This is a genomic window from Blautia sp. HCP3S3_H10_2, from assembly GCF_052122375.1.
Classification (GTDB): domain Bacteria; phylum Bacillota; class Clostridia; order Lachnospirales; family Lachnospiraceae; genus Blautia_A.
In genome coordinates, this window is sequence record NZ_JBQKCL010000005.1 from 115,344 (window position 1) to 228,387 (window position 113,044).

Consider the following 113,044-nt stretch of genomic DNA (forward strand, 5'->3'; position numbering starts at 1 on the left):
TGCGTGGAGCAGGTAGTGCCCTATGTAGAGGGAGCGGAGCCTGAGATACGAAAACAGGGTGAAAATCAGGCTGATAGTGTGGCTGAGAAAACGGATGTACAGACAGAGAAATACGCATTAGATCAATATACAGCAGAACAAAATATAGCAGACGGGAATCCTGTGGAAAATGATACAGACATTGTGGTAAGTCTGGGTAAGCCGCAAATGACCATGAACGAAATCGAGCGCGTCATGGCCAATATGATGTCTGTTCTCAAAGACAAAAATGCTACTGCCGATGCCATTCACAAGCGTTTTTCCAGACGTACTGACATGCTGGTGGATCATTGTATCCCATTTTCCTCTGATCGCAAATACAGCGGTGTTGCATTTAAGGAAGAGGGTACTTATCTGATGGGAGCTGCACAGTTCCTTTTCCCGGAAGGAAATGAAGATCTGCTCAGACAGTGTGCAGTCTATGGAAAAGAAGGGCTTCGTGTTCTTGCGCTAGCACATAGTCCAAACCTCAATCAGGAAAATGAACTGCCAGAAAACCTGGAACCGGTTGCCCTGTTTATGCTTACAGATATCATCCGTGACAATGCTCCTGAGACACTGGAATTTTTCCGCAGCCAGGGTGTTGACCTGAAAGTGATCTCCGGTGATGATCCGGTGACAGTTTCTGCAATTGCAAAGAGAGCCGGGCTTGAAAACGCAGATAAATACATTGATGCGACTACCATTACCACACCTGAGGATATGGAGCGCGCGGTAGCGGAATGCTCTGTATTTGGCCGTGTGACACCGCAGCAGAAGAAGGAAATGGTTCTCGCCCTTCAGAAACAGAAGCATACCGTAGCCATGACCGGTGACGGTGTAAACGATGTTCTTGCCCTGAAAGAGGCAGACTGCAGCGTGGTTATGGCAGAGGGAAGTGATGCTGCAAAGAATATTGCAAATGTAGTTCTCATGGATTCCAACTTTGCAGCTATGCCGGAAATTGTGAACCAGGGCCGTCGTGTAGTCAACAATATTCGTACCGCTGCTTCCATGTTCCTGATCAAGACAATTTTCTCTGCCCTTCTCTGCCTGATCACCATTTTCTGGGGAGACAGCTATCCATTTGAGCCGATTCAGATGTCCCTGATCAGTGCCTGTGCAGTAGGAATCCCAACTTTCCTTCTTGCCCAGGAAAATAATTTCAACAAGATCGAAAGCGGTTTCCTGCGTTATGTATTTATGAACGCGTTTCCAGCTGCAGTAACCATTACGGGGTGCGTATTTACCATCATGCTGGTATGCCAGAATGTTTATCACAGTAATGCAATGCTTAGCACGGCCTGTTTTCTGGTAACCGGCTGGAACTATATGGCAGCCTTAAAAACCGTATATGCGCCGCTTAGCAGGTATCGTAAGATCATCATTTATGGTATGCAGTTTATTTTCTTCTTTGCAGCGGTATGCGTACAGAATCTGCTGTCACTTGGTTCGCTGGAATTCGGAATGATCATTCTGGTATTTATCCTGATGACATTCTCACCAGTGGTGATCGAAGTGATCACAGAATGGTGCAGGTCTATGTATGATAAAGCACATGAGCGGGAAAAAAAGGGAATTGTATCGTTATTTCTGGAGAAGGTGCAGAAATAATACAGGTTAATTGAATTTTATGATGCCCAAGGGAAAAGCGATTGGACTTGAAGAATAAAGTTTTTACACTTGGATTGATAAATATGAGAAAAGGAAGGCGAGAAAATGCCTTCCTTTTTTCATACATGAAAAATTATATCTGTAATCTATATGCACCTGATCTGGGGATATTTTCTATGAATCAGGTGTGCGTAGTTTCCTTATAGCTTAATAAATTCCGGTTTCCGTTCTTTAAAAACGGTATAATATTCAAATCCACATTCTGTGAGCACTTGTGCCGCTCTGTCAAATGCATACCCGATTTTATCCGGGGTATGTGCATCTGCACCAATGGTAATAATTTCCCCACCCAGCTGTTTATACCGTCGAATGATGGCAGTACAGGGGTTAGGCTCGCCAAGACCATAATGGTAACCGCCTGTGTTGACTTCAAGCCCTACATTTTTTTCGATAAGCTTCTTTAAAATCTCGTCCAGAATATCCTGGTATCTTCCATAAGAATAGAAGCGGTTCTGATCAGGACCATAGCGGACAATGTAATCCAGATGCCCGTAGGTATCCATCTCGTCAAAAGCAGACAGATTTTCCAGAATGGATTCAAAGTATTCCATATAGGCCCGCTGTTCGGAACGGTTCTGGAAAAATTCCGGATAGTAAGGATCGGCGCCATGAACCAGGTGAGAGGAACCGATTACGAAGTCAAAAGGATATTTTCCCAAAAGATCGTGAAAATATTCTCCAAGATGAAGCTGAAGCCCGATCTCGATACCAAAATGTATTTCAATCTGATTCCTGTAGGTTTCTTTGCGCTCCATAAGCTTCTGGTAATAAGCAGGAAGATCCAAGGAAAATTCCAGGTTATCCGGTGTGGGGGGATAATCCGGATCAAGGTGTTCGGTGAAGCAGATTCCCTTAAGACCAAGGGTGGCCGCCTGACGGATCATGTCCTCGGTTGGAGTGTGAGAATCTGCGGAAAATTGAGAATGCATGTGGCAGTCCCATAAAATAGTGGGGGTGGCTGTGTGGGTATTCATAGTGTTATCTCCTTGTGAGGGTGGTGACTGAAAACGCCATTGAAACAATGACTGAGTGTCATAAAATGGACTTAGCTATCCTATTTAAGAGAAGTATACCATATCAGAGGATATTTGTGGCAATTTGCCTGCTATTTTTTTGAAAATGGGGTTGAATTTTTGTTCAGAATTAGGTACAATACGCTATAGGTTGATGTTTCTTTCACAAAGATTGAAGCACTCACATAATTTGTTACTGTTCAGAGCCAAGCGGAATTTTATGCAAAAGTGCGAGTCACGCTTGCGTGGACGAACACTTTTGCATAAAATTCCATTTGGCGGATACGCCATACCGACGAAATGCGAAGCATTTTGGAGGTTGGCTCTGAACAGTAACTATAATTTTTACCATTTAATTCATAGGAGGAATTTATCATGGCAGTAAAAGTTGCAATTAATGGTTTTGGACGTATTGGACGTCTTGCATTCCGTCAGATGTTCGGCGCAGAAGGATTTGAGATCGTTGCTATCAACGACTTAACATCTCCTAAAATGCTCGCTCACTTATTAAAATATGACTCAACTCAGGGAAGATACGCTCTTGCAGATACAGTTAAAGCTGGCGAGGATTCCATCACAGTTGACGGAAAAGAAATCAAAATTTATGCAAAAGCTAACGCTGCTGAGCTTCCATGGGGAGAAATCGGTGTAGACGTAGTTCTTGAGTGTACTGGATTCTATACATCCAAAGACAAAGCTCAGGCTCATATCGATGCAGGTGCTAAACACGTTATCATTTCCGCTCCGGCTGGAAACGACCTTAAGACAATCGTTTACAATGTAAACCATGAGACTCTTACAAAAGAGGATCACATCATTTCCGCAGCTTCCTGTACAACAAACTGCTTAGCTCCAATGGCTAAAGCTCTTAATGACCTTGCTGCAATCAAATCCGGTATCATGTGCACAATCCACGCTTACACAGGCGATCAGATGACACTTGACGGACCGCAGAGAAAAGGCGATCTGAGAAGATCCCGTGCAGCTGCAGTTAACATCGTTCCGAACAGCACAGGTGCTGCTAAAGCAATCGGTCTTGTTATCCCAGAACTGAACGGCAAACTGATCGGTTCCGCACAGCGTGTTCCAACCCCAACAGGTTCTACTACAATCCTTACAGCAGTTGTTGAAGGAAATGTAACAAAAGAGCAGATCAACGCAGCTATGAAAGCAGCTTCTAACGAATCCTTCGGATACAACGAAGATGAGATCGTTTCCAGCGATATCGTTGGTATGAGATATGGTTCTCTGTTCGATGCTACTCAGACAATGGTTCTTCCACTTGAGAATGGCACAACAGAGGTTCAGGTAGTTTCCTGGTATGACAATGAGAACTCCTACACAAGCCAGATGGTTCGTACAATCAAACACTTTGGCAAACTGCTTAACGCTTAATTGATAGCAGAGTAGGGTTCGGATGCGGACAGGCTGTTTTACAATAAGATACAGCCATGACGCATATGAATAAGACTCAGAGAAGGGTCCGGTCTGAATAGGACCGGGCCCTTTTGTCTGTATAAATTTTAAAATTTATAAGGAGGCATAACAAGATGCTGAATAAAAAATCTGTTGATGACATCAACGTAAAAGGCAAAAAAGTCCTCGTAAGATGTGACTTCAATGTACCTCTGCAGGACGGCAAAATTACAGATGAGAACCGTCTGGTAGCAGCTCTTCCAACAATCAAGAAGCTGATCGCAGATGGTGGAAAGGTTATCCTTTGCTCCCACCTTGGCAAACCGAAGGGAGAGCCGAAGCCTGAGTTATCTCTTGCACCTGTTGCAAAACGTCTCACAGAGCTTCTTGGACAGGAAGTTAAATTTGCTGCTGATCCAGAGGTTGTAGGACCAAACGCAAAAGCTGCAGTAGCAGAGATGAAAGACGGAGATGTTATTCTTCTTGAGAATACACGTTACCGTGCAGAAGAGACTAAGAACGGTGATGAGTTCAGCAAAGAACTTGCTTCTCTTTGCGACGTATTTGTAAACGACGCATTTGGTACCGCTCACAGAGCACACTGCTCTAACGTTGGTGTTACCAAATATGTAGATACAGCTGTTGTTGGCTATCTGATGCAGAAAGAGATCGACTTCCTTGGAAACGCTGTAAACAATCCGGAGAGACCATTCGTAGCTATCCTTGGCGGTGCTAAGGTTTCCAGCAAGATCTCTGTTATCAACAACCTTCTTGACAAAGTAGATACTCTGATCATCGGTGGTGGAATGTCCTACACATTCTCCAAAGCACTTGGCGGACATATCGGAACCTCTCTTTGCGAGGATGATTATCTTCAGTATGCATTAGACATGATGAAGAAAGCAGAAGATAAAGGCGTTAAGCTTCTTCTTCCTGTAGATAACAGAATCGGTGATGCTTTCTCTAACGACTGCAATATCCAGGTTGTAAAACGTGGATGCATTCCGGACGGATGGGAAGGAATGGACATCGGACCAGAGACAGAGAAACTTTTCGCTGACGCTGTAAAAGATGCTAAGACAGTTGTTTGGAATGGACCGATGGGCTGCTTCGAGATGCCGAACTTTGCTCATGGTACAGAAGCTGTTGCTAAGGCTCTTGCTGATACAGATGCTACAACAATCATCGGTGGTGGTGATTCCGCAGCAGCAGTTAACATCCTTGGCTATGGCGACAAGATGACACACATCTCTACAGGTGGTGGAGCTTCTCTTGAATTCCTGGAAGGAAAAGAGCTTCCGGGTGTAGCAGCAGCTAACGATAAATAAAGGAGATTATTATAATGTCTAGAAAGAAAATCATTGCCGGAAACTGGAAAATGAACATGACTCCAAGTGAGGCAGTTAAATTAGTAGAAACCTTAAAACCATTAGTAGCAAACGAAGACGTTGACGTAGTATTCTGCGTACCGGCTATCGACATTCTTCCTGTAGTTGAGGCTGCAAAAGGCTCCAACATCCAGGTAGGTGCTGAGAACATGTATTTCGAGGAGAAAGGTGCTTACACAGGCGAGATTTCCCCGAACATGCTTACAGACGCTGGCGTTAAATATGTAGTTCTCGGACATTCTGAGAGAAGAGAATACTTCGCTGAGACAAGCGAGACTGTAAACAAGAAAATGCTCAAAGCATTTGAGCATGGCATCACTCCGATCATGTGCTGTGGTGAGACTCTTGCTCAGAGAGAGCAGGGCGTAACTATGGACTTCATCCGTCAGCAGGTTAAGGTTGGCTTCCAGAATGTTACAGCTGATCAGGCTAAAACAGCTGTTATCGCATACGAGCCAATCTGGGCTATCGGAACTGGTAAAACAGCTACAACTGAGCAGGCTCAGGAAGTTTGCCAGGGAATCCGTGCTTGCATCGCTGAGATCTATGATGAGGCGACTGCAGCAGCAATCCGTATCCAGTATGGCGGATCTGTAAATGCTAAGACTGCTCCGGAATTATTTGCTCAGGCAGATATCGACGGTGGTCTTGTTGGTGGCGCATCTCTCAAAGCTGAGTTCGGCGACATCGTAAACTACAATAAATAATAAAAAATAGCTAAATTTTAGCTAGTGTGTCCAAGCAGAGAAATGATGAGACGCCTCTAAACACGACGAAAATTGGTATTAATTACTGATTGAGTTGTGGTTAGGGGCGTTTTTTAATTTGCCGATTATCACTTTTTACTATCACTTTTGAGGATTGAAAACATCTTAAATTGAAAAAGTGATACTTGAATGGTTTTATTGTGTTTTTTAAATAAAAAACAGTAAAAATCAAATAAATGTTTAAATGATTAAATTATTGACAAACTTCTGCTTATAAAATATAATAGTGGCGCAAAATGAAAGAGAAGAAGGTGCACTTTTCAATGAGAAAAAATAGAGGTTTTACACTTGCTGAGCTTTTAATTGTTGTTGCCATTATTAGTGCGTTAGTAGCAATCTCGATACCGATTTTTAGTTCACAACTACATAAAGCAAAAGTGGCGACGGATTGGGCAAATCTGAGATCCTATTATGCAGAAATACAGGCAGATTATATTACCACTGGCGAATACAATCCTAAAGTTAAGGTCGATTGGAGCACAGATAAATCTTATGATTGGACATCAGTGACTTTGTTAAATGGACAAAAAATAAAGATGAAGACTGGAATTTGTGCAGTTAGTTTTACTGATGGTGTAGGTTATTCTATAGAATATCAGTGTGATAAATATGATGAAAAATGTCATTTGAGCTTACCTGTAAAATAAATTCTCTATAGAGAAATGAAGATCTCTGATAAAAAACGTGTACCACTTATGGGACAGTCCTTTTTTTAGCGAAAAAAACACAGGGAAAACTTAGTCAGATTCTACAGAAAAAAGGAATTTCCAAGCTCAAAAAACTACGATTTGAGATTAAACAAATATTGTAATCAGCTTATGAATATGGCATAATAGTTAAGGATATGTAAAAATTGAGAAAAATCCACGTTAATAAAGAGTAAAAATACTTGAGAAGAAAGGTCGTCTCCGGCAGCTTCTGCCAGGAGCAAACGACGACAGAGGAGTAAAACATGGCTATTTTTTCAATGGTTTTATCTTTGCTTTGCGGTGTATCGTTTTTCTTATTTGGAATGTCTCTCATGGGAGACGGTCTGAAATCCGTTGCCGGCAATAAGCTGGAAGCATTCCTTTACAAAATGACCAATACCCCGCTGAAAGGAGTAGCACTGGGAACAGGTGTCACCAGTGTGATTCAGTCATCATCTGCCACTACCGTTATGGTAATTGGTTTTGTTAACTCTGGTATGATGAAGCTGAAACAGGCAATTGGTATTATCATGGGTGCAAATATCGGAACCAGTATTACAGGATGGATTTTGTGTCTGTCCTATATTCAGGGCTCTGGTGGAGTTGCAAGTATTCTTTCTACAGCTACTATTTCAGCAGTAGTTGCTGTGATCGGTATTGTGCTTCGTATGGTCTGTAAGAGATCCGTACACAGAAATATCGGAAATATCATGCTGGGATTTGCTATTCTGATGAATGGAATGCAGATGATGAGTGGAGCTGTTTCACCTTTGCGTGAGAGCCCGGTATTCATCGATATGCTGACAATGTTTTCCAATCCGATCGCAGGTATTCTGGTAGGTATTGCATTTACTGCAGTCCTTCAGAGTGCATCTGCTACAGTCGGTGTGCTGCAGGCACTTTCCGTAACCGGAATCCTTACCTTCGCCAGTGCATTTCCGATTGTATTAGGTATTGGTGTAGGTGCTGCATGTCCGGTACTGATCTCGGCAGTAGGTGCCAATAAGAATGGTAAGAGAACGGCACTTGTCTACCTGTTGAATGACCTGTTTGGTCTGATTCTGTGGTCCATCATATTCTATACACTGAATGCGTTTATTCATTTTGGATTTATGGATATGATCATGAGTCCTGTTTCTATCGCATTTTTGAATACCATATTCCGTGTGGCTACAGTAGTTGTACTTTTCCCATTTATTCCTAAGATTGAGCAGCTTGTCTGCTATCTGGTCAAGGATAGTGCAGAGGAGCTGGAAGACGAGGCTGATTTCGATCTTCTTGAGGAGCGTCTTCTTAACTATCCGGCACTTGCCATGGGACAGTGCCACCGTGCCATGAATGGTATGGCGAAGAAGCTTCGCAAAAATGTAAACAGAGCAATGAATCTTCTGAATGAGTATCAGCAGGATAAATACGATAAAGTTCAGCGAAAAGAAGATCTGATCGATAAGTATGAGAGCCGTCTTGGTGAATATCTGATCCAGCTGACTAAGCGTGAGATGAATACTGCCCAGACCCGTCAGGCGTCCCTCTATCTGCATACCATCAATGACTTTGAGCGAATCGGAGATCATGCTTCCTATATTGCACATATGTCAAATGAAATGCATGATAATCATACCACTTTTTCCCAGACTGCATGGGATGAGCTGAATGTGGTTATGGATGCTGTCCGCGAGGATATCAATGTGACCTGTAATGCGTTTATGAACGACGATAAAGAAGCAGCACAGCGTGTTGCACCTCTTGGCGTGGTGATCACCAGACTTTGCGATGAGTTGAAAATGCGCCATGTAGAACGTCTCAGCCAGGGCAAATGTGGACTGGAAGAAGGAACCGTATTTAACGACATCCTGAACAGCTTTGGACGTATCGCATCCCATTGTGCAAGTGCAATGACTGCACTGATGAAGAGTGGTGAAGATACTTCTGATATCCATATTCATAACTCTAAAATTTATCCTACAGACAGCCTGGAGTATTATACTTATTTCAAGGAATACAGACAGAAATACGACATCGGTGCTGAAGTGGAACATAAGCTGAGTATGGAGCCGGAAGAGGTGGAGTAAGCTGCACGGAGTGCTTCGTAAACTGAAGAAAACGTAACAGCCAGAAGGCTGAATGAGAAGAAAAATACTGTCTGGTAAAGAATTTGCAGTTAAGATGCAAATCTTTACCGGATGGTATTTTTTTTGTTGACTTACAGTCCTGTTTAAGTTTTAATATTTAATATGAAGGGGAAACTACGAAGGGGATGAAAACATGATCTGTATTGGTCTGGTGGATGATGAGCTTGCTCATTTACAAAAAATGCATACTTTTTTACAACAATATGAAAAAGAACATAATGTGAAATTCGATATACAGGAATTTCACAATGGGCTGAACTTTGTAGAGGATTACAAGGGAAATCTGGATGTTGTGTTTATGGATATTGAGATGCCCCATATGGATGGAATGACTGCTGCACGCAGGATCAGGGAAAAGGATGCCAATCTGGGAATCATATTTGTTACCAATATGGCACAATATGCGATAAACGGCTATGAGGTAAACGCAATTGATTTCATTGTAAAGCCAATCAGCTATTATGTATTTGCGGACAAACTGGAGAAGGCAATCCGTTTTTCGAAATTAAAAGCGGAGAAAGAACTGGTACTCCAGACAGAGGATGCAATCGTGAGAATCACCTCCGCAGAGCTGTATTATGTTGAAAAGGATAAAAATTATCTGATCTACCATACGAAAACAGATCAGTATCGTGTGCGGGGAACTCTGGTGGGACTGGAGAAGGAACTTCAGAATGAGGGCTTTTCCAAATGCATTAATGGATGCCTGGTAAACCTGCGGTATATGACCAGGTTTGTAAAAGATACAGTATGGGTGGGAACAACAGAACTTCCTGTAAGCAGGAATCGTAAAAAGGAATTCAGGGAAAATTTTTTGAAGTTTCTGGGAGGTAGTTGCTGATGGAAAATGTATTATTTATTTCCTGTATCCGTTTTTCCATGCAGTTATTGATTTCGGAATATCCGTACACTACGTCATGGAAAAAGAGAAAAGCTTTTGGAGTGCAGCTTGTGGCAGGGCTTTTGGCCTATTTGCTGGCAGCAACTGTAGTTTATAAGATTGCAACTGGTATACCATTTTCCAGTCCTGTGGTGGTGATCCTGTATTATCTGGCTCTTTTTGGTCTCAGCCTTGGCCTTATGCAGATCTGCTTTGAAACCACCTGGGAGGAACTGCTGTTTGCAGGAGTCTGTGGATATGCAACCCAGCATATTGCATTTGCCTGTGTCACCATAGTTACACAGCTTGCAGAAAATTCTTTTAATACAATAGAGGATTTTCTGTTTATCCGGCTGCTTCCCTATGTATGTGCTTCCGCAATTGCCTATTTTGGGCTGATCCGGAGAAATGCAGGCCAGATTGAATTCAAAAAAAGAGATATCCGACAGATCTGGCTGGCATTTGGAATCTTATCTACGGTGATCATAATAAGCGTGCTTGTAGATTATGATTTTTTACGAAAAGATGCACTTTTTATGCAGAATGTTTTCTGCAAGATCTATGCGATCACCTGTAGTATATTTGCCATATTTATTGCATTTTTCCTGTCCAGACAGAACCATATCCAGCATGAAAACGAGATTATGGAGAGTATGCTGCATAACATTGCGGAACAGCAAATGCTTTCCCAGGAAACTATAAATCTGATCAATATCAAATGCCATGACTTGAAATACCGTATTTCCAAGATTCCCAGTATTACAGACGAAAAAGACCAGCTGGAATACATAAACAGTGTAAAAGATACAGTTGCCATTTACGATAATATTTTTCAGACAGGCAACAATGCCCTTGACCTGGTGCTTACGGAGAAAAGCCTGAGATGCAACGAATATAATATCAAATTCAGCTGTATGGCAGATGGAAAAGAGATTTTTTTTATGGGTTCCACAGATCTCTATGCGCTTCTGGGAAACTTGATGGACAATGCAATCGAGAGTGTGTTAAAAGAGGAGAATGAAGAAAAGCAGATCATCAGTTTAAATATCAGTAACCGAAATGGTGGATGCCATTTGCATATGGAAAACTATTGTACCGATTCGGTGGAGTTTGTAGATGGACTTCCAGTGACGACAAAAGCAGATAAGGATTATCATGGCTTTGGTGTGAGAAGCATCCGGTATATTACGCAGAAATACTATGGCGATCTTCTCATGCGTTCAGAAAACAACAGATTTCTCACAGATATTATTTTTTATCAGGATCTATAATACCAGTTTTACCACCAGAACAGCCAGAAAAACCAGTTTTTGTTTTTCGGGCTGTTTTTATGTTATCTTTTCCTCATCAAATGAGTAACTGCTAGAGCGTGTTTGAAAAAGATTTTCTGTAAAATATCTGGCACCCAGCAGTTATACAAATAAAAACTCAGGAGGAGAAAGAGTATGGGAAATGTTGACGTTGCATGGGAAGATGTCATAAATGTCATTCAGATGATCCAGACACATATCACGCAGAAGCGTGGCTATATGGTCCAATAACTACAGAAGAATTTACAGACTGGAAAAAGCCATTACTGAATCCAGATTTAGAGACGAATGTTCCAGACGGTGACTTTATTGCGCAAAACCATGCGGAACTTTATTACGTTTCACTGGATACGCAAGGAGAGATTGGATGGGAGTCTGGAACTTTCCGAAAAGCTGGACGTCCGGATGCTCATGTGATCGAGATTCTGACGGAAAACACACCAACAGCATATCGGGGATATCTTCGTGAAAAAGGCGTTTCTTATATTCTCGCAGGAAAAGAAACACTGGATGCAAAAACAGCCTCGGAAAAACTGTACCGCTTCTTTGGGATTGATACGATGCTGAGCTGTGGTGGCGGAACGGTAAACTGGACTTTTTTACAGCAGGGATGTGTAGATGAATTAAGCCTGATCCTTGCATCGGCAGCTGATGGAAATCCGGATACGGTGACAGTATTTGAAAAATCAGAGTTTCTTTCAGACAGTGTACCAGTTGAATTTCAACTGAAAAATGTGGAAAAGCTGGAGAAAAATAGCATACGGTTGGTATATACAGTAAAGTATGAAGAATAAGGGAGAGTGTGAAAATGGTATTTTATTTTACAGGAAACAGTTTATACATAGCAAAACAAATCGAGTCAGAACCAGTGAGTATTCCGCAGGTCATGGTGGTGCTGCAGAGCTGGCAAAGAAATATTGTGAGGCATGTGGAGTCCATGTCAATTATATCAATGTGATCGTCATGGTAGATAACTGGCTGCCAAGTTTTGATATGAATGAGCAGAAAAAAATTGATAAGAAGATTCCGCAGCAGTTGGCACCGATCCTTGCAGATTTGTCATCCCACAAAGAGCAGATATCAGAGGTTACAGAACAAGACCGTATGGCACATCAGCAGTTCCTAAGCCGTATGGCTCAGCTTCCGGCAGATGCATGGCAGCATCTAATCAGAATGACAGAAAAATGTACCGGTTGCGGAATCTGTGAAAAAGTCTGTCCGTCTGCTTCTATAAAAATTGAAGAAGGAAAAGCGGTTCATATCCCTGGAAATTGTCAGACCTGTCTGGCCTGTGTCCATGCCTGCCCGGCAAAAGCAATCCAGTTAAATATGCCAGAAAAAAATCCAGAGGCCCGTTATCGTAATGAACATATTTTTCTGCAGGAAATTATTGCATCGAATTGCCAGACGGATAGAAAATAGTTCAGACTGTGAAATAAACCCCACAGTTATAACCGTAAGGTAAATAGTCTATAAAAAATCGGAACTTCCCAGGAGGTTCCGGCTTTTTTATAATAACTATAATAAAATCAGGGTATAAGGGAAAATAATTCAATTAATAAAAGACTATAGGTAATTGCGAAACAAGTTCGCAATCCCGATTAAAAATGCGGTAAAAATCCTGCATTGCAGGATTTTTAAGATGAAAAAGTGGCTGGCTTGAAATTCTGGCATGAAAAAAGACTTCCCAGATGAACTGCGAAACGTGTAAATTTGGAACCATCCGGAACAACATCAAAACCGCAGAAATCACGTAGCTCCTGAGAGTATTTGAGAAATACGATCAGTAGTGTATCCGTTGGGATTGAGAAAATACGCTGGATCAGAAGTGCCTTAAGCATTGGATAAAGCTGATGTTTGCGAGGTCTTCCGGTGCTGGCGTGAAAGTGAGAAACAAAAGAAACAGGAACAATTTCATTAAGGTTAATGGCTTCATCAAGAAGTGAAAAAAACTGATATTTGTCGTTGTCGAATTTATTCTGGCAATTTTCAAAAATTTCTGCCAAAGTGAGCTGTTTATATGTTATCATGTAGGTATATCTCCTTTAGGTGGATTGGTTAATTAGTTTCTAGGCAATTCTATTTTACCATAAACCTTGAGGAGATATTTTATTTTTAACAAGAAAAAATGCCGTGTTTATGCGGCTTTTGGCGTTTCGCAAACGCCTAAATAGGAAAAAGAAAGGCAAGGAGAAGATAACAATGAAAGTTTTACTGGTAAATGGAAGTCCTCATAAAAAAGGGTGTACATACACCGCACTTTGTGACAAGCAGGCCCGCAGCAACCTGATGTGGGATTCTGCAATGGCAGAAAATGGTGTGCTGAAATGCGGCAGACTGACCGATTTCCAGGCGCACCAGATCGAGCATCAGCTGGGAGCGTATACAGACTGTAACCATGGTCAGGGACTTGCTGTGATCCAGCTGGTATATTACCGCCATATTGTAAAAGATGCATAGGAAAAATTTGCCCGTCTGGGACAGGCCGTCTTTGGCGTTTCCACAGGAGAAGAAGCTGTAGATGCACTGGAAGCTTTTGTAAAAGAATGTAAGCTTCCATCCAGACTGGGTGAACTGAAATCCAAAGTGGAGATCACACCGGAAATTCTCCGCAAAGTTGCTGATACCAGCAATATTATCAAATGCAATCCAAGACAGCTGACAGCTGACGAAATCTATGAGATTCTGATGGAGTGCAGATAGGAACACTCTCTAGCCAGTTTAAAACCGAATATCAAGAACATGCCACAATCCTTAAAGTAATAGGACTGTGGCATTTTTTGTGCCAGAGATGCGCGCTTGTCTTCTTTTTATTGACATTGTCAGATGCGATGTGTTATCTTCTAAACGTATGTTAGCTGAAAATAACCGAAAAACAACAAAACTAATTTCAAATTCATAAAACTAACACAGAAAGACCTTACGAAAAAATATAGGAGGAATTGCCAACAGGAGTGAAGATGAATAAAGTTGAAAAGAAACGCCAGAAAGAGCAGTATGTGGTAGAGGAAATGATTCGTCTATACTGCAGGAAAAACCATTGGGAGAAGGGGCAGCAGATGGAAACACTCTGCCCTGTCTGTGCGGAACTTGCAGATTATGCAAAAAGCCGGAGCCTGAAATGTCCATTTATGGAAGAAAAAACGTTTTGCTCAAACTGCACGGTACACTGCTATAAACCCCAAATGCGGGAACGGATCAGACAGGTAATGCGGTTCTCTGGACCAAGAATGCTGCTGTATCACCCGGTTCTTGCCATATGGCATCTGATCAGCAGCAAAAGAGAAGTTAAGAAAAGGAAAAAGGGTAACGGTTTATGATCAAAACAAGACTGATAGGGCTTTTGTCCCATGCAAAAAAATATATCGTATACACGATTCTGTGGCAATGGCTGGCTCTTTTGTCACAGGTACTGGCAGTTTTTTCTATTGCCGATTTATTGGAGAAGGTGGTAGCGGACACAGTGACGTTACCATTTGTGGAACGCACGATATTAATTCTGGCGCTGACTGTATTTCTTCGTTTTCTCTGTGAACGGATGGGTGCGAGATTCTCTTATCTGGCGTGTGTGGATGTGAAACGGATCCTGCGGGAAAAAATCTATGAAAAAATGCTCAAATTGGGTGCGTCTTACAGAGAAATGGTGTCTTCATCGGAAGTAGTACAGGTTTGCACAGAGGGCGTTGAGCAGTTGGAAACCTACTTTGGAAAATATCTTCCACAGTTATTTTACAGTCTGCTTGCGCCATTGACGTTATTCGTGATCCTTTGCAAAGTAAGTTTAAAAGCCAGCGTGATCCTTTTGATCTGTGTGCCGTTGATCCCTGTTTCCATTGTAGTGGTACAGAAGATTGCAAAGAAATTACTGAATAAGTATTGGAGTATTTATACAGGACTTGGCGATTCTTTTCTTGAAAACCTGCAAGGGCTGACAACTCTGAAAATTTATCAGGCAGATCAGTTAAAAGCAGATGAAATGGATGTGGAATCCCAGAATTTCCGGCGGATCACCATGAAAGTGCTGACCATGCAGCTTAATTCCACCAGTGTAATGGATATTGTGGCGTATGGTGGTGCTGCAATCGGAATGGCAGTTGGTGTTTCTGAATTTTTGAAAGGAAATCTTGGTTTGTCAGGAACCTTATGCATTGTATTGCTCGCCAGTGAGTTTTTCCTGCCACTGCGTCTGCTGGGCTCTTTTTTCCATATAGCAATGAACGGGATGGCAGCAAGTGACAGGATTTTCAAAATATTAGATTTACCTGAACCGCAGAATGGCGGGAAGACTTTGCAGGCAGGGCCGCTGGATGTATCTTTGAAGAAAGTTTCTTTTTCTTATGAAGAAGGAAGGGAAATCCTGAAAGAAATTAATCTGGAGCTGCCTGCTGGAAGCTTTGTGTCCCTGGTTGGAGAATCAGGCTGTGGAAAGAGTACGATTGCCGGAATTCTGGTGGCAAAAAACAGGGGATATTCCGGGGAAATTCTGATTGGTGGTGTGAAGCTTTCTGAAGTGAAGGAAGCAGATCTGATGAAACATGTGGTATTAGTACGGCACAACAGTTATCTGTTTAAGGGAACTGTGGAAGAAAATTTGCGAATGGCAAAGCCAAATGCAACAAAAGAAGAGATGGAAGCAGTTCTTCAGAAGGTGAATTTATTGGGCTTTTTGCAGACACAGGAGGGCTTGCAGACCAGACTTCTGGAAAAAGCGGGCAACCTGTCAGGAGGGCAGTGCCAGAGACTGGCGCTTGCAAGGGCACTTTTGAAAGATGCTGCAATTTATATATGTGGAAGGCATGAAGAGCTAATGCAGCAAAATGGTGCATACAGACATCTGTATGACAGCCAGATAATATTGGAAAATTATGGAAAGGAGGGCAAGGCGTAATGAACGGAGAAATACATGCAAATACAAAACGTAGAAGTGCTATTCGGATTATGGGAAGTCTGATCGGACTGGTGAAACCTCTTCTGCACATTATGCTGGCAGCAATTATTCTGGGAACAGCCGGATATTTATGTGCGATCTTTTTGACAATTCTGGCAGGACAGGTTATTGTGAAAGGACTTTTCACAGGCGTGACAGGAATTATGGTTCCGGCAAATGAAATGTGGCTGTCAGGTAGTTCTGTGAAAACTATAATTACCATAATGCTGGTGATTGCCGTATTACGTGGAATTTTACATTATGCGGAGCAGTACTGTAATCATTTTATTGCGTTTAAGCTTTTGGCAATTATCCGTCATAAAGTATTTGCAGCACTGAGAGAACTTTGCCCGGCAAAACTGGAAGGACGTGATAAAGGAAATCTGATTTCCATTATTACAACGGATATTGAACTGCTGGAAGTATTTTATGCGCATACCATTTCTCCCATTGCAATTGCCGCGCTGACATCCCTGATTATGGTGATTTTTATAGGGGGATATCACTGGGCAGCAGGAATACTTGCAATGGCTGCATATTTAATCGTTGGTGTCTGGATTCCCTTATGGAATGGGAAAAAAGGAAGCCAGACGGGAATGGAATTTCGCACTGGTTTCGGAGAACTGAACAGCTTTGTACTGGATTCTCTTCGAGGGCTGGATGAGACGATTCAGTATGGGCAGGGAAAAGAGCGGAAAAAAGAAATGTCCAGGCGTTCCGGAGAACTGGCTGGAATGCAGAAAAATCTGAGCAAAATGGAAGGATCCCAGCGTTCCGTTACCAATCTGGTAATCCTATTGGCATCTTTTGGAATGCTGGCGCTAACAGTATGGCTATATACAAAAGGAGAAATCGGTTTTGATGGAACTTTAACCTGTACCATTACAATGATGGGCTCCTTTGGACCAGTCGTTGCCCTCTCCAGTCTTTCCAATAATCTGAACCAGACTCTGGCAAGCGGCGAACGGGTGCTTTCCCTGCTTGAGGAAAAGCCTCTGGTAGAAGAGCTTGTGGAGAATGTTGTGGGTGAGAATGCAAATTCTGAATTATCTGGTGAAAAAAATGGGAAACATAAATTATTTGGGAAAAATACCGTGAACCATGAATTTACCGGAGCAAAAGCAAGAAATGTAACATTTGGCTATAGGATAAATGGTCAGGCAGAAAATGGAATGGTTACTGGGAATCCAAAGGAAGAGGTTATTCTGGATAATTATTCCTTGAAATTACAGCCAGGCCGGATCACAGGAATCCACGGCGCCAGCGGTTCCGGAAAGTCTACCTTATTAAAACTGTTAATGCGTTTCTGGGATGTACAGGCGGGAAGCATCTCTGTGGATGACAGGGATGTCAGAAAGATTCCTACCAGACAGCTGCGTAATATGGAAAGTTATGTGACACAGGAGACACACCTGTTCCATGATTCCATTGCAAATAATATTGCAATTGCAAAACCAGGAGCAGCAAGAGAGGAAATCATAGAGGCTGCAAAGAAAGCGTCAATTCATGATTTTATCCTTTCCCTTCCAAAGGGATATGATACAGAAGTGGGAGAACTTGGCGATACATTATCAGGAGGAGAAAAGCAGAGGATTGGGATTGCAAGGGCATTTCTTCATGATGCTCCTATGCTGCTTATGGATGAGCCTACTTCGAATCTGGATTCCCTGAATGAAGGGATTATTTTGAAAGCGCTGAAAGAATCTGCGCAGAAAAAAACGGTTGTGCTGGTATCTCACAGAGTTTCCACCATGAATGTGGCTGATGTGGTGTACGAAATGGAGAATGGAAGAATTTCCTAAATGTTATAAAATAAGTGTCACCGCCTAAAAAATACAGGCCGGTGGCACTCTTTTTTTGCTGATATGAAAATGCAAACGGAATTTTTTAAAATGGACAGAACAATATGTTCTAATAAAAGATAACCTTAAATATTATTCATCAGAAATGTGATTAGCGAAAGGGAAATTCGTATATTATATGTATGCCTGTATATTTCAGGAGAGTGAAATTCCTTTATTTCACGGAAGACTTCTTAGAATGTGTTGCTGCGGCCTCCTCTTTTGCGGCTCTGATTGCTGTAGCCTCTGGCGATGGTTCCGGTACATATTCAACAATGTCTCCAAGATCACAGTTTAAAATAGAGCAAAGCCGGGCTAATGAATAAATTTCCACATTTTCATTATTTCGAAGTCTTAGAAGAAGCCTTTTATCAACTCCGCATTTATGGATAAGATAGTATTGTGAAATATGGCGCTTTTTCAAGGTCTCCCAGAATCTGTCGTATTTTATCATTGTTCAAATTCCTGTCCATTTTGTTCTTGCCATATTTCTATTATGGGTTTAAAATCGAAAATATAACAGGGTGATTATAAACACCCTATCTGGGAGGGTAAACTATGCGAAAAGCATTAAAAATAGCAGCTTCTGTTGTGCTTGTAACTGTATTATCTGCGTGTCTTTTTTATTGTCTGGTGGCTGGTGCCGGAGAGGGCGCGACCATATATGTCATTATGGCAGCCATTTTATCCATTGCCATTTCAGTGGCATTATGTCTGGGCTTTTTATATATCCGTCATCTTCAGAAGTTGCTGAAGGAGTTAAGCGAAATAAAAGAATGATCGTGTTCAGACAATATCATTGATTTTTCTGTAATTGACGAAATCTGCCGGTTTCCCCTATAATAAAAATATTATGATGCCAAGGTCAAACGGTCAGGTTCTGAACAGATACCTGATATTAGAAATTCACTCTGGACATGGGGAAACGTATGGAAAAGAAGGAAGGCACAAAAGCAGTATCCGACAGGGAGTTTCTGGAAATACTGGAGCAGGACCCATCGCGGGGAATGGAGCTGCTGATCGGGCAGTATTCAGGTCTTTTATGGAGTCTGGTGAGCAGATACCTGGATAACCAGGAGGATCAGAAGGACTGCATAAATGAAACCTTTGAACAATTTTACTATAACCGGAAGCGGTTTGATCCTGGGAGAGGTTCTTTGTCCGCCTATCTGGCCGGAATGCTTCAGAAGCGTGCTGTTTCTTTGTACCGGAAGAATTCCGTACGCAAATGGGAAGAATTATCAGATTCTTATCCGGCTGATGAATCTGAACTGGATTGTCTGGACTGGAGTCTGGATTTGCAGCAGGCTCTGGAGGCTTTGAAACCAGAAGAATTTGAGCTGATCCGGATGAAATATTATGAAGGGATGAAAGGAGGAGCAAAGGAAAGATGGCGAAAGCAAAAAAAGTCAAAGTTGACCCCAATATCATTGATTACTATGCCCTCTATAACCTTACAAGAGGTGCGGACAGTAAGACTTTGGTAAGTCAGCTGCGTAAGAAACAGGGAGAAATCAAGCAGATGATGTCCTGTAGTGCAACTGGAAGTGAGAGCGTTATGGAGGAGCTTCTGAAACAGGATAAGCTTGTCACAGCTGCAATCAGGATTTTTAAAAACCAAGAGAAGCTGGAAGAGTATAATGCACAGCTGGATGCTGCAATTGCAAATGGAACTCTGAATACGGAGGCTCAGGAAGCAGCACAATCTGCATTAGATGAGATTGAGAGTCTGTTCCTTAAGGGAAATTATAATGCAGTAATTAAAAAATGCCGGACTGCGATTAATGAAAATGGTGCAAATGCCAAGCTTTATAACTTCCTTGCACAGAGTTATTATATGGTGGATCAGGGGTCGGCCCTGGCAGCAGTGGATGAATTTGTAAAGGCGTTTCCGAAAGATGCTGATGCCCTGGATATGGGTGTCAGATACAATATCCTGGTACATAATGATATGGACAAAGCCCAGGATTATCTGAACCGGATTCATGAATATTATACCGATTCAGCTCTGGCGGCCATTGACCAGATTTATATTCATCTTGCCCAGAGAAATACAGAGATGGCATTTAAAGAAATTGATGCCTTTGTTTCTGCAAACCCATCCAACCAGGATTTCAGAAAGAATATCGCTTATGATATGATTGGATTCTGTTCCAAATTGTATGCATGCGTGGACTACGAAGGAGATGAAATCGCCTTCCTTACAAGTGATGAGGATTATCAGCTTTGCAAAGCTATGGCAGAAAAAGCGGCTGCGGTATATTATGATCCGAAAGTATAGAGTTATGTGGAATACACCAATCATATGGGTGAGGTTGAGTTTAATCAGGACAACAAGTCGAATATAAGATGGACCATGTTTGCAGCCTGGGTTTATGGTATTGGCGGAATAATGGGACTTTCAGCGGGTGGCTCTGCAGCAGGCTGTATTGTAGTTATTTTACTTGCAGCAGCGTGTGTATACTCTAGCGTAATGCTCCATAAGGTAAGCAAACGTCCATATTGGCAGATTTATAAATATGAGCTTACCGGTGAGAGAGAACCAAAAGAAAGACGTTATATCCTCATTGGAAATATTATTGCCGGTTACATGAGATGGAGTGTGAAAATGGCATTTGGAGTGCTTAGACTGGTATTTAGCTTTGTATAATAAGGCCAATATAATTGTTATATGAACTCGATTTTTTATAACAATAATAACAAAAAAGAGGTGCTGGAAATAGATTCAGCGCCTCTTTTGTTACTACGTTATCTTTTGAGAGAAAGACAGTCTGATTATTTCTCCACCAGCAGTGATTTACCAGTCATCTCAGCCGGCTGTTCCATGCCCATAAGCTGAATCAGGGTCGGGATGATGTCTGCCAGGCAGCCATTCTCACGAAGGGTGTATTTCGAATCTGCGTTTACCAGAATGAATGGTACCGGGTTAGTGGTATGAGCGGTGTATGGCTCGCCTGTCTCATAGTCTACAAGCTGCTCTGCGTTACCATGGTCAGCGCAGATGAACATCTGTCCGTCAACCTCCTTCAGAGCTTCAACGGCTTTACCTACGCACTGGTCAACAGCCTCAACAGCCTTGATGGCAGCTGCCTCTACACCTGTATGGCCAACCATATCCGGGTTTGCAAAGTTGATGATGATCACATCATATTTCTCAGATTTGATCGCTGCAACAAGCTTCTCGCAGACTTCTGGAGCGCTCATCTCTGGCTGAAGGTCATAGGTAGGAACCTTCGGGGATTTTACAAGGATTCTGTCCTCGCCCTTGTTTGGTTCCTCAACGCCGCCGTTGAAGAAGAAGGTTACGTGAGCATATTTCTCTGTCTCAGCAATACGGGCCTGAGTCATATTGTGGGCTGCAAGATATTCGCCGAAGGTATTGTGAAGCTGTACCTTGTGGAATGCAACCAGCTTATTTCCGATGGTATCATCGTAATCTGTGAAGCAGACATAGGTAAGATCAAGACGTTTCTCTCTTGCGAAGCCTGTGAATTCATCGTCACAGAAAGCTCTTGTGATCTCACGTGCACGGTCTGGACGGAAGTTGAAGAATACAACAGAGTCCTTGTCAGAAACAACAGCAACTGGTTTGCCATCTTTCTCGATAACAGTCGGAAGAACGAACTCATCTGTCTTGCCGTCGTCATAGGAAGCCTGTACAGCCTCGGCTGCGTTTGTTCCTTTCACGCCCTCGCCCTTGGTAAGTGCGTTGTAAGCAAGCTCAACACGATCCCAGCGGTTGTCACGGTCCATTGCATAATAACGTCCGGAAACAACACCGATCTCGCCTACGCCAAGCTCGTCCATCTTAGCCTGGAGCTGTTCGATATATCCTTTTCCAGAAGCCGGAGGAGTGTCACGGCCATCAAGGAAGCAGTGTACATAAACTTTTTTAAGTCCCTCTTTCTTCGCCATCTCAAGAAGTCCGAAAAGGTGGGTAATATGGCTGTGTACACCACCGTCAGAGAGAAGTCCCATAAAGTGGATGGCGGAATCATTCTCCTTAGCATTCTTCATAGCTGCAAGAAGTGCCTCGTTCTGGAAGAAATCACCGTCCTGGATCTCTTTGGTGATTCTGGTAAGCTCCTGGTATACGATACGGCCTGCGCCCATGTTCATATGACCAACCTCAGAGTTACCCATCTGGCCATCTGGAAGACCTACAGCCAGTCCGCTTGCGTTACCTTTTACAAAAGGATATTCAGCCATCAGCCTGTCCATGACAGGGGTATTTGCTTCGTATACCGCATTTGCGTCATGTCTTTCGTTCAGGCCATATCCGTCAAGAATCATTAAAACCGTTGGTTTTTTGCTCATAATGTGCTCCTTTATATTGAAAAAAATTCTTTCGTTACTCCTTATATATAGTATCAAAAATCCAGAATTTTTCAATCACAATTTTTCGGATTTTAAAGAATAATTTTTGGCAGTATTTTCCTGAAATATTCTATTTATTTCCCATAAACACGGATGGTCTTGGAAATACGTTTTACAGAAGACTTGTTGGAAAGCTCCTGGACAGCAGTCTTGAAGTCTCCTTCCCGGACTTTGGAAGTGATCACAACAACTTCTGCCAGGTGGTCATCCTGGTTCTGGCTGTCCTTCTGGATGATCTGCGCAATGCTTACGTGGTATTTGGCAAAAACCTCTGTCATTTCAGCCAGTACACCACAGCGGTCTTCCACATGGAGACGGAGGAAGTAGCGGTTGTAGGTATCCTCCATTTTTTTTACAGGAAGCTGTTTATAGCAGGTGCAGCCGATACGTCCGCAGCAGTCTGCTTCTATATTACGTACAATGTCAAAAATATCCCCTGCTACAGCGCTTGCAGTAGGAAGCTCACCTGCGCCACGGCCGAAGAACATGGCGTCTTCTACAGCGTCACCGTGAACAAAAACAGCGTTGTAGGAATCATTTACAGTTGCAAGCGGGTGGTCATTTGGAATCAGCATCGGGCAGACATAGGCTTCCACACCGGTATCGGTATTACGTGCCACTCCAAGAAGTTTGATGGCGCATCCCATTTCTTTGGCATAACGGATGTCCTTGGCAGAAATCTTGGTGATTCCCTCAATATATACATCATCAAAGACAACTCTGGAATTAAAGGCTACACTGGCCAGAATGGCAACCTTGCGGCCGGCGTCAAGTCCGTCGATATCGGCAGTAGGATCTGCCTCTGCATAGCCAAGCTTGGTGGCAAGAGCCAGAGCATCTTTAAATTCCATATTTTCCTGTGACATCTTGGTAAGGATGAAGTTTGTGGTTCCGTTTACGATTCCCATAACTTCACTCATATGGTTGCCTGCAAGACATTGTTTCAGAGGGCGGATAATAGGGATTCCGCCTGCTACAGCTGCCTCGAAAAGGAAATCTACGTGGGAAGCTTTAGCGGCATCCATAAGCTCTTTTCCGTGGACTGCGATCAGATCCTTGTTGGCAGTTACCACATGCTTTCCAGCGCGGAGAGCATCCAGGATGTAGGTTCTGGCTGGCTCGATTCCGCCGATCAGTTCGATTACGATATCAATAGAAGAATCCTGTTTAATATCTTCCCAGCTGTTGGTGAGGATTGCAGGATCATCAATCTTTGCTGCTGCTTTTTCCAGGTTGCGGACAAGGATCCTGGTTATTTTAACCTTGCAGCCGATCTTGGCAGTCATTTCCTCTTCCTGGCTTTTCAGAACCTTGTAAACTCCGGTTCCAACTGTTCCAAGCCCAAGCAGGGCTGCATTTATAACTTTTTCTTCCATGGGGGAACTCCCTTCTTTATATGAATAGTAAATGGCAATGTCTGCTTATGCAGATATTGCCATAAATGAAAGTCCATTGTATTTGTAATTCGGACTGCTGTCCAGAACTTTCATGGTAAATGTAGACGGAGATGTCCAGTGTTGGTCTTCAGCAAGTATGACGTATATTTTACTGGAAATATCATTTGGCTGTAGAATACTGCGTGTAAGCGGTAAAAAGACATATGTATCTCGCATACTAACAATTTATGTGTTTCTTATAGTATGGCAGATTGGACCATTTGTCAAGAGGACAAAATATCATGGAGAGAGTGGTGTGTCCAGATCCTCCCAGCTGTATTTTTTGTTGTTTCAGCAGCAAAAGAAGATGGCGTGCCAGTGCCTTCATAATAATAACTTTCACCATTGCCGTATACAACCACACCGTACCAGGTGACGGAAGGGGATTTTTGTTTTACCTTTGAATTGTTAGATACACCGTAAGGTCTCAGATAAATAAACAAATTCTTGCCTAGCGGGTTGTTATCTTCGACTTTTTTTCCTTTAACCAGGACATTTTCCCACTTACCATTCACAAAACCCATGTTAATGCCTCCGGATGTTACAGAAATTGCATAGCCCATATCATCCTTCAGGAAAGTAAGTGTTCCATCATTTATAATATTGGTTATGGCAGACTTGATCGTCCGTGCATTGGCGATATCTACAGCCGTCTGGAGTTTTCCAGCTTTGATGCAAAGATGGGGATGGAACAGGAGACCAGAACGGCGATAACCGCTGTTGTGATGAGAAGCTCTGAGAGGGAAAAGCCTTTTGTGTGCCTTGCATTGTTTTTCATCGGTAAACCTCCATAAAAGGTATTTTAGAATTGAGTAAGCTGGTAGAATGGTGTTTGGGGAAAATAGCTAAGTTTTATTTTGTTCACTGTAACGGTAAATACTACTTTATATAATAGAAGTTTAGCCAGATACAGAATGTTTGTCCAGTATTTTTTACAAGAAAAGTACGAAAATCCATTTGGTTCTGAATTGTTACAAATATTTTTAAATAGGGCTTGAAAGTAGGATGGATATCGCATATAATCGCTCTCAAACGATATTTTTTCTTATGGAGGAAAACAAAAAATGCAGACAGATATGACTGTGGGAAAGCCTATGAAAATGCTGCTGAATTTTACCATTCCCGTATTTCTGGGAAATGTGTTCCAGCAGCTGTACAGCATGGCGGATGCGGTTATAGTCGGGAAGTTTGTAGGTACTAAGGGACTGGCAGCAGTAGGCGCCACAGGTACCATTACTTTCCTTATTATTGGGTTCCTGATGGGGCTTACCACAGGCTTTACCGTTCTTACGTCGCAGAAGTTTGGCGCAGGCAGAATGGATGAGATGCGAAAGACTGTGGGAAATGCAGCGATTCTTTCCGCTGTGATCGCGGCAATCATGACCGCAGTAAGTATGCTTGGGATGCACCGGCTGCTTGTTTTTATGCATACTCCGGAGGATATTTTTGATGGGGCATATGGATATATTATGATCATCTGTGCCGGCATTTTTACCCAGGTTCTGTATAATCTGGTATCCAGCATTTTAAGAGCACTTGGAAATAGTAAGACGCCGCTGTATTTTCTGATCCTGGCAGCAGGGCTGAATATTGTGCTTGATCTTGTGTTCATCATCTTTTTCCACTGGGGTGCACCAGGAGCAGCCTGGGCGACTGTTATCTCACAGGGAGTTTCAGGTGTTCTCTGTGTGATCTATATGTGGAAAGCAGTTCCGGAGCTTAAGATGAAAAAAGAAGACTGGTATTTTGACCGGAGTATTGCAGGTAAGCAGATCAGTGTGGGAATTCCTATGGGACTTCAGTATTCTATTACAGCGATCGGTACCATGATGGTGCAGAGTTCCCTGAATATTCTTGGATCTTATGCGGTTGCTGCATTTACGGCAGGGTCCAAGATCGAGAATATTTTTACCCAGGCCTTTGTGGCAATCGGTACTACAATGTCTACATACAATGCACAGAACATCGGGGCACGTAAGCTGGAACGTGTGCGCCAGGGCTTCCGTTGTGCAGATGTGATCGGATGTGCCTATGCGGTAGTTACCGGATTTATTCTGTTTTTTGTTGGAAAATATTTTTCCTATCTGTTTATTTCCGACAATGCAGATGTGGTAATTCCAATGGTAGAGACATATCTACGTTGTGTGGGAATGTTTATGATTCCTCTTTATATAGTGAACTGCTATCGGAATGGTTTCCAGGGAATGGGCTATGGACTGCTTCCAATGCTTTCAGGCGTGGCAGAACTGGTGGGAAGAGGTGTGATGGCAGTTGTTGCTGCGAATAAGGAGAGCTATACCATGGCATGTATGGCAAGTCCATTTGCATGGATCGTAGCTACTGTCCTTCTTATTGTACTTTACTTCTATGTAATGAAAGATATGAAGAAAAAGCTGTGTCTGTAGCGAAAATCCAGAAACTGTGAATTACAGACAGGCAGAAAATATTTCATAAAATATATGTGTCAAATAAAACCAGGTCCATTAGGTTTGTTTGACACATTTTTTTATGAAATATACATTTTAAGATACATATATGGAAAATATATGTTATAATAAAATGAGCTTTCCCTATAAGTGGGAAAGCCTGTTACAGCAGTGTTTGATCAGAGGAGAGTTTTATACATGAGTAAGGAGAATAAGCATACTCAGGAAAGTCCGGGAGACTTTGAAGATAAGATAGACGCAGCTATGGAAGAACTTGAGCTAGATCCGGATGAGGAATTTCGTGCTGCTGATTTTTATGAGGACGAAGATGCGGATCAGCGGGATAATATGGAGGACTTTGATTCCTTTGAGGATGCAGAAGATGACTCAGAGCTGGATGAACTGGGCGATGAGGAAATGGAAGAGTACCCGGAGGAAGAAGAGTATCTGGAGGAAACGGAATACACTGAGGAAGAAGCAGAGGAAGCTCATGAGCCTGTTTCTGAAGAGGGACAAAAAGAGTGGGAAGATTCCGAAAGCGATCCAGAGGAAGAGGCAGAAGAGGATTCCGCAGAGAAAGAGCTTCAGGTAGAGCTGATTCCACCACATTCCCAGCGAAGCGGAAAGCACAGAAGGGAAACGAATAGAGAAGGCAGGGAAAGCAGACAGAATGCCTCCAGGAAAGCTTCACAGAGTGGGAAAAAGCCTTCAGGACAATCCGCAAAGCCAGCGCAAAGATCAGCGCGTCCTACGAAAATATCCTATGTGCCTATATCAGATGAAGAACTGGATGAGAAGATCATTCCGATTTCTAAGAAAAAACATAAGGGACTTAAGGTAACCGGTCTTGTTGCGGCAATTCTCGCAGTGACAGCAGGCTGCGCATATGGTGCAATTTCCTATTACTACTCGGACCGTTTTTTTGAAGGCACATATATTAATGGAATTAATTGTTCCAATAAGACAGCTTATGAAGTAGAGCAGCTGATCGCAAGTGGGGTTGAGGATTATTCCATTGAAGTAGTTGCGAGAAATCAGGAGCCACAGACCATCAGTGGAAGCCAGATCAATTACCGTTATATGTCTGACGGGGAAGTTCTGAATCTTCTGAAACAGCAGAAGCCATATGAATGGGTACTGGGCTTTGTGGAGACCAGAAGCTATACTACACAGGAGAATGTTACCTTTGATAAGAGTCTTCTTCAGTCAGAGGTGAAGTCACTTAACTGTGCCCAGCCGGAGAACCAGGTGGAGCCGGAGAATGCATATGTGGCAATGGATGGAAGCGAATTTACCATTGTCCCGGAGACGGAGGGAAGTAAGCTTAAAGTGAAGGAAGCTTATAAAGCACTGGATACAGCGATTGCGGGAGGTCAGACATCTATTGACCTTGGAAGTACCCCGGATGTATATGCGGCGGCAGCTGTGACAAGTGATGATCCTACACTTCAGGCGACCAAGGATGCCTACAACAATTACACCAAGGCAAGTATTACCTACACTTTTGGCGACCAGACAGTAACCCTGGATGGAAATACTCTGAAAGACTGGCTGCAGTTTGATGATAAGGGACAGCTGGTACAGGATGATGCTTCTTTCACCCAGCACATCCGTGATTATGTGGCCCAGCTTGCAAGTGAGCATGACACAGTGGGAACCACACGTTCCTTTAATACCACAAGTGGCCGTACGGTTTCGGTGTATGGCTCCGCATACGGCTGGAAGATCGATCAGGAGGCTGAGGTGGCCCAGCTTACAGAAGATATCCGGACTGGTACACAGACCACACGTGAGCCGATGTATTCCATGCGGGCAAATGCCTATGGTTACAATGATATCGGAAGCACCTATATTGAAGTGGATATGACAGAGCAGCATATGTACTATTATCAGAACGGAAGCATTATCTTCGATTCAGACATCGTTTCCGGAGATATCCGTTATGATGACAGAGCTACTCCGCCAGGTATTTTTACCTTATATTATAAGAAGAGTCCTGATGTACTCCGTGGTGAGAAGAAACCGGATGGCACCTATGAATATGAGACCGAGGTTACGTACTGGATGCCGTTCAATGGCGGAATCGGTTTCCATGATGCTACCTGGCAGGATTATTTCGGTGGTGACCGTTATACCTATGCAGGATCTCACGGATGTATCAATATGCCGTTTGATGCGGCTGCAACCTTATACAGCATTATTGATACCAATGTGCCGATCGTATGTTTCTATTGATATGGTCTTATAGCAATTTATTACGATGCCAGGGGACAAAGGATTTTGGGCCTTGGACATCATATTACAAAAGAAGTGGGGAAATTTTAATATGAACATGGATTCATTTGACATGATACTGACCGTAGTGGCTCTGGTAATGGGAGTTATGCTTCTTTCCGGCCATGGCGATATTCTTATGAAAGGTGGAAATGCCGCCGCCCGTAAGAAAATCTATGACGAAAAGAAGGTGCAGAAGGTGTATGGTGTTACATTGCTTCTGTTTGGCATCCTTACCGGATTGGATATGGTAATAAAAAGTTTTGTATATGATATTATTTATCTGGTTGTGGTCATTGCGATTTTTGTGATCTCAGTGGTTATTGTGCGCAAGAAATGTCTGAAATAAAAAATAGTAAGAATCAATAATAACCGGAATAAAGCACAATGGTTGATTAGTAAGCAATAAGAAAAGCGTCTGTATAATCTGTGGAGCATTTAAAAACAAGCTTCAGAATATACAGGCGCTTTCTTTAAAACAGTTTCAATAAATCCGCAGGCTTCTGGATCGTGTAATCTGGTGTATCTACCTGTCCGAAGCCATAAGAAGCAAATACAAATGGAACCCCGGCCTCCTGGCAGGCCTGATAGTCACCGAATGTATCACCTACATAAACGGGAGCTTTCAGGTGGTATTTCTGTACAATGGAACGGATATTGGCTGCTTTAGCCTCCCCTGTATCGCCAGGACAGAGATGTCCGGTGAAATAGCAACCAAGACCTGTTTTTTCAAAAACAAGCTCGATATATCCGGCCTGGCAGTTACTTACCACGAAAAGCGGATAACGACTGGAAAGTTCTTTTAAGGTAGCTTCCAATCCCTGGTAAACAGGTGCACCTGTCTGCCGGAGGGCTTCGTGCTCGGCCTGGCAGCAAAGGTCGATAATACGAAGCTGCTGCGCCTCGCTGTATTCTGGAAGAATAGCTTTCGCAATATCAGGGAGAAGCCTGCCGAACAATCCCTGAAGCTGTCTGGCAGTAACCCGGATGTCTATATTTTCTTTTTCTAAGGTGGCATTCCATGCATCTGCTACAACGTCTGTGGAATTCCATATGGTACCGTCAATGTCAAAAATAATACTGTCCATTTGAAGTTTTTTCGTCCTTTCTGGTAGTTTTATTTGAATGAAAGCGTTCATTTATGGGGCTGTCTGCGTAAGCAGACATGTCTGTTTAGGGAAAAGGGCTCTGCCTTATTTTATATAGAAAAGGCAGATTTGTAAATACCAGAAATTACAGAGCAAATCAGCCAAAATTTAACTGGTATTTTATGAATTTTATGTTATGATAAGTAAGGCAGTTGCTGTCAGATGTAATTTCTGCTTTTTTCGAAAGCGGAAAGGACTGGGAATTTTTTCTGTACAGAAGCAGCGCTGCGAGGTGAATTATGAAATACGAAAATATTACAGAAGGCCGTTTCCTTGACCGTCCCAATCGTTTTATCGCACATGTTGAGATTGAGGAGCAGACTGAAACGGTTCATGTAAAGAATACTGGCAGATGTAAGGAACTTTTAATTCCGGGAGCCCAGGTCTTTCTAGAGAAGAGCAGTAATCCGGCGAGGAAGACGGCCTATGACCTTGTCTGTGTAAATAAAATGGGACGTCTTATCAATATGGATTCCCAGATGCCGAATAAAGCAGCACTGGAATGGGTCAGGGCGGGACATCTTTTTCCAGAAGAGGTGCAAGTGACACCTGAGAAAACTTATGGAAATTCCAGATTTGATCTTTATGCCTGTTCAGATAAGAGAAGGGCATTTATTGAGGTGAAAGGGGTAACACTGGAGGCAGATAATGTTGCCAGGTTTCCAGACGCTCCTACTGCAAGAGGAGTGAAGCACTTGGAAGAACTGATCCGGTGCATGGAAGATGGCTATGAGGCTTATCTGCTGCTGGTGATACAGATGAAAGGAATCATAAGGTTTGAACCGAACTGGGATACCCACCGGGAATTTGGAGAGACATTGCAGAAAGCAAAGAAGGCAGGTGTGCATATTCTGGCCTATGACTGTCTGGTAGAGCCAGAACGGATGGAAATCCAGAATCCGGTGCCGGTGTGCCTGGAAGAAAATAAATGCCGGTAATTGGAGGAAACGAATAAATGACAGATGAGTTTATACAGCCTCTTCTCACCTGGTATGATGGAAACAAAAGAATCTTACCCTGGCGTGATAAGAATAATGCCTATTACACCTGGGTATCTGAGATTATGCTCCAGCAGACCCGTGTAGAAGCTGTGAAGCCCTATTTTGCAAGATTTATCCAGGAACTTTCCGATATTCCTGCACTGGCAGCCTGTCCCCAGGAGAAGCTTCTGAAGCTGTGGGAGGGCCTTGGCTATTACAGCCGTGTGAGAAATATGCAGCTTGCAGCATTAGAGATGGTAGAAAAGTATAATGGCAGACTTCCTGAAGATTTTTCCCGTCTTATGTCGTTGAAAGGAATAGGAAGCTATACAGCAGGAGCTATCGCTTCTATTGCATATGGAATTCCGGTACCTGCTGTGGATGGAAATGTATTCCGCGTAGTGACCAGAATGACAGAAGATCCGGAAGATATTACCAGACCTGCATTCCGGAAGAAAACAGAAGGCGCATTGCAGGAGATCATTCCCAAGGACCGTCCTGGAGACTTTAACCAGGCTATGATGGAGCTTGGGGCAGTGGTGTGTGTCCCTAACGGACAGCCGAAATGTGAGCTTTGTCCTGTGCGAAGTTTTTGCCTGGCAGGGCTTCACGGTACTATGGAAAAATATCCGGTGAAAGCGCCAAAGAAGCCAAGGCTGGTGGAAGAGAGAACTGTCCTGGTCATACAGGATGGAAACTGTACTGCCATCCGGAAAAGACCAGCCAAAGGACTTCTGGCCGGTTTGTATGAGCTTCCAAACACAGAAGGTTATTTATCCCGTGAGGAAGCGCTGGAATATGTGAAACTGCTTGGTACAGAGCCTCTTTATATAGAAGAGCTGCCAGATGCGAAGCATATTTTTTCCCATATTGAGTGGAGAATGAAGGCATACAGAATCCGGGTATCGTCCCTGGAGGAGATACATGCTCCTGGAATCCTTTTTGCAGATAAAAAAGAATCAGAAAAAAACTACGCCATACCATCCGCGTTTGGCGCTTATGTGAAATACATGAAGGAGGAAATTAAATGAAATTACTTAGCATAGCAATTCCATGTTATAATTCTGAAGCATATATGGAGAAATGTATCCAGTCTCTTTTACCAGGAGGGGACGAGGTGGAGATTCTTGTGATCGACGATGGTTCCAAGGACCGGACAGCAGAGATCGCAGATGAATACCAGGAGAAATATCCGAATATCGTCCGCGCCATCCACCAGCCGAATCTGGGCCATGGCGGCGCTGTAAATACAGGTATCCATAATGCGCAGGGCCTTTATTTCAAGGTTGTAGACAGTGATGACTGGGTAAATGAGGAATCTTATATGGAGATTCTGAAGACCCTGGAAGAGCTGGTGAAAGGATCCAAGACAGTTGATCTTCTGATCAGTAATTTCGTATATGAGAAGCAGGGCGCTACACGCAAAAAAGTTATGCAGTACCGTCATTGCCTGCCGGTGAACCAGATCTTTACCTGGAATGAAGTTGGACATATGCCAAAGGGAAAATATCTTCTTATGCATTCCATGATCTACCGTACACAGCTGCTTCATGAATGCAATCTGACACTGCCTGAGCATACCTTCTATGTAGATAATATTTTTGCATTTGATCCGCTGCCACATGTACAGAATATGTATTATCTGGATACGAATTTCTACCGTTATTTCATTGGACGTGATGACCAGTCTGTAAATGAAGCTGTTATGATCCGCAGGATCGACCAGCAGCTTCGTGTGAATAAGCTGATGGTAAATTCCTATACAAGCTGTGGTAATATGAACAAACGTACCAGAGCGTATATGATCAGTTATCTGGACATTATTACTACGATTTCCTCCATTATGCTGATCCGTTCCGGCACGAAAGAGGCACTTGAGAAGAAAAAAGAGCTGCTTGAGTATATCCGCACTACAAACCGTGTATTATATGGCAAATTACGTCACAGTCTTATGGGCAACTTTATGAACCTTCCGGGACGTGGTGGACGTAAGGTTTCCGTAGCAGCTTATAAAATATGTCAGAAGTTTTATGGATTTAACTAATAAGAACCCATTTATTAAAACAACGCGCCTTCCATATGCTGGAAAGGCGCGTTGTTTTATTTTCTATGATTATTATGTCCAAATTTCTCCACAGCTATTTCTCTGGCTTCTTCTCCTGATCTCTGGGGATAGAAGAAAAGATATCCAAATAATGCCAGTGTAGCACCGCAGCATACGTCAATCACAGAATGCTGTTTCAGGAACATGGTGGACATGATGATGAGCAGTGTAAGAACCAGTGAGCCATATCGTACCCCCTTGTGATCACGAAGCGATTCACAATTGGTAAGGGACATATGAACAGCCAGGGAATTAAATACATGGATACTTGGAAGCACATTGGTAGGTGTATCTGCCCGGTACAGCCAGCGTACCATGTCAGTGAAAACATTCTCCCTTGGAAATTCTGTGGGTCTTAAATGAAGTACATTAGGATATACATAGGATACGATCAGAAAAACGGTCATACCCATCATCATATTTAAGATCAGCTGATAATATTCTTTTTTATTTTTGTTCTTGAAGATGAAGTATAAAACTGTGACAATCTGATATGGAAACCATAACAGATACGGGACAATAAAATACTCGCAAAATGGTATGTAATCATCGAAAACAGTGTCGATCACATGGAATCCACGTACCGGTCTGTGCTCCAGATAGCTGAAAAACATCAGGTAAACCAGGGCATATACAAGTATGATCAGACCATGCTTATATTTCTTTATAAATTGTACCAAGTCTTTCACTCCTTTTCAAATCGGACAGATTATACCACAGGTAAAATGATTTTTAAAGGTTTTTTTTCGATAGAAACTGTTAAATCTTTGCGTATTCCACCAGATTCCCCGTCGATGTGAATAGGGAGAGGCGTTTCGCTGTGCACATGAATATTTCTGCAAGTGAGAATATGTATGCCTTTAATTCTGGTATGCTTTCCGAAAAAAGCAGTAGGAAGACAAAAAAGCAGTTTCAGCTTCCCTACACCTTCTACCAGAATGAGATCCAGAAGCTGGTCATCCGGGCGGGCATCCGGACAGAACTTGAAACCGCCGCCCTCATATTTCTGGTTCATAACTGCTGTAAAATATACGTGGTCATAGGAAAAAGTATTCTCATCATCCAAAGTGACGGTCATTTTTCCCGGGGTGATAAAAATAAGCTGCTTCAGGGCTATGAACAGATAGATCAGCTTGCCAAGTCCAAGGCGGTTGAATATCTTCTTAAGCGGGGTGGCCAGTACTTCCTGGCAGACACCTGCGTCATAGCCGATTCCGGTGCTGATCCCAAAACGTGATTTCTTATGGTCACGTGTAAGATAAGGAACATCCATAGTGCAGATGTGCTCTGCTTTCAGGATATATTCAAGGGATTCCATTGGATCAAAGGGAAGCTGCATGCTTCTGCAGAAATCATTGCCGGACCCGGTGGGAATGTATCCGAAGACAGCCCGGTCAAAATCTGTGATACCGGTAAGCACTTCGTGAATGGTGCCATCCCCTCCGACTGCAATGATGTATATAGGATCCGAAATGGTTCCAAGAGTACAGGCACTGGCGGCAATCTCAGTGGCGTGACCGGAATATCTTGTCAGGCAGTACTGGAAAGAAATTCCACGGAGCATAAGCTGCTGGTGAATCTGATTCCAGATCGAACGTCCCCTGCCAGAGCGGGAATTTGGATTAACGATGAAATAGTACATAATATCTCCCTGCTTACTTACTGATTCCATAATACCATTGGCAGGCAAGTATTACAAATTAATTTTACAAAAATATTCTAAAAAATTTCTGAAGTATGTTATACTGTAATCATTCCTTAATAATTGTTCAGAGCAGGAGTATAGAAAGAATATGAAATCACTTGTAATCGCAGAGAAACCATCTGTTGCCAGAGATATTGCCAGAGTAATAGGTGCGAATCAGAAAAATGGGGGAGTCCTGGAGGGCAGGCAATATGTAGTTACCTGGGCACTTGGACATCTTGTGACCCTGGCAGATCCGGAAGAATATGATAAGAAGTATGAGAAATGGGAAATGGCCACACTGCCAATGCTTCCCAAGGATATGAAGCTGGTGGTGATCCGCCAGACTGGCAGACAGTTTTCTATAGTGAAGACCCAGCTTTTCAGAAAAGATATAGGAGAGATCATTATTGCTACAGATGCCGGCCGTGAGGGAGAGCTGGTCGCCCGCTGGATCCTGGAAAAAGCAGGCTGCCATAAACCAATCAAAAGGCTTTGGATTTCGTCGGTAACAGATAAGGCAATCAGAGAAGGCTTTGCAAATCTGAAAGACGGACATGCTTACGACAATCTTTACAGGGCGGCTGTGGCAAGGGCAGAGGCAGACTGGCTGGTAGGAATGAATGGAACAAGGGCGCTGACATGCAAATATAATGCCCAGCTTTCCTGTGGCCGTGTACAGACGCCGACTCTTGCGATGATCGCAAAAAGAGAAGAAGAGATCCATAAATTTGTTCCAAAAGAGTACTATGGCATTTCGGCTGAAACCCAGGATGTGAAATGGACCTGGCAGGATGGGAAAACCAAGAGCTTCCGTACCTTTTCCAGGGAACGGGCAGAGGAAATAAGAGGTAAGCTGGAGAATGGAGCTATTGAAGTAACGAAAGTAGAGAAAAAAGAGAAAAAGACCATGGCACCAGGACTTTACGATCTGACTACCTTACAGAGGGAGGCCAACCAGAAATATGGCTTTTCTGCAAAAGAGACTTTGAATATTATGCAGCGTCTTTATGAAAATCACAAAGTACTCACTTATCCAAGAACAGATTCCAGATACATTGGAAAAGACATTGTACCAACGATCAAAGAAAGGCTGAAGGCCTGTGGAACCGGTCTATACAGAAAGCTTGCCGGGGCACTTATGAATAAGCCGGTGCAGGTAAATGCCAGCTTTGTGGATGATAAGAAGGTCAGTGACCACCATGCGATCATCCCTACCGAGCAGTTTGTCCAGCTGGATCATATGACAAATGAGGAACGTAAAATTTACGACATGGTCGTGCGTCGTTTTCTTGCAGTTTTGTATCCGGCATTTTTGTATGAGCAGGTCAATATGGAGGCGAAAGCCGCCGGGGAACTGTTCGCTGCCAGTGGAAAGATCGTAAAAAGTCAGGGATGGAAGGAAGTTTACGAAGGCGGTGTAAGTGATGAGTACGAGGAAGACATGGAGGATGAGAAAAAGCTGCAAGACCAGCGTCTCCCGGAAATAAAGCCAGGAACCAGATTAAAGGTTTTGAAAGCTTCATTAAACACAGGCAAAACAAAGCCTCCTGCAAGATTTACTGAGGCCACTCTTCTTGCCGCAATGGAGAATCCGGTGAAATTTATGGAGACAAGAGACAAAGAAGCAGTAAAAACATTAGGAGAGACCGGTGGACTTGGGACAGTTGCTACCAGGGCAGATATTATAGAGAAGCTTTTCCATTCCTTTATGATGGAGAAAAAAGGCAATGAGATCCATATTACTTCCAAGGCGAAGCAGCTTCTGGAGCTGGTCCCGGAGGACCTGAAAAAGCCGGAACTGACTGCCGATTGGGAAATGAAGCTTTCAGGTATTGCCAAAGGCAGGATCCGCCAGGGAGATTTCCTGCACGAAATCCGTGATTATACCTGCGAGATCGTAGACGAGATTAAGGCGGGAGAGGGAACCTTCCGTCATGACAATCTGACAAATAAGGTTTGTCCACGATGTGGCAAAAAGCTTCTGGCAGTAAATGGCAAGAACAGTAAAATGCTGGTATGCCAGGACCGTGAGTGTGGCTACCGGGAGACCGTTTCCCGTACCACCAATGCCCGGTGTCCGAAATGCCATAAGCGTATGGAAATGTATGTGAAAGGAAAAGAAGAGACTTTTGTATGCGCCTGTGGACACAAGGAGAAGCTTTCTGCATTCCAGGCCAGACGCCAGAAGGAGGGTGCAGGCGTTGGGAAGCGTGATGTGCAGAATTATCTGCGGAAGCAGCAAAAGGAGGCAAAGGAGCCGGTGAACAATGCGTTTGCACAGGCGTTATCCGGATTGAAATTGTAATTGATTGAAATAGGATGGAGACAAAAGTAACAAGCATGACGCACACTTTTGTACGAAAATCCACTTGGCTTTGAAAAGTTACCAAAAAGAAAAGGAAAGAGGAATTTGCGTATGCGCCGAGAAGTATCTTTGGAAGAGATTTCTGACGGAAGACTTTATGAATTAAATGATATGGTAAAGGCAGACTGCCAGGATTGTGCAGGCTGTCACGACTGCTGTGAAGGAATGGGAGATTCGGTGGTACTTGATCCTATGGATGTCTACCGCCTTTGTATCAATCTGGGAAAAGCCCCGCAGGAACTGGTAAGCGCAGGCTTGATCCAGTTTGACGCTATGGATGGAAATATTCTGCCCCATCTTTGCATGAGTGGGAAGAATGAATGCTGTGTTTTTCTAAATGAACAGGGACGGTGCAGTATCCATTCTTTCCGCCCTGGATTTTGCAGGTTGTTCCCTCTTGGACGTTATTATGAAAATGGCAGTTTCAAATATTTTCTGCAGATACATGAATGCAAAAAAGGAAACCGCAGCAAGATAAAGGTAAAGAAGTGGATCGATACCCCGGATCTGCGCCAGTATGAGAAATTTGTGGCGGACTGGCACTATTTCCTGCTGGATGTACAGGAAGTACTTTATAACGCTACAGATGCACAGCTGATCCGGAACCTGAATCTCTATGTGGTAAACCGTTTCTACATGAAGCCTTATGAAGTCAACAGGGACTTTTACGAGCAGTTTCAGGAAAGGCTTTCAGAAGGAAAAGAGCTGCTGAGCCTAGAGCATGTTTGAAACAGGCTCTGGAGCGTGCCTGAAAAAATAAGAACTCCCGGAACTCAGAATGAGCCCGGGAGTCTTTTATTTTTAGAGTGCAGTGTTCCATAAGAAGCTTTGGGAGGGACTATGGCATCTGCGCACTAAAAAACATATATAAAACAAATGTTAAGTAAAAATCAAATATAAGTAAAAATGAAATATTAGAAAAATGCTCACGTACTAGAATACACGAAAACCAAAAGTTTGGCAAGTGCTTTTTGAAAAAACAACAGAAAAAATGACAGAAAACAACTGAAAATCTGCCTGGAACGAAAACGTTATAGGAAATGCATCGGAGGAAATGAATCGGTTCAACTCATTCTGGACAATAAGGAAAATTATTGCTATAGTAGGAAAGAAGAAATTGGGTATGAAAAATACAGTGATATAAATTAAATATGAGAGAGGACTAAGTTATGCCAGTATTTGACTTCAGTGGCGCGTCTGCCAGTAAAGCAGAAGCGAAATGTACTTATACAACTTTTCACAGCAACAATGCACAGCCGTCACCCCGGCAGCCGATCATGGTGCTGGACAATAAAGAAAGACAGTGGAAGCATCATTCCTGTGGTGTGTTTACCAATCCGGTGAACCGTACTGCTTTTGAATTTAAGGAAGAGGATGGCACCTACACAGCAGATGTGCTGAAAATTGATTCCAGATTTACCAGCCTTTTGAAATGGCTTGGGGACAGCCGCATTAATGTGCGCTTATCAGGTGCGAATACAGAGGAAGGCTATGCGGTATACCGTATCCGTGAAACTGCATTTGGAGGCGGCACCAAGCTTTCCGCGGAGGATGGTTTTCTGCAGTTTATGATCGAGAGACTTCTGGAGAGCAATGCACCTGCTGAGACAGAGGAGGACGAGGATCAGGAAGAGACTGGTGATGAGATGAAGCTTACCAGTATCCAGAGTATTACAGATTTTATGACCTGTGCAGGTAAGACCCTGCCGGATAATATCAGACTTTGGACAAGAAGAAATCTGGCTGTTGCAAGATCCAGCGAGGTTTCCCAGGAAGAGCGCCATCATGCCCAGAGAGCTCTTTCCATTATGCTGAACATTCAGTGGAAAAACAATTATTTCGAGGCAATCGATCCTGTTGAGGCAAGAAGAATCCTGGATGAAGAGCTTTACGGAATGGAGCGGGTAAAACAGCGTATTATTGAGACGATCATCCAGATCAACCGTACCCATACCCTTCCGGCTTACGGACTTCTTCTTATAGGTCCTGCTGGTACCGGTAAATCCCAGATCGCCTATGCGGTTGCAAGGATTCTGAAGCTGCCGTGGACGACTCTGGATATGAGCTCTATCAATGATTCCAAGCAGCTGACCGGAAGCCCGCGTATTTATGCGAATGCAAAGCCTGGTATTATCATGGAGGCATTTTCCATGGCAGGAGCTTCCAATCTGGTATTTATCATCAATGAGCTTGACAAGGCAAATTCCGGTAAGGGAAATGGAAATCCGGCGGATGTTCTTCTCACCCTTCTGGATAATCTTGGTTTTACCGACAACTATATGGAATGTATGATTCCTACGGGCGGTGTCTATCCGATTGCTACAGCCAACGACCGCGACCAGATCAGTGCGCCGCTGATGTCCAGATTTGCAGTGATCGATATTCCGGACTATACAGCCGAAGAGAAGAAAGTAATCTTTTCCAAATTTTCCCTTCCGAAAGTTCTTAAGAGAATGCATATGGAAGAGGGCGAGTGCATTATCACAGATGGAGCGCTGGATGCTATTATCGAACGTTATTCTAACACCTCCGGCATCCGTGACCTGGAGCAGGCAGCAGAACATATTGCGGCAAATGCGCTGTATCAGATCGAGGTAAATCATGTGGAGAAAGTTACATATACCAGAGAAATGGTAGAGGAACTGCTGAAGTAGCTGTGATATTTGATAAAAAACACATACAAAGAATAAAAATGGAAGAAATATATAACAGGAGTGACCAAAATGGAGTTCTGGGATATCTATGATATAAATAAAAGACCAACAGGCCGTACCATGAAGCGTAATGACTGGTGCCTGAAGGATGGAGAATATCATCTCACTGTTCTTGGGGTAGTGGCAAGACCGGATGGCACTTTTCTTATTACCAAACGTGTAATGACCAAGGCCTGGGCACCGGGCTGGTGGGAGGTTTCCGGTGGTGCCGCCCAGGCAGGAGAGTCCTCTTATGACGCAGTGTTACGCGAAGTAAAGGAGGAAACTGGACTTGATGTAAGCACTGCCAGGGGAGGCTATCTTTTTACATATAAGAGAGAAAATCCTGGGGAAGGAGACAATTACTTTGTAGATGTATATCGGTTTGTAATGGATGTGCAGGAGAAAGACCTTCATCTGCAGGAAGAAGAAACAGATGGCTATATGTTTGCAAGTCTTGATCAGATCAAAGAACTTGCATCCCAGGGGAAATTCCTTCATTACGACAGCATCAAGGCTGCTTTTGAGAATATTTAGTGCTCATTCAGAACCAGGCGTTTTGGCGGCTGGGTGGGATTATTGTAATAATGAAAAGGGTTAAAATAGTTTCTTGCAATTTCATGCAATGTATACTATAATAAGCAACGAAATCTGAATAAAAACCAGGGGAGTTTCAATTGAGAAGCTGAGAGTAAGGTAGACCTTAGACCCTTTTAACCTGTTGGATCATGCCAGTGTAGGAAGTGTTAGCGATGGAATTAGGAGCATTTGCCTGGATGGCAGGTGCTCTTTTTGCACTACAGGAATTGCATGTCTGAAAATCATTCCTGCAATCTGCACGCTCTGGGCGTGTTTGAAAAAGGATTTCGCATAAGGTTCTTATTCGGTTTTGAAAAAGTCGTAACTGGCTCTGAACAGTTACCAAAAGTCCTATATATGGGACGGAAAATAGGAGGAAAACAAAATGAACGCAAGTGTAGCAATTCAGGTACTGCCAAATGTACAGGATGATGAAGAGGTGATCCGTATCGTAGACGAGGTGATCGCCTATATCAAGTCAACAGGGCTGAACTATTATGTAGGACCGTTCGAGACAACAATCGAAGGTGACTACGACCAGCTGATGGACATTGTAAAAGAATGCCAGCATGTGGCAGAGCGCGCAGGCTGCAAAGCTATGAGCGTATATGTGAAGATCGCTTACAAACCAGAAGGGGATGTGCTTACCATTGAAAAGAAAGTCACCAAACATCACCAGTAAGATCCCGCCGGTAGTTGCCATGGCAGCAATTCTGCTGCTGTGGCAGCTGGTAAGCATATCACCAGTTGTTCCGTCGTATATGCTTCCTTCGCCCATCGCGGTATGCCAGGCCTTATTTAGTGATCTGCCTACCATTCTTTTCCATGCAAAATTTACTTTGCTGGAGTCTTTTTATGGACTTATGATCGGAATCGGACTGGCATTTATATTTGCTACAGTGATGGATTGTTTCCGCGTAATGGATCAGGCGTTTTATCCGATCATGATCATCACCCAGACGATTCCTACGATCGCGATTGCACCGATCCTGGTATTGTGGATGGGATTTGGAATGGCACCGAAGATCACGTTGGTTGTGATCACCACTTTTTTCCCCATCACCATTGGATTGCTGGATGGATATAAAAGTGTGGATCAGGATGCCATACGTCTGATGAAAGCAATGGGAGCCAGCCGGTCACAGATTTTCCGCCATGTGAAATTCCCGGTAGCTTTGCCCCAGTTCTTTTCCGGACTGAAGATTTCAGCTTCCTATGCAGTAGTAGGTGCGGTGGTTTCTGAATGGCTGGGAGGATTTAACGGACTTGGTGTTTATATGACACGTGTAAAAAAGGCATATGCTTTTGATAAAATGTTTGCAGTTATTATTTTTATCGTGATCATCAGTTTGCTGCTTCTTCTGGCAGTGAATATCGTCAGCAGGATCGCGATGCCATGGCTGCAGGTTGAAAAGGAGAAAAACCATGAATAAGAATCTGAAAAAAATCGTTGTACCAGCTGCCGCAGCAGCAATGGTGCTTGCAGTTCCTACAGGCGTATATGCAGAAGATGGTGCACCAGAGAAAATCACTTTTTGTCTGGACTGGACCCCAAACACGAATCACACCGGACTTTATGTGGCACAGGCAAAGGGCTATTACGAAGAGGCTGGCCTTGATGTGGAAATCGTACAGCCGCCGGAAAATGGAGCGGCTCTTATGTGTGCAGCAGGCCAGGCGCAGTTTGCAATTGAGGCACAGGATACCATGGCTGCTTCCCTTGCACTTGACGAGCCTCTGGGAATCACAGCGGTTGCTGCAGTTATCCAGCACAATACTTCCGGAATCCTTTCAAGAGGAGGCGACGGAATCGATAAACCGGCAGGGCTTACCGGAAAGACCTATTCCACATGGGATTCTCCAATTGAGCTCGCTATGCTGGAAAACGTTGTAAATGGTGATGGCGGAGATTTCAGCCAGGTTACTTTAATTCCAAATGATATTACAGATGAACCGGCTGCACTTGCTGCGAACCAGACAGATGCCATCTGGGTATTCCAGGGCTGGGGTGGAATCAATGCAGAGGTAGAAGGAGTAGATTGCGACTACTTTGCATTTTCTGATATTAACCCTGTGTTTGATTATTACACACCAGTTATCATTGGAAATAATGATTTCCTTAATGAGAACCCGGATCAGGCAAAAGCGTTTATGGAAGCAACCGCAAAGGGATATGAATATGCAGCTGAAAATCCAGATGAAGCAGCACAGATTCTTATCGATGGAGATAATACAGGATCCCTGAAGGATGCCGAAGAGCTTGTAAAGAAAAGCCAGGAATTCCTTTCTGCAAAATATATTGATGATGCAGACAGCTGGGGTGTGATCGATCCGGAGAGATGGAACGCATTTTATAAATGGCTGTATGAGAACCAGCTTTGCGAGAAAGATCTTACCGGAGTTGGATTTTCAAATGATTATCTGCCACAGTAGAGGTAGATTGTAAAAATGTCATTAGAAAAAAGTGAAGTAATTTTAAGAGCAGAACATATTTCAAAGTCATACGGTGAGAAACAGGTTCTTCAGGATATTTCCATCCATCTGAAGAAAGGGGAACTGGTGTCCCTTCTGGGAGTCAGCGGTTCTGGAAAAACTACGCTGTTCAATGTAATTTCCGGTATTATTTCTCCCGATGAAGGAAAGGTCTATCTAAAAGACCAGGACGTAACTTCCGCTCCTGGAAGTATTAGCTACATGCTGCAAAAAGATCTGCTCCTTCCACATAAAAAAATGATCGATAATGTGTCGCTTCCCCTTGTGTTAAAAGGAATGAAGAAAGAGGAAGCAAGGGAAAAGGCAAATCCGCTTTTTGCAGAATTTGGACTGGAAGGTACTCAGTATCAATATCCAAGCCAGCTGTCTGGTGGTATGCGGCAGCGTGCAGCTTTACTTAGAACTTATTTAAGCTCCAGCGGGGTTGCCCTTCTGGATGAGCCGTTTTCAGCACTGGATACGCTGACAAAGGCAAGCGTGCACAAATGGTATCTGGATATCATGCAGCATATTGATCTTTCTACCTTGTTTATCACCCATGATATTGACGAAGCTATTCTTTTGTCGGACAGGATCTATATTTTAAATGGAACTCCTGGAACGATCAAGGAAGAAATTGTGATCAAAGAGGAAAAGCCCCGGGCAGAGGATTTTGCATTGTCTGAGGAGTTTCTGGAGTATAAGAGAAGAATTATTAGTAAATTGTAGGGCGTTTTTCCGAAAAAGCCTTCTGTAAAATGAGCGTGCAGATGGCTGGCAGGTATTGGGAAAAAGCTCTGGTATATAAGGTTGATGAAAATAAAATATCCCGGCAGGTCATCTCGCTTTTTCGTATAGTATTTGGAAAGCGTGGCCTTGCCGGGATATTTTTGTGAGGCCATGTGGACACGCTTCAATTAAGAAAATAAATTCCCAGGTTCAGATACCCCGCAAATGTCACCCACGCCAGGTAGGGCAACAGCAGATTGGCAGCAGCTGGCGATACGGCTCCAAAGGCCCGGATGGTTGCCAGGATCAGCAGCCATAAAGCCACAAGCCAGAAAAAGGAAAACAGATACCATTCATAATTGAAAAACCAGATGGACCACATGAAGTTGAAGAAAAGCTGTAAAAGAAAGAAAAACAGGGCATTGTTACTGCATTTTCCAGAATTTGCGACAAGGTAAGCGGCGAAACCCATTAGCAGGTAAAGAATAGTCCACACAACAGGAAACACCCATCCAGGGGGCGAAAGGGGTGGTTGGTTTAAATCTGCGAAAGTTTCCATAGAGCCGGTGGTGAACAAGGCAGAAACTGTTCCCACAGCAAGGGGGAACAAAAGAAATGGAAGAAGGTCTTTGATCTGGGATTTCATGAAAAGACTCCGTTCGTATGGGAAAATCAGTTTATTATATGATGTCGGCGTGGTAATTATGTCTAAGGAATAAAGCATTCTTGATCAGAGGAGTTTAAATTGACACTATTTGTCTGAAATGGTAAAATGTAGGAAACCAGAAAACCAAAATGAGTTTCCGAGTTTCCAAACGGAGGTAGGAATGAGAGAAAAAATCATCGAGGCAACAATTGCGGAATTTGCACAGAATGGTCTGAAATTCACAATGAGTGATCTGGCAAAGCGTCTGGGAATCAGTAAGAAGACGATCTACACGGTTTTTGAGAGTAAACAGGCGGTGCTGGTGGCCGTGGCTGACTGTTATGCGGCAGATTTAAAAAGCATGCAGGTAGAGCTGGAGGCAGATACCAGCCTGGATGTTGTGCAGAAACTGGAGAAGCTTTTGCTCGCATTGCCAGAGAAGTATTACGATATCGGCCTGAGCCGGATCTATGAACTGGCAGAAAAGTACCCTAAGCCTTACCGGCATCTGATGAAAGAGGCCAATCATGGCTGGGAGCTGGCAGAGAAATATCTGCAAAAAGGCATGGAAGAAGGTTTGATACGTACGGTATCCATTCCTGTTTTTATGGCTATGGTAAAAGGGACTGTCAGGTGTTTCATGGAAACCAGTGTTCTGTATGAGAATGATCTGACATATGAACAGGCTAAGAAAGAAATGGTAGAAATACTAATGAAAGGAATTATAAGCAGGTGAAAGAAGTAAGAATCCTGGAAATTAAGGAAAGTGTGTTTGCAGATAATGACAGACAGGCAGATCAGCTGCGTGACATGCTGAAAGAAAAAGGTGTTTTTCTAATGAATCTGATGTCATCCCCTGGTTCTGGCAAGACTACGACTTTGACCGGAACAATCGCTGCTTTAAAGGACAGCCTTCGTATAGGGGTGATGGAAGCAGATATTGATTCGGATGTGGATGCGAAGACAATTGCCCAGACTGGTGTGAAAGCCATTCAGCTTCATACAGGGGGAATGTGCCATTTGGATGCAGAGATGACCAGGCAGGGAATCGAAGGCCTGGGAGTAGAAGAGGTAGATCTGGCAATCCTGGAAAACGTGGGAAATCTTGTATGTCCCGCTGAGTTTGATACCGGTGCATCCAAAAATGTGATGATCCTTTCTGTGCCGGAGGGACATGACAAACCATTGAAATATCCTCTGATGTTTGAAATATGTGATGCAGTACTGATCAACAAAATTGATGTACTGCCTTATTTTGACTTTGATATGGAGCTTGTGGAAAAATACATCCATCAGAGAAATCCCAAAGCAGAGATTTTCCCAATCAGCGCCAAGACCGGGGAAGGCATGGAAGCGTGGACAACATGGTTAGAGAAACAGGTCGCTGACTGGAAATCATAAAGAAAAAGAGAGGGGAAAAGAAAAAGAGATGAAAAAGGAACTGGACAAAGAACTTTATCCGGATTATGTATATCCGGAATTTACCCCGGATCAGAATGAGCCGTTTCGTGAACCAATCGCGAAGCTGGGTAAAAAAATCACGGACCGTATTCCGCAGAAGCTGGGTCTGAAAAGAATCACAAGAAACGATCCTGAATATTGGGGGCTGGCCGGGGTGCTGACAGATGAAGAAGCAGAGCTTGCTATCAAGCTTGGAGTCAGAAAACCCAAAACACTTCCGGAAATTGTGAAGCTTTCCGGACTGGAAGCCAGGAAATGTGAAGCTCTGCTGGAAGAGATGGCACGTAAGGGACTTCTGGAATACAACTGGGAGAATGCTTCCCACGAGAAGCAGTACATCCTGCCCATGTATGTACCAGGCTGTGCTGAATTCTTTAATATGAATGCAAGTGTGCTGGAGTCTAATCCAGAGATGGGAACCTTTTTTGAGCATATGTCACGTCTGCCATTGGAAAAGATCACACCTTTTGTCCCAGAAGGCGGAGCTGGTATTGGAATGCATGTTATTCCTGTGGAAAAGGCCATTGAGATGGAGAATGAATCTATTGATCTGGAACATATTTCCCATTGGCTTGATAAATATGATGGAAAATATGCAGCCAGCCCATGTTCCTGCCGTCGTTCCCGTCTGACCCACAATGAAGGCTGTGCAGATGATCCGGAAGGATGGTGCATTGCCATTGGTGATATGGCTGATTATGTGGTGGAAACACAGAAAGACGGACGTTACATTTCCAGGGAAGAGGCACTGGAGATATTCCGACAGGCAGAAGAAAATGGTTTCGTGCATCAGATCACCAATATTGATGGAAAGGATAAAATTTTTGCCATCTGCAATTGTAATGTAAATGTATGTTATGCACTTCGTACCTCTCAGCTGTTTAACACTCCAAATATGTCCAGGTCTGCATATATTGCCAGTGTGGAGAAAAATAAATGCGTTGCCTGCGGTAAATGTGTGGAAAGCTGCCCGGCAGGAGCTGTAAAGCTGGGACAGAAGCTTTGCGACAAAGAAGGATGTGATATTACATATCCACGGATGCCCCTTCCTGGTGACCAGCCGTGGGGCGAGCATATGTGGTCACATAATTACCGGGATACCAACCGTATCAACTGTTACGATACCGGTACAGCACCATGTAAAACTGCCTGTCCGGCGCACATTGGGGTACAGGGTTACCTGCAGCTGGCAAAAGAAGGACGCTATGATGAGGCACTTGCGCTGATCAAGAAAGATAACCCGCTTCCGGCAGTTTGTGGACATGTATGTAACAGACGATGTGAAGATGCCTGCACAAGAGGAACCATTGATGAGGCAGTCGCAATTGATGAAGTAAAACGCTTCATCGCAGAAAGAGACTTAAAAGCAGAAACACGCTATATTCCTAAGAAAACCGTTCCGTCATTGAAAGGTGGATTTGACGAGAAAATTGCGATCATCGGTGCTGGCCCGGCTGGTCTTTCCTGTGCATATTATCTTGCACTGACTGGTTACAAGCCAACCATATTTGAGAAAAATGATGAGCCAGGTGGTATGCTCCGCTATGGAATTCCGTCTTATAAGCTTGAAAAAGATCTTCTGGCTGCTGAAATTGATGTGATCCGTCAGCTTGGCGTGGAAATCCGCTGTGGAGTTGAAGTGGGAAAAGATATTACCATTGAAGAATTAAGAGAGCAGGGCTACAAGGGATTCTACGCTGCAATCGGATGCCAGAGAGGAAGAAAGCCGGGAATCAGTGGGGAGAATGCCAAAGGTGCGTATGTAGCTGTTGATTTCCTGAGAGAAGCAGGAGCTAAGGAAAGCTTCGCATTTGAAGGGGATGTTGTAGTCGTTGGTGGCGGAAATGTTGCCATTGATGCTGCAAGGATCAGCAGCAGATGTGTAGATGCGAAGATTTCCATGTTCTGTCTGGAGTCAAGAGAAAAAATGCCTGCAAGCAATGAAGAAATCAAAGAGGCGCTGGAAGAAGGAATCCAGCTGAACTGTGGCTGGGGACCAAAAGAGGTTCTGGAAGAGGATGGACATGTAAGTGGTGTTGTTTTCAAAAAGTGTGTGCGGGTATTTGACGAACAGGGCAGATTTTCCCCGGAGTATGATGAAAATAATACAGTAACGGTACCATGCCGCCATGTTATCTTCTCTGTAGGCCAGGCAATTGACTGGGGACATATGCTGGATAATCTTCATGTGGAGCTTCGTCCAAATGGAGGTGCGATCGCCAATAAGCTGACCTATCAGACATCTGAGCCGGATATTTTTGTTGGAGGAGATGTATACACCGGTCCGAAATTTGCAATTGATGCCATTGCAGCAGGACGTGAGGGGGCAATCTCCCTTCATCGCTATATACATGAGCATTGTACACTGACGATCGGCCGTAACCGCCGTGATTTCATTGAGCTTGATAAAGAAAATATCAAAGTAGATACTTACGACACCTCCAGCCGTCAGATTCCGCCAAAGGCAGATGGAAAAGCACAGGCGAAGACCTTCCGTGACCTGTCCTCTGCTTTTACAGAAGAACAGGTGAAAAAGGAGACATCCCGTTGTCTGTCCTGTGGTGCGTCAGTAGTAGATCCGAATAAATGTATTGGATGTGGTGTCTGCACCACCAGATGTATGTTTGATGCGATCCATCTTCGCAGAGAGCTTCCTGGCGCTTCGGTTATGCGGGCATCAGAGGATAAGCTGAAATACATCCTGCCGAATATGGTAAAACAGTCAATTAAGGTGAAATTCAGAAAGAAAAAATAGGAGCTGTGCATGGTGGAGTATGCTGCTGGCTTTGGGAAAACATAGCCAGTTCATGCTCACAGGTAAGGAACTATATAAAGGAGCAGAAATATGCACGAGCTTGGTGTAACATTTCATATTATGGACCATCTGGAAAAGGTGGCAAAAGAAAATGAGGTGACTCAGATACGGAAAGTCACATTGGAACTGGGGGAGGTTTCCACTGTGATCGAGTCATACTTACAGAATTGCTGGACATGGGCTGCGAAAAAGCGGCCTCTGTTCCATGAATCTGAATTAGTGGTGGAAACATTACCTGCGATTACTTATTGCGAAGACTGCAAAGAGACTTATCCTACTGTAAAGCATGGAAAGATCTGTCCTTATTGTGGAAGTGAGCATACTTATTTATTGCAGGGAAATGAGTTCAACATTAAGGAAATAGAAGTAGAGTAGAGGAAAAGGAGAGAGAGTTATGTTTTTTCAAATCTATGGAAAGTGTTTGCAAGAAAACTTTTGCAGATGTACAAGGATAATTCTTTTCATTCGACAAAATTCTCCACAGACAGGGGATATGCGACGAGCCTTGATATGAACATCTATTTATGGAAAGAGGATATTGAAGATGGTGAACCGGTAATGACAGCCGAATACAGACCGGTAGAATATGGAAAGGACTATGATGTTGTCGATAATCCTGATAAATTTCAACTATATATAGATGGAAAAGAGATTAAATAGTAATTTCCTGAAGGTAAGCTTTTGGTTAGATTTTTCAAAGAAAAATTATAGGATAACAATACATAGTTTTAACCATGATATTCTGAAAAATTTATAGGAATGCGCTATTGTCAAATTGACATAGGAATGTGGTAGAGTATAATTACAATTGAATACACTGAAAAATGGAGGAATTACATGAAAGTACATAAATATTGGTCAGTTGGAGCATTAATTACAATGTTTGGGACTTATTACACTGGATATAAAAAGCTAAAATCAAGTCATAAATACTTTGCTTTAAGTTCTATGTTATGTATGGTAATGGCGATATATACAGGCCATAAAATGATTACTGGGAATAGAAAAGAAAAGGCAAAAAAAGAGAAAGTTACCGATAGGGAGGAATAAATAATGTTGGAAGTAGGAATTAAGGCACCTGATTTTGAGTTGCCAGATCAAAATGGGAAAATACATAGATTATCGGATTATACAGGAAAAAAAGTGATTTTATATTTCTATCCAAGGGATAATACACCAGGATGTACGAAGCAGGCATGTGGTTTTTCCGAGAGATACCCTCAGTTTACCGAAAAAGGTGCAGTTATTCTTGGAGTCAGTAAGGATTCTGTAGCGTCTCACAAGAGATTTGAGGAAAAATATGGATTGGCATTTACACTTTTAGCAGATCCAGAGCGAAAAGTTATTGAAGCTTATGATGTATGGAAAGAAAAGAAAAATTATGGCAAAGTATCTATGGGAGTAGTAAGAACCACATATCTTATTGATGAACAGGGGGTTATTATAAAGGCAAATGATAAAGTCAAGGCTGCAGATGATCCTGAAAATATGCTTAAGGAATTAGATTAATGAAGATAATATTATCTCCTGCTAAAAAGATGATTACAGATACTGACAGCATAGCACCGGATGCATTGCCTGAATTTATTGAAAAGACGACAGAGATACAAAGTTGGTTGAAAAGTAAGTCAAAAGAGGAACTGAAAGGCATTTGGAAATGTAATGACAAGATTGCAGAACAAAATTTCAATAGATTGGGAAATATGAATCTTTATCAGATGCTCAGTCCGGCTGTTTTATCATATGAAGGAATTGCTTTTCAATATATGGCACCATCTGTGTTTGAAGATATGCAGCTTGAGTATGTGCAAAATCATTTGAGAATATTGTCTGCATTTTATGGTGCTCTGAAACCAATGGATGGTGTGACACCTTATCGTTTGGAAATGCAGGCAAAAATCAGGATTGGAGATGCCAAAAATCTGTATGAGTACTGGGGTGACTTGTTATACCGCTCAGTAATAGATGACAGCAGGATTATCATTAATCTTGCATCAAAAGAATACTCAAAATGTATAGAAAAGTATTTGACACCACAGGACAGATATATTTCGGTTACATTTTGTGAAGCTTCTGGAGATAAAATGGTAACAAAAGGTACATATGCCAAGATGGCTCGTGGTGAAATGGTCAGATTTATGGCAGAAAATAATATTGAGAATCCGCTGGATATTAAGAAATTCGACAGACTTGGTTATTCATTCCGTTCTGATTTATCATCAGAAACCGAATATGTTTTTGAACGAAAAATAGAACAATGATTTAGATTAAAGATGCTCAACATGGGCATCTTTTAGTAATAATGAGAATTATTACTATTTTATTGACAATATAATAATGCTGATATATAATCCTTATTAAGAACAAATCCTAACAAGGAGGACTGATGACGAGTAGGAGAAATACCATTCAAAAAGATCTTGTAAGAAATGCCGTATACGAAATGAGAAGACATGTTACAGCAAATGAAGTGTATGAATTTATAAAAGCAGCATATCCTACAATCGGAAAAGGAACTGTATATAGAAATCTTGATATATTGGTAGATGAGGGTTCGTTAAGGAAGGTTGAAGTTCCGGATGGACCGAATAGGTTCGATTTTTCATTGAAAATCATTACCATGTCAGGTGTGCAAAATGCGGTGAAGTTTCAGATGTGGATATGGATGAAATACCGGATTTGCTGGAAAGAATTCATAACACTCATGGAATCGAATTTTTGGATTATGATATTTCATTTAAAGGTATTTGCCCAAAATGCAGGGAGAAGGTAAAGGAGGAAAAAAATGGATAGGAAAGCAATGTATAAGTTGAGTTATGGATTGTTTGTACTGACTGCCAGAGAAGATGAAAAAGACAATGGATGTATTATTAATACAGCCATTCAGGCAGCTTCTGAACCGAACCAGTTAAGTATCTGTGTCAATAAAGCAAATTACACGCATGACATGATTCAGAGAACTGGAAAATTCACAGTATCAGTATTAAGTCAGAAGGCACAGTTTGAATTGTTCAAACATTTTGGCTTCCAATCAGGAAGGGATACCAATAAATTTGAAGCATTTGAAAAGTGTGCTAGGGGTACAAATGGTATTTATTATATTACAGAAGGTACAAACGCATACATTTCTGTAACAGTTAATAAAACGGAGGACTTAGGATCACATACAATGTTTATCGGTGAGATAACAGATATGGAAGTTTTAAGTAATGTTCCTTCTGTCACATATGATTATTACCAGAATAATATTAAACCTAAGCCACAGGCAGTCGGAAAAACCGAGGATGGGCAGACAATATGGCGTTGCAGAATTTGTGGATATGAATATGTAGGAGAAGAATTACCGGACGATTTTATATGTCCTTTATGTAAGCACCCAGCATCAGATTTTGAAAAAATAGTAAAGAAAACGGAGGAAAAAGAAATGGCAGCAAACAAATACGTAGGAACACAGACTGAGAAAAATTTACAGGAGGCATTTGCAGGGGAATCGCAGGCAAGAAATAAGTATACCTATTTTGCTTCTGTAGCGAAAAAGGAAGGCTACGAGCAGATGTCAGCATTGTTTTTAAAAACCGCAGATAATGAGAAAGAACATGCAAAGATGTGGTTCAAGGAATTAGCAGGAATTGGTGATACAAAGGAAAACCTGGCATCAGCGGCAGAAGGCGAAAATTATGAGTGGACAGATATGTATGAAGGCTTTGCTAAAACAGCTGAGGAAGAAGGATTCCCTGAGCTTGCAGCAAAATTCAGGGCAGTAGGTGAGATTGAGAAGCACCATGAGGAAAGATATCGTGCACTTCTTAAGAATATTGAAACTGCTAAAGTTTTTGAAAAGAGTGAAGTTAAAGTATGGGAATGCCGTAACTGCGGACATATTGTGGTAGGAACCAAGGCACCTGAAGTATGCCCGGTATGTAATCATCCACAGAGCTATTTTGAAGTACATGAAGAGAATTATTAAGGGGATGAGATTATTACGAAGAAGAAAGTGATTAATTCAAAAAAGCAGTAATGATAGGCTGTGGCTTTGTTGGTTCTGCCTCGGTATTTGCTCTGATGCTGCAATTGTTGTCATATCTGCCGGAGCGGGGCAAAAACCGGGAGAGACAAGGCTTGATCTAGTAAATAAAAATGTAGCAATATTTAAGTCAATCATTCCTGAAATAGCAAAGAGAAATTTTGCAGGTATCATGCTTGTAGTAGCGAATCCGGTAGATATTTTGACGCAGGTAGCCATAAAGTTATCAGGACTTCCGGAAAACAGGGTTATTGGATCAGGGACAGTGTTAGACAGTGTGCGATTAAGATATAAGCTTGGTGAGCATTTATCTGTGGATAGCAGGAGTGTCCACGCATTTATAGTAGGTGAGCATGGAGACAGTGAAGTTGTAGCATGGTCATCAGCCAATGTATCCAGTGTTCAATTGAGTGAAATGTGTGAAATGCGTGGACATTACAAGTACAAGGAAAACACGGCAGAAATAGCTACAGCAGTCAAGAACAGTGCTTATGAGATTATAAACAAAAAGCACGCTACATATTATGGAATTGCAATGTCTGTAAAAAGAATCTGCGAAGTGATTATGAGAGATGAAAAATCAATACTCCCAGTATCTCATATGATTCATGGAGTATATGACATTGACGGAGTATCGTTAAGTATGCCGGCTATTGTAGGTGCAGATGGCATTGAGTCTGACATACCTATTAATAAGTGGAGAGGAAGCGTTAAAGCTTAAGGAATCCGCAGATTCTTTGAAAAAGATTATAGAGACAATTGAATTATAAATTTTACACATGGAAGGAGATAAAAGCATGGAAGTAAAGTATTATATATGTAAGCATTGTGGAAACATTGTTGAAAAGGTAAAGGATAAGGGTGTACCTGTAATTTGTTGCGGAGAACCTATGCAGGAATTAAAAGCTGGAGTGACAGATGCTGCTGTTGAGAAGCATGTACCTGTATATACGGTAGAAGGCAGTCATGTTCATGTCGTGGTCGGAGAGACAAAACATCCAATGCTTGAAGAGCATTTCATTGAGTGGATTACATTAAATACAAATCAGGGAATATACAGAAAACAGTTAAATCCAGGGCAGGAGCCGGTAGCAGATTTTTGTCTTTGCGATGGAGAATATGTAGAAGAAGTATATGCATACTGCAATCTTCATGGGTTCTGGAAATGCTAAAAACACTTGACATTTGTGCCAAGATTACAAAATAATTCAGATACAACAGTAAAATATGCTGCGTATTAATATATTTTTAAGGAGGAACAAACTAATGAAATATGTATGTGACGTTTGCGGATGGGAATATGATGAAGAGGAAGGTTATCCTGAAGGTGGTATTGCACCAGGAACAAAGTGGGAGGATGTTCCGGAAGATTTTGAATGCCCATTATGTAATGTTGGAAAAGATCAGTTTTCAGAAGTTGAATAGAAGCCTAATCTTGTGTTAAATATGGATGGATAAATCAAAACCCTGTTGCGTGAGCAACAGGGTTTTTTATTGCGATATTTTGTGATGATATCACAGAAAATAATCTACCTTTTGCTTATAATGTAGCTAGAAACTAAGTAAGGAGGTAGTCTAAATGAGATTAAAAGATAAAGTTGCAATCATTACGGGTGGAAGCCGTGGCATAGGATTTGCTACAGCTGATAAATTCTTGAAGGAAGGCGCTACAGTTGTATTGGCGGCAAGTTCACAGGAATCGGCAGATACTGCTGTAGATAAATTAAAAGAAAAATATCCCAATGCAATAGTTGCTGGAATTAGTCCAAATCTTGCAAGCATGGAGTCTGTCAGAAAGGCCTTTAAAGAGGCAATTGAAAAATATGGATGTGTCGATATACTGGTAAATAATGCAGGAATTTCAGAAAACACTTCATTTATGGATTATACAGAGGAGACTTTTGATAAAGTCATGGATCTAAATGTAAAAGGAGTATTTAATACTACTCGTGTAGCTGCAGAATGTATGGTGGCAAGAGGCAAGGGGGTCATTCTCTCAACTTCTTCCATGGTGAGTATTTCTGGACAGCCAAGTGGGTTTGCTTATCCTGCATCCAAGTTTGCAGTAAACGGATTGACTGTATCATTAGCAAGAGAACTAGGACCTAAAGGTATTCGTGTTAATGCAGTTGCACCTGGGATTACAGAAACTGATATGATGAAGGCCGTGCCAAAGGAAGTTATCGAACCTATGATTGAAAGAATTCCATTGCGTCGTCTTGGACAGCCAGAAGATATTGCCAATGCATTTGTGTTTCTTGCTTCAGATGAAGCGAGTTATATTACAGGTGTTATACTAAGTGTAGATGGTATGGCAAGAAGTTAAGGCAATGTGGTATGGTGATGTCATCACAGAAAAGAAATAAAATTCAGATTATAATAAAGCCACAAAGTAATGATAGGGAGGATTATAAAATGACTGCAATTAATATCAATAAAAATAATTTCCAGAATGAAGTAATGAATTCTGATAAACCTGTCCTTTTGGATTTTTGGGCGCCTTGGTGTGCTCCTTGTCGTATGGTGGTTCCTGTCATAGAGGAGATTGCAGGTGAACGCCCTGATATCAAAGTTGGTAAAATCAATGTGGATGAGCAGCCTGAACTGGCAAGTGAATTTAGTATTATGAGTATCCCAACTTTGGTGGTTATGAAGAATGGGAAGATTGTACAACAGGTTTCAGGTGCGAGACCTAAGAATGCAATTTTAGAAATGCTTTAAGGAGGTGCGCTAATGAGATTTTTTGATTTCCTTAAACAGGCGAATATTAATCAAGGGATAGAGGAATATAAAAGGACTGCTGGTGCAGTTCTGCTGGATGTACGTACTCCGCAGGAATATCAGGAAGGGCATATACCAGAAAGTAAAAATGTACCGTTACAACAACTTAACAATGTTGTTTCAGTAGCGAAAAATACAGAAATTCCACTGTTTGTATACTGTTATTCCGGAGCCCGAAGTCGTCAAGCAACAGGGTTGTTGCAACGAATGGGATATTCTAAAGTAAATAATATCGGTGGCATTGTTGCTTATTCAGGAAAGGTGGAAAAATAAGATGAAGGTAATAATCGTAGGCGGTGTAGCCGGAGGAGCTACAGCTGCAGCAAGAATACGAAGACTGGATGAACATGCAGAAATTACTGTATTTGAAAGATCTGGATACATATCTTATGCGAATTGTGGGCTTCCGTATTATATTGGCGATGTGATCACAGATCAGGAAGAACTTACACTACAGACACCGGAGAGTTTTTTCGCACGCTTCCGTATTAACATGAAAATTCATCATGAAGTTATCTCCATACATCCGGATCGTAAAACTGTTTCAGTGAAAAATTTGGAGAATGGTGAGATATTTGAAGAAAAATATGATAAGCTGATCCTTTCTCCAGGTGCAAAGCCAACACAGCCGAGACTTCCTGGAGTAGGTATTGATAAGCTTTTTACACTTCGTACAGTAGAAGATACTTTTCGGATAAAGGAATATATTAATAAGAATCATCCAAAATCTGCAGTGTTGGCTGGTGGCGGTTTTATAGGCTTAGAGCTGGCAGAAAATTTGAGGGAGCTTGGCATGGATGTTACAATCGTCCAGCGGTCTAAGCAGCTGATGAATCCATTTGACCCGGATATGGCATCCATGATCCATAATGAAATGAGAAAGCATGGAATAAAACTGGTACTAGGCTATACAGTAGAAGGATTTAAAGGAAAAGACAATGGAGTGGAGATCTTATTAAAAGATAATCCATCCCTTCAGGCTGATATGGTAGTGCTGGCAATCGGAGTCACACCAGACACAGCATTAGCAAAAGAAGCTGGTCTGAAACTTGGCATCAAAGAAAGTATCGTAGTGAATGACAGAATGGAAACTTCTGTACCGGATATTTATGCAGCAGGTGATGCAGTTCAGGTAAAACATTATGTTACGGGTGATGATGCGCTGATTTCTTTAGCAGGACCAGCCAATAAACAGGGCAGAATCATTGCTGATAACATTTGTGGCGGTGATAGCCGTTACCTGGGCAGTCAGGGAAGCTCCGTTATCAAAGTGTTTGATATGACAGCAGCTACCACAGGTATCAATGAAACCAATGCCAAAAAGTCAGGATTAGAGGTAGATACAGTAATTCTTTCGCCTATGAGTCATGCCGGTTACTATCCCGGTGGAAAAGTGATGACCATGAAGGTGGTTTTTGAAAAAGAGACTTATCGCTTGCTTGGTGCTCAGATTATTGGATATGAAGGAGTTGATAAACGTATTGATGTACTGGCAACAGCAATTCATGCAGGGCTGAAGGCAACCCAGTTGAAAGATTTGGATCTCGCATATGCACCGCCTTATTCCTCTGCAAAGGATCCTGTAAATATGGCCGGATTCATGATAGACAATATAGCAAAAGGGATCTTAAAACAATGGCATTTGGAAGATATGGATAAGATTTCTAAAGATAAAAATGCTGTGTTGCTGGATGTGAGAACGGTAGATGAATTTAGCAGGGGGCATATTAATGGATTCAAAAATACTCCTGTAGATGAACTGAGGGAACGTATCAATGAAATTGAGAAGGGAAAGCCTGTTTACCTGATATGCCAGAGTGGGCTACGCAGTTATATTGCAAGCCGTATTTTGGAAGGAAATGGATATGAAACATACAACTTTTCAGGGGGATTCCGCTTTTATGATGTAGTGGCTAATGACCATACACTGATTGAAAGATCATATGCATGTGGTATGGATTATTAGAAATAAATAAAATATTTTTATAGTTTGATTGTAGTATAAAAAGATCCCCCATTTATTAGAATGACTTTCATAATTCTGATAAATGGAGGATTCTTTAGAGAAAAAAACGTTTTATGATCTTTGTAGTGTTTCCAGTCTTTTCGAATCAAGGATTGTTATTTTGCCGCGAGAGAGTTTGACGAGTCCTTCGCCTTGAAAGTATCGAAGCATTCGAGTGATAACTTCCCTGTGGGAACCAAGATGGTTTGCGATAGTTTCGTGAGTGATTTTCAGTTCATTTGTTCCTTCAATGGATGTTTCTTCTAAAAGAAATGAAGCAACACGCTTATCCAAACTCTTCCACATAATCTGTTCAATCAGCCACATGACATCAGAAAAACGGGTAGCCATTAACTCATTGGTATAGTTTGCGACAGGAGCAGAATCCTTCATGATGCCCTTATAGATTTCAGCAGGGATGATCCAAAGATCAGTATCTTTTTCTGCTTCAATGGTTACTTCAAATTGAATGGAGCGCATGATACATGAGGCGGATAAAAGACACATATCCATATCGAACAGACGGTAAAGTGTAATCTCCCGTCCTTCATCTGAAAGTATGTAGGTTCGAAGCTGCCCGGATTTAACCAGTAATAATCCAGTACAGTCCAGGTTTCCATTGTGAATGATCGTTCCTTTTTTTACAACCTGTGTGATTAAATTGTCTGAAATTAGTTTTTTCTGTGCTGTATTTAAGTCACTCCATAGTGGAAAATAATTTTCGAAGTTCATAACAGTTATCTCCTTTACGAACATAGTATACTTGCTTTTTTAAGATGCGTCAATCATATAATTGACATATGCCATAAATAAAAATATACTGATTATAATACATGACTGTTGTAGATATGATAGGGAGGGATAAATAATGCAGGGAGATGTCAGTTTTACATTTTTGGACCGAATTGAAGAAGTAGAACTGAATATTGTAGATAGACGATGGCAGTCTGCACTGGCATTGGCATTGACTTTGCCAGATATTTGCGGAGGTATTGCTTTCCCGGAAATTGTTAAACATTATCGAGATGGACGGGTTATGCTGGATCGGCAAAAAAATCCGACTCGTGATGTGGGAACCCAATATATCCGCTGGTTTGATGAATATGCAGGGGACCACTTTAAACTATCTCAATCCGATGAAAAGCCATATATTTGCGGAGAACGCTGTTGGCAGCTTCGGTGTGAATATCTTCATCAAAACAAAGGATTTTTAAATGATGAAAAGAATATACACTTTCATCTTGGATTAAACTGTGGAATGTCAGTTTGTCAGCTGGACAGTATGAACATACAGGAGAACAGAATCGATATTCGTATAGACATAGAACAGTTTTGTCTGAGAATGTGCAAGGCAGCAAAGAGTTACTATGATAAAGTTAATTTGGAAAAAGACTTTAGTCTTTATAATACACCAGTTTTGGATTTTATTCAGGTAACACAAAAAAAGAAAGATGCTTCTCTTATTGCACTGATCTGTGGCAATAAACGCTATGCAAAAGGATTAAAAGAAGCATTGCAGTTTATTTCAGATCAGATCATGCTGTTTTACACACCAGAAAGTGCTAAAACAAAATTAGGCAGACATAAGCCGGATCTTTGGATTGTTACCGAAGATATGACGAGCCAACCGAATCAGCCATGGCGTGCGGACAGGACAACACCTGTAATTTTAATCACAGGCAATCCTGATGCTGTTGAGATTAAAAAGAATTCAGGAAAACTAACTGTTCTATCTATGCCATTATCAATAGTTGATTTGCGGAAAACCGTCGAAATATATGTGTCGTGAGGAGAAGTTTATGCTGTACATAATACTATTATTTGTATTTGTAGTTGTATATTTGATGATGCTTATGCGGAGACAGAAAGAAAAGATGAGTGAAATTAAAATACAAATAGATCAACTGCAAGCACAACATGATCGATTGCAGAAAGAAAGGGATCAGTTACAAGAACGGATGAATCATCTGGAAGAGCAACGAGAACACTTGCAAATGCAAACAGACCAGGCATTTCGGAGTGCTGATGAAATCGAGAAAATTTGCGATGAGATATGGAATCATGCTAATACCATTCACCTTTACTCTTCGTTAGCTGAAGAAGAAAGCAAATCTATAACAATGAAAGAAAAACAAAAAGAAATTATTCGAACAACTGAGGAGATTCTAAACATCATATATAAATATAAAGGTAATGTATAATAAAAATATGTCATTGTAATGATTAGCGTTCAAGGTAAATTCTTATGTAATAATGTCACAGAAGGATTTACCTTTTTCAGGTACAAAAGAGATACAAAATTTGAAAGGGGAACAAAGCATTGGCAAAAAGAGTGGCAAGTGTCGATAAAAAAAGATGTGTTGCCTGCGGAGTATGTGAAAATACTTGTCCGCTGGCAGCGGCCAAAGTTTACCATGGATGTTATGCTGTGGTAGAAGAAACAGTGTGTGTAGGATGTGGAAAATGTGCAAAGTCCTGTCCGGCAGGTTGTATTGAAATGAAAGAGAGGACAGCGATGTGAAGAAAAAGAAACATTGGTATGATTATTTATGGATATGGGCGATCCTTTATTTTGCTCTCGGTTTTTTTAATATTTTGTTCGCTTGGTTTGGGATGATTGATTTCCTGTTGCCGTTAGGAATAGCAATATTCGGTGGAAATAAATTTTTCTGTAATCATTTGTGTGGACGTGGCCAGCTTTTTAGTAAGCTTGGTGGAGATTTAAAATGCTCAAGAAATAAACTAACCCCGCGATGGATGAGTTCAAAATGGTTCCGATACGGCTTTTTGATATTTTTTCTTACAATGTTTGGGAATATGGTATTTCAGACATATTTAGTTGGTGCCGGAGCATCATCCTTACGTGAAGCCATCAAATTATTCTGGACCTTCCGTGTTCCGTGGGGATGGACATACACTGCCGGAACAGTAGCTGATTGGGTGGCACAGTTTAGTTTTGGATTTTATAGTTTGATGCTTACATCTTTGTTGTTAGGGTTGATTGTAATGGTGTTATATAAGCCACGAACCTGGTGTACATTTTGTCCAATGGGAACAATGACGCAGGGTATTTGTAAATTAAAAAATAATGAAAAGAAGTAATACTATAAGGTGATTCATAAAAGGCATATGTCAAAAACGTTATTGACATATGCCTTTTATAGGGCTATTATATAAGAAAAGCGAGAAAGGAGCAGTTTATGCCGAGACCAGTAAAATGCAGAAAAGTCTGCCATTTCCCCAATGTTTTAGAATTTCTTCCGGCAGATGATACGGAGAAAAAAACACCCATTGTTCTGACGGTAGATGAGTACGAGACAATCCGTCTTTTGGACAAGAAAGGTTATAGTCAGGAGCAGTGTGCAGTATCTATGCAGATCGCAAGAACGACGGTCCAGCGGATTTACGAGATTGCCCGGAAGAAAATAGCAGATGCACTTATTGACGGACATCCGCTCAGAATTGAGGGCGGGGATTTCAGAATCTGTGACGGTCAGAGCGGCAACTGCAGCTTTGGAGGATGTTACAAACAGGAAATTTACAAAAAATATGCAGCAGAAAAAGGAGAAGGTATTATGAGAATAGCAGTAACATATGAAAATGGACAGATTTTCCAGCACTTTGGACACACAGAGACATTTAAGATTTACGATGTAGAGGAAGGAAAAGTAGTACATTCAGAAGTAGTAGATACGAATGGAAGCGGACATGGCGCATTGGCAGGAGTTCTTAATGCATTGAATGCAGATGTTTTGATTTGTGGCGGAATCGGAGGCGGCGCACAGACAGCGTTAGCGGCAGCAGGCATCAAGCTTTTCGGAGGAGTTTCCGGAGATGCAGATGAAGCAGTAGAAGCTTTTATCAATGAAACACTTGAGTATAATCCGGATGTGAAATGTTCTCACCATGAGCACAACCACGGGGAAGGACATACATGTGGTGAGCATGGATGTGGAAGCCACAGCTGCCATTAAGAAGAATAGCAAAAAATATTAGTACGAAAGGATGTGCTAAGGTAATGTAGAAGTTACCGCAGCACATCCTTTTGTGTTATGTGATTCTCATATTGATTATTTCTTACTTGCCGAAAATAATGAATTGAACGTATAATACTCCCATCTTTTTGTAACTGTCAAAGATGAGAGTATACTTAATTTATTGAGAAGAGTCAATTATATAACTGACATATGCTGTAAATAGAAGTAAAAAAGCGTGATAAAGTAAATCAACTTTTCTGTGATATCATCACGGAAGCAAGCACTTATTTGGGGTATATTAAGTTCAAATAGGAGAAGGAGTTGAAAAATATGACATCTATAAATATAAATAAAGAAAAGTTTGGACAATTAATTCATAAGGAAAAACCGGTTTTGGTTGATTTCTGGGCACCTTGGTGTGGTTATTGCCGTAGAATTGGAGCAGCTTATGAAAAAATAAGTGAAGAATACAGCGATATTCTTGTTGCTGGAAAAGTAAACATTGATGAAGAACCGCAGATTGCAGAAGCTGAAAAGATTGAGGTGATTCCTACGCTGGTTTTATATCGAAATGGAAAGGCAATAGATTCTATTGTTGCACCTGAATCAAAAATAATGATAGAGAATTTTATTAATGAAGCATTGGAAAAATAAAAGGAGGACTGCTGTATGAATGAAAATCATGTTTACGATATGATTATCGTAGGGGGAGGACCTGGAGGGTATACTTCAGCATTATACGCAGCCAGAGCAGGACTTGATACAATTGTTATAGAAAAATTATCTGCAGGTGGTCAGATGTCATTGACCTGGCAGATTGATAACTATCCTGGTTTTGAAAATGGAATTGACGGATTTTCATTGGCAGAGAAAATGCAAAAACAGGCGGAAAAATTTGGCACTAAAAGTGAATATGCTGAAGTTTATAATATGGATTTAACAGGAAAGCTTAAGAGAGTAGAAACTAGTTCGGGAATTTATATTGGGAAAACAGTAGTGATTGCTACTGGAGCAAATCCAAGAGAACTTGGTCTCGCTAAAGAAAAAGAATTGATAGGTCATGGGGTTGCTTATTGTGCCTCCTGTGATGGTATGTTTTATAAAGATAAGATCGTGGTGGTTGTTGGTGGTGGAAATTCTGCTGTATCAGATGCTGCTCTTTTAAGTCGAATTGCTAAGAAAGTCATCATTGTTCATCGTAGAGATACATTACGTGCAACGAAAATCTACCATGACCAGCTGATGAAAACTGAAAATATAGAGTTTCGATGGAATAATACAGTAAATGAACTGATTTATGGAGAACGATTGACTGGTGTGCGGTTGAAAGATACAGTTACAGGAGAAGAAAACATTATAGAATGTGACGGCCTGTTTGTGAGTATAGGAAGAAAACCGACAACAGATTTTTTAGATAATCAGATAGAACTGGATAATAAAGGATATATTGTAGCAGGTGAAAATACTGAAACGAGTATTCCAGGTGTTTATGCTGTAGGAGATGTCAGAACAAAGTTACTTCGTCAGATAGTAACAGCTGTGGCAGATGGTGCTATGGCAGTACATATGGCAGAAAAATATATTGGGAAAATGTAAAGTGAACTCCGCCTTTTAGCATAGGAATTGTTTTGTTAAGTTAAATAATGAAACAGGAAATAGTCATTTTGATAGACCATATTAACTATAAATAATCAGAATTTGAATAGTGAACTTTTTATACTGAAATATGTACGATTTCAATAATGACATGAACTTATGGGAACGTATTGCGGATACTTTGTGAACTTTATCCTGATACAATGATTATGCTGATGAAAGAAGGCATAGATAACTGAATACAAGAAAGAGACGAAAGCCTCAGTAGTTAAGAAAAAACTACTGGGGCTTTTTTTGTGCCTGAATTTCTCGGCCAATAACTGCGGGCGTATCCCGGCAGGATAAAGGCGGAGCAGGCATGATCCTAAACAGAGGTCCTCCTTCTGGATTTGAAACGAGCAACAAGATTTCAAATTCAGGAGGAACGGATATGTATATTGAACACCCATATTTTTATGAAGGAAAGTACTACGCAAATATTGATGGAGAAATGATCGAGATTACAAAAGAAGTTGCGTATGCGATGAACAATTTTTACAGAAGCAGCAAGGCAAAAAAAGTTGAGATTAAGAACGGATTAGGAGAGGTCGTGGATAAGATGTTGCGGGAGGTACCTTACAGTGGACAGTCCATTGATGGGGAAGGATTCATGATTGAGGATTTCCCGGATCTGAATTGTGACGTGGAGCACAGTGTACTGACAAAAATGGAACAGCAGGATATTCATAAAGTGATCGACCAGCTGAATGCAGAGGAACGCATGATTATTTACGGCATTTTCTTTGAAAACAAGACTCAGACACAGATGGCAGAGATTATGGGAATCTCCAGACAGGTATTAGCGTACAAACTGAAAACGATCCTTAATAAAATGCGTGAAATGTATATGAAAGAATTTTTTTAAAAAATATTGGAAAATTTTTTGCATCAGCCGAAGTCATTTGATTTTAGTAATTAGAGGAGCTTTAAGGACTCCCTAAAATGCACCATGATAACTGAATATCCAATAATAACTGACGTGACATTTCATACAGTGAGCACGGGGAAGATGCCGCTATAGGATTATAAGGACGTAAGAAACTATTTAGAGTCAATAATGCTGTGAAAAAGCACTGACCAAAGCCAGTCGGCAGGCTGGTGATGCGATGACATGTGTGAGATGCGATACACTTGCAGACCCTGAGAAGTCTGTAACTGGTAAACCTATGAACTGCTGGAGCCTGGAAACGAGAGTTTTCGGGTTGTGGTCCGGAGTATGCATTCGGGCAGGTTATTATTCCCTTCCTGCATATGCGGGAGTAACGATTCGGGGTATCGGGGATAAATAGAATCGAGCGAGCACTGTTTAATAATCAAATTGGCTATAGAGGTTATGTGGCAGAGCTTTCCTTATGGGAAAGAAACTCTGCCGTATTCCTGTGGAGCCAATATAGCGCTATGGATGCTTTACAAGTAAAAATAATAGATTGGAGAGAGGACAAATGACAATCCGCAGAGGAGATATCTTATGGGCGGATCTCGGTATGTTCCCGACAACTTCGGTTCAGGGTGGAGTAAGACCGGTGATCGTAGTAAGTAATAACAAAGCTAATACATACAGTTCAGTCATTACAGTAGTTCCGCTGACATCAAGAATATATAAGAAGCGGTATTTACCAACACATGTATTTATCAGTAAATATGACATGACAGGGATCCGAAAAGGAAGCCTGGCCTTGGCTGAACAGGTTATGAGCATTTCTACAAAATGTATTATTGAGAAATGCGGAAGAGTAAACAAGTGGAGCCTGGATCGGGTACTGAAAGCAGTACGGATTCAGATGGGAATGGAAGGAGAAGGGCATGACGGCAGAGGAATATAGAAATTATCTGGAGCAGGATTTCAGTGATGTAGATATCAATGAAATGACTGATCTACGGATGATAAAAGCAGACAAAAATAAGCCACTTCAGGAACGGAGAGATATTTTTCTGAATAAAGTAGGAAATCCTTATCTGGTCCGGATCGGTAATATGAAAGTAAAAGTCAGATTTGCCAATAACGGTATATCTATGGAGCAGGCATTTGAGAATATGCTTCTGAGTGTCTGAAAAAGTACTGGCAAGATTGAGGGGACTGTGTTAGAATGTCGGTAAGGACAAATTATGCAGCCCCCTTTTATTACATGGATTTTCTGACGTAATAAAAGGAGGTAAGATATGTATCAGAATATCAATAAAATCTATCATGCCGCCATCTATGTCAGATTATCTAAAGAAGATGGCGATATTTCCAGTTCAGCAAAACTGGAAAGTAACAGCATTTCTAACCAGAAAGCTTTGATTCTGGATTTCCTGAAAGACAAAAAAGATATAGAAGTTGTTTCAGTCCGAGTTGATGATGGCTACTCAGGCTCTAATTTTGATCGTCCTGCATTCCAGGCAATGCTGGAAGATATCCGGCGTGGAATTGTAGATTGCGTAGTGGTAAAAGACTTATCACGATTTGGAAGGGAATATATTGATTCCGGGAAGTATATCGAGAGATTATTCCCGGCTCTTGGTGTGCGTTTTATTGCCATCAATGACAATTATGACAGTCTCAAGGAAAGAATCAGGCAGACGAAATCATTATCCCATTTAAGAATTTAATCAATGATGCTTATTGCCGTGACATTTCTATTAAGATCAGGAGTAATCTTGAGATTAAGAGGAAAAAAGGTGAGTGTGTGACTCCGTTTGTAGCTTTTGGATACAGGAAGACAAAGACAGATAAGCATAAATTAGAGATTGATCCATCTGCAGGCAGTGTAGTACAGGATATTTTTAAGATGAAGCTGCAGGGAATGAGTCAGGATGCGATCGCTAATCGTTTAAATGAACTGGGTATTCTTTCCCCATTTGAGTATAAAATCAGCAGCGGCAGTCGTTATGAAACAGGCTTCCGGCAGAAAGAACAGGCACTTTGGAGTTCCGTTACCGTCCGCAGGATACTGGAAAACGAGGTTTATATCGGAAACCTTGTGCAGGGAAAAAGGACGACACCGAACCATAAAGTGAAGCAGACTTATGTGAAACCGGAAGATGACTGGATCCGGATTGAGAAAAATCATGAGCCACTGGTGAGCGACCGTGATTTTGAAATTGTGCAGAGGCTTCTGGGCATGGATACACGTACTTCACCTGACCAAAAGCAGGTATATCTGTTGTCCGGAATTGCTGTATGTGCGGATTGTGGTGCACCTATGACAAGAAAGGTTTCCACTGTGGCAGGAAAAAAATATGCTTATTATCTATGTTCCACAAATAAAGAAACAAAACGCTGTTCCAGTCACAGAATACCGGAAAAGGATCTGGAAGATGCCGTACTGGTGATGCTGAAACAGCATATCCAAAATATCCTGCACCTGAAAAGAATCCTGGAATTTATTGGTACTGTGCCATTTCAGGAGATCAATATGAAGAAGCTGCAGGACAGGCTGGAGAAGAAAAAGCAGGAGACAGAACGCTGTAAGGAGTTACGGATGATGCTCTATTCGGATATGAAAGAGGGCATTGTATCAAAAGAAGACTATGTAGAGCTTCATGCAGCCTATGGAAAGCGGCTTAGAAATGCGGAAGAGAGTATCCGTGCGATCCAGAAAGAAATGGATAGTGAGCTGGAAAAAGCAGACAAAGCCAATACCTGGCTGGATTATTTTGTGAAGTATCAGGATATTGAAGAACTGTCCCGCACAGTGGTGGTAGAACTGATCAGGCAAATCAGAGTATACGATAAAAAGAATATAGAGATCACTTTTGATTTTGATGATTGTTATCAGACATTGCTGAATCAATTACCTGCTATGGGAGTTGATATGGTAATAGATGATAATAACAATCTGCAGGTCAAGGTAAAGGAGGTTGTATAAAATGGCACGAAAGAGCAGGAAAAACATTCCGGAAGTAGTCAGCAGTGCAACCGTCCAGACAGAGGTGAGAAGACCGTTCAGGGCAGGATTGTATGCCAGAATTTCAATGGAAACAGAAGAAACCTTAGAAAGAGGAACGATAGAAACCCAGGTGGAACTGATGAAAAACTTTGTGGCAGATACGGAAGATATTTCGGTTGCGGAAGTTTATAAGGACTCTGACTATTCCGGTACAAATTTTGACCGTCCTGGATTCGTACAGATGATGGAAGATATCAAGCATGGAAAAATCAACTGTGTGATCGTAAAAGATTTGTCCAGACTTGGAAGAAATTATGTCGAAACCAGTAATTATATAGAACGAGTATTCCCGTTTTTCCATGTAAGATTCCTGGCTGTGACAGATGATTTCGATTCCTTCAGAGAGGGTGTGGATCTTACAGTTCCATTGAAGAATATTATCAATGAGTTCTATTCGAAAGACCTTGCCAAAAAGAGCAGCAGCGCCAAAAAAGCACTTTGGAAAAAGGGAAAATTTACAAGTACCTGGGAACCGTATGGTTACAGAAAGTCAGAAGAGGACCATCATCAGCTGATCGTTGATGAAGAAGCTGCAGAACATCTGAAGAGTATATTTTCTATGTATATGGATGGCAGGAACTATAGTGATATCGCAAGACAGCTCAATAAAGATGGCGTTTTATCGCCGACTCTACAGAGAAAATTTTATAAAACCGGTGAAAAGCCGCTTCCTGAGTCAAAACCCTGGAACAATTATGAAGTGAAACGAGTACTTCAGGATGTTCATTGCACAGGTGATTCTGTATTTGGAAAATACCAGCAAAGTGTTTTTCAGGGAAATAAACAGAGAAACCGACCAGAGAGTGAATGGCTGCATGTGGAGAATACACATGAAGGAATTATAGATAGAGAGCTGTTTCAGCAGGTACAATCTAAAATACAGGAATATACGGAAGCGTATAAGAAGAGACATCAGCAGAACAATGGGGCTATTCGAAATCATAATTTCTATACAGGAAAGATATGGTGTGGAGGCTGTGGCAACCGCATGACATTGTCCAGAGAAAGAAATGGCACATTCTTTTATATCTGCGGAGCCAATACCAACCATAAATCAGGGGGAAAGCAATGTAAAGGGCACAGAGTCAGAAAAGAATATGTGGATGACGATGTTCTTCGCCTGATTCAAACGCATATGAAAACAGTATTGGATACGGAAAAAATGATTCAGGAAATGAATACAGCTTCCAAAAATCAGACACAGTACCTGCTTTTGGATAAAGAAGTGGGGAAACTTCGACGGGAACTGAGCCGTATCAGTAAGCGTAAATCGGATTTATATGAAGATTACTCAGAACGTTTGATTACAGAAGAAGAGTACATACAGTTTTCTCGGATCTATTCCAATGAAATTGAGAATATCAAGAGCCGTCTGGACACTGTATTGGCGGCACAGGTTCGGTATTCCCAGGATTACCACATTGAAGAAGGCTGGGGAAATGTGATACATACTTATATGTCAAAGCGTAAGCTGACAAAAGAAATGGCAAATGCCTTTGTGGATTCAATTATTATCCATGGTAAGTATGATTATGAGATCAAGCTGGTATATGACGATCAGTTTGCAGATTTACAGAAATTAAAGAAAGAGAAGGAGGCGCAGTCAAGATGACAGATCATAGAAAAACAGCTGTTTATATCCGTTTATCCGCAGAAGATGACAATGTAGATGGCAGAGCCAAAAAAGAGAGCGACAGTGTAACTTCTCAGAGAATTCTGTTAAAATCATTTGTGATTGATCAGCTGGGTGTAGCTGAGGCTGACATCCTGGAATATGTGGATGACGGTGTCAGCGGTACTCATTTTAAACGGCATGGATTTCAACAGCTGCAGGATGACATGAAAAGCGGAGAAATCGGCTGTGTAGTTGTAAAAGACTTTTCCAGATTCGGAAAAGACTATCTGGAAGTTGGATTTTATATTGAATATATTTTCCTACTTCTACAAATACGATTTATTTCGATTAATGACAGCTATGACAGTGCAGCAAGCAGCGGAATGACTGGTGGAATGAATGTAGCATTGCAGAATCTGGTATACAATATGTATAGTCTGGATTTGTCCAAGAAAATTTCATCAGCAATGCAGACAAGAACAAAAAACGGCACACGCCTTCCGGTAAATGCCAGATATGGCTATAAAAAAGGAAAAGATGGAAGGCTGGAAGTTGATCCGGAAGCTGCAAAAGTTGTGAAAATGATTTTTCAGATGGCAGCAGAGGGAACAAGTTTTGCAGATATTACAAGGGAATTGAACAGACAGGCGATTGCCACTTGTGATGAGCAGAAATTATCAAGAGGGGATCAGGTGCAGTTCCAGAGGTTTGACACGATCAAAAAGAAACACTGGAGCCCTACGACAGTAGCGTCAATTGTACGGGATGAGATTTATATTGGAACCAGAATCTGGGGAAAAACACGTTGCAGTATGCATACCGGTCATAAAGCAGTTCTAAATGAGGAAACAGAATGGGTTCGCCTGGAAAATCATCATACGGCAATTATAGACAGGGTATTGTTTGAAAAAGCAAATGAAATGCATCCGAAAAAGAAGAGAAGTGTTGCGGAATCACGCACTAATTTTACTCTGGAAAGACGTAAAAAACAGCCGGCATTGCTGCTATGTGCCAACTGTGGGCATTCTCTGTTAAAAGAAACAGAGCATCTGCTGAAATGCTCAGATGCCCGAACCAATGGAGATCCTGTGTGTCGAAGTCTGGTGATCCGGCGGGAACCGCTGGAGGAGAATATCCTTGGGCTTGTTCATCAGTATGCAGCGTCAATGTTGGAAAAAGAAAAGAAAGTATCTGCCAAAAGGCAATGCGACTACAAAGAGATCAATACCTCAGAATTGCAAAAACAGAGCCGACAGTTGACCTCGGAAAAGATGAAGCTCTATGATGATTATAAAGATGGTCGTATAGATCGTGATTTGTATAAGCAGAGAGCTGAAAAGATAAGTGTACAGCTGGATGAAATAAAACGAAAGATAGAAGATGCAGAGAATAGTAAAAAGCTTCTTGAACAAAACGAACTTTCTGATAAAATAAAACTAAAAGATTTCTTGGGAATTCAGAAGTTCGATACAGAGAAGTTGCGTGAGATTATCAAGGTGATTCGTGTTCATAGTCAGGATGAAATTGAAATCGAATGGAATTTTGACGATATTTTTTCGGAACAGAGGTAACTTGAGCAGGACAAGAATGACTTATCATAAGATAATAAAGGTGCTGGGACTACCTGATGGAAGCGTCAGATAGGCTTCGGCAGAAAAAAATAAATTTTTTTTTGTCCTATACTTGACACATCCACATGTATGCAGACACACTTATTGTTCCAATATGGCGAAGTCGGGAATGAATCCAAAGGCATTACAATATTTGATGGGGCATTCAGATATAAGCGTTACATTGAATACATATACACATGTAAATCTTGAGGATGCCAGAGAAGAAGTCGCCAGACTTCGGATTGTGTAATTACGATTTTATAGCTTAAAATGGCAAGGTGTAAAACTGTGGAATCTACATCTTATTTTACACCTTTTGCGGCATAACATATGCCATAACACACCAATTTATGCCAAATATCAATTTTTTACAAGGACTCATAAAGCCTGAAATACCAAGAAAAACAAAGAAATGCGAGGTTATGCAACAATGATAAAAATACTTTTCATCTGCCACGGCAGGCGAAAGTAGGACAGTTCATGTCCGAGGTTGTCGGCTGTTGTGGGGCAAATCGGTGCAAACCGAGCCATAGCCTACTACCGTTTGACTACGGATGACCTGATTTCCATAGAATACTGTAAAAGAGCCATGATCGACAGCGAAAACTGCCCGGTCACGGCTCTTTTTTGTGCAGTATATGCCAGAAAAATGACTTGCTATATTCCGGCAGCAGAGCGAACATACACATACCCAAAAACTACATTTACATGGAGGTATGAACATGAACGGATTACATTACACACTTGCAGGGGAACAAAGAAACGAGCATATTGATACAAACAAATATGCCTATAGCGGCGTAGAAGGCCGATATAAGGCTTTTTGGCCACCAAGCGATAAAGATTACCCTTCCAAAATGAAACGACGCGCAAAGTGATTTCTGAGTGGTAGGAGATAATTGCATACCCTTTTAACGATACCAAGCAGGTATCGTTATATTTTTCAAATTAGGAACAAGCCGAAAGGAGACAAATGAGCAAGAAGGAAACAAGAACACTCAAGGTATACGGACAATCGGGGTACAGGTACCAGGATACCCCTGCTATTATTCTCAAAGGTAAATGGCTGGAGGATGCTGGCTTCACAATCAATGATAGAGTTGAAGTCAATGTAGGTGATGGTGAGTTGCGAATCCGACGAACTGACCCAATGCTATAGTGATTTGATTGACTATCCGCATCATTTCCGATGCGGATAATTTTGATTTATCGCTCTGCTGGACGAAGGCTGCAAATTGCTCCTGTTCTGGCAACGGTACAACCAGCATGGGTAAGTTCTGTACCTGCTCCGAATTAATATGCGGCTGGGCTGCTCTAACAGTTAATGGCTTTATTACGGCTTGCATGTAATGTGTATTCATCAGCTCATTGAAGAACACCGGGTTGGCGATCTTTAAATCCAGAGTAATGATGATATCGTAGCCAGCATACTGATCCCGGTATTTCTCAGTGACAACGCAGGTATCACCGGTATTTGCACCGCTTCGAACTATTATTATTTCGTTTCCGTTAAGTCTGCATTTTTCAATTTTTGATGCTTCCTCAGCAGAAATCTTTAGCATATCCTTTTCTGTTATCCGACCCTCCTTGATATTAGTTGCTCGAATAAACTTGAATACGCCATCTTCAGAAAACACAGGCGGTTGGCTTGTACCATACCGTATATCCAACATAAAGTCCTTAAATGGACGAACTTCACGTCCCTGAGTATTGATTACCGGATCGCCAAACAGCTCCATAAATTGAGAATTGCAAACAGATGACAGCGTTATCCGATGTATTTTCTATGAGATTTTTTTACGTTATTCTGATTGACCATAGCGTACTGCAATGTGGTATCAATACTCTGATGGCCCAGAAGTTGCTGTACCTGTTCTATTGGCATCCCCTTGTCAATAGCCATTGTGGCCAGCGTTCTGCGAAACTTATGAGGATGAACCTTGTGAAGATTCAACTCTCGGCCAATTTTGCGGAGGCGAATTTCGACACCACTGATCTGCAATCGGTCATAAGGCTTAATCAGGGATACAAACAAAGCCTCATTATCATCCGTGCGTTCTGACAGGTAACGCTGCAGATGAATCTTTGTTCTTGCGTCAAAGTACACCTTCCGTTGTTTATTGCCTTTACCGAACACAATGCACTCGCGGTTCTCAAAATCCACATCATTGCGGTTGAGTTTTACCAGTTCACCAACACGGATGCCAGTAGAAGATAAGAGATCGATCATGGCAAGATCACGAGTATTGTCACAGTGGTCACGCATAATCTCTAACGATTCATCAGAATAGGTTTCCTTAACTGTTTTTCCGGTTTTGACCTTATGAATTCTCCTCACGGGACTCTTGACGATATAGTCCTCATCTTCGAGCCATGCGAAGAAAGATGAAAGAATTCGTCTCACGTTATCAAGTGTGACTTTACTAACAGTTCCACGACGCTGGTAGGTATCAAGGTATCCACGCAGGTCTTCGGTAGTGATCTGGCATTCGGGCTTGTCGATGGATTCAAGCATATTACGGATCGTCGATTCATAATAGCGGAGAGACTTTTCAGAGCATCCTTCAACACGTTTTGCAGCAATAAATAATGGAAGCATGTCAGGCTTTGCGTTTTCCACATCAGGCTTGTCCACGGATGCTGTGTACTTCTCGGCCGTATGATTCAAGTGTTGCCATCGCTGCCTCCTATTCCCCGTCTGCCAGGAGAGCAATCATCCTATCCAGAATGGGCTGAACATCTCCGGCTCTGTGCCGTCTCTCAAAGGAACCATTGCAGAAATGATCTTCCCGTAGAAGCATCGTGAGCAGTGCGCAGCACAGATCATAGTCAGCTTCCGGTAACCGTTTCAATTCCTCCTGGCAGTCTATAGGTTCGGTGATCATATAATCACCGTAGTTGTATTTCATATCTTCAATGTTCTCCAAAGCCTCATAGTAGCTGCTTACCGAACAGGTATCAGTGTTCTTGAGGTTCTGGAGAACATTTTGTTTTTCTGTATTTGTCGTAGTTTTCCTTTCAGTGAACCTTTTCAAAGGTGACCGATTGACCCAAGATAATATTGCAAGTCTTATAGTCCACATCTAACCACGCCGCAGCTTGTGAATGTCCGTTTTTATTATTTCCCCACCATTGAGACCTTTTATAAGCTGTGACAGGCAATTCTCGGTCGATGATTTTTTCTATTTCTGAATAAGTCAGAGTGACAGTCTGAAGACCACACTCGTCTAAATACTTCATAAGCGGATCATATACTCGCATTTTATTTTCCCTTCTATTCTACTGTGTGTTGTCGAGCTTCCTTCATCCAAAATTTGAATTCCCAACGCAGAGGTGGGTAGTCATGGATTCTGGAACGCAGCTCATTCTGATATGTTTCGTATTGCCCGGTGTAATCATCCCATCTGCTCCAGGGGATTTTCGGGCGGGAAATCCCAAGTTCCTTCTGGGCAACGTCAAATACATAGTTATCCAGAGGTACATGGAGAAATTCAAATATACGGTCAAAGGTGCATTCGCCTATCATATACAGGTACTTTATCATCATGTTCAGCCATTTCTGTGACTGACCATAATGGAACTCGATGCCATCTGCACGGTAAAGAGAACGGATTTCTGTACATCTGGCATGATGCCAAGAATCATATTCCTTCTGGCTTGTGATGAGTACCGGTGACAATAGCTGGATTTCTTTTTCAAGCATAACAGTGACGGCGGTACGGAGTTCAGTTCTTTTTTCTTCCGGCATACCGTTGAAACGGATCGTCCGGTTCATATCCAGGTAGGCTCTCTTGCTGGCAGCCTCGTAAGGGTTGGTGATCACTCCGAAATAAATCACCTTCAGGAAATCGAGAGCATCCGTATCGACGGTTGTGTATGTAATCTCCGTATTCATGCGGTTCTCCTCTCTACGAACCAACGCCCCAGGTTGTTCCCGGTGAGAGAGTGGTTCCGTTCAAAGAAGAGATAGCTTTGTTTTCCTCTGACCCATATCGTGTATCGGTCACCTTGACCGCCAGCCTTCATTGCAGCTGCCTGTCGGATGTCGGTAACACGGTCAATTTCAAATTCTTCACCATCCTCCCAGGTTAGGCTGAGAGGAATCAGAACGCCCTCGCTGTTGAACCGGGCGGTCACATCGACATAAACTTTAATATTCATTATGTACCTCCGTTTCTACATTTTTGAGGAAGTTACTGTTTGCCATCAAGGGAGGATCGATCATTTTATAGCCATTCCGTTTCATTAGACGGAATTTGAAATCCAGTAGTTCTGGTGGAACTCGTAAGAGTGCGGCCGCACCAAAAAAGGAGATGTCCTCGTTGAGTTTTTCCAGGACATCGTCATCGTCCATGAGAAAATCGGCTGCGAAAATATTAGCTTCATATTCCATGATAGAGGCGCTGTCGAACAGTTCAAAGTCGTGAAAGGCATTCACCCCTGCGGCTTTTGCATGGAGTACAGCATGACCCAGCTCGTGTGTGACAATAATACGCTGAAGTTCTTCTGGGAGATCACTGTTGATCGTGATGGAGCGTTTACGGCTCTGCACCAGAAAAAATCCTTTGCAGGCTCCCTGGTAATTGCCCATTGGAGCATCCAGAAGTATGATGCCCATAGCATCACACAACTTGAACGGGTCTGATTCATGGTATTTCTTTTTCAGCCGCTTGACTTCACGGCAGATATAATCCACGCTCATTCAGATCCCTCTTTTCTGTATATACCAATCCTATTTTATAATTCTACAAAATTAGCTGTACAATAAAAGGGACTTATTTCTTTCGGCCGTAAGTTTTTTTTGCTTGCTCTTTGCATTCCAGATATGCTCTGGTAACAGCGGTGAAAAAAGCATCCTTGGCTTCCTCGCTTAATTCACCACCAGCAAAGAGGGCAGCATTGCGCTCTAACAGTTCGTCCACTTCATTCGCAGCCTTTGTTCCATATTGGCTTCTTGCCAATTCGATATGGCTCATCTTTTCGATTCCCTGCTTTGGATCGATCACATCATCGTTCGCAAGGTAGTCGTATGAAACGTTTAGCGCTACCGCCAATTTCCTCATAGTAGAAGACCGTGCTTTTGCATCGGTGGTTTCATAGGCGGCGATTGTACGCTTAGATACGCCAACCTTATCAGCGAGCTGCTGTTGGGTTAAATTACAGAGTTCCCTTGATACTTTGATTTTGTCGGAAAATGTCATGGTAGCCCTTCCTTTCTAAAAATTTGGTCTGTAACTTCATCAACTTCATCTAAACTATTGATGAAACTACATCTCGGTGCTATTATACGAGTGAAGTTTGATGAAGTTGTAATTTGATTATATCGCTGCAACTTCATCTTGTCAAAAGGAAATGTTGAAGTTTTATAAGGAAGGTGATGAAGTTGGGTGAAAGAACTATATTACATAGTGACATGAATTGTTTTTATGCCTCCCGGGTCTTTGACAACTAAGGCCTTATAAATCACCTCCCTCATATGCCTCAAACCCTTATAAAGACTGGCTTCCAGTCTTTTTTGTTTTGTCAAATTTCATTCACTTTTGTGTAGCTATTTGTAGCTATCTATGATATAATCCTTCTCAGGAGGGATTTTTCTTATGAAGCTCACGATCAGCAAATCAAAAAACTCTGCCACTTTTTATGTTCAGAAGAGTATCCGCAAGTCAAACGGTTCCGTCAGTTCTGTAACCATTGAAAAGCTCGGCAATCTCGATCAGGTTCGTGCCCGGGCAAATGGGGTCGATCCCTATCAATGGGCACAGGAGTACGTAAATGAACTCAACCAGAAAGAGTATGAAGAGCAGAAGTCTGTCATGATCAGCCGCTCCCCTGTGAAACTTATGAAAAAAGGGGATGCTCATTCCTTCAACTGCGGATATCTGTTCCTGCAGCGCATTTACTATGACCTCGGCCTTGATAAGATCTGCCGTTCTATTCAGGAAAAATACTCTTTTGAGTATGACCTGAATGAAGTGCTGTCTATACTGACTTACACAAGGATTCTCTATCCTTCCTCCAAGAACGCTGCCAATCAAAAGGCGCGTACCTTTCTGGAGCAGCCTTCCTTCCAGCTGCATGACATCTACCGGGCTCTTTCCGTCCTCTCTGCAGAAAGCGACCTGATTCAGTCCCGGTTATATCAGAACAGTCAGAAGATTCTGGAACGCAGGGATGACATTCTTTATTACGATTGCACCAACTACTACTTTGAAATTGAACAGGAAGATGAGCTTCGCAGATACGGAAAATCCAAGCAGCATCAGCCTCTCCCCATTGTCGGGATGGGACTCTTCATGGATGCGGATGGAATTCCTCTTGCCTTCAGCATTTACCCGGGGAATCAGAACGAGCAGCCTACCCTGAAGCCTTTGGAACAGAAAGTGCTGAATGACTATGGAATGAGTCAGGTCGTTGTCTGTACAGACGCCGGCTTATCCTCTGTTCAGAACCGTAAGTTCAATGACAGAAAGCTGGGGAATGTACGAATTCGGAGCTTCATCACGACACAGTCGATTAAAATGCTCCCCTCTGATCTGGAAGGGTATGCTTTGGATGCAACCGGCTGGCATCTTGCCGGAGAAGAAGGTGTTTACGACCTCAACTCTCTGGATGATGAAAAGGATTACGACAAAACGTTTTATAAAGAGAAATGGATTACAGAAGACATCTCTCAGAAAAGCAGACGGCAGGGGAATGCGCCGTTGGAACAGCGTCTGATCGTTACATTTTCTCTTAAATACCGGAATTACCAGAGAAAAGTGCGTGAAGATCAGATCAGCCGCGCGAGAAAGATCATAGACAGCGGCAGTTCCGACAGAAAAGGCAAGAACCAGAATGATCCTAACCGTTTCATTGCTGTCGATGCCATCACGGAAAACGGTGAAGTCTGCGCAAAGAAAATCCCTTATCTGGATGAAACAATCATCTCAGAAGAAGAAAAATACGATGGCTTTTACGCAGTATGTACAAACCTTGAGAACACGCCCGTGTCCAAAATCATACAGATCAATCATGGCCGATGGGAAATCGAAGAATGTTTCCGGATCATGAAGACAGAATTTCAGGCACGTCCGGTCTATCTTCAGCGGGAAGATCGCATCAAAGCGCACTTCCTGACCTGCTATCTTGCCTTATTTATTTTCCGGATTCTGGAGAGACGACTGGACGGCAAATACACCTGCAGTGACATTATTCGTACACTGAGAGACATGAAAATGTATCGTCCCGGGGAAAAGCTCGGTTATTACCCTTCCTATACAAGGACCGATTTGACAGATGCCCTGCATGAGATCGCAGGCTTTCGTACCGACTATGAAGTCTTTACCGATGCAGGAATGAGAAAGGTGATTCAGGCATCGAGAAAGCCGGTTAAAAAAGAGAAAAGTAATAAGATGTAGCTACATTTTTGATGCGTAAAAAGAGGCTGGAAACCTGCATTTTCAGGGCTTTCAGCCTCTTTCACTGTCAAAGATGGGATTATATCGCTGCAACTTCATCTTGTCAAAAGGAAATGTTGAAGTTTTATAAGGAAGGTGATGAAGTTGGGTGAAAGAACTATATTACATAGTGACATGAATTGTTTTTATGCCTCCGTAGAGATGATGCTTGATCCATCCCTGCGTGGGAAAGCGGTGGCTGTTTGTGGCAGTACAGAGAACAGACACGGTATTGTTCTTGCCAAGTCCGAACTCGCCAAAAAAGCAGGAGTGAAAACGGGCATGGTAAACTGGGAAGCAAGGCAGTGCTGCCCCAACCTTATTATGGTAAAGCCACAGTATGAGCAGTACCTCAAGTATTCAGAGCTTGCCCGTAACATCTACCAGAGATACACCGACCAGGTAGAACCCTATGGCATGGATGAGTGTTGGCTTGATGTTACTGCCAGTCGGGGTGTTTGCGGAACCGGTATGGAGATTGCAGAGAAAATCCGGCAGTCAGTTAAGGAAGAGTTAGGGCTTACCGTTTCGATTGGCGTTTCTTTTAATAAGATATTCGCCAAGCTGGGAAGTGACATGAAAAAGCCGGATGCAATTACAGAAATTCGTAAGGATGAATTCAAAGAGAAGATATGGCCGTTACCAGCATCTGATTTACTCTTTGTAGGAAGGGCAACCACAGCGAAACTGGCACAGTATGGTATTACAACAATCGGCGGTATCGCCAATGCTGATCCCATGATGCTAAAAAGACTTTTAGGTGTGAATGGGCTTGGGCTGTGGCGGTCTGCATCCGGGCTTGATGATGCCCCGGTTATGCATAAGGACTTCGTATCTCCGATGAAGTCCATCGGTCATGGAATCACCTGTACGGCAGACCTCGAAAATGAAGATGAAGTATGGAAGGTTATGTTGGAATTGTCGCAAGACATCGGTCATCGACTAAGAGTGCATAAGCTGAAGGCAACAGGGGTCCAGATCAGCATCAGGAGCAATGACCTTGGGTACCGCCAGTTTCAGGCACCATTATCCCTTGCATCACAGAATCCGACTATCATTGCAAAGAAGGCTTTTCAGATTTTCCAGGACAACTATCGGTGGACTGTTCCGGTTCGTGCTGTGACGGTACGCGCCATAAACCTTAAACCGAAGAGTAAGCCGGAGCAGCTTGTCCTATTTACCGATATAGCCCATTTGGATCGTCTGGACAGATTGGATGACTGCATTGAAGAGATAAGGAGGCGGTTTGGAAAGAAGGCCATATTTCAGGCTTGTCTGCTGGGTGATTTGAAGATGCCGTGTGATAACAGGGATCAGGTTATCATGCCTGGCGTAATGGGGCGTTAACAATCAGTATCTGAAAATTGTTATCAACCGATATTTTGCGTAGCCATTGACTACGAACTGCAAATTGCTATAATGTTATCAACCGATAAACGAATACAACGATTGTTTACAATATTCCAATTTTTGTAGGTCTATAATGATTGATAACAGGAGGTACATAGCATGGACATCGGTTTGAATGTGGATTTTGATGGCAAGAAGAATATCGTGATGGAAGGCGACATCATCAAGGAATATCCGATAGGAGGTATGGCTTGTGAGTATGCCAGACTCCGACCAACGGAGATCAAACCGCTCATCTTAGAAAACCCGTATTTCCATGATTCGGCTTTGAAAGAAAACGGTGGTCACGCACTCATGAATCTTTATGAAGCCTGTCTGGAGAAGTTTGGGGTAATCACAGCGGTGATGATTCTGGCGGACTTTTCAGGCTTTATGGCTGACTTCAATCGCGCTAACGAAGAAGAACTGAAAGCACTGATTGACCCACTTAACAGGGATATGGATACAGATCAGATTGAATCTTTCATTCTGGAAGAAACGGGCGTTGAGACCTTTGGTATCAGTACCATCGGTCAGGCAATGCTGACCGCCTATGCGGCATATGCAAATTCCTATGTCGTGTTTAAGCATTCCTTCAATATGCTGGTATCGGGAGAGGAATATGAGGAAAATCAGGTAATGGCCTTCTGGGGCCTGTATGCTGACAACACGGACTTCCAGCATATTGATTTCCACATTATGTTTTATGATAATGCGTTTCATTCCATCTACACGATCAAGTCATCGATGTCGCTCATCCTATTTGAAGCTGCCCATGCCATGGATGCAAAAACAAAGTTCGTCAAGTGCAAAAACTGCGGGCAGTATTTTGTTCCGGTGGGACGATCTGATTCACTCTACTGCGGGTATCCGTCTCCCCAGGATAGTAGCAAAGCCTGCAGGGATGTTGGGGCCAATGCAGCAAGGGCCAGGAAAATGAAAAATGATGTCCTGACCCAAGAATACCGGAGATTGTATATGCGGTTTAAGATGGCGATAAAAAGGCATCCAGAAAGAACCGATCTGCAAGCGCAGCTGTCGGAATTAACAGAGGGGATGAAACTAAGACGGAAGCAAAAGGAAGAAGGTACGCTTTCCGCTGATGAGATATTGGAATGGATTGCTTCTATTGATAAGCTGTCTGAATAGAAAGCTACGTCCAGATACGAGCAGGAAAGCGACTTGCAACGACTTGAAAGAAAATTGCAATAAGATTGCATCGAGGTATTGACAGATATAAGTTTGTATGTTATTATTCTTGCATAGAACAGCAAGAAAGTTGCAAGTACATGAAATGGAGGTTCGAGCAATGGCTGAGGAGAGAGATACCGAGTATGTACAGGTTCGGACACCTGACATAATGAGAATAAGTGAATATGTGATAAAAGCAAAGGGTGCAAACAGAACAATGGCTCAATTTGCAGAGGATTGCGGCATTGGTGCCTCCACTCTTTCACGTATCGCAAACGGAAAAATTGCAAAGCCACTCGCAGAGGATGTTGTAAAAGCAATATACGAGCATAGAGACCCTGAAAGCGGATTTAGTCTGGACATGTTCATGTTGGCTAATGGAATGAGAGACAAAAAGGAACATGAGCGTAGGACTTCAATGGGTCAGCATTATTCTCTCCGAGAAGAAAGCATGAACAGAGAGAGACACGCAAAAAATGCCATTGTTGCCGCATTGCTTGAGAGAGATGTTCCGATTATGAAAGTACCTGCCTCAATGGAGCGTAGGCGGACAGAAGCACCATACGGGATGAGGATGTATTTCGATTTCGCTTTTTATATTGAAGATGCTCCACAGCAATTGTGGTACTTTGATGTAAACACATATAAGGCTGACGAACATAATCGACCAATGGGTATTATGTCTGACAGATTGAATTCTCTATTAGCAAGAGTATTCCTTATTGACGCATGGGAGCCTGACTATTTTGAAAATCAGAAGACTACTTTTATTTTCTGCGATCCGACAATATATGCTTATGTTGTTAACCAGTACAAGGGCGCTCCTATCAACTCTGCGATATCGGTGATGTTGGTAGATACAGACAACGAGAAAGTAGTGGAAGAAACATGGCTATCCAATACAAATCAAACGCCAAGCGTGTTAGACCGTCCGGTTGGTACATCTGATGGATATATAGCTGCTTGGTTGGATGAGGATTACGAGGACCATAACAATCTATAACAGGAGGATACTGGATGAGTAAAAGAGAAAACGGAATTTATGTAACTCACGGAAAAGAAATGCTGGTGGGATACAAGGCCCTTGTTAATGGCGTTTTGTCGTTGGTATATATGAAGGGCGGGAACGTCGTGTCATATGAACCGTGGGATGCGATATGCCAGCAGTTTAATAATGGTCCGCGCTTGGAAATCAAAATGAATAACCAGGAAATGGAAAGTCCGAGCATGGTTTAACAGAATAGATACCTGAACGTGCCGTTCATTATGTAACCAAGCCGGGGTAGAAATTATTGCATCACGTAGATGCTCTGATCTCTATCCCGGCTTTTTTCACTTTAAAGGAGGAATGTCGATGACAGAACTGCGAGATTCAAAAGGCAAACTGAGAGGGACTTGGAACCCGGAGGAAAACACGGTCACGATTCGTGATCGGGGTGTGGATATGATTTTTACGCTGAAGCCAAATGGCGATTATGATCTGGTTGAGATGCCAGTACACAAAGAAGCTGCATAACATCCACAGAGCTGCAAGACGGCCAGGATGAATACCCAAGATGGGTGTTCCCTGGCTGTCTTTTTTTTTATTCCGAGGAAAGATCCCCGGAAAGACTTCAGATTGAATTCTGAGACGGCAACACAGATCACTGCGCTGCCATCTGAGCATTCAATGCTCAAAAAAATGTAATACCGCCGGAGTGACGTCCGAAGGCGGGGTACACATTCATCACAAATTTTTGCAGGCCGAGAGGTCGAGTGCAATCAGTGATGGAAGTACCCTCGGTCAAGTGCGCTCATTTTCGGCTGGGGCAGTATCTCCAAGGACGTCAGTCACTGTTTTGCCCTCTGACTCATTCGGTCAGAAAGGACAAGACTATGACAAAGAAGAACGTTACTGTAAACTACAATGGAGAACCGCTGAAGGCTGATGAGGTGCTGGTTTTCACCCCTTATGATGAGGAAGATGTCAAGAACAATGTGACCAACAAAGAGAGCGTTGTTACCATCACGAAAGCTGGGAAATCTGTAAAGGCTGTCCTGAAAGCAGTGCCGAAGGAGTTTGAAGCTGTGGCAAAGGCACAGTTTAACTCTTGGCAGAGAGAACAGCTTCCGACACCTACAGAGGGTCGCTGCATGATTCCCCAGCAGGATGGTACATACAAGGAGTGCCCGAAGAAGAACGGTGATAACCGAGTATCCTGCATCAACTGCCCGAATAAAGGCAAGTTTGAAAGAAAGCTGATCTCCAAGGTCAGCCTTGAAGAGCAGCAGGATGAAAATGGGCTTACCCTGGCAGAAGCTCCAGCAGCAGATCTGGCCCTCATTGAGGAGGAGAACCTTTCTGAAGCTCAACAGAGAATTGTGGCTAAGTTCGAGGCCATGATGGACAAGTCTCCGAAGCACTGCCTTGCCATGCTCCTCATGGGAATGGGCTACAAAGGAGAAGAATTTGCCACCCGTATGCATCTGAAGCACGATGCAGCAAACCGTGTCCGCAATCAGGTTCTTGGTACAGCGCCGGAGGGAATTTCCGATTTTGACCAGATTGACACTCAGAACTTCAGTGCCAATAAGGTTGGTGATACGGAATATTATCGTGCAGAGGCACAGAAGGCTTTGGAGACTCTTTTGAAGATGTATTTCTAAATAACAGCGGCACCGTGGAGGTATTGGTCCACGGTGCCGTCTTTTACTCTTTCTTATAAAAATCACACTCATACCCGTCTGCTCTGAGAAGCAGTCCTTTGATCCAGGGAGGGGTTCTCCCCATCTGCTCACAGATAGCCTCCAGGGATACATCAGGGCTGCATTCGATGATCAGTTCATCATGCACATGACCGCAGATAAAGCAGTGGGAAAGGGTCTGCATGGCATAAGCCAAGATATCACGGCTTACTGCCTGGACGATGTTCTCTACGAATTTGGGTCCGTAGCTTTCAATCCTTCCCCATTTTCCGGTGGTAGTCCCTTCATAGGTCACGCTCTCAGAGCCGAACTGGTTCACACCCATACGGGGCTTAACATAGGAGAGCCGTCTGCCGGATGGGAGATCGATAAAGAGCATACCACCCTGGTAGTAGATATGGAAACCGTGTGTGTCTGCGGAAGTTTTATAGATCACAGCCTGTTTGACAGCTGCGTCTATCGCCCACCAGAATGCAGTGATATTGGGATTGGAAGAGCGCCATGCATCCACCAGGGGCTGGAGTTCTTCCTCCTGCAAGCCCATCTCCAAAGCCCCCATCGCCTTCAATGCGCCAACGGAGCCACCGTAGCCAAGAGCCAACTCGGCGATTTTTCCCTTCTGGCGAAGATGGGAATTGATGCCGTGTTTTTCAACCGGAACATGGAACATCTGGCTTGCACTTGCACAGTAGATGTCTTTTCCCTCTGCAAATACATCCATACGCCACTGTTCCCCGGCAAGAAAGGAAAGCACTCGTGCCTCGATGGCAGAGAAGTCGCTGACGATGTATTTGTATCCCGGTCTTGGCACGAAGGCTGTCCGGATCAGTTCGGAAAGGACCTGCGGGATATTATCATAGAGAAGCTCCAGGGCGGTGAAGTTACCGTCACGGACGAGGTTTCTGGCTTCTTCCAGATCTTCCATGTGGTTCTGAGGAAGGTTCTGCAGCTGGATGCCCCGGCCTGCCCATCTGCCGGAGCGGCTTGCACCATAAAACATGAAGCATCCTCTGGCTCGGCTGTCAGCGCACACCATATTCTCCATTGCCTTGTACTTGCTGACGGATGACTTGGCAAGCTGCTGTCGGCAGCGAAGTACATCGGCCACATCGCTGTCGGCATCCGGCAGCAGTTCTTTGACAGCCTTCTTGTCGAGGGACTCTGTTTCGATTCCCTTATCGAAAAGCCACCCTTTCATCTGGCTGACGCTGTTTGGGTTCTCCAGTCCAGTGCTGTTCTGCATTTGGGAGAGGAGAGAGTGTTTGGTCTGGGCATCGATGCTGATGGCATTCCTGACAAGCTGCATATCCACGCCAATGCCACGGTCATTGATTTCCTGGTCAAGGTGATACTGATCCCAGATGAATTCAGGAACAGGATACTTGGTCAGCCTGTCCTTCACTGCGAGTTCCACTTCAACATCGCGCTTGTTATAGGATTTGAAGGTTTCCCATTTCTCCCTGTCATGCTCCGGCAGGTTTCTTGTGCGACCGCCATTGGACTTAGTGGGTTTGCACGGAACACAGAAATATCGGATGAGGTCTTTTCCCTCTTTCATTTTCTGGTCATTCAGCTTCAGCACAGCACCAATGCCTTCCAGGGAGAGTGGAAGCCCCATGTATGCTCCCCAGATGCGAGAGCATTTCCAGGATGACGGGTCGAGATAGTTACCAACGGTGTCTTCCGGGATGCTGTAGCTGCAGAAATGTTCCGGGTGATGCTTACGCAGCCAGTAAGATAGACACACCCGCTCGAAGGATGCATTGTATGCCCATTTCGTGATCTCTTCATCAGTAAGAGCCGCAAGGACATGCTCCGGAACCTCTTCCCCACACGCCAAGTCGACCACCTGGACAGGACCATTGTCCTCGGAATAAGCAAAAAGCAGGATTTCAAAGTTGGGGGATTCTGCATAGCGGTACACACCACATTTCTTAAGGTCGACATCGGAGAATGTCTCAAGGTCGATCGATAATGATTTCATTTTGTCCATGATTGCCTCCTGTAGTAAAAACCGGGGTGCGAGTATCCACACCCCGGTAGATTCAGATTATTCTTCGCCGTAGAGATATTCGGCATCTTCTTCGTCCATTTCCCAAGGCAGCCATTCCTTACCGAAATGACCACCGGAGGAAACGGCATTGTAATCCACCTTCAGAAGATGGAGGTATTCGATGATGCCCTTCGGGGTCAGGTCATAGTTGGAACGGATGTATCCCTGAAGGAGATGGTTGCAGACACGGCCTGTTCCGAAGGTTTCTACCATAACGGAAACAGGTTCTGCCTTGCCGATTGCATATCCGATCTGGACTTCGCACTTATCGGCATAACCGCCACGGACGATATCTCTTGCGATTTTACGTGCCATGTAGGCAGCAGAGCGGTCAACCTTAGACGGGTCTTTACCGGAGAGGGCACCACCTCCGATCCTGCCGAGGCCGCCATAGGTGTCACAGGCGAGTTTCCTTCCAGTCACACCGCAGTCAGCCTTGGAACCGCCGATGACGAAACGGCCGGTGGGGTTGATGAGCTTCTCAAAGTCTGTGTTCAGACCATACTCCGCAGCGGTCAGGATCATCAAAGGCTCAATGATGGCACGGATGTCCTCCGGGGAAGCGTTCTCGCTGTGCTGCACGGAGCAAAGGAAGGTTGTGATGCGGCCACTCTCATAATCATAGCTGACCTGGGCTTTTGCATCCGCTTTGAACATTTCGCAGTTCAAGCCTTCCAGATGATGGATGAAGCGTGTCGCAACCGCAAAAGGAATCGGGAGCATCTCCGGAGTTTCATTGGTGGCATAGCCGAACATGATGCCCTGATCACCAGCGCCGCCCTTGTCTACACCGAGAGCGATATCTGCGGACTGCTTGCTGATCATGCCTTTCACTTCAAGTCTCTCATAGCCGAGTTTGTCAATGCCGATACGGTTCATGACCTGGCAGACCAGTTTTGCATAGTCCGGCTCATGGTGGCTGGTGATCTCTCCGGCGATGATGATGGTGTTATTTTTGATCAGGCATTCCACCGCCACACGGCTGTTCTGGTCATGGGCGAGGCAGTCCGTGACAATCGCGTCTGCGATCTGGTCGCAGATCTTATCCACATGACCACGGGATACCTGCTCTGATGTGTAAATTCTACTCATGGGTCAAATCCTCCTTAAAAATGTGGGGCGGCAGCGGTGTGTGCCGCCGCCCCGGTTATTGTTTTACTGGTATCGATTAGTTGAGGAAATCCTCATCGTCCTCGGTAGCGAAATCATCCTCTGCACGGGACTTGCCGCCGAGAGGAGTACCGTCAGAAATTTTCTGAAGGTTGTTCAGACCGCAGGCGATGCCACGGTTGCCGTTCACATTGTAGGCGTACAGGTTGATGGAGGCGCGACCCTTCACACCGGAATACATCTCGGAGCGGTCGATGATGGGATTGCGGTCAGCATCCACAATGCCGGGAGCAGTGCCGGAGTTGGCGTTGATGAAGTAGCTGTTCTTGTAGGCTTCGTCATCGGGGCGCTCCAGATCGCCGTCGCGCAGCGGGGTCTTGAGGGTGGACAATGCGGGTACGGACTTGCCGTTGCCCTTCAGCTTGGACTGACCTTCCTCATAAGCTGCCTGGATAGCTGCCTTGATCTTCTCGATGGTTTTCACATCGGACTTGGGGATGATGAGGGAAACACTGAACTTGGGAGTGCCGCCCTGGATTGCCTTGGGGTCCCAGCAGTTGAGGTAGCTGAAGGTGGTGTTAGGACCGGTGATAACTTTGGTGGGATTCATGTACTTTGCCATAATTTTTGTTCTCCTTTACTCTTTAAAATCTTCTTGTGCGGAATTTTTCATTGCCGGACGCTTGTCCGACTTGGGTACTAATGTCGGTTTGCCCTGGGGCTTGAAGGTCAGGCTGCCAAGCAGCTCATCGAATTTTTTCTTACCCAGGAGTTTGGTCATAGCTGTGATGCCTTTGACAGATCTGTCGTAAGGGTCATAGCCTGCATCGGTGACAGCCTTTGCGACCTGGTCTTCATCAGTGTACTTGCGGTTGCTCCGGCCTTCGACCACTTTGAAGTGACCGTAGTCTGTTCCCTGGAGAGCCTGGTTCAGTGCGTATTCCTTGACGTCGGCAGCCCAGGAAGCCAGCTGATCCACCTTCATGAGGATGGCATCGATCTCGTGGTCTTCCAGGGTGTCCGGCATCTGGAAGTCGTACCGGGCAAGTTCCAGGTTGTATTCGGCTCTCTTTCTGCAGGTGGCTTTCACCTTGCAGAACTGGCAGTGGTCTCCGGCAGCAAATTCGCCTTTGCCCTCCATAGCCAGAAGAGCGGTAGGAGCGAGAGTGTCCTCTGCCCATTTCAGGAGTTCGTCCTTTGTCATGGTATGGACGCTGACATTCTCACGGCGCGGCTGGTAGATCGCCATCTTCACGGTGTCGATGTCGTAGATGCCATCAAACATGGCAAGGATACCGAGGCAGTAGCACATCAGCTGCGGATTGCCACCGAACTCTTCGGATTCAGCGGAAACAAGGACCCCAAGCCCGTGCTTGTAGTCGATGATCTCAGCGGTTCCGTCTGCCAGTATGATGCAGTCGGCAGTGCCGGTACCGCCTTCGACCCATTTGGAGAAGTCCACCTTCTGTTCGATGAGGACTTCCGGGTCGGGGCATGTCTGCTTCACCTTTTCATATTCCTCCATGACGAAGGCAGCGTAGCCTTCCGCGCACTGCTGCATTTCGGAATCGTAGTAGTCCAGGTTCTCAGTCGGGTCTTTGACATTCCTGCCGAGAGCCTTTTCTACAAGGTAGGCACAGAGTTCATGAGCGCAGGTGCCCTGCTGTGCATATGGACTTGACTGATCCGGAACCTCTGCACACAGCCTTGCGGAAGGCGGGCAGTTCAGCCAGCGGTGTGATGCTGACGGTGAGAGGAAAGCGTGTTTGCTCATCCGATCACCTCCAGGTCTGCCATCAGAGCCGGGTAATCTTCCTCCTTCACATCGGAAAGGCGGTCAGCACCATACTTACCGATGAGTTCCTTGACCTGTGCGGTGTATCCGGCATGGCTCTTTGCGGAGAATGCCTTGCGGACATCAGCAAAGGTGTAGGTCTTGGCAGCAGGTTCTTCCTTCTTTTCGGGAAGGGCAACCGGAGCAGTGTCGGCTTCGATGACCTGTTCTGCTTTGGTCTTCTGAGGGATCGCCTCTGCAAATTCGGGGATGAACTCCTTGAGGAGCCTGCCGATCTTTGCCATGCTCTCGCCACATACGATGATGTTGTCGAGCAGCTGTAAGATTTCATTCATGTGGTTCATTCTGTTTGTCTCCTTCGTCTTTGATTTTTCTTAGCTTCATTGCCAGTCTTTTTGCCACCACGCTTATGGCAATCAGCGTGTCGATGAGTTCCTCATCCGGGATTTCATCTTCCTGGGGCATTGCGTCTACGCGCATCGCATTCTGCATCTGCAGCACCTCCATTTCCGAAAGGCTCTTGTCCTTCCTGTCAGCTATGCAGCCGGGAAAGCTGTTTTTCCGAAGTTTGGCGAAAATCTTTGAAAGTTTTTTTCCGGATGTTCGGATTACTCTTCCTGGCACCAGCTATGCATCCCGCTTAGCGGTATTTCCGAACTTTCAAACAAAAAATGCCCTCACCGAGAAATTCATCCCGGTGGGGCATTCGCATTTAATAGGAAGATTCACAATTCAAAAAATATTTTTCACTTTTTTCTCCAAAGTTCGGAATCCGGTCAAAGAGGGCTGCATAGCTGACGGGAGGACAGGAGTCCTTACCTTCTAACGAAAGGAGAACGACCAATGGGAATTAGTAGATTTAACAGCGAAGGGTACTATGATCCGACTGCTCACGAGGCTGTCTGCAACATTGAAAAGGAAGCCCGTAAGTGGAGACCTCTTGTTTATATCTGTTCCCCCTATTCCGGGGATGTAGATAGAAACACAGAAAAGGCCAGACGATACTGCCGTTTTGCGGTGGATCAGGGGGCAATACCGTTAGCCGCTCATCTGCTCCTGCCACAGTTCATGTCAGAAACCAGAGAAAGAGACCTTGCTCTTTTTATGGATATGGTTCTGATGGGCAAATGCGAACAGGTGTGGGTATTCGGTGAAAAGATATCCTCCGGCATGGAAGCAGAGATTGCAAAGGCAAAGAAGAAAAACATGACAATCCGCTATTTCACGGAAGAGTGCAAAGAAATCAGCTGAGGAGGATTCGTTTATGGAACTGATTTTATACACATCAAACAGCACTGGCGTTGCCAGTAACTGCCTGTATCCGAACAGAGCCGTCATCACCGATCCGGCCGGACTCGTGGCGGCGGGCAAGTTTGACCAGGTCTTTGCCAGGTACAAAGACAACTACAGAAGCATTGAGAATTTCCTGGAATCCTATGTGATTCCGCAAGATGTGGACAACGAATCGGACGATCCGAACGACTGGAAGACGGTGGAAGACCTGGAAGAGGAATTTGCCGATGTCGACCATGTGATCATTCCGAGCCGCCACAATATGCTCCCCAAGGGAAACAAGTCTGCAAGACCCAGACACCATATTCTGTTTCCCTGCCAGAAATATGATGACCCCGCTATGTACACAGCGGTGAAAAACGCGCTTCAGAAGAAGTATCCCTTCTTTGACCAGAAGGCCCAGGATGCTGCGAGATTTTTCTACGGCTCCGAGTTCGAGGTATCTGATGTGGTCTGGCATGAGGGATTTTTGCAGATCGATGAAACCCTGGATAAGTCCGACCTTCTTGAGACCGAGGTGGAGAGGGCAGAACAGAAGCTGCCGATGGGCGGCCCCATCCTGGAAGGCAGCCGTAACAACACCATGAGCCGCTTCGCCGGACGGGTCCTGAAGAAATATGGTGTGTGCGACAAGGCATACCAGGTGTTCCTTCAGAGATCGGAGCAGTGTGATCCGCCCCTGGATGACAGCGAACTGAATACCATCTGGAACAGCGCGGTGAAGTTTGCCAAGAAAGTCCAGAGCCAGGAAGGGTATGTTCCCCCGGAAGAGTACAATGCTGACTTTGAAGAAGAGGGCATGAAGCCGGAGGATTATTCCGATCTGGGTGAAGCCAAAGTCCTCGCCAGGGAGTTTGGCAATGAACTGCGTTACACCAGTGCCACCGACCTGCTGAGATTTGACGGCCAGTGCTGGCAGGAGGACAAGCAGTTGGCTCTTGGGGCTTCCCTCGATTTCATGGACCTTCAGCTGCAGGATGCGAAGGATGCCGTTCAAGCCGCAGAGGACAACCTGGTAGCTGCCGGAATCCCCGAAGCAGACGTGAAAGACCGGGGCAAGAACCTCAAAAACGGCTGTGCCGATGCAGGCATCATGGGTCTGTACTTTGCCCTTCTGGGCGCAGATACCTATCTGAAGTTCGTGATGAAGTACCGCAATTACCGGAACATCATCAATGTACAGAACACGGTCAAGCCGATGGTTGCCATCAATGTATCTCAGCTCGACGTTGACCCCAATCTGCTCAATACCCCCTGTGCCACCTATGACCTTGCGAAGGGTCTGGACGGTGAACAGCCCCACGAACCCGGAGATTTCATCACCAAAATTACCAATGTGTCCCCCGGTGATACCGGAAAGGAAATCTGGGAGCAGGCGCTGGATACCTTCTTCTGCGGTGACAAGGAACTTATCGACTATGTGCAGGCTACAGTGGGCATGGCGGCAATCGGCAAGGTCTACCAGGAGCATATGATCATTGCTTACGGCGGCGGTGCCAACGGTAAGTCCACCTTCTGGAATACCATCTTCAGAGTCCTCGGCACCTATGCCGGAAAGATCTCTGCGGACACGCTCACCATGAGCTGTAAGCACAACACCCGCCCGGAGGCTGCAGAACTGAAGGGCAAGCGTCTGATCATCGCATCCGAGATGGAGGAAGGTGTCCGTCTGAATACCTCAATGGTAAAACAGCTGTGTTCTACCGATGAAATCCAGGCGGAGAAGAAGTATAAGGACCCGTTCCACTTTGTTCCGTCCCATACCCTGGTGTTGTATACCAACCACCTGCCGAAGGTCGGTGCAAACGATGATGGCATCTGGCGGCGTCTGATCGTCATTCCCTTCAATGCCAAGATCACCGGAAAGTCCGACATCAAGAACTATGCGGATTACCTCTATGAGAATGCCGGTCCTTACATTATGACCTGGATCATCAATGGTGCGAAGAAAGCCATCGAGGCAAACTTCCACACAGAGCTGCCCAAGGTCGTGAAAGAGGCAATTGACAAGTACCGGGAATCCAACGACTGGCTGGGGCAGTTCATTGAGGAACGCTGTGAGGTCGATCCTTCCTATTCCGAGAAGTCCGGAGATTTGTATCAGCAGTACCGTTTCAGCTGCATGGCAAACGGTGAGTATGTCCGCAGCACTTCTGATTTTTATGGTGCCCTGGAGAAAGCTGGATACCTTAAGCGCAAGTCCAATAAGGGCAGTTTTGTCTATGGGCTGAAATTGAAGGAGGGGCAGGACTTTCTGGATTAAGTGAAGGTCGTGACACTCAAAAACCCAAGCAGCTGTGGGTAAATGTCGAGATGTGACGGTCGTGAAGGTCATTTCAGAAACTTTGCCCACAGCATTTATCCCAAAAGTGACAGTCGTGATACTCCATATATAAAAGTCCTATAGAGAGAAAAAATAGAAAAATTTGTTATATAGGGGTTTTATGAAACGAGGGTCACGACCGTCACTCTTGTAAAGAATGATGGAGGTCTCGCATGAGAGAAAAATATATCGAACAGCAGTTAGCAAAGGAAGTTCGCAGGCGGGGCGGCCTTTGCGAGAAGTGGAATTCCGGCACATCGGGGTGGCCCGACCGCATTGTCATATTACCTGATGGGAAGGTCGGCTTTGTGGAGGTCAAGGCTCCCGGCAAAGAACCGAGAAAGCTGCAGATGCACAGGCATGAACAGCTTCGTCTCCTGGGTCAGAAGGTGTATGTGCTTGACCACCCTGGACAGATTGGAGGTATTCTTGATGGAATTCAATCCGCATGATTATCAAAAATACGCCATCGAATACATCCTGGCTCATCCCATAACGGCAGCAATCCTCGATATGGGTCTTGGAAAAACAGTGATCACTCTGACTGCCATCGAGGAGCTTCTGCATAATCGCTTCGAGGTCAGCAAAGTCCTGGTGGTAGCACCCCTTCGTGTGGCGAGAAGTACATGGCCAGAGGAAATTAAGAAATGGGATCACCTGTCGGAACTTCGATATTCCGCTGTCATCGGCACTCCGGCTGAGAGACTTGCTGCCCTGAGAGCCGATGCAGAAATTTACATCATCAACCGGGAAAACCTGGTGTGGCTGATGCAGCAGGACAGAAAATACCTTGATTTCGACATGGCAGTCCTGGATGAACTTTCTTCCTTTAAGGCAAACAGCCAGCGGACAAAGGCTTTCTTAAAACTCCGTCCCCGGCTGAAACGAGTGGTGGGCCTTACCGGAACACCAAGCAGTAATGGACTCATGGACCTGTTCTATGAATTTCGGTGCTTGGATATGGGTGAACGGTTGGGACGGTTCATCGGGCAGTACAGAATTACCTTCTTCAGACCCGACCGCTGCAACGGGAATATCGTGTATTCCTATAAGGCACTCCCCGGTGCGGAGAAGGAAATCTATAACCGGATTGGTGACATCACGATTTCCATGAAGGCAGTTGACCACTTGAAAATGCCGGAACTCATCAGCACCGAGTACCCGGTCACCCTGGATGAAAAGGAACAGCAGCGGTATGAGGATATGAAAAAGGACCTGATCCTGGACATCCCGGAGCATGAGGTCACTGCCGCCAATGCCGCAGCACTTTCCAATAAACTGTCCCAGATGGCAAATGGTGCTGTGTACGCAGATGATGATTCCGTGATCCGCATCCATGACCGGAAGCTGGATGCCTTGGAGGACATCATCGAATCAGCAAACGGCAGACCCATCCTTGTGGCTTACTGGTACAAGCATGACCTGGAACGGATCACCAAACTCCTGGACAAGCTGAAGGTGGAGTATGCAAGGATTTCTTCCCCCGGCAGCATTGAGATGTGGAATCGTGGTGAGTTTGCCGTTGGTCTTATCCATCCGGCATCTGCAGGACATGGTCTGAACCTCCAGGCGGGAGGCAACCACCTGGTGTGGTTCGGTCTTACCTGGTCTTTGGAGTTATACCAGCAGACCAATGCCAGACTGTTCCGGCAGGGACAGAAGTCCGGCACCGTTGTGGTACAGCACATTATCGCAAAGGACAGCATTGATGAAAGGGTTCTGAAAGCGTTAGCCCAGAAGGACAATACGCAGACGGCGCTGATCGATGCAGTCAGAGCGGAACTGTAAATCAGAGTAAATGAGAGTCAATCCGAGGGAACTAAAAATGTGAAATCGGAGGAACTCAACATGAGCAAGAATTCAAACCTGAACCCTTACGAGGAACTTGCGAACGCCATCGTATTGCAGGCCGTGAGGGATTACCGTGAAGCAGTCAAAAAATTATCCAGAGGAAGAAAGAATCGGGATGCACAGTTTACAAAAGAAGAATGCCTTCGATTCTTTCGGAGTAAATGGTTCTCCCAGCTGACAGAGCTTGACCCGGAGTTCCTTATCAGAAGACTTGATGAGGAGGTAACGGCATGACAGTAAAAGAATATTTGAACCAGGCATATCTTCTGGATCAGCGCATCCATTCACACACCATTGAGTGCGATGAACTTCGACAGATGTCGCAGAGCATTTCCAGTCCCAGCTTTGAGGAACACTTCAATGCCAGCAAGAACACGGATGCCCCGTATATCCGAACCCTTGAAAAGCTGTGGGAGATGGAGGAAAAAGTCCTGCGTGAACAGGAACGCCTGATCTGCCTGAAGGCACAGATCCGTGAGGTCATCGCCCAGGTGGATAAGTCCGAGCAGCAGGCGGTTCTTCGTTTCCGGTACATCCATAATTATTCGTGGCCGATGATCGCTGACGAACTTGGCGTAGACAGAGGAACCGTGCAGCGTTGGCACAACAAGGCTGTGGCAAAGATCACCCTGCCGGAAAATGCCATTGATTTGAAAAATGCATCTGTTTGCAACTAAATGCAACGGCATCCTATGTGTTATTGTTAGACTGCAATAATAAAATGAAGCATCCCCCAGGGGTGGGGATTCCGGCGGATAAAGTCGGACTCAAAAAAATGTGCCCCAGTCAAAAATGCAGCTGTTTGCAACGCATTGCAACGGTGCCTTATGTGATATTGTTAGGATGCAAATTCAGAATTGATGAGAAGCCTCAGAAGGAGTGATCCTTCCGGGGCTTTTGTCATGCCAGGAGGAACTTATGCCATATCGTAAAGTTTCTTACGCAGAGCAGATATGGTACATCCTCCAATTCAAATGGAAGGAGGTAACCCGAATGCCGCGTAAACCAAAGCATCCATGCCACTATCCCGGATGTCCCAAGCTGACAGACAACAGGTTCTGCGAGGAACATACAAAACTTTATAACCGCAACTATGAGAAGTACGACAGGGACCCTGCTGTACACCGTAGATACGGCAGAGCGTGGAAGCGGATTCGTGATTCCTATGTGAAGACGCATCCGTTCTGTGAGCAATGCTACGCCAAGGGAATCATCGTGCCTGTTGAGGAAGTACACCACAAGCTGCCTTTGGCAGAGGGAGGAACGCACAGCAGAGACAATCTCATTTCCTTGTGCAAAAGCTGTCATGCCAAACTACACGCAGACCGTGGTGACAGGTGGCAGAGGAAGTCAGCGTCTGATGAAACGAAAGCAGAAGACTTCAAGTGACGGTCGTGACTGTCGATTCAGAAACTTTTTTATTTCAAGATGAAATTGTTTCTGAGTGACAGTCGTGACAGTCTTTTTCTAAAAGGGTAGGGGCGGTCAAAATCTCTACGGTTTGCCCTGCTGGGCAACGGTGCCGCCCTCAAACGCGTAAAAATGCGATTTCAAACGGGGTATTAAACCCCCTATCGTTAAAAAGTTGAAATGGAGGTGCCTGAATGGCGAAGGATGGTACAGCCAGGGGCGGTGCTCGGATGGGTGCTGGCCGGAAAACAAAGGCACTGGCTGAGAAAATAAGCGAGGGACAGGCAGCCACCGTGATGGAATTCACAGATGCTGCTCAGTTCCAGGGGGAGGACATTCCCCCGCTCAAGGATTACCTCAAAGCACGGCAGAAGGTTGGTTCCCTCTGCGCAGAAGAGGTCTATAACGAAACATGGAAATGGCTGAAGGAGCGAGGATGCGCCGCTATTGTGAATGTACAGTTGGTGGAACAGTACGCCATGAGCGTCAGCCGGTGGATTCAGTGCGAGGAGTGCATTTCTGAGTACGGTTTTCTCGCAAAGCATCCGACAACTGGTGCAGCCTGTGCTTCCCCCTATGTTGCAATGGCACAGCAGTACATGAAGCAGACCAATCAGATCTGGTATCAGATTTTCCAGGTTGTGAAGGAAAACTGCTCCGTGGATTTCCAAGGGGCTACCCCGCAGGACGATGTGATGGAGCGCTTGCTTCGCACGAGGAGAGGTGTCTGACATGGCTAAGAAAAAGAAAACTCCATTTCCAAAGAATAACATCCGGCAGAGCATTCCCAAAAGGAACCTGCCGGATACGAGAAAAAGTCTTCAGAGAGTCTTAAGAAGGAGGAGCGGCTGATGGCGAAAACCACAACCCAGATGGAATTGGTTTCCATCGACAAGTTAATACCGTATGTAAATAATGCCCGGACGCACTCAGCTGAACAGGTCAACAAACTTCGTGCCAGCCTGAGAGAGTTCGGGTTTATCAATCCAGTCATCGTGGACAGGGATTTGAATGTGATTGCCGGGCACGGCAGAATCCTTGCTGCGCGTGAGGAAGGCATCAAGGAAGTGCCTTGTGTCTATGTGGACTATTTGACCGAAGCCCAGAAGAAAGCATACATTCTGGCCGACAACCGTATGGCTATGGATGCCGGGTGGGATGAAGAACTGCTACGTGTCGAGATCGAGGCTTTGCAGGCAGAGGCATTCGATGTGTCTCTGACGGGCTTTGAGGAACAGGAGATCACCGATCTTTTCAAGGAGGAGAATGATACCGGAGCGGAAGATGATGATTTTGATTTATCCGCTGCTCTGGAAAAAGCCTCCTTTGTCGAGCGGGGTGATGTCTGGACTGTAGGCAGACACCGACTGATGTGCGGTGATGCCACCTCCGCAGAGGATGTATCAAAGTTGATGGATGGAAGGAAAGCCAACCTTATACTGACCGATCCTCCGTATGGAGTATCCTTCCAGAGTTCCGATGGTCTTTCCATCCAGAACGATTCCATGAAGGGTGAGGAGTTCTACCAGTTCCTGCTCTCTGCCATGAAGAACATGGCTGACCATCTGGAAAAGGGCGGTGCGGCTTATGTGTTCCATGCGGATACGGAAGGTCTGAACTTCCGCAGGGCATTTGTGGATGCGGGATTCCATCTCGCTGGATGCTGTATCTGGGTGAAGAACTCTCTGGTGCTTGGCCGCTCGGATTATCAGTGGCAGCACGAGCCTGTGCTGTATGGTTTCCTTCAGAATGGAAAGCATCCCTGGTACTCCGACCGCAAGCAGACCACCATCTGGAATTTTGACAAGCCGAAGCGCAATAAGAACCATCCGACTTCCAAGCCGCTTGACCTGCTTGCATATCCCATCGGCAATTCTACGCAGATGAATGCCGTTGTGATCGATACCTTCGGTGGCAGCGGTTCTACTTTGATGGCCTGCGAACAGACCGGGCGTATCTGCTGCACAATGGAGCTGGATGAGAAATACGCTTCGGTGATCCTCCGAAGATATGTGGAGGACGGCGGCAATCCGGACGATGTGTATGTTATTCGGAATGGCGAGAAGTTCATGTACGCAGACCTTGTCAAAGAGCTGGAGGTGTCGTGAGAATCCTTCTGGTAGCGGCACTGGTAATTCTGGTGCTGCTACTGATCGGATGGATTTTTCTTGGTATTTTCATCTGGCTTTACTGGAGATACCTCGACGGTAAGATGGACTAATATGCACACATTCTCCTGGCAATCTTTGGTGGTTTTACATTGTCGAATTAACTGGATATATGTGCGGTTTAGAGCGAATATGTACCTACCAAATTGAAGGAGGAAATTCATATGATTCACCATTTTAACGTAAGCGGTCAGGACCGCAAGAACTTAGTAAAAGCTATTAGCGAGCATCTTGGTATGGAAGCAAAGTACCTGAGTGCCCCAACCTTTGCATACCAGGTTGGAACCTACACCGTTTCAAAGGACGGAGCCCTTTCCTGGAGCGATTTGGATGATGCCGATCTGGCTCATATGGAAGAAAGCTGCAGCCTGATCCAAGCGCTGGAAGTAGCAGGCTTCCATTCTGAAGAGGCAGATTTCTTTGCGGCACAGGAAGCTGCTAACGAGGAGCAGAGAGAAGTGGAACAGCAACAAATCCAAACAACGGATAACGGCGCTGAAGGAACGGTAAGCATTCGCGTTCCATTAAGCAGCATGAGCGAAACGGCGATTGCGAATTTGAAAACACTGCTACAGGCGAAGGGTCCCCTCATCAAGAAGGCATTGGATGGTGGACACCTTCTTCCAGTTCTCTGGGACGATGAAGGTTGCATCGATTTTCCGTGGCTGCCAAGTGACACCCACCCTGACACCATCAATGCCTGGATGCACTTTATTTCGGCCCTTTGCGAAATGGCCAGAAATGCACATCGGGTTTCCGCAAAAGAAAAGGAAATTGTCAATGAGAAATACGAATTCCGATGCTTCCTTCTGCGTCTTGGAATGATCGGTGATGAGTACAAGCAGGTGCGAAAGATTTTGATGAAGAACCTTTCAGGATCGGCTGCTTTTAAGAGCCCGGTTGCGAAGGGTGGTGAACAGGCATGACATTTCCACGGCACGAAGAAGTCCTTCGAATAAGAAAACAGTACCCTGCTGGAACCCGCGTTGAACTGGTGAAAATGGACGATCCCCAAGCGCCACCCATTGGAACGAAAGGAACGGTCAGAGGCGTGGATGATATCGGCAGCATCATGGTAGCCTGGGATAATGGATGCGGACTGAGTGTGGCGTTTGGGGTCGATGCATGTAGGAAGGTGGTGGAGTAAATGGCCCACGATATTCTGGAGGAACTGTTCTATGGTCGGCTCTCTCCTTGGGAAGAGATTCCAAATGACGATCCCGCCATTGCCGAGCTTATCCATCAGCAGTCAGAAATTCGCACCACAATTGAGAAGTCCCTGTCCGAGGCTGATAGGAATCAGTTATCCAAATACCTGGAATCCCGCGCTGATCTTGAGCAGAAACTTTACTGCCATTACTTCAAAATAGGCTTCCTTTTGGGGGCATCTTTCTCCGAACGGATGCATCCCTGAGTGCTTTTCCAGCCTTCTTCATTCTGACAGATATACACAACACATTACGAAAATCATTGTGTATATTATGCCTCATATATAACTTGCTATATGTCCGGAGTAGAGCGAATATGTACACACCGAAAGGGAAAACAAAAACGCAAAAGCGAAGGAGATAAAGGCAATGACAGACAAGACCATGAACCAGATTGAAGAGATGAAGAAGCAGACCATCGGAGTTGAGATTGAGATGAACAACATCACCCGCGAGAAAGCAGCCCGCCTTGCAGCGGAGTATTTTGGAACAGGCCGCTACGAATACACCGCCCGCCGCAACGGATACGAAACCTGGAGCGCCTGGGACGCGCAGGGCCGCGAGTGGAAAATGCAGAAGGACGTCAGCATTCACGGAGCCGACAGCCAGAAATGCGAAATGGTTACCCCAATCCTGAACTACTCCGATATCGAAACCCTGCAGGAGCTGGTCAGACGCCTTCGCAAGGCCGGTGCCAAGAGCGACTACACCAGAGGCTGCGGAGTCCACATCCACATTGGAGCAAAGGGACACACCCCTCAAACCTTGAGAAACCTGGCCAACATCATGGCAAGCCACGAAAGTCTTTTGAAAGACGCCCTGGCACTGGATGACTACAGAATAGGCCGCTACTGCAGACCGGTTGACCCTGATTTCCTGAAGGCGGTCAACAAAAAGAAGCCGCAGACCATGAGCGCCCTGGCAGACGTTTGGTACGAGAGCAACGGTGCCAACTACGGACGCAGCCATCATTACAACGATAGCCGCTACCACATGCTGAACCTGCATGCCACCTTCACCAAGGGCACCATTGAGTTTCGCCTTTTCCAATTCGATGCACCGGCAAACGGAAAGGTGAACGGCCTTCACGCCGGAAAGCTTAAGAGCTACATTCAGCTTTGCCTGGCCCTTAGCCAGATGGCCAAGAGCGTGAGAAGCGCCAGCGCCAAGCCTCAGCAGAACGAGAATCCGAAATACGCGATGCGCACCTGGCTCCTTCGCCTTGGATTCATTGGCGAAGAATTTGCGACCGCAAGAGAGGTCCTGACCCGCCGCCTTTCCGGAGACGCAGCTTTCAGAAGCGGCTGCAGAGCATAAAGGACTTAGCCTTATACAACCGACACCCGCTCCGGCGGGCTTTCGGTGGTAGAAGGGTGAGCCCTTCAGAAAGGATGGACAACCAATGAAAAGATATTACTTAGCCTATGGCAGCAATTTGAACCTAACCCAGATGCGATGGAGATGCCCAGACGCCAGAGTTCTTGGCACCGCCGAGATTGCCGACTACCGGCTTTTGTTTAAGGGAAGCAAGACTGGCTCCTACCTGACAATTGAACCCTTTGAGGGCGGCAAGGTTCCGGTAGCGGTTTGGGAAGTTTCCGTAGCAGACGAAGAACGGCTTGATCGGTATGAGGGGTACCCGACCTTCTACTACAAGAAGGAGATGCCGATCACCTACACCGGAATCCGGACAAGCAGAAAACGCAATGTGATGGCATTTGTTTACATCATGGATGAGAGCAGGCCGCTGGGCATTCCAACCAGAAACTACACGGAAACCTGTTTGCTTGGTTACTATGATTTCGGCTTTGATGCAAACATACTGAAAAGAGCAATGCATGACAGCATGGAGGGAAAAAATGAAAACTGAGACAAGAAGCGTTAGAACCTGCCCCATTTGCGGCAACAGCTACACTGGCCATCCGGCACTTTCCAGAACAGACGGCGAAACGCCGATCTGTCCGGATTGCGGCACGCGCCAGGCCCTTGAGAGCATCGGCGTAAGTGAGGAAGAGCAGGAGAAAATCCTGGAGACCATCCACCGCGTGATGGCATAAAATACACACATTTCTCCGGCAATCTTTGGTACATATATGCCTCAAAAATGAGTTGCTATATGTGTGTTTTAGAGCGAATATGTCACTACCGAAAGGGAAAACAACCAAGAAAACGGAGGAAAATACAATGACAAGATTTGAAAGAGAACTTAGCGGAGCCCTTGGAGCATACTGGAAAGCAAGCGCAGAAAAGGAGCTTGCCGAGATTAAGACAGACCTGGAAAACGGCAAAATCACCATCGACAAGAACGGAGTTGCAAGGAACTGCATCGGGCGAGTTTTGATGAGCGATATGCTGGAGAAGCTCACCTACGTAACCGATGAGGTTGATGCGGAAGCCACAAAGGCTGCCAGAGAGAAAGAGGTCAGCAGAAGCCTTGCAGAATACCGCAGGAACGCAAGACCAGCAAGCCAGGAAGAGCTGGACGAGATGAGAGCGGCCTTTGGGGAAAGTCAGACAGTGGTGAACATCCTGACCGGAGAACGCTACAGCCTATAATAAAACAGAAAGGAGCTTCTCAGTGGGGCTCCTTTTTACGTTGAGGAGATATAATCGAATATCATTTCTTGGTGTCATATTGCCCGGTATTTCCTTCTCATATTTGTGTAGATTATGGCTCTGAATGTATTTGATAATATGTGCGTTCAGAGCGAATATGTACACACCGAAAGGGAAAACAAGACAAACGGAGGAAAACACCATGACAGGCATTTACCAGATGAGAGAAACATTTGAACTGAAGGATTACAACACAGCAATCACCAGAGCCGATTTTGAGGCTCATTTCACCAAAACCACAGAAAGCGTACAGTTTACTTTTAACGGCTGGGACGGCAAAAGCTACGATGGCGAAAGCCGGAAGGCCAGAGTCTACCGCACGAACATCAAGGGCTTCGAAAATGTTCGGTTTATCAAGGTCGGAAGGGCACTTTGCTACATTGACGAAGAAAGTCTGATCCTTGAAAAGACTACAGGCGAAAGCCACCCGGAAGCAGAATGGCTGGTAGACGTTCTTAAGGCAGCGAAGTAAGGAGGATACGGATCATGTGGAAAGAAGGCACAATCGGTATTCCGGAGGAAAGCGGAAAATACAAGGCAGTTCATTACTGGGTCAAGGTTTACGAAGAACCAAGTGAGGAATACGGTATCAACGGTGGTAAGATTTCAAAGTTGAGCCTTAAGATGGATGGCGAGTGGATTGCCAACTATGACAGGGGCTGGGACATTAAGCCAACGTGCAAGGAAGCAGAACTCGCCTTGTGTATTCTCCTTTCGGAACTCAACTGACCCCGGATTTGAATATTCCCAGATGCGGAAGCCATGAGGCTTCTGTATCTCGTTATGAAGGTCGCACCAACTGGTGGCGGCTATTTTTTATGCCATTTGGAGGTGACTATGTGAAGAAGAAAAAATATAAGCCGACTAAGTTCAAGGCAAAGGACTCTGTATATAATGAGCAGCTTGCGGATTTTGCCGTGAACTTCATCGAGTGCCTGTGTCACACCAAAGGTACATGGGCAGGAAAACCGTTTTTGCTTTTGGACTGGCAGGAGCAAATCATCCGTGACCTGTTCGGTATTGTAAAACCAAACGGATATCGCCAGTTCAATACTGCATACATTGAAATTCCCAAAAAGAATGGTAAGAGCGAACTTGCTGCGGCGGTCGCTCTTTTGCTTTGCTGTGGGGACGGAGAGCAGAGAGCGGAAATCTACGGCTGTGCTGCCGACCGGGGGCAGGCTACCATCGTTTTTGATGTGGCCGCCGATATGGTTCGAATGTGTCCGGCACTCAATAAGCGGTGCAAGATACTGGCATCGCAGAAACGAATCATCTATACACCTACGAACAGTTTTTACCAGGTGCTTTCCGCAGAAGCGTATTCCAAGCACGGATTTAATATCCACGGCGTTGTTTTTGATGAGCTGCACACACAGCCGAACCGGAAGCTGTTTGATGTCATGACGAAGGGCTCTGGTGATGCCAGAATGCAGCCCTTGTATTTCCTGATCACAACAGCAGGTACAGACACCAACAGCATCTGCTATGAGACACACCAGAAGGCGGTGGATATCCTGGAGGGACGGAAGATAGACCCAACCTTCTATCCGGTCATCTACGGAGCCGGACAGGAAGAGGACTGGACAGACCCGAAGGTGTGGAAAAAAGCGAATCCATCCCTGGGTGAAACCATCGGCATGGATAAGGTAAAGGCGGCCTGTGATTCTGCAAGGCAGAACCCCGGCGAGGAGAACTCCTTTCGGCAGCTGAGACTCAACCAGTGGGTCAAGCAGGCAGTCCGATGGATGCCGATGGAGAAATGGGATGCGTGTGCATTCCCTGTCAACCCGGAAGATCTGGAGGGGCGTGTATGTTACGGAGGTCTTGACCTTTCCAGTACATCCGACCTAACCGCTTTTGTCCTGGTGTTCCCGCCGGAAGATGATGAAGAGCCGTACTACATTCTTCCCTATTTCTGGCTGCCGGAGGAAACCCTCCCTATCCGTGTGAACCGGGATCATGTTCCCTACGATGTGTGGGAGCGGCAAGGCTTCATCCAGACCACAGAGGGCAATGTTGTCCATTACGGCTACATTGAGAAATACATCGAAAGACTGGGTGAGAAATACAACATCCGGGAGATCGCATTCGACCGCTGGGGTGCTGTCCAGATGGTGCAGAACCTGGAAGGAATGGGTTTTACAGTCGTGCCAATGGGACAGGGCTTTGCATCCATGTCCCCACCTACCAAGGAACTGATGAAGCTGACCCTGGAAAAGAAGCTGGCTCACGGCGGTCATCCGGTTCTTCGATGGAACATGGATAACATCTTCATCCGAACCGACCCAGCCGGAAACATCAAGGCAGATAAAGCAAAATCAACCGAGAAGATTGACGGAGCGGTGGCAACCATTATGGCGCTGGACCGGGCAATCCGATGCGGTAACGATACAAGCGAGAGTGTCTATGACAGCCGTGGGCTTCTCATTTTTTGAAAGGAATGGTGATTTGATATGGGAATTATAAGTGGATTGTTCCGTACCAGGGATGCTCCTAAGAATAGGACGAGCGGCAGCTCCTACACCTTTTTCATGGGTGGTTCTGCATCTGGCAAACGAGTCAATGAAAGAACATCCATGCAGATGACGGCGGTCTATTCCTGTGTCCGTATCCTGTCAGAGGCGGTGGCAAGCCTGCCGCTGAATGTGTATCGGTATACGGAAAACGGTGGCAAGGAGAAAGCAATCGATCACAGGCTTTACAGACTTCTGCATGATGAGCCGAATCCGGAGATGAGTTCCTTCATCTTCCGGGAAACCCTCATGACACACCTTCTCCTCTGGGGAAATGCCTATGCCCAGATCATCCGAAACGGCAAGGGCGAGGTCATTGCACTTTATCCCCTGATGCCTGACCGCATGACCGTGGATCGGGATAAGAACGGACATCTGTATTACAAATACACGAAGTCCAATGACGATGCCCCAACGATGGATACCGGGTCGGTCATCCTTGACCCGTCCGATGTGCTTCATGTTCCTGGTCTTGGGTTTGATGGCCTTGTAGGTTACAGTCCCATTGCAATGGCGAAGAATGCCATTGGTCTGGCTATCGCAGCGGAGGAGTATGGCAGTAAGTTCTACGCCAACGGAGCAGCACCAAGCGGTGTGCTGGAACATCCGGGAACACTGAAAGACCCGGCAAGAGTGCGTGATTCCTGGAACTCGACCTTTGGCGGATCTTCTAACAGCCACAAGGTTGCCGTCCTGGAAGAAGGCATGAAATATACACCGATTTCCATCTCTCCGAACGAAGCACAGTTTTTGGAGACAAGGAAATTCCAGATAAATGAAATCGCTCGAATTTTCAGAGTGCCGCCCATAAATGGAGTATAGTTTATAGTAGTGTATAGCGTGTATCAAGTTATAATTATGAGGTTGAAAACTACGGTATACACAGATAATGCAGAAAAATGTGTATCACGTTTATATAGAGAATAACGTAGAAAAGGAGATGCTGAAAATGAGGAAACACATAAGTTGGATGTTACTTGCCGTTTGTATATTAGCAGGAGTTTTACTGACAGGATGCGGATCGAATAAATCAGATAATCAGAGCAGTGAAACCGCACAGAATACAGAGACTGAACAGGAGAGTTCAGCAACAGAAAATTCTGATGAAGCAGAAACAACAGCAGCAGTGACAGAAGCGGAAGCAACAGGAACACCTGCACAGGATGGCACAGAAAAAACAGGTAAAGTACTGGTTGTATATTACTCCGCAACAGGAAGTACAAAAGCAGTCGCAAATTATATTGCAGATACAACAGGTGGAGATTTATTTGAGCTGGAGCCTGTAGAGCCTTATACAGATGAGGATCTTGACTGGACAAATGACGACAGCCGAGTATCAAGAGAGCATGACGATGAGAGCCTGAGAGATGTAGATCTGGTTTCTACGACAGTTGATAATTTCGGTGAGTACACGGAGCTTGTCCTCTGTTACCCCATCTGGTGGTCAGTTTCAGCGTGGCCAGTAAACCAGTTTGTTAAAAGTAATGATTTTACAGGAAAAACGATAATTCCTGTATGTACATCAGCTTCCTCTGGAATTGGAGACAGCGGAAAACTTTTAGAGGAAATGGCAGGAACCGGAGACTGGCAGGAAGGAAAGAGATTTTCTTCTAATGCATCAGAAGAAGAGGTTCAGGACTGGGTAAAAAGTTTGAATCTGAACTAAATATAAAGAATGCTATGAGCAGCAGGAACAACGATAAAAAGTCGAGATTCCTGTTGCTTTTCTAATATTTGGTAACAATAGGCTGGTTGCACAGTATCTGCCCGGTCATTTCAGTAGATCTGCTGAATAGCTTTCTCCCGGAAGTGTGGTATAGTCTTGTGCTTGGAACAGAAAAACTACACAGAAGGGAGAAAACAATATGACAGTACAGCCAGATATCATCTGGAACGAACAATGTCTGGGGATACGGATAGGAGAACAGGTATGTATCTATCTGAAAAAGCATAATGCGGAATACCAGAGAATGCAAAAGAAAATACTGGAATTTATAGAAAAGTATCCAGTGATAGAAACATTTATGGAGACGAATCAGTCAATCAGCCTAACGGAAGAAGAGCATAAGGCAGTACATCGATATTTCCAACTGGAGAGCGAAAAGGAAATGATAGAAGAAGAGTACCATTTTTATATGGGACAGGCTCAAATGATTTCTTATGGAGCTATGCTGGGGAAAATAAAAAAAGCAATACTGGGAAAGCACACAGAAACTGCTAGAGTTGCTGATGGATACCTGGATTGATGAGATAGAAGAACAGCTGAAAGAAAATGTAGCGTACCAGGAAATGCTGGAAAAAATATCAAAATATGAAGAACAGGTTCAGACAATGGGATTATCAAAAGAAAAGCGAAAAACGATAGACGCATATGTTACTGAAGTCAGTGAAAGATGGATATTATATGCGGAATCTTTATATCAGGCCGGTATGCAGAAAATCTTAGAACTACTGAATCTGTAATAAGGACGAATAAAATGGGGAAGCACGAAAAGAACTTCCCCATTTGTCACTTCTATTCGTCTTTGCCATCAATGAGAAATATGTATGAAACCTGAAAGATTTCAGCAATGGCTTTTAATTCAAGATCAGTGACATAACGCTTGTTTGTTTCGATTCTGGTGATTACATTTTTATCCATATCGTAACCAGCTAACTGGAGTTTATAGGCAAGATCACGCTGAGACATATTGTGAGTCCTGCGAAGCTCAATCAACCGTTGGCTGATCAGATTCTTTTCACCAGACTGTGTCCTTGGCTTTGGCATTTTAAATCTCTTCCTCTCTGGTAAAAGGATGGCTTGTCTCACTTTTTGCACCATCTGTATTGATTTTAACGATTGGACAAGGTAGAATCGGTTGTAAAAGTGAGACAAAGCAGAAGAGAAGGGAGAAATATATGGAGCAGGCAAAGATAGAACAGCTTGCATTTTTATATCTATGCAGCGAGCATGATAAAAGGTTATTGCTGAAAAAAGAAAAAATGCCGTTAGCTGATTTTGACAGGTTGACCTATTTGATTTATCATTTGGGTTTTAAGGAATATCATATAAAAGTATGGATGGAATTTGCCGGAAACTTCAAAAAGGAATGGGCTTGCCTGGAAGCACTTCAGGAAACAGGTGGATGTGCTGGAAACATAGACAGTACAGAGTCAGAAGTCAGGCTCCATAAGATGTGGATTCAGGATTTTTGCGAAAATGCACCAATAGAAATCAGAGAATGGATACAGGAACTAGATTATCAATAAAAAATATGATACCATTGTCAATGAAAATGAATTTAGCAATTCGGAATTTGACAAGGAGGAACACTTGCTATGAGCAATGAAATTGAAATCGTACATGTTTTTCTCTATGTAAAGTTGGATGATGGACTTTGCATAGAGTAATTTAACCATCATAATTCCAACTTTGAGAAGACGAACATACGCAACAAAGGAGGAATTTTTATGTCAGAAATAAAGGTAATCAATTTAACTTTCGGTTACGAAGGTCATTATGATAATGTATTTGAAAATGTGAATTTTCAGATTGACACAAACTGGAAACTTGGGTTTATAGGAAGAAATGGAAGGGGGAAAACAACATTTCTTAACCTTTTATTGGGAAAATATCATTATACTGGAATCATCAGTTCAAATGTCACATTTGAATATTTCCCATATCATGTGAAAGATATGTCTCAATATACCATTGATGTAATGCATGAGATTTGCCCTGAATCAGAGGATTGGGAATTGTTAAAAGAAGTTTCAAAATTGGATGTGAATGCAGAAGTGTTATACAGACCATTTGAAACTCTTTCAAATGGAGAACGAACAAAAGTATTGCTTGCTGCACTATTTACTGGTTCTGAACGTTTTCTGCTGATTGATGAGCCAACGAACCATTTGGATACAGAAGCGAGAAAAAAGGTAGGAGAATATCTGCAAAGGAAAAAAGGATTTATTCTTGTTTCTCATGATCGAGAATTACTTGATAAGTGTATCGACCATACACTGTCAATCAATCGGAATAATATTGAAGTACAACAGGGGAATTTTAGTACTTGGTGGGACAACAAACGGATGCAGGATGAATTTGAACTTGCCGAAAATGAGAAGTTGCGAAAAGATATTATCCGGCTGTCTGATGCTGCAAGAAGGTCTGCGGACTGGTCTGACAAAGTGGAAAAAACAAAAAATGGAACACGAAACTCAGGTTCTAAATTGGATAAAGGATTTGTTGGACATAAAGCAGCAAAAATGATGAAGCGGGCAAAGAGCCAGGAAAATCGAATGCAATCAGCGATAGAGATGAAATCAGGGCTGCTGAAAAATATTGAACAAACCAGTTCGTTGAAAATATCACCGCTTTCTTATGGCAGAGGAACGCTGATTACAGCAAGTCATCTTGCTTTATATCATGGTGATGTGGGAATATGCAGTGATATTCATTTTCAGCTTCATCCGGGTGAACGTATTGCTGTAACCGGAAAAAACGGTTGTGGAAAATCTACTCTACTAAAGCTGATTTGTGGAGAAAATATCCAATATTCAGGAAATCTGGATATTGATTCAAACCTGAAAATTTCGTATGTTTCTCAGGATACATCGGATTTGAAAGGAAGCCTTACGGCTTATGCGGAGCAATATACGGTAGATGAAAGTCTGCTGAAAGCAATACTTCGCAAAATGGGATTTGAACGAAGCCAGTTTGAAAAAAATATTGAAAATTTTAGTGAAGGTCAGAAGAAAAAAGTTCTGATAGCCAGAAGTCTTTGTGAACAGGCACATTTATATATTTGGGATGAACCCTTAAACTATATTGATGTTATTACAAGGATGCAAATTGAAGAATTGATTTTAGAGTATAAGCCGACTATGTTATTTGTGGAGCATGACAGCGTATTTCAGCAGAAGATTGCAACAAGTATAGTGTGTCTATAATTTAAAACGAATACATTTGAAAGCAGATTACTGTAGACAATCAACACTACAACTTCCAGTTGAACAAAATCGCTGCGCGATGGCCTGCCAGGGCTGTGGCGCAGTTTTTCATTTTTATATAAAAAGGCAGTGGTAGCCAAGTCCTAAAAGTAGTATTGTTAAGTCACCACAACCAACAATCAAACAGGATCGACACTATCACCGCCATGAATAGAATAGCATTATCCAATGACTGTTTCAAGCAGAAGTTTCTGCCCAGACCTCCTCCGTGAACGATAGTGTTTCTCATCAACTTATCATTCATGGAGGTTTTTTATGTACCAAGATATTTTTGAATCTATCCGCAATGAAGCGGAAAAACGTAACCTACGAGAAAGAACTATTCAACTGTATTGCTCTGATGTCAGTTACTTCCTTCGTTGGATTGGAAAACCTGTCTCTGCTCTTACGCTTGAAGATGCGGAAAGTTTTCTTACTGCCAAACGTTTGGAAGGCAGGTCTCCTGAAACTCACAATCACTATCGGTCTGCAATCAAGTTCTTCTATAAAAAAGTGCTGAAGGTTGTCTGGGACGATGATACTGTTCCTGCTATGAAAAGAGAACGAAATCTTCCGGCTGTTCTGACCCGTAATGAAATAAATGCAATCATTGATGCCACTCCGAACCTGAAACATAAAGCTATTATTGCAACTATGTATTCTTCCGGATTACGTGTGTCAGAGGTCGTTCATCTCCATTATGATGATATTTCCCGCACCAACATGACGATTCATGTTCGCGAAACCAAAAGCAGAATTGACAGGTATACGATTCTGTCTCAAAAGAATCTTGACCTTCTCACAGAGTATTGGTACAAATGTGGCCGTCCTAAAGATATCCTCTTTCCAAGCTCCTGGACCGGTGGATATCTGGATATAGCCAGTGTTAACCAGTTCTTTAAGAAAAGTGCCAAACTTGCCGGTATTACCCGTCGCATTTCTTCTCATGCGTGCCGTCATAGTTTTGCCAGCCATTTATTCGAAAGTGGTACGGATATAAAATATATTCAGTCACTTCTTGGACATGTTGATCCTCGCTCTACAGATGTTTACCTTCATGTGAGCAACAAGACCCTCCTTGGGATTCGCAGTCCGTTCGACGATCCGGAAGGTGGTGAATCATGAGCAGTCCTTGTACTATCCAGGACGTTTTTCATCGTTTTTATCCGTCCTATGAAACCTCACATGATATTTCTGCCACTCAAAGAAAAACGGCTTACCACATCATGAATTGCAAAACAGGTGCCTTTGGCGTAAATGTAAGTGTATGTGAGGATTGTGGCTGTATATCTATCCACTATAATTCCTGCCGCGACAGATGCTGTCCTATGTGTCAGGAATTCCCAAAAGAAAAATGGGTGGATGCACGGCGTGAGGATATCTTAGATGCACCTTATTTCCATGTGGTTTTTACCGTTCCGGAAGAACTCAATCCTGTTATCTACAGCAATCAGAAGCTTTTATACACAGCCCTTTACCATGCTGCATCAGGTACTTTGAGTCAACTGGCTGCGGACAGCAAGTATCTTGGGGCTGATATCGGCTATATCTGTATCCTTCATACCTGGGGGAGTGCAATGAACTTTCATCCGCATATCCATGCCATTGTTCTTGGTGGTGGACTGGATGTAAAAAATCATTGGAAAGACAATGGGGAAGATTTCTTCCTACCGATTAAGGTTATCTCCAAAGTGTTTCGTGGAAAGTACATGGCAGAACTCAAGCAACTCTGGGAAGATCGTAAGCTGGAGTTTTACGGTTCGGCTTCCCCTTACAAAAACAGTTATACTTTCAAGGAATTGTTAAATACCTGCTACACTAAGGAATGGGTGCCTTATTGCAAGAAACCATTTGACGGTGCGGAATCTGTTATCAGATATCTTGGAAAATATACACATCGGATTGCTATTAGCAACTACCGCATTAAAGGTATGACGGAATCTGCCGTTACATTTTCCGCTAAGGATTACAAAAAACTAGGGCAGTGGAAAGAGTTCACAATCTCTGGTGAGGAATTCATCCGTAGATTCTTAATGCATGTTCCTCCAAAGCGTTTTGTACGTATTCGTCACTATGGTCTTCTTTCATCCAGAAATAAGAATAAAAAGATTACTATGTGTAGAAATATCCTTGGATGCCAAAAATACATTTCCAGACTGAAAAATATGGATGCACCTGCCATCATTCAGCTACTTTACAACCAAGATATATGCAAGTGCTCATCCTGTGGTGGAAAAATCCTTCCACTCTCACCTGGACAATGCCATGTCACACCGAAGCCACATATGCTTTGCTGATGTATATGAACTGAACACTTATTTTGAAGCTTCCGATGGAGGCTTATTTGTGATGCAAAAAATCATATCATCTAACAAAGAAATATATATTTCACACCATTCTGTGTTAAACTTTGAGTAAAAGCAAGAAGATTAAAACTCCATATATGGAAGCTAACCGGACGCACTTTGTTCAACCAGGAAAAATCGAAATTGATGCAAACGAAAGGGCAGTTACTGAAAAGTCTCAATGCTGCTTTTTCGTTTGCACCATCTTCGATTCTTTCCTTAACGATTTGCAGCGTTGATTAACAAATAAAAATGATTGAATACAGCTATGCGTATTTATTTACAAAATGTACATAGCTGTATTTTTTATTACGGGCAGGACTCTTCGGGGTTCTGCCCTTTTTCTCTTTTTCCAGACAAAAAGACCACCTGCTGGAAAAGAACAAGAAAAACCAGAAAGGATGTGGTGACTTATCATTATAGGAATCGATCATGGATATTATGCTATCAAAACTCCCCATGTGTGTTTCCCGACAGGACTGACCGGGTATGATTACGAGCCGTATACCATGCAGAATGTCCTGCAGTACAATGGGAAATTTTATGTGTGCGGAACTGGGCGGCAGACACTGGTGAGAAGTAAGACTTCCAATGACAATTATTACCTTTTGACAATGGCTGCCATTGCCCAGGAGATCCGTTACCGCCGGGGAGAACGGAAAGCAGATGTGGTTCTGGCAGCCGGCCTTCCTTTGGCAAGTTTTGGCAGGGAGAAAAAAGGCTTCCGGGAGTATCTGTTTCGGAAAGAGCAGCCTGTGCGTTTCCGGTACGAGGATGAAAGCTATGAGATACGGATTCAGGATGTAAAACTGTTCCCACAGGGATACTCTGCCTTGGCTCTCCACCCGGAATGTGTTCGGGATGAGCCTTCTGTTCTTCTCGTAGACATTGGTGGCTGGACCGTAGATCTGATGCGGCTGGACAACAGTGTTCCAAACGCCGCAACCTGCCGCAGCCTGGAGCTTGGTGTGATCCGGTGTGTGAATGAGATCACCGAGCAGGTACGCAGAAATACCGGACTGTCTATAACGGACATTCAGATCGAACGTGTTCTGAACGGCCAGAGCTGCAGCATGGACCCGGCGGCAAAAGAAATCATTGCCCAGCAGGGAAGGCTTTATACGGAGAAAATACTGTCTGCAATCATGGAAGCCGGGTTCGATCTGAAGGCGATTCCGTCCGTGATCATGGGCGGCGGAGCCAGCATCCTGAAACGGCACGTGACACCACAGGACGGGCTGTGTCGGCAGATTTACCTGACAGACGTACACGCCAACGCTTCCGGCTATGAGCGGATTGTGGGGCAGATGTGCGCGAAGTAAAGAGACCCGTTTTCTCGTTCCGCCTGAACCTGGAGAATCCAGACCATAAAAGGGCATGGGAGATCCTGAAAAGTGTTCCGGATGGACAGAAGAGCAGCTATCTGGTTCAGGTAATTTTAAAAGATCAGGAAAACAACCGGCTGGAGAAAAGCATCCGGCAGGCCATCCGGGAAGAACTGGCAGGTGCTTCCATTTCAGGCTCCGGGGAAAGTGTTTCAAAGAAGGAAGAAATTCCGTCCCAGATGCTGGATTTTCTCTCCGGACTTGAGGAGGCATTCTGAAAAAGTCAAGTCTTTCCCGGTGATAAAATAGCCAAAATTCAGACAGTTAAATTAGTATAAATCACGGATCTTTGAAAGGGGTGATGCCTATTGAATGTTATTAGATCTGCATCCTTTGGGGGCTTTTGGAATCCTCATATTCGTTGGGTATTGTGAATAGCTTTCTGCCACGTTTTAGGGTATGTTGTGTATAGAAAAAAGAAAGGAGAACAAACGCATGGAGATAAAAAACATATGCGGAAAGATCCCGGTAGAGCTGCATGAAAAGCTAAAACTGGAGGTCGAAGAGTTAGGAATCAGCATACCAAAATACCTTGAAATGGTAATCGAAGAACACATGACAAGAAAAGGAGAAAAGACGGACATGGCAAATTTAAGAACAGTAGCAGTACAGGTAGACGAGGAGTTATTTTCCAGACTGAAAGCAGTCCTCGCCAAGAACGGCATGAAACAGAAAGACTTCCTGATCGGACTAATCGAAGAGGCACTTGAAAAAGAGGAAGCCAAATGGAAAGCGGAATCAGCAGGAGCTACGGAACCGGAAGAAGCTGAGCCTGCAGAATCCGAACCGGAAGAAGAGCCGGAGTTGAAAGAAGCCGAAGCAGAGGAAGAACCGACAGAATCGGAAGCCGAAGAGACGGAACCGGAAGAAGAGCCGACAGAGACGGAAACTGAGGAGCCAGAGGAAACAGAGTCAGCAGAAGTAGACGAAGAGGAACTGGAAACCGAAGAGACGGAACCAGAAGCAACAGAGCCAGAGGATGCAGAAGAATAGACATCAATAACAGAAACCAAGAGACTAAGACGGTGCAGAGAAATCTGCACTGTTTTTTTCGCAGCGAAGGGAGGCTGATAGCCGGAACAATTCGATTTTTTGACCTTTTCAGTGGAATCGGAGGATTCCGAGAAGGGCTGCAAAGGGCAGGAGGCTTCACCTGTGTCGGACACTGTGAAGCGGATGCGTATGCAGACCACAACTACCGGGTGCTGTTTGATACGGAAGGAGAGTGGTTCTGCAATGACGCAAGAAATATTGAAACAGAACGAATGCCGGACTTTGATCTTTTATGCGCGGGATTTCCTTGCCAGGCATTCTCCATCGCTGGACGAAGGGAAGGATTTGCCGATGCAAGAGGAACCCTTTTCTTCGAAGTTGCCAGGCTGGTTGCAGACAAACGACCTGCGTATTTTCTCCTTGAAAACGTACCCGGTCTGCTTTCGCATGACAAAGGCCGGACGTTTCACACCATCCTCA

125 protein-coding genes, 7 pseudogenes and 1 riboswitch (2 of these 133 only partly in view) are annotated in these 113,044 nt (G+C 43.8%); of the genes and pseudogenes, 105 read left to right on the forward strand and 27 right to left on the reverse strand.

Annotated elements, in window-relative coordinates; all coding sequences use genetic code 11:
* A protein-coding gene (locus tag ACTQWB_RS06915; protein WP_441501231.1) for an HAD-IC family P-type ATPase crosses the window boundary here: on the forward strand, window positions 1-1,632 show its 3' portion. The gene continues 924 nt to the left of window position 1, outside the view; 1,632 of the gene's 2,556 nt are visible here — the last part of the coding sequence; the start codon falls outside the window, past its left edge; its stop codon occupies window positions 1,630-1,632.
* A 200-nt stretch (window positions 1,633-1,832) separates the two neighbouring features.
* On the opposite strand, the gene ACTQWB_RS06920 is transcribed toward ACTQWB_RS06915, so the two are convergent.
* A complete protein-coding gene (locus tag ACTQWB_RS06920; protein WP_441501232.1) occupies window positions 1,833-2,666 on the reverse strand; it encodes a histidinol-phosphatase HisJ family protein in 834 nt (277 codons plus the stop codon).
* 414 nt (window positions 2,667-3,080) lie between these two features.
* Between ACTQWB_RS06920 and gap the strand changes: the two genes are divergently transcribed.
* From gap to ACTQWB_RS06965, 9 genes are all read left to right on the forward strand, one after another.
* Window positions 3,081-4,100 (forward strand): type I glyceraldehyde-3-phosphate dehydrogenase, encoded by a 1,020-nt coding sequence (gene gap, locus ACTQWB_RS06925; RefSeq protein WP_441501233.1) that lies wholly within the window; start codon window positions 3,081-3,083, stop codon window positions 4,098-4,100.
* 155 nt (window positions 4,101-4,255) lie between these two features.
* The gene (locus ACTQWB_RS06930) at window positions 4,256-5,449 is read left to right on the forward strand and encodes a phosphoglycerate kinase (RefSeq protein WP_441501234.1); all 1,194 of its coding nucleotides are present in this window, start codon (window positions 4,256-4,258) and stop codon (window positions 5,447-5,449) included.
* 14 nt (window positions 5,450-5,463) lie between these two features.
* A complete protein-coding gene (gene tpiA / locus ACTQWB_RS06935; RefSeq protein ID WP_441501235.1) occupies window positions 5,464-6,216 on the forward strand; it encodes a triose-phosphate isomerase in 753 nt (250 codons plus the stop codon).
* A 296-nt stretch (window positions 6,217-6,512) separates the two neighbouring features.
* Window positions 6,513-6,923, forward strand: a complete 411-nt coding sequence (locus ACTQWB_RS06940) for a type IV pilin protein (RefSeq protein WP_441501236.1) — start codon at window positions 6,513-6,515, stop codon at window positions 6,921-6,923.
* Between the two features lie 305 nt (window positions 6,924-7,228).
* Window positions 7,229-9,037 carry a Na/Pi cotransporter family protein gene (locus ACTQWB_RS06945; RefSeq protein WP_441501237.1) on the forward strand — a complete coding sequence of 603 codons (1,809 nt, stop codon included), beginning with the start codon at window positions 7,229-7,231 and terminating at the stop codon, window positions 9,035-9,037.
* Window positions 9,038-9,230: 193 nt separating this feature from the next.
* Window positions 9,231-9,938 (forward strand): LytR/AlgR family response regulator transcription factor, encoded by a 708-nt coding sequence (locus tag ACTQWB_RS06950; RefSeq protein ID WP_441501238.1) that lies wholly within the window; start codon window positions 9,231-9,233, stop codon window positions 9,936-9,938.
* Entirely contained in the window at window positions 9,938-11,248 is a 1,311-nt protein-coding gene (locus ACTQWB_RS06955; RefSeq protein ID WP_441501239.1) for an ATP-binding protein, read from the forward strand. The genes ACTQWB_RS06950 and ACTQWB_RS06955 overlap by 1 nt, the downstream gene beginning before the upstream one ends.
* Window positions 11,249-11,442: 194 nt before the next feature.
* On the forward strand, window positions 11,443-12,081 hold the full coding sequence (locus ACTQWB_RS06960) for a dihydrofolate reductase family protein (RefSeq protein WP_441501240.1): 639 nt from the start codon (window positions 11,443-11,445) through the stop codon (window positions 12,079-12,081).
* Entirely contained in the window at window positions 12,071-12,709 is a 639-nt protein-coding gene (locus ACTQWB_RS06965; protein ID WP_441501241.1) for an EFR1 family ferrodoxin, read from the forward strand. Before ACTQWB_RS06960 ends, ACTQWB_RS06965 begins: the two co-directional genes overlap by 11 nt.
* A gap of 278 nt (window positions 12,710-12,987) precedes the next feature.
* Here ACTQWB_RS06965 and ACTQWB_RS06970 read toward each other — a convergent pair.
* Window positions 12,988-13,317: pseudogene (locus tag ACTQWB_RS06970) on the reverse strand (transposase); the annotation flags it as partial.
* Window positions 13,318-13,489: 172 nt separating this feature from the next.
* Between ACTQWB_RS06970 and ACTQWB_RS06975 the strand changes: the two are divergent.
* The 4 genes from ACTQWB_RS06975 (at window position 13,490) to ACTQWB_RS06990 (ending at window position 18,016) form a co-directional block, all read left to right on the forward strand.
* Window positions 13,490-13,747 carry a hypothetical protein gene (locus tag ACTQWB_RS06975; protein WP_441501242.1) on the forward strand — a complete coding sequence of 86 codons (258 nt, stop codon included), beginning with the start codon at window positions 13,490-13,492 and terminating at the stop codon, window positions 13,745-13,747.
* Between the two features lie 500 nt (window positions 13,748-14,247).
* On the forward strand, window positions 14,248-14,607 hold the full coding sequence (locus tag ACTQWB_RS06980; RefSeq protein ID WP_441501243.1) for a nitrous oxide-stimulated promoter family protein: 360 nt from the start codon (window positions 14,248-14,250) through the stop codon (window positions 14,605-14,607).
* Window positions 14,604-16,175, forward strand: coding sequence for an ABC transporter ATP-binding protein/permease (locus ACTQWB_RS06985; protein ID WP_441501244.1), 1,572 nt, complete (start codon window positions 14,604-14,606; stop codon window positions 16,173-16,175). The genes ACTQWB_RS06980 and ACTQWB_RS06985 overlap by 4 nt, the downstream gene beginning before the upstream one ends.
* Window positions 16,175-18,016 carry an amino acid ABC transporter ATP-binding/permease protein gene (locus ACTQWB_RS06990; protein WP_441501245.1) on the forward strand — a complete coding sequence of 614 codons (1,842 nt, stop codon included), beginning with the start codon at window positions 16,175-16,177 and terminating at the stop codon, window positions 18,014-18,016. Before ACTQWB_RS06985 ends, ACTQWB_RS06990 begins: the two co-directional genes overlap by 1 nt.
* Before the next feature lie 214 nt (window positions 18,017-18,230).
* On the opposite strand, the gene ACTQWB_RS06995 is transcribed toward ACTQWB_RS06990, so the two are convergent.
* Window positions 18,231-18,509 (reverse strand): helix-turn-helix domain-containing protein, encoded by a 279-nt coding sequence (locus tag ACTQWB_RS06995; protein WP_441501246.1) that lies wholly within the window; start codon window positions 18,507-18,509, stop codon window positions 18,231-18,233.
* A gap of 104 nt (window positions 18,510-18,613) precedes the next feature.
* On the opposite strand from ACTQWB_RS06995, the gene ACTQWB_RS07000 reads away from it, so the two are divergent.
* The 4 genes from ACTQWB_RS07000 (at window position 18,614) to ACTQWB_RS07015 (ending at window position 20,705) form a co-directional block, all read left to right on the forward strand.
* Entirely contained in the window at window positions 18,614-18,835 is a 222-nt protein-coding gene (locus ACTQWB_RS07000; protein ID WP_441501247.1) for a hypothetical protein, read from the forward strand.
* Between the two features lie 149 nt (window positions 18,836-18,984).
* On the forward strand, window positions 18,985-19,542 hold the full coding sequence (locus ACTQWB_RS07005; protein WP_441501248.1) for an RNA polymerase sigma factor: 558 nt from the start codon (window positions 18,985-18,987) through the stop codon (window positions 19,540-19,542).
* Entirely contained in the window at window positions 19,446-20,336 is an 891-nt protein-coding gene (locus ACTQWB_RS07010) for a tetratricopeptide repeat protein (protein WP_441501249.1), read from the forward strand. Before ACTQWB_RS07005 ends, ACTQWB_RS07010 begins: the two co-directional genes overlap by 97 nt.
* Before the next feature lie 24 nt (window positions 20,337-20,360).
* Window positions 20,361-20,705: a hypothetical protein gene (locus ACTQWB_RS07015; protein ID WP_441501250.1), complete on the forward strand. Its 345-nt coding sequence runs from the start codon at window positions 20,361-20,363 to the stop codon at window positions 20,703-20,705.
* Between the two features lie 125 nt (window positions 20,706-20,830).
* On the opposite strand, the gene gpmI is transcribed toward ACTQWB_RS07015, so the two are convergent.
* From gpmI to ACTQWB_RS07035, 4 genes are all read right to left on the reverse strand, one after another.
* Window positions 20,831-22,372 (reverse strand): 2,3-bisphosphoglycerate-independent phosphoglycerate mutase, encoded by a 1,542-nt coding sequence (gpmI, locus tag ACTQWB_RS07020; RefSeq protein ID WP_441501251.1) that lies wholly within the window; start codon window positions 22,370-22,372, stop codon window positions 20,831-20,833.
* A 134-nt stretch (window positions 22,373-22,506) separates the two neighbouring features.
* Complete coding sequence (locus ACTQWB_RS07025; protein WP_441501252.1) at window positions 22,507-23,808, reverse strand: homoserine dehydrogenase; 1,302 nt, start codon at window positions 23,806-23,808, stop codon at window positions 22,507-22,509.
* Between the two features lie 284 nt (window positions 23,809-24,092).
* Window positions 24,093-24,392, reverse strand: coding sequence for a hypothetical protein (locus ACTQWB_RS07030; protein WP_441501253.1), 300 nt, complete (start codon window positions 24,390-24,392; stop codon window positions 24,093-24,095).
* 119 nt (window positions 24,393-24,511) lie between these two features.
* Window positions 24,512-24,646, reverse strand: coding sequence for a pilus assembly FimT family protein (locus ACTQWB_RS07035; protein ID WP_441501254.1), 135 nt, complete (start codon window positions 24,644-24,646; stop codon window positions 24,512-24,514).
* A gap of 286 nt (window positions 24,647-24,932) precedes the next feature.
* On the opposite strand from ACTQWB_RS07035, the gene ACTQWB_RS07040 reads away from it, so the two are divergent.
* The 3 genes from ACTQWB_RS07040 to ACTQWB_RS07050 all read left to right on the forward strand — a co-directional run bounded on the left by ACTQWB_RS07040 (window position 24,933) and on the right by ACTQWB_RS07050 (window position 28,917).
* Window positions 24,933-26,273, forward strand: a complete 1,341-nt coding sequence (locus tag ACTQWB_RS07040; protein WP_441501255.1) for an MATE family efflux transporter — start codon at window positions 24,933-24,935, stop codon at window positions 26,271-26,273.
* 219 nt (window positions 26,274-26,492) lie between these two features.
* A complete protein-coding gene (locus ACTQWB_RS07045) occupies window positions 26,493-28,529 on the forward strand; it encodes a L,D-transpeptidase family protein (protein ID WP_441501256.1) in 2,037 nt (678 codons plus the stop codon).
* A gap of 91 nt (window positions 28,530-28,620) precedes the next feature.
* Window positions 28,621-28,917, forward strand: a complete 297-nt coding sequence (locus tag ACTQWB_RS07050) for a DUF3784 domain-containing protein (RefSeq protein ID WP_441501257.1) — start codon at window positions 28,621-28,623, stop codon at window positions 28,915-28,917.
* Between the two features lie 124 nt (window positions 28,918-29,041).
* Here the strand turns inward: ACTQWB_RS07050 and ACTQWB_RS07055 are convergent, their stop codons facing one another.
* The gene (locus ACTQWB_RS07055) at window positions 29,042-29,656 is read right to left on the reverse strand and encodes an HAD family hydrolase (RefSeq protein ID WP_441501258.1); all 615 of its coding nucleotides are present in this window, start codon (window positions 29,654-29,656) and stop codon (window positions 29,042-29,044) included.
* 299 nt (window positions 29,657-29,955) lie between these two features.
* Here ACTQWB_RS07055 and sfsA point away from each other — a divergent pair, with 299 nt between their 5' ends.
* From sfsA to ACTQWB_RS07070, 3 genes are read left to right on the forward strand one after another with little or no spacing between them, the layout of a single operon-like run.
* Window positions 29,956-30,654, forward strand: coding sequence for a DNA/RNA nuclease SfsA (sfsA, locus tag ACTQWB_RS07060; protein ID WP_441501259.1), 699 nt, complete (start codon window positions 29,956-29,958; stop codon window positions 30,652-30,654).
* 17 nt (window positions 30,655-30,671) lie between these two features.
* Window positions 30,672-31,727: an A/G-specific adenine glycosylase gene (gene mutY / locus ACTQWB_RS07065; protein WP_441501260.1), complete on the forward strand. Its 1,056-nt coding sequence runs from the start codon at window positions 30,672-30,674 to the stop codon at window positions 31,725-31,727.
* Complete coding sequence (locus ACTQWB_RS07070) at window positions 31,724-32,740, forward strand: glycosyltransferase family 2 protein (RefSeq protein WP_441501261.1); 1,017 nt, start codon at window positions 31,724-31,726, stop codon at window positions 32,738-32,740. The genes mutY and ACTQWB_RS07070 overlap by 4 nt, the downstream gene beginning before the upstream one ends.
* Window positions 32,741-32,796: 56 nt before the next feature.
* On the opposite strand, the gene ACTQWB_RS07075 is transcribed toward ACTQWB_RS07070, so the two are convergent.
* Window positions 32,797-33,480: a phosphatase PAP2 family protein gene (locus tag ACTQWB_RS07075; RefSeq protein ID WP_441501262.1), complete on the reverse strand. Its 684-nt coding sequence runs from the start codon at window positions 33,478-33,480 to the stop codon at window positions 32,797-32,799.
* Window positions 33,481-33,509: 29 nt separating this feature from the next.
* A complete protein-coding gene (locus tag ACTQWB_RS07080; RefSeq protein WP_441501263.1) occupies window positions 33,510-34,442 on the reverse strand; it encodes a diacylglycerol/lipid kinase family protein in 933 nt (310 codons plus the stop codon).
* A 151-nt stretch (window positions 34,443-34,593) separates the two neighbouring features.
* On the opposite strand from ACTQWB_RS07080, the gene ACTQWB_RS07085 reads away from it, so the two are divergent.
* From ACTQWB_RS07085 to ACTQWB_RS07120, 8 genes are all read left to right on the forward strand, one after another.
* Window positions 34,594-36,792 carry a DNA topoisomerase III gene (locus ACTQWB_RS07085; RefSeq protein ID WP_441501264.1) on the forward strand — a complete coding sequence of 733 codons (2,199 nt, stop codon included), beginning with the start codon at window positions 34,594-34,596 and terminating at the stop codon, window positions 36,790-36,792.
* A 111-nt stretch (window positions 36,793-36,903) separates the two neighbouring features.
* Entirely contained in the window at window positions 36,904-37,581 is a 678-nt protein-coding gene (locus tag ACTQWB_RS07090; RefSeq protein ID WP_441501265.1) for a YkgJ family cysteine cluster protein, read from the forward strand.
* Between the two features lie 440 nt (window positions 37,582-38,021).
* Complete coding sequence (locus tag ACTQWB_RS07095) at window positions 38,022-39,506, forward strand: AAA family ATPase (protein ID WP_441501266.1); 1,485 nt, start codon at window positions 38,022-38,024, stop codon at window positions 39,504-39,506.
* A 69-nt stretch (window positions 39,507-39,575) separates the two neighbouring features.
* Window positions 39,576-40,082, forward strand: a complete 507-nt coding sequence (locus ACTQWB_RS07100) for an NUDIX hydrolase (protein ID WP_441501267.1) — start codon at window positions 39,576-39,578, stop codon at window positions 40,080-40,082.
* Between the two features lie 117 nt (window positions 40,083-40,199).
* A riboswitch (TPP riboswitch) is annotated at window positions 40,200-40,306 on the forward strand.
* A 203-nt stretch (window positions 40,307-40,509) separates the two neighbouring features.
* A complete protein-coding gene (locus ACTQWB_RS07105) occupies window positions 40,510-40,806 on the forward strand; it encodes a thiamine-binding protein (protein ID WP_441501268.1) in 297 nt (98 codons plus the stop codon).
* The gene (locus ACTQWB_RS07110) at window positions 40,775-41,557 is read left to right on the forward strand and encodes an ABC transporter permease (RefSeq protein ID WP_441501269.1); all 783 of its coding nucleotides are present in this window, start codon (window positions 40,775-40,777) and stop codon (window positions 41,555-41,557) included. Before ACTQWB_RS07105 ends, ACTQWB_RS07110 begins: the two co-directional genes overlap by 32 nt.
* Complete coding sequence (locus ACTQWB_RS07115) at window positions 41,550-42,557, forward strand: ABC transporter substrate-binding protein (RefSeq protein ID WP_441501270.1); 1,008 nt, start codon at window positions 41,550-41,552, stop codon at window positions 42,555-42,557. Before ACTQWB_RS07110 ends, ACTQWB_RS07115 begins: the two co-directional genes overlap by 8 nt.
* Before the next feature lie 15 nt (window positions 42,558-42,572).
* Window positions 42,573-43,325, forward strand: coding sequence for an ABC transporter ATP-binding protein (locus tag ACTQWB_RS07120; protein WP_441501271.1), 753 nt, complete (start codon window positions 42,573-42,575; stop codon window positions 43,323-43,325).
* A gap of 184 nt (window positions 43,326-43,509) precedes the next feature.
* On the opposite strand, the gene ACTQWB_RS07125 is transcribed toward ACTQWB_RS07120, so the two are convergent.
* Window positions 43,510-43,971: a TspO/MBR family protein gene (locus ACTQWB_RS07125; protein ID WP_441501272.1), complete on the reverse strand. Its 462-nt coding sequence runs from the start codon at window positions 43,969-43,971 to the stop codon at window positions 43,510-43,512.
* 181 nt (window positions 43,972-44,152) lie between these two features.
* Between ACTQWB_RS07125 and ACTQWB_RS07130 the strand changes: the two genes are divergently transcribed.
* The 18 genes and pseudogenes from ACTQWB_RS07130 (at window position 44,153) to ACTQWB_RS07215 (ending at window position 57,018) form a co-directional block, all read left to right on the forward strand.
* Window positions 44,153-44,707, forward strand: a complete 555-nt coding sequence (locus tag ACTQWB_RS07130) for a TetR/AcrR family transcriptional regulator (protein WP_441501273.1) — start codon at window positions 44,153-44,155, stop codon at window positions 44,705-44,707.
* On the forward strand, window positions 44,704-45,372 hold the full coding sequence (hypB, locus tag ACTQWB_RS07135) for a hydrogenase nickel incorporation protein HypB (protein ID WP_441501274.1): 669 nt from the start codon (window positions 44,704-44,706) through the stop codon (window positions 45,370-45,372). The genes ACTQWB_RS07130 and hypB overlap by 4 nt, the downstream gene beginning before the upstream one ends.
* A gap of 28 nt (window positions 45,373-45,400) precedes the next feature.
* On the forward strand, window positions 45,401-48,187 hold the full coding sequence (locus ACTQWB_RS07140; protein WP_441501275.1) for an FAD-dependent oxidoreductase: 2,787 nt from the start codon (window positions 45,401-45,403) through the stop codon (window positions 48,185-48,187).
* Between the two features lie 90 nt (window positions 48,188-48,277).
* The gene (locus ACTQWB_RS07145) at window positions 48,278-48,622 is read left to right on the forward strand and encodes a hydrogenase maturation nickel metallochaperone HypA (protein WP_441501276.1); all 345 of its coding nucleotides are present in this window, start codon (window positions 48,278-48,280) and stop codon (window positions 48,620-48,622) included.
* A 135-nt stretch (window positions 48,623-48,757) separates the two neighbouring features.
* Window positions 48,758-48,907, forward strand: coding sequence for a hypothetical protein (locus tag ACTQWB_RS07150; protein ID WP_441501277.1), 150 nt, complete (start codon window positions 48,758-48,760; stop codon window positions 48,905-48,907).
* A 177-nt stretch (window positions 48,908-49,084) separates the two neighbouring features.
* Complete coding sequence (locus ACTQWB_RS07155; RefSeq protein WP_441501278.1) at window positions 49,085-49,297, forward strand: DUF6219 family protein; 213 nt, start codon at window positions 49,085-49,087, stop codon at window positions 49,295-49,297.
* A 3-nt stretch (window positions 49,298-49,300) separates the two neighbouring features.
* Window positions 49,301-49,756 carry a thioredoxin-dependent thiol peroxidase gene (gene bcp / locus ACTQWB_RS07160; protein WP_118543348.1) on the forward strand — a complete coding sequence of 152 codons (456 nt, stop codon included), beginning with the start codon at window positions 49,301-49,303 and terminating at the stop codon, window positions 49,754-49,756.
* Window positions 49,756-50,508 (forward strand): peroxide stress protein YaaA, encoded by a 753-nt coding sequence (gene yaaA / locus ACTQWB_RS07165; protein WP_441501279.1) that lies wholly within the window; start codon window positions 49,756-49,758, stop codon window positions 50,506-50,508. The genes bcp and yaaA overlap by 1 nt, the downstream gene beginning before the upstream one ends.
* A gap of 125 nt (window positions 50,509-50,633) precedes the next feature.
* A pseudogene (locus ACTQWB_RS07170) lies at window positions 50,634-51,040 on the forward strand (Fur family transcriptional regulator).
* Window positions 51,033-51,653 (forward strand): annotated as a pseudogene (locus ACTQWB_RS07175) (flavin reductase); the annotation flags it as partial. The pseudogenes ACTQWB_RS07170 and ACTQWB_RS07175, both read left to right, overlap by 8 nt.
* Window positions 51,654-51,671: 18 nt before the next feature.
* On the forward strand, window positions 51,672-52,214 hold the full coding sequence (gene rbr, locus ACTQWB_RS07180; protein ID WP_441501350.1) for a rubrerythrin: 543 nt from the start codon (window positions 51,672-51,674) through the stop codon (window positions 52,212-52,214).
* Between the two features lie 12 nt (window positions 52,215-52,226).
* A pseudogene (locus tag ACTQWB_RS07185) lies at window positions 52,227-53,041 on the forward strand (L-lactate dehydrogenase).
* Between the two features lie 27 nt (window positions 53,042-53,068).
* On the forward strand, window positions 53,069-53,443 hold the full coding sequence (locus ACTQWB_RS07190) for a desulfoferrodoxin family protein (RefSeq protein ID WP_117989805.1): 375 nt from the start codon (window positions 53,069-53,071) through the stop codon (window positions 53,441-53,443).
* A 94-nt stretch (window positions 53,444-53,537) separates the two neighbouring features.
* A complete protein-coding gene (locus ACTQWB_RS07195) occupies window positions 53,538-53,696 on the forward strand; it encodes a rubredoxin (RefSeq protein WP_005339874.1) in 159 nt (52 codons plus the stop codon).
* Window positions 53,697-53,850: 154 nt separating this feature from the next.
* On the forward strand, window positions 53,851-54,597 hold the full coding sequence (locus ACTQWB_RS07200) for an SDR family NAD(P)-dependent oxidoreductase (RefSeq protein WP_129256982.1): 747 nt from the start codon (window positions 53,851-53,853) through the stop codon (window positions 54,595-54,597).
* Between the two features lie 89 nt (window positions 54,598-54,686).
* Window positions 54,687-54,992: a thioredoxin gene (gene trxA, locus ACTQWB_RS07205; protein ID WP_129256983.1), complete on the forward strand. Its 306-nt coding sequence runs from the start codon at window positions 54,687-54,689 to the stop codon at window positions 54,990-54,992.
* 12 nt (window positions 54,993-55,004) lie between these two features.
* Window positions 55,005-55,325 carry a rhodanese-like domain-containing protein gene (locus ACTQWB_RS07210; RefSeq protein ID WP_270404858.1) on the forward strand — a complete coding sequence of 107 codons (321 nt, stop codon included), beginning with the start codon at window positions 55,005-55,007 and terminating at the stop codon, window positions 55,323-55,325.
* 1 nt (window position 55,326) lies between these two features.
* Window positions 55,327-57,018 carry an FAD-dependent oxidoreductase gene (locus ACTQWB_RS07215; RefSeq protein WP_441501280.1) on the forward strand — a complete coding sequence of 564 codons (1,692 nt, stop codon included), beginning with the start codon at window positions 55,327-55,329 and terminating at the stop codon, window positions 57,016-57,018.
* A 111-nt stretch (window positions 57,019-57,129) separates the two neighbouring features.
* Here ACTQWB_RS07215 and ACTQWB_RS07220 read toward each other — a convergent pair whose 3' ends face one another.
* Window positions 57,130-57,789 carry a Crp/Fnr family transcriptional regulator gene (locus ACTQWB_RS07220; protein WP_441501281.1) on the reverse strand — a complete coding sequence of 220 codons (660 nt, stop codon included), beginning with the start codon at window positions 57,787-57,789 and terminating at the stop codon, window positions 57,130-57,132.
* A gap of 136 nt (window positions 57,790-57,925) precedes the next feature.
* On the opposite strand from ACTQWB_RS07220, the gene ACTQWB_RS07225 reads away from it, so the two are divergent.
* From ACTQWB_RS07225 to ACTQWB_RS07305, 17 genes and pseudogenes are all read left to right on the forward strand, one after another.
* The gene (locus ACTQWB_RS07225) at window positions 57,926-58,846 is read left to right on the forward strand and encodes a hypothetical protein (RefSeq protein WP_441501282.1); all 921 of its coding nucleotides are present in this window, start codon (window positions 57,926-57,928) and stop codon (window positions 58,844-58,846) included.
* Window positions 58,847-58,931: 85 nt separating this feature from the next.
* Complete coding sequence (locus tag ACTQWB_RS07230; protein WP_243874112.1) at window positions 58,932-59,258, forward strand: hypothetical protein; 327 nt, start codon at window positions 58,932-58,934, stop codon at window positions 59,256-59,258.
* A gap of 119 nt (window positions 59,259-59,377) precedes the next feature.
* Window positions 59,378-59,578, forward strand: a complete 201-nt coding sequence (locus tag ACTQWB_RS07235) for a 4Fe-4S binding protein (protein ID WP_028086469.1) — start codon at window positions 59,378-59,380, stop codon at window positions 59,576-59,578.
* Window positions 59,575-60,159 (forward strand): 4Fe-4S binding protein, encoded by a 585-nt coding sequence (locus tag ACTQWB_RS07240; protein ID WP_441501283.1) that lies wholly within the window; start codon window positions 59,575-59,577, stop codon window positions 60,157-60,159. Before ACTQWB_RS07235 ends, ACTQWB_RS07240 begins: the two co-directional genes overlap by 4 nt.
* Before the next feature lie 98 nt (window positions 60,160-60,257).
* On the forward strand, window positions 60,258-61,031 hold the full coding sequence (locus tag ACTQWB_RS07245; protein WP_227616290.1) for a NifB/NifX family molybdenum-iron cluster-binding protein: 774 nt from the start codon (window positions 60,258-60,260) through the stop codon (window positions 61,029-61,031).
* A 333-nt stretch (window positions 61,032-61,364) separates the two neighbouring features.
* A complete protein-coding gene (locus ACTQWB_RS07250) occupies window positions 61,365-61,688 on the forward strand; it encodes a thioredoxin family protein (RefSeq protein WP_015524989.1) in 324 nt (107 codons plus the stop codon).
* Between the two features lie 15 nt (window positions 61,689-61,703).
* On the forward strand, window positions 61,704-62,630 hold the full coding sequence (gene trxB / locus ACTQWB_RS07255) for a thioredoxin-disulfide reductase (protein WP_441501284.1): 927 nt from the start codon (window positions 61,704-61,706) through the stop codon (window positions 62,628-62,630).
* 430 nt (window positions 62,631-63,060) lie between these two features.
* The gene (locus tag ACTQWB_RS07260) at window positions 63,061-63,534 is read left to right on the forward strand and encodes a sigma-70 family RNA polymerase sigma factor (protein ID WP_256171739.1); all 474 of its coding nucleotides are present in this window, start codon (window positions 63,061-63,063) and stop codon (window positions 63,532-63,534) included.
* A gap of 241 nt (window positions 63,535-63,775) precedes the next feature.
* Window positions 63,776-63,958, forward strand: a complete 183-nt coding sequence (locus ACTQWB_RS07265) for a hypothetical protein (protein WP_081646594.1) — start codon at window positions 63,776-63,778, stop codon at window positions 63,956-63,958.
* Between the two features lie 153 nt (window positions 63,959-64,111).
* Complete coding sequence (locus ACTQWB_RS07270; protein WP_005344285.1) at window positions 64,112-64,492, forward strand: type II toxin-antitoxin system PemK/MazF family toxin; 381 nt, start codon at window positions 64,112-64,114, stop codon at window positions 64,490-64,492.
* Window positions 64,473-64,721, forward strand: a complete 249-nt coding sequence (locus ACTQWB_RS07275) for a DUF6870 family protein (RefSeq protein ID WP_441501285.1) — start codon at window positions 64,473-64,475, stop codon at window positions 64,719-64,721. Before ACTQWB_RS07270 ends, ACTQWB_RS07275 begins: the two co-directional genes overlap by 20 nt.
* A gap of 108 nt (window positions 64,722-64,829) precedes the next feature.
* Window positions 64,830-66,520 (forward strand): annotated as a pseudogene (locus ACTQWB_RS07280) (recombinase family protein).
* Window position 66,521: 1 nt separating this feature from the next.
* Window positions 66,522-68,213 carry a recombinase family protein gene (locus ACTQWB_RS07285; RefSeq protein ID WP_441501286.1) on the forward strand — a complete coding sequence of 564 codons (1,692 nt, stop codon included), beginning with the start codon at window positions 66,522-66,524 and terminating at the stop codon, window positions 68,211-68,213.
* Window positions 68,210-69,787, forward strand: a complete 1,578-nt coding sequence (locus ACTQWB_RS07290; protein ID WP_441501287.1) for a recombinase family protein — start codon at window positions 68,210-68,212, stop codon at window positions 69,785-69,787. The genes ACTQWB_RS07285 and ACTQWB_RS07290 overlap by 4 nt, the downstream gene beginning before the upstream one ends.
* 121 nt (window positions 69,788-69,908) lie before the next feature.
* Window positions 69,909-70,079: pseudogene (locus tag ACTQWB_RS07295) on the forward strand (tyrosine-type recombinase/integrase); the annotation flags it as partial.
* 472 nt (window positions 70,080-70,551) lie between these two features.
* Entirely contained in the window at window positions 70,552-70,707 is a 156-nt protein-coding gene (locus ACTQWB_RS07300; protein WP_441501288.1) for a hypothetical protein, read from the forward strand.
* A 95-nt stretch (window positions 70,708-70,802) separates the two neighbouring features.
* Window positions 70,803-70,988 carry a SymE family type I addiction module toxin gene (locus ACTQWB_RS07305; RefSeq protein ID WP_441501289.1) on the forward strand — a complete coding sequence of 62 codons (186 nt, stop codon included), beginning with the start codon at window positions 70,803-70,805 and terminating at the stop codon, window positions 70,986-70,988.
* On the opposite strand, the gene ACTQWB_RS07310 is transcribed toward ACTQWB_RS07305, so the two are convergent.
* The 8 genes from ACTQWB_RS07310 to ACTQWB_RS07345 form a co-directional block, all read right to left on the reverse strand.
* A complete protein-coding gene (locus ACTQWB_RS07310; protein ID WP_441501290.1) occupies window positions 70,936-71,568 on the reverse strand; it encodes a restriction endonuclease subunit S in 633 nt (210 codons plus the stop codon). The genes ACTQWB_RS07305 and ACTQWB_RS07310 overlap by 53 nt on opposite strands.
* A gap of 29 nt (window positions 71,569-71,597) precedes the next feature.
* Window positions 71,598-72,542: a site-specific tyrosine recombinase/integron integrase gene (gene xerA / locus ACTQWB_RS07315; protein ID WP_441501291.1), complete on the reverse strand. Its 945-nt coding sequence runs from the start codon at window positions 72,540-72,542 to the stop codon at window positions 71,598-71,600.
* Window positions 72,517-72,912, reverse strand: a complete 396-nt coding sequence (locus tag ACTQWB_RS07320; protein ID WP_441501292.1) for a DUF6508 domain-containing protein — start codon at window positions 72,910-72,912, stop codon at window positions 72,517-72,519. The genes xerA and ACTQWB_RS07320 overlap by 26 nt, the downstream gene beginning before the upstream one ends.
* Window positions 72,848-73,090 carry a DUF7662 domain-containing protein gene (locus tag ACTQWB_RS07325; protein ID WP_441501293.1) on the reverse strand — a complete coding sequence of 81 codons (243 nt, stop codon included), beginning with the start codon at window positions 73,088-73,090 and terminating at the stop codon, window positions 72,848-72,850. The genes ACTQWB_RS07320 and ACTQWB_RS07325 overlap by 65 nt, the downstream gene beginning before the upstream one ends.
* Before the next feature lie 13 nt (window positions 73,091-73,103).
* Window positions 73,104-73,724, reverse strand: coding sequence for a hypothetical protein (locus tag ACTQWB_RS07330; RefSeq protein WP_441501294.1), 621 nt, complete (start codon window positions 73,722-73,724; stop codon window positions 73,104-73,106).
* Window positions 73,721-73,990: a hypothetical protein gene (locus tag ACTQWB_RS07335; RefSeq protein WP_178686211.1), complete on the reverse strand. Its 270-nt coding sequence runs from the start codon at window positions 73,988-73,990 to the stop codon at window positions 73,721-73,723. Before ACTQWB_RS07335 ends, ACTQWB_RS07330 begins: the two co-directional genes overlap by 4 nt.
* Window positions 73,980-74,531, reverse strand: coding sequence for an ImmA/IrrE family metallo-endopeptidase (locus ACTQWB_RS07340; RefSeq protein WP_441501295.1), 552 nt, complete (start codon window positions 74,529-74,531; stop codon window positions 73,980-73,982). The genes ACTQWB_RS07335 and ACTQWB_RS07340 overlap by 11 nt, the downstream gene beginning before the upstream one ends.
* Window positions 74,532-74,604: 73 nt before the next feature.
* Window positions 74,605-75,030, reverse strand: a complete 426-nt coding sequence (locus ACTQWB_RS07345) for a helix-turn-helix transcriptional regulator (protein ID WP_441501296.1) — start codon at window positions 75,028-75,030, stop codon at window positions 74,605-74,607.
* A gap of 396 nt (window positions 75,031-75,426) precedes the next feature.
* Here ACTQWB_RS07345 and ACTQWB_RS07350 point away from each other — a divergent pair, with 396 nt between their 5' ends.
* The 7 genes from ACTQWB_RS07350 to ACTQWB_RS07380 all read left to right on the forward strand — a co-directional run bounded on the left by ACTQWB_RS07350 (window position 75,427) and on the right by ACTQWB_RS07380 (window position 82,491).
* A complete protein-coding gene (locus ACTQWB_RS07350) occupies window positions 75,427-77,226 on the forward strand; it encodes an IS1634 family transposase (RefSeq protein ID WP_441501297.1) in 1,800 nt (599 codons plus the stop codon).
* A gap of 144 nt (window positions 77,227-77,370) precedes the next feature.
* The gene (locus ACTQWB_RS07355) at window positions 77,371-78,612 is read left to right on the forward strand and encodes a DNA polymerase Y family protein (protein WP_441501298.1); all 1,242 of its coding nucleotides are present in this window, start codon (window positions 77,371-77,373) and stop codon (window positions 78,610-78,612) included.
* A 162-nt stretch (window positions 78,613-78,774) separates the two neighbouring features.
* Window positions 78,775-79,803, forward strand: a complete 1,029-nt coding sequence (locus ACTQWB_RS07360) for a DUF6076 domain-containing protein (RefSeq protein ID WP_441501299.1) — start codon at window positions 78,775-78,777, stop codon at window positions 79,801-79,803.
* A gap of 160 nt (window positions 79,804-79,963) precedes the next feature.
* Complete coding sequence (locus tag ACTQWB_RS07365; RefSeq protein WP_441501300.1) at window positions 79,964-80,848, forward strand: helix-turn-helix domain-containing protein; 885 nt, start codon at window positions 79,964-79,966, stop codon at window positions 80,846-80,848.
* Between the two features lie 14 nt (window positions 80,849-80,862).
* The gene (locus ACTQWB_RS07370; RefSeq protein WP_441501301.1) at window positions 80,863-81,081 is read left to right on the forward strand and encodes a hypothetical protein; all 219 of its coding nucleotides are present in this window, start codon (window positions 80,863-80,865) and stop codon (window positions 81,079-81,081) included.
* Window positions 81,082-81,199: 118 nt separating this feature from the next.
* Window positions 81,200-81,361 carry a hypothetical protein gene (locus ACTQWB_RS07375; RefSeq protein ID WP_441501302.1) on the forward strand — a complete coding sequence of 54 codons (162 nt, stop codon included), beginning with the start codon at window positions 81,200-81,202 and terminating at the stop codon, window positions 81,359-81,361.
* 359 nt (window positions 81,362-81,720) lie between these two features.
* A complete protein-coding gene (locus ACTQWB_RS07380) occupies window positions 81,721-82,491 on the forward strand; it encodes a hypothetical protein (protein WP_441501303.1) in 771 nt (256 codons plus the stop codon).
* A 43-nt stretch (window positions 82,492-82,534) separates the two neighbouring features.
* Here ACTQWB_RS07380 and ACTQWB_RS07385 read toward each other — a convergent pair whose 3' ends face one another.
* The 6 genes from ACTQWB_RS07385 to ACTQWB_RS07410 form a co-directional block, all read right to left on the reverse strand.
* Entirely contained in the window at window positions 82,535-84,514 is a 1,980-nt protein-coding gene (locus ACTQWB_RS07385) for a DNA polymerase (RefSeq protein ID WP_441046936.1), read from the reverse strand.
* Between the two features lie 66 nt (window positions 84,515-84,580).
* Window positions 84,581-85,675 carry a methionine adenosyltransferase gene (gene metK / locus ACTQWB_RS07390; protein WP_441501304.1) on the reverse strand — a complete coding sequence of 365 codons (1,095 nt, stop codon included), beginning with the start codon at window positions 85,673-85,675 and terminating at the stop codon, window positions 84,581-84,583.
* Between the two features lie 76 nt (window positions 85,676-85,751).
* The gene (locus ACTQWB_RS07395) at window positions 85,752-86,315 is read right to left on the reverse strand and encodes an ssDNA-binding protein (RefSeq protein WP_178686199.1); all 564 of its coding nucleotides are present in this window, start codon (window positions 86,313-86,315) and stop codon (window positions 85,752-85,754) included.
* Window positions 86,316-86,330: 15 nt separating this feature from the next.
* A complete protein-coding gene (locus ACTQWB_RS07400; RefSeq protein ID WP_441501305.1) occupies window positions 86,331-87,467 on the reverse strand; it encodes a DUF2800 domain-containing protein in 1,137 nt (378 codons plus the stop codon).
* Window positions 87,464-87,832 carry a hypothetical protein gene (locus ACTQWB_RS07405; protein ID WP_178686197.1) on the reverse strand — a complete coding sequence of 123 codons (369 nt, stop codon included), beginning with the start codon at window positions 87,830-87,832 and terminating at the stop codon, window positions 87,464-87,466. Before ACTQWB_RS07405 ends, ACTQWB_RS07400 begins: the two co-directional genes overlap by 4 nt.
* Window positions 87,816-87,980 (reverse strand): hypothetical protein, encoded by a 165-nt coding sequence (locus tag ACTQWB_RS07410; protein ID WP_441501306.1) that lies wholly within the window; start codon window positions 87,978-87,980, stop codon window positions 87,816-87,818. The genes ACTQWB_RS07405 and ACTQWB_RS07410 overlap by 17 nt, the downstream gene beginning before the upstream one ends.
* 351 nt (window positions 87,981-88,331) lie before the next feature.
* Here ACTQWB_RS07410 and ACTQWB_RS07415 point away from each other — a divergent pair, with 351 nt between their 5' ends.
* The 23 genes and pseudogenes from ACTQWB_RS07415 to ACTQWB_RS07525 all read left to right on the forward strand — a co-directional run bounded on the left by ACTQWB_RS07415 (window position 88,332) and on the right by ACTQWB_RS07525 (window position 105,336).
* Entirely contained in the window at window positions 88,332-88,739 is a 408-nt protein-coding gene (locus ACTQWB_RS07415) for a DUF7768 domain-containing protein (RefSeq protein WP_178686196.1), read from the forward strand.
* 280 nt (window positions 88,740-89,019) lie between these two features.
* Window positions 89,020-91,044 carry a phage/plasmid primase, P4 family gene (locus ACTQWB_RS07420; RefSeq protein WP_441501307.1) on the forward strand — a complete coding sequence of 675 codons (2,025 nt, stop codon included), beginning with the start codon at window positions 89,020-89,022 and terminating at the stop codon, window positions 91,042-91,044.
* Window positions 91,045-91,277: 233 nt separating this feature from the next.
* The gene (locus ACTQWB_RS07425) at window positions 91,278-91,556 is read left to right on the forward strand and encodes a VRR-NUC domain-containing protein (RefSeq protein ID WP_441501308.1); all 279 of its coding nucleotides are present in this window, start codon (window positions 91,278-91,280) and stop codon (window positions 91,554-91,556) included.
* Complete coding sequence (locus ACTQWB_RS07430; RefSeq protein ID WP_441501309.1) at window positions 91,537-92,892, forward strand: SNF2-related protein; 1,356 nt, start codon at window positions 91,537-91,539, stop codon at window positions 92,890-92,892. The genes ACTQWB_RS07425 and ACTQWB_RS07430 overlap by 20 nt, the downstream gene beginning before the upstream one ends.
* Before the next feature lie 60 nt (window positions 92,893-92,952).
* Window positions 92,953-93,189 (forward strand): hypothetical protein, encoded by a 237-nt coding sequence (locus ACTQWB_RS07435; RefSeq protein ID WP_441501310.1) that lies wholly within the window; start codon window positions 92,953-92,955, stop codon window positions 93,187-93,189.
* Window positions 93,186-93,632, forward strand: coding sequence for a DUF1492 domain-containing protein (locus tag ACTQWB_RS07440; RefSeq protein WP_441501311.1), 447 nt, complete (start codon window positions 93,186-93,188; stop codon window positions 93,630-93,632). The genes ACTQWB_RS07435 and ACTQWB_RS07440 overlap by 4 nt, the downstream gene beginning before the upstream one ends.
* A 316-nt stretch (window positions 93,633-93,948) precedes the next feature.
* On the forward strand, window positions 93,949-94,344 hold the full coding sequence (locus tag ACTQWB_RS07445) for an HNH endonuclease (RefSeq protein ID WP_441501312.1): 396 nt from the start codon (window positions 93,949-93,951) through the stop codon (window positions 94,342-94,344).
* Between the two features lie 215 nt (window positions 94,345-94,559).
* Complete coding sequence (locus ACTQWB_RS07450; protein WP_441046810.1) at window positions 94,560-95,096, forward strand: P27 family phage terminase small subunit; 537 nt, start codon at window positions 94,560-94,562, stop codon at window positions 95,094-95,096.
* Window positions 95,097-95,216: 120 nt separating this feature from the next.
* Complete coding sequence (locus ACTQWB_RS07455; protein WP_441501313.1) at window positions 95,217-96,473, forward strand: site-specific DNA-methyltransferase; 1,257 nt, start codon at window positions 95,217-95,219, stop codon at window positions 96,471-96,473.
* Window positions 96,474-96,697: 224 nt separating this feature from the next.
* The gene (locus ACTQWB_RS07460) at window positions 96,698-97,459 is read left to right on the forward strand and encodes a virulence protein (RefSeq protein WP_441501314.1); all 762 of its coding nucleotides are present in this window, start codon (window positions 96,698-96,700) and stop codon (window positions 97,457-97,459) included.
* The gene (locus tag ACTQWB_RS07465; RefSeq protein WP_178686186.1) at window positions 97,456-97,680 is read left to right on the forward strand and encodes a DUF4314 domain-containing protein; all 225 of its coding nucleotides are present in this window, start codon (window positions 97,456-97,458) and stop codon (window positions 97,678-97,680) included. The genes ACTQWB_RS07460 and ACTQWB_RS07465 overlap by 4 nt, the downstream gene beginning before the upstream one ends.
* Window positions 97,681-97,947 (forward strand): DUF6809 family protein, encoded by a 267-nt coding sequence (locus ACTQWB_RS07470; RefSeq protein ID WP_441501315.1) that lies wholly within the window; start codon window positions 97,681-97,683, stop codon window positions 97,945-97,947. It begins immediately after the preceding gene.
* 163 nt (window positions 97,948-98,110) lie between these two features.
* Entirely contained in the window at window positions 98,111-99,058 is a 948-nt protein-coding gene (locus ACTQWB_RS07475) for an amidoligase family protein (RefSeq protein ID WP_441501316.1), read from the forward strand.
* Between the two features lie 85 nt (window positions 99,059-99,143).
* Entirely contained in the window at window positions 99,144-99,611 is a 468-nt protein-coding gene (locus tag ACTQWB_RS07480) for a gamma-glutamylcyclotransferase family protein (RefSeq protein ID WP_441501317.1), read from the forward strand.
* Window positions 99,601-99,798: a hypothetical protein gene (locus ACTQWB_RS07485; RefSeq protein ID WP_441046817.1), complete on the forward strand. Its 198-nt coding sequence runs from the start codon at window positions 99,601-99,603 to the stop codon at window positions 99,796-99,798. The genes ACTQWB_RS07480 and ACTQWB_RS07485 overlap by 11 nt, the downstream gene beginning before the upstream one ends.
* A 127-nt stretch (window positions 99,799-99,925) precedes the next feature.
* Window positions 99,926-100,297 carry a hypothetical protein gene (locus ACTQWB_RS07490; protein ID WP_441046818.1) on the forward strand — a complete coding sequence of 124 codons (372 nt, stop codon included), beginning with the start codon at window positions 99,926-99,928 and terminating at the stop codon, window positions 100,295-100,297.
* A gap of 202 nt (window positions 100,298-100,499) precedes the next feature.
* Window positions 100,500-100,829 (forward strand): hypothetical protein, encoded by a 330-nt coding sequence (locus tag ACTQWB_RS07495; RefSeq protein ID WP_441501318.1) that lies wholly within the window; start codon window positions 100,500-100,502, stop codon window positions 100,827-100,829.
* Window positions 100,830-100,843: 14 nt separating this feature from the next.
* Window positions 100,844-101,086 (forward strand): DUF7678 domain-containing protein, encoded by a 243-nt coding sequence (locus ACTQWB_RS07500; protein ID WP_441501319.1) that lies wholly within the window; start codon window positions 100,844-100,846, stop codon window positions 101,084-101,086.
* A gap of 89 nt (window positions 101,087-101,175) precedes the next feature.
* Complete coding sequence (locus ACTQWB_RS07505) at window positions 101,176-102,795, forward strand: terminase large subunit (RefSeq protein ID WP_441501320.1); 1,620 nt, start codon at window positions 101,176-101,178, stop codon at window positions 102,793-102,795.
* A gap of 18 nt (window positions 102,796-102,813) precedes the next feature.
* Window positions 102,814-103,680 (forward strand): annotated as a pseudogene (locus tag ACTQWB_RS07510) (phage portal protein); the annotation flags it as partial.
* A gap of 142 nt (window positions 103,681-103,822) precedes the next feature.
* Window positions 103,823-104,539 (forward strand): flavodoxin, encoded by a 717-nt coding sequence (locus ACTQWB_RS07515; RefSeq protein ID WP_288788338.1) that lies wholly within the window; start codon window positions 103,823-103,825, stop codon window positions 104,537-104,539.
* A 199-nt stretch (window positions 104,540-104,738) separates the two neighbouring features.
* Entirely contained in the window at window positions 104,739-105,119 is a 381-nt protein-coding gene (locus ACTQWB_RS07520; RefSeq protein WP_441038846.1) for a DUF6664 family protein, read from the forward strand.
* Window positions 105,103-105,336 carry a hypothetical protein gene (locus ACTQWB_RS07525; RefSeq protein ID WP_288788334.1) on the forward strand — a complete coding sequence of 78 codons (234 nt, stop codon included), beginning with the start codon at window positions 105,103-105,105 and terminating at the stop codon, window positions 105,334-105,336. Before ACTQWB_RS07520 ends, ACTQWB_RS07525 begins: the two co-directional genes overlap by 17 nt.
* A gap of 52 nt (window positions 105,337-105,388) precedes the next feature.
* Here ACTQWB_RS07525 and ACTQWB_RS07530 read toward each other — a convergent pair whose 3' ends face one another.
* Complete coding sequence (locus ACTQWB_RS07530; RefSeq protein ID WP_019162211.1) at window positions 105,389-105,640, reverse strand: helix-turn-helix domain-containing protein; 252 nt, start codon at window positions 105,638-105,640, stop codon at window positions 105,389-105,391.
* 131 nt (window positions 105,641-105,771) lie between these two features.
* Here ACTQWB_RS07530 and ACTQWB_RS07535 point away from each other — a divergent pair, with 131 nt between their 5' ends.
* The 8 genes from ACTQWB_RS07535 to dcm form a co-directional block, all read left to right on the forward strand.
* Window positions 105,772-106,122, forward strand: coding sequence for a hypothetical protein (locus tag ACTQWB_RS07535; RefSeq protein WP_288788331.1), 351 nt, complete (start codon window positions 105,772-105,774; stop codon window positions 106,120-106,122).
* 201 nt (window positions 106,123-106,323) lie between these two features.
* The gene (locus ACTQWB_RS07540) at window positions 106,324-107,802 is read left to right on the forward strand and encodes an Lsa family ABC-F type ribosomal protection protein (protein ID WP_288788329.1); all 1,479 of its coding nucleotides are present in this window, start codon (window positions 106,324-106,326) and stop codon (window positions 107,800-107,802) included.
* Between the two features lie 315 nt (window positions 107,803-108,117).
* Entirely contained in the window at window positions 108,118-108,966 is an 849-nt protein-coding gene (locus ACTQWB_RS07545) for a tyrosine-type recombinase/integrase (protein WP_288788327.1), read from the forward strand.
* A complete protein-coding gene (locus tag ACTQWB_RS07550) occupies window positions 108,963-110,138 on the forward strand; it encodes an IS91 family transposase (RefSeq protein ID WP_288788325.1) in 1,176 nt (391 codons plus the stop codon). Before ACTQWB_RS07545 ends, ACTQWB_RS07550 begins: the two co-directional genes overlap by 4 nt.
* A 461-nt stretch (window positions 110,139-110,599) precedes the next feature.
* Window positions 110,600-111,508 (forward strand): ParM/StbA family protein, encoded by a 909-nt coding sequence (locus ACTQWB_RS07555; protein ID WP_288788341.1) that lies wholly within the window; start codon window positions 110,600-110,602, stop codon window positions 111,506-111,508.
* The gene (locus ACTQWB_RS07560; protein WP_288788323.1) at window positions 111,496-111,789 is read left to right on the forward strand and encodes a plasmid segregation centromere-binding protein ParR; all 294 of its coding nucleotides are present in this window, start codon (window positions 111,496-111,498) and stop codon (window positions 111,787-111,789) included. Before ACTQWB_RS07555 ends, ACTQWB_RS07560 begins: the two co-directional genes overlap by 13 nt.
* 217 nt (window positions 111,790-112,006) lie before the next feature.
* Entirely contained in the window at window positions 112,007-112,564 is a 558-nt protein-coding gene (locus ACTQWB_RS07565; protein WP_288788321.1) for a hypothetical protein, read from the forward strand.
* A 74-nt stretch (window positions 112,565-112,638) separates the two neighbouring features.
* A protein-coding gene (gene dcm, locus ACTQWB_RS07570) for a DNA (cytosine-5-)-methyltransferase (RefSeq protein ID WP_288788339.1) crosses the window boundary here: on the forward strand, window positions 112,639-113,044 show its start. The gene runs 896 nt beyond the window's last position; the window shows 406 of its 1,302 coding nt (coding positions 1-406); the start codon lies at window positions 112,639-112,641; the stop codon falls past the right edge of the window.

Bases quoted from the DNA above. Each gene is read 5' to 3' on its own strand.
- ACTQWB_RS06920 (WP_441501232.1), bottom strand. From the start codon at position 2,666: ATGAATACCCACACAGCCACCCCCACTATTTTATGGGACTGCCACATG.
- gap (WP_441501233.1), top strand. From the start codon at position 3,081: ATGGCAGTAAAAGTTGCAATTAATGGTTTTGGACGTATTGGACGTCTT.
- ACTQWB_RS06930 (WP_441501234.1), top strand. From the start codon at position 4,256: ATGCTGAATAAAAAATCTGTTGATGACATCAACGTAAAAGGCAAAAAA.
- tpiA (WP_441501235.1), top strand. From the start codon at position 5,464: ATGTCTAGAAAGAAAATCATTGCCGGAAACTGGAAAATGAACATGACT.
- ACTQWB_RS06940 (WP_441501236.1), top strand. From the start codon at position 6,513: ATGAAAGAGAAGAAGGTGCACTTTTCAATGAGAAAAAATAGAGGTTTT.
- ACTQWB_RS06945 (WP_441501237.1), top strand. From the start codon at position 7,229: ATGGCTATTTTTTCAATGGTTTTATCTTTGCTTTGCGGTGTATCGTTT.
- ACTQWB_RS06950 (WP_441501238.1), top strand. From the start codon at position 9,231: ATGATCTGTATTGGTCTGGTGGATGATGAGCTTGCTCATTTACAAAAA.
- ACTQWB_RS06955 (WP_441501239.1), top strand. From the start codon at position 9,938: ATGGAAAATGTATTATTTATTTCCTGTATCCGTTTTTCCATGCAGTTA.
- ACTQWB_RS06960 (WP_441501240.1), top strand. From the start codon at position 11,443: ATGGGAAGATGTCATAAATGTCATTCAGATGATCCAGACACATATCAC.
- ACTQWB_RS06965 (WP_441501241.1), top strand. From the start codon at position 12,071: ATGAAGAATAAGGGAGAGTGTGAAAATGGTATTTTATTTTACAGGAAA.
- ACTQWB_RS06975 (WP_441501242.1), top strand. From the start codon at position 13,490: ATGAAAGTTTTACTGGTAAATGGAAGTCCTCATAAAAAAGGGTGTACA.
- ACTQWB_RS06980 (WP_441501243.1), top strand. From the start codon at position 14,248: ATGAATAAAGTTGAAAAGAAACGCCAGAAAGAGCAGTATGTGGTAGAG.
- ACTQWB_RS06985 (WP_441501244.1), top strand. From the start codon at position 14,604: ATGATCAAAACAAGACTGATAGGGCTTTTGTCCCATGCAAAAAAATAT.
- ACTQWB_RS06990 (WP_441501245.1), top strand. From the start codon at position 16,175: ATGAACGGAGAAATACATGCAAATACAAAACGTAGAAGTGCTATTCGG.
- ACTQWB_RS06995 (WP_441501246.1), bottom strand. From the start codon at position 18,509: ATGATAAAATACGACAGATTCTGGGAGACCTTGAAAAAGCGCCATATT.
- ACTQWB_RS07000 (WP_441501247.1), top strand. From the start codon at position 18,614: ATGCGAAAAGCATTAAAAATAGCAGCTTCTGTTGTGCTTGTAACTGTA.
- ACTQWB_RS07005 (WP_441501248.1), top strand. From the start codon at position 18,985: ATGGAAAAGAAGGAAGGCACAAAAGCAGTATCCGACAGGGAGTTTCTG.
- ACTQWB_RS07010 (WP_441501249.1), top strand. From the start codon at position 19,446: ATGGCGAAAGCAAAAAAAGTCAAAGTTGACCCCAATATCATTGATTAC.
- ACTQWB_RS07015 (WP_441501250.1), top strand. From the start codon at position 20,361: ATGGGTGAGGTTGAGTTTAATCAGGACAACAAGTCGAATATAAGATGG.
- gpmI (WP_441501251.1), bottom strand. From the start codon at position 22,372: ATGAGCAAAAAACCAACGGTTTTAATGATTCTTGACGGATATGGCCTG.
- ACTQWB_RS07025 (WP_441501252.1), bottom strand. From the start codon at position 23,808: ATGGAAGAAAAAGTTATAAATGCAGCCCTGCTTGGGCTTGGAACAGTT.
- ACTQWB_RS07030 (WP_441501253.1), bottom strand. From the start codon at position 24,392: ATGGGTTTTGTGAATGGTAAGTGGGAAAATGTCCTGGTTAAAGGAAAA.
- ACTQWB_RS07035 (WP_441501254.1), bottom strand. From the start codon at position 24,646: ATGAAAAACAATGCAAGGCACACAAAAGGCTTTTCCCTCTCAGAGCTT.
- ACTQWB_RS07040 (WP_441501255.1), top strand. From the start codon at position 24,933: ATGCAGACAGATATGACTGTGGGAAAGCCTATGAAAATGCTGCTGAAT.
- ACTQWB_RS07045 (WP_441501256.1), top strand. From the start codon at position 26,493: ATGAGTAAGGAGAATAAGCATACTCAGGAAAGTCCGGGAGACTTTGAA.
- ACTQWB_RS07050 (WP_441501257.1), top strand. From the start codon at position 28,621: ATGAACATGGATTCATTTGACATGATACTGACCGTAGTGGCTCTGGTA.
- ACTQWB_RS07055 (WP_441501258.1), bottom strand. From the start codon at position 29,656: ATGGACAGTATTATTTTTGACATTGACGGTACCATATGGAATTCCACA.
- sfsA (WP_441501259.1), top strand. From the start codon at position 29,956: ATGAAATACGAAAATATTACAGAAGGCCGTTTCCTTGACCGTCCCAAT.
- mutY (WP_441501260.1), top strand. From the start codon at position 30,672: ATGACAGATGAGTTTATACAGCCTCTTCTCACCTGGTATGATGGAAAC.
- ACTQWB_RS07070 (WP_441501261.1), top strand. From the start codon at position 31,724: ATGAAATTACTTAGCATAGCAATTCCATGTTATAATTCTGAAGCATAT.
- ACTQWB_RS07080 (WP_441501263.1), bottom strand. From the start codon at position 34,442: ATGTACTATTTCATCGTTAATCCAAATTCCCGCTCTGGCAGGGGACGT.
- ACTQWB_RS07085 (WP_441501264.1), top strand. From the start codon at position 34,594: ATGAAATCACTTGTAATCGCAGAGAAACCATCTGTTGCCAGAGATATT.
- ACTQWB_RS07090 (WP_441501265.1), top strand. From the start codon at position 36,904: ATGCGCCGAGAAGTATCTTTGGAAGAGATTTCTGACGGAAGACTTTAT.
- ACTQWB_RS07095 (WP_441501266.1), top strand. From the start codon at position 38,022: ATGCCAGTATTTGACTTCAGTGGCGCGTCTGCCAGTAAAGCAGAAGCG.
- ACTQWB_RS07100 (WP_441501267.1), top strand. From the start codon at position 39,576: ATGGAGTTCTGGGATATCTATGATATAAATAAAAGACCAACAGGCCGT.
- ACTQWB_RS07105 (WP_441501268.1), top strand. From the start codon at position 40,510: ATGAACGCAAGTGTAGCAATTCAGGTACTGCCAAATGTACAGGATGAT.
- ACTQWB_RS07115 (WP_441501270.1), top strand. From the start codon at position 41,550: ATGAATAAGAATCTGAAAAAAATCGTTGTACCAGCTGCCGCAGCAGCA.
- ACTQWB_RS07120 (WP_441501271.1), top strand. From the start codon at position 42,573: ATGTCATTAGAAAAAAGTGAAGTAATTTTAAGAGCAGAACATATTTCA.
- ACTQWB_RS07125 (WP_441501272.1), bottom strand. From the start codon at position 43,971: ATGAAATCCCAGATCAAAGACCTTCTTCCATTTCTTTTGTTCCCCCTT.
- ACTQWB_RS07130 (WP_441501273.1), top strand. From the start codon at position 44,153: ATGAGAGAAAAAATCATCGAGGCAACAATTGCGGAATTTGCACAGAAT.
- ACTQWB_RS07140 (WP_441501275.1), top strand. From the start codon at position 45,401: ATGAAAAAGGAACTGGACAAAGAACTTTATCCGGATTATGTATATCCG.
- ACTQWB_RS07145 (WP_441501276.1), top strand. From the start codon at position 48,278: ATGCACGAGCTTGGTGTAACATTTCATATTATGGACCATCTGGAAAAG.
- ACTQWB_RS07150 (WP_441501277.1), top strand. From the start codon at position 48,758: ATGAACATCTATTTATGGAAAGAGGATATTGAAGATGGTGAACCGGTA.
- ACTQWB_RS07155 (WP_441501278.1), top strand. From the start codon at position 49,085: ATGAAAGTACATAAATATTGGTCAGTTGGAGCATTAATTACAATGTTT.
- bcp (WP_118543348.1), top strand. From the start codon at position 49,301: ATGTTGGAAGTAGGAATTAAGGCACCTGATTTTGAGTTGCCAGATCAA.
- yaaA (WP_441501279.1), top strand. From the start codon at position 49,756: ATGAAGATAATATTATCTCCTGCTAAAAAGATGATTACAGATACTGAC.
- rbr (WP_441501350.1), top strand. From the start codon at position 51,672: ATGGCAGCAAACAAATACGTAGGAACACAGACTGAGAAAAATTTACAG.
- ACTQWB_RS07190 (WP_117989805.1), top strand. From the start codon at position 53,069: ATGGAAGTAAAGTATTATATATGTAAGCATTGTGGAAACATTGTTGAA.
- ACTQWB_RS07195 (WP_005339874.1), top strand. From the start codon at position 53,538: ATGAAATATGTATGTGACGTTTGCGGATGGGAATATGATGAAGAGGAA.
- ACTQWB_RS07200 (WP_129256982.1), top strand. From the start codon at position 53,851: ATGAGATTAAAAGATAAAGTTGCAATCATTACGGGTGGAAGCCGTGGC.
- trxA (WP_129256983.1), top strand. From the start codon at position 54,687: ATGACTGCAATTAATATCAATAAAAATAATTTCCAGAATGAAGTAATG.
- ACTQWB_RS07210 (WP_270404858.1), top strand. From the start codon at position 55,005: ATGAGATTTTTTGATTTCCTTAAACAGGCGAATATTAATCAAGGGATA.
- ACTQWB_RS07215 (WP_441501280.1), top strand. From the start codon at position 55,327: ATGAAGGTAATAATCGTAGGCGGTGTAGCCGGAGGAGCTACAGCTGCA.
- ACTQWB_RS07220 (WP_441501281.1), bottom strand. From the start codon at position 57,789: ATGAACTTCGAAAATTATTTTCCACTATGGAGTGACTTAAATACAGCA.
- ACTQWB_RS07225 (WP_441501282.1), top strand. From the start codon at position 57,926: ATGCAGGGAGATGTCAGTTTTACATTTTTGGACCGAATTGAAGAAGTA.
- ACTQWB_RS07230 (WP_243874112.1), top strand. From the start codon at position 58,932: ATGAGTGAAATTAAAATACAAATAGATCAACTGCAAGCACAACATGAT.
- ACTQWB_RS07245 (WP_227616290.1), top strand. From the start codon at position 60,258: ATGCCGAGACCAGTAAAATGCAGAAAAGTCTGCCATTTCCCCAATGTT.
- ACTQWB_RS07250 (WP_015524989.1), top strand. From the start codon at position 61,365: ATGACATCTATAAATATAAATAAAGAAAAGTTTGGACAATTAATTCAT.
- trxB (WP_441501284.1), top strand. From the start codon at position 61,704: ATGAATGAAAATCATGTTTACGATATGATTATCGTAGGGGGAGGACCT.
- ACTQWB_RS07260 (WP_256171739.1), top strand. From the start codon at position 63,061: ATGTATATTGAACACCCATATTTTTATGAAGGAAAGTACTACGCAAAT.
- ACTQWB_RS07265 (WP_081646594.1), top strand. From the start codon at position 63,776: ATGACATGTGTGAGATGCGATACACTTGCAGACCCTGAGAAGTCTGTA.
- ACTQWB_RS07270 (WP_005344285.1), top strand. From the start codon at position 64,112: ATGACAATCCGCAGAGGAGATATCTTATGGGCGGATCTCGGTATGTTC.
- ACTQWB_RS07275 (WP_441501285.1), top strand. From the start codon at position 64,473: ATGACGGCAGAGGAATATAGAAATTATCTGGAGCAGGATTTCAGTGAT.
- ACTQWB_RS07285 (WP_441501286.1), top strand. From the start codon at position 66,522: ATGGCACGAAAGAGCAGGAAAAACATTCCGGAAGTAGTCAGCAGTGCA.
- ACTQWB_RS07290 (WP_441501287.1), top strand. From the start codon at position 68,210: ATGACAGATCATAGAAAAACAGCTGTTTATATCCGTTTATCCGCAGAA.
- ACTQWB_RS07300 (WP_441501288.1), top strand. From the start codon at position 70,552: ATGAACGGATTACATTACACACTTGCAGGGGAACAAAGAAACGAGCAT.
- ACTQWB_RS07305 (WP_441501289.1), top strand. From the start codon at position 70,803: ATGAGCAAGAAGGAAACAAGAACACTCAAGGTATACGGACAATCGGGG.
- ACTQWB_RS07310 (WP_441501290.1), bottom strand. From the start codon at position 71,568: ATGGAGCTGTTTGGCGATCCGGTAATCAATACTCAGGGACGTGAAGTT.
- ACTQWB_RS07320 (WP_441501292.1), bottom strand. From the start codon at position 72,912: ATGTGGACTATAAGACTTGCAATATTATCTTGGGTCAATCGGTCACCT.
- ACTQWB_RS07325 (WP_441501293.1), bottom strand. From the start codon at position 73,090: ATGCGAGTATATGATCCGCTTATGAAGTATTTAGACGAGTGTGGTCTT.
- ACTQWB_RS07330 (WP_441501294.1), bottom strand. From the start codon at position 73,724: ATGAATACGGAGATTACATACACAACCGTCGATACGGATGCTCTCGAT.
- ACTQWB_RS07335 (WP_178686211.1), bottom strand. From the start codon at position 73,990: ATGAATATTAAAGTTTATGTCGATGTGACCGCCCGGTTCAACAGCGAG.
- ACTQWB_RS07340 (WP_441501295.1), bottom strand. From the start codon at position 74,531: ATGAGCGTGGATTATATCTGCCGTGAAGTCAAGCGGCTGAAAAAGAAA.
- ACTQWB_RS07345 (WP_441501296.1), bottom strand. From the start codon at position 75,030: ATGACATTTTCCGACAAAATCAAAGTATCAAGGGAACTCTGTAATTTA.
- ACTQWB_RS07350 (WP_441501297.1), top strand. From the start codon at position 75,427: ATGAAGCTCACGATCAGCAAATCAAAAAACTCTGCCACTTTTTATGTT.
- ACTQWB_RS07360 (WP_441501299.1), top strand. From the start codon at position 78,775: ATGGACATCGGTTTGAATGTGGATTTTGATGGCAAGAAGAATATCGTG.
- ACTQWB_RS07365 (WP_441501300.1), top strand. From the start codon at position 79,964: ATGGCTGAGGAGAGAGATACCGAGTATGTACAGGTTCGGACACCTGAC.
- ACTQWB_RS07370 (WP_441501301.1), top strand. From the start codon at position 80,863: ATGAGTAAAAGAGAAAACGGAATTTATGTAACTCACGGAAAAGAAATG.
- ACTQWB_RS07375 (WP_441501302.1), top strand. From the start codon at position 81,200: ATGACAGAACTGCGAGATTCAAAAGGCAAACTGAGAGGGACTTGGAAC.
- ACTQWB_RS07380 (WP_441501303.1), top strand. From the start codon at position 81,721: ATGACAAAGAAGAACGTTACTGTAAACTACAATGGAGAACCGCTGAAG.
- ACTQWB_RS07385 (WP_441046936.1), bottom strand. From the start codon at position 84,514: ATGAAATCATTATCGATCGACCTTGAGACATTCTCCGATGTCGACCTT.
- metK (WP_441501304.1), bottom strand. From the start codon at position 85,675: ATGAGTAGAATTTACACATCAGAGCAGGTATCCCGTGGTCATGTGGAT.
- ACTQWB_RS07395 (WP_178686199.1), bottom strand. From the start codon at position 86,315: ATGGCAAAGTACATGAATCCCACCAAAGTTATCACCGGTCCTAACACC.
- ACTQWB_RS07400 (WP_441501305.1), bottom strand. From the start codon at position 87,467: ATGAGCAAACACGCTTTCCTCTCACCGTCAGCATCACACCGCTGGCTG.
- ACTQWB_RS07405 (WP_178686197.1), bottom strand. From the start codon at position 87,832: ATGAACCACATGAATGAAATCTTACAGCTGCTCGACAACATCATCGTA.
- ACTQWB_RS07410 (WP_441501306.1), bottom strand. From the start codon at position 87,980: ATGCAGAATGCGATGCGCGTAGACGCAATGCCCCAGGAAGATGAAATC.
- ACTQWB_RS07415 (WP_178686196.1), top strand. From the start codon at position 88,332: ATGGGAATTAGTAGATTTAACAGCGAAGGGTACTATGATCCGACTGCT.
- ACTQWB_RS07425 (WP_441501308.1), top strand. From the start codon at position 91,278: ATGAGAGAAAAATATATCGAACAGCAGTTAGCAAAGGAAGTTCGCAGG.
- ACTQWB_RS07430 (WP_441501309.1), top strand. From the start codon at position 91,537: ATGGAATTCAATCCGCATGATTATCAAAAATACGCCATCGAATACATC.
- ACTQWB_RS07435 (WP_441501310.1), top strand. From the start codon at position 92,953: ATGAGCAAGAATTCAAACCTGAACCCTTACGAGGAACTTGCGAACGCC.
- ACTQWB_RS07440 (WP_441501311.1), top strand. From the start codon at position 93,186: ATGACAGTAAAAGAATATTTGAACCAGGCATATCTTCTGGATCAGCGC.
- ACTQWB_RS07445 (WP_441501312.1), top strand. From the start codon at position 93,949: ATGCCGCGTAAACCAAAGCATCCATGCCACTATCCCGGATGTCCCAAG.
- ACTQWB_RS07450 (WP_441046810.1), top strand. From the start codon at position 94,560: ATGGCGAAGGATGGTACAGCCAGGGGCGGTGCTCGGATGGGTGCTGGC.
- ACTQWB_RS07455 (WP_441501313.1), top strand. From the start codon at position 95,217: ATGGCGAAAACCACAACCCAGATGGAATTGGTTTCCATCGACAAGTTA.
- ACTQWB_RS07460 (WP_441501314.1), top strand. From the start codon at position 96,698: ATGATTCACCATTTTAACGTAAGCGGTCAGGACCGCAAGAACTTAGTA.
- ACTQWB_RS07465 (WP_178686186.1), top strand. From the start codon at position 97,456: ATGACATTTCCACGGCACGAAGAAGTCCTTCGAATAAGAAAACAGTAC.
- ACTQWB_RS07470 (WP_441501315.1), top strand. From the start codon at position 97,681: ATGGCCCACGATATTCTGGAGGAACTGTTCTATGGTCGGCTCTCTCCT.
- ACTQWB_RS07475 (WP_441501316.1), top strand. From the start codon at position 98,111: ATGACAGACAAGACCATGAACCAGATTGAAGAGATGAAGAAGCAGACC.
- ACTQWB_RS07480 (WP_441501317.1), top strand. From the start codon at position 99,144: ATGAAAAGATATTACTTAGCCTATGGCAGCAATTTGAACCTAACCCAG.
- ACTQWB_RS07485 (WP_441046817.1), top strand. From the start codon at position 99,601: ATGAAAACTGAGACAAGAAGCGTTAGAACCTGCCCCATTTGCGGCAAC.
- ACTQWB_RS07490 (WP_441046818.1), top strand. From the start codon at position 99,926: ATGACAAGATTTGAAAGAGAACTTAGCGGAGCCCTTGGAGCATACTGG.
- ACTQWB_RS07495 (WP_441501318.1), top strand. From the start codon at position 100,500: ATGACAGGCATTTACCAGATGAGAGAAACATTTGAACTGAAGGATTAC.
- ACTQWB_RS07500 (WP_441501319.1), top strand. From the start codon at position 100,844: ATGTGGAAAGAAGGCACAATCGGTATTCCGGAGGAAAGCGGAAAATAC.
- ACTQWB_RS07505 (WP_441501320.1), top strand. From the start codon at position 101,176: ATGCCATTTGGAGGTGACTATGTGAAGAAGAAAAAATATAAGCCGACT.
- ACTQWB_RS07515 (WP_288788338.1), top strand. From the start codon at position 103,823: ATGAGGAAACACATAAGTTGGATGTTACTTGCCGTTTGTATATTAGCA.
- ACTQWB_RS07520 (WP_441038846.1), top strand. From the start codon at position 104,739: ATGACAGTACAGCCAGATATCATCTGGAACGAACAATGTCTGGGGATA.
- ACTQWB_RS07525 (WP_288788334.1), top strand. From the start codon at position 105,103: ATGGATACCTGGATTGATGAGATAGAAGAACAGCTGAAAGAAAATGTA.
- ACTQWB_RS07530 (WP_019162211.1), bottom strand. From the start codon at position 105,640: ATGCCAAAGCCAAGGACACAGTCTGGTGAAAAGAATCTGATCAGCCAA.
- ACTQWB_RS07535 (WP_288788331.1), top strand. From the start codon at position 105,772: ATGGAGCAGGCAAAGATAGAACAGCTTGCATTTTTATATCTATGCAGC.
- ACTQWB_RS07540 (WP_288788329.1), top strand. From the start codon at position 106,324: ATGTCAGAAATAAAGGTAATCAATTTAACTTTCGGTTACGAAGGTCAT.
- ACTQWB_RS07545 (WP_288788327.1), top strand. From the start codon at position 108,118: ATGTACCAAGATATTTTTGAATCTATCCGCAATGAAGCGGAAAAACGT.
- ACTQWB_RS07550 (WP_288788325.1), top strand. From the start codon at position 108,963: ATGAGCAGTCCTTGTACTATCCAGGACGTTTTTCATCGTTTTTATCCG.
- ACTQWB_RS07565 (WP_288788321.1), top strand. From the start codon at position 112,007: ATGGAGATAAAAAACATATGCGGAAAGATCCCGGTAGAGCTGCATGAA.